Origin of the sequence: Mesorhizobium sp. CC13 (assembly GCF_039907765.1) — a bacterium.
Classification (GTDB): Bacteria; Pseudomonadota; Alphaproteobacteria; order Rhizobiales; family Rhizobiaceae; genus Aminobacter.
On sequence record NZ_JARDJI010000008.1, the window covers coordinates 1 to 110,466 of the forward strand.

Annotated in this window: 116 protein-coding genes and 2 tRNA genes (1 of these 118 only partly in view); 56 read left to right on the forward strand and 62 right to left on the reverse strand. The window is 64.5% G+C overall.

Going from position 1 to position 110,466, the window contains the following annotated elements:
• Positions 1–152: 152 nt before the first annotated feature.
• The 3 genes from PV773_RS12830 to PV773_RS12840 form a co-directional block, all read right to left on the reverse strand.
• The gene (locus tag PV773_RS12830) at positions 153–638 is read right to left on the reverse strand and encodes an SRPBCC family protein (RefSeq protein WP_347966716.1); all 486 of its coding nucleotides are present in this window, start codon (positions 636–638) and stop codon (positions 153–155) included.
• Between the two features lie 89 nt (positions 639–727).
• Entirely contained in the window at positions 728–976 is a 249-nt protein-coding gene (locus PV773_RS12835) for a ParB N-terminal domain-containing protein (protein WP_347966717.1), read from the reverse strand.
• Between the two features lie 69 nt (positions 977–1,045).
• Positions 1,046–1,519, reverse strand: coding sequence for a hypothetical protein (locus tag PV773_RS12840; protein ID WP_347966718.1), 474 nt, complete (start codon positions 1,517–1,519; stop codon positions 1,046–1,048).
• 227 nt (positions 1,520–1,746) lie between these two features.
• Between PV773_RS12840 and PV773_RS12845 the strand changes: the two genes are divergently transcribed.
• The gene (locus PV773_RS12845; protein ID WP_340037548.1) at positions 1,747–1,917 is read left to right on the forward strand and encodes a hypothetical protein; all 171 of its coding nucleotides are present in this window, start codon (positions 1,747–1,749) and stop codon (positions 1,915–1,917) included.
• 67 nt (positions 1,918–1,984) lie between these two features.
• Positions 1,985–3,031: a DUF1176 domain-containing protein gene (locus PV773_RS12850; protein ID WP_347966719.1), complete on the forward strand. Its 1,047-nt coding sequence runs from the start codon at positions 1,985–1,987 to the stop codon at positions 3,029–3,031.
• A 3-nt stretch (positions 3,032–3,034) separates the two neighbouring features.
• Here PV773_RS12850 and PV773_RS12855 read toward each other — a convergent pair whose 3' ends face one another.
• From PV773_RS12855 to PV773_RS12885, 7 genes are all read right to left on the reverse strand, one after another.
• Positions 3,035–3,874: an alpha/beta hydrolase gene (locus PV773_RS12855; protein WP_347966889.1), complete on the reverse strand. Its 840-nt coding sequence runs from the start codon at positions 3,872–3,874 to the stop codon at positions 3,035–3,037.
• Between the two features lie 293 nt (positions 3,875–4,167).
• Entirely contained in the window at positions 4,168–5,778 is a 1,611-nt protein-coding gene (locus PV773_RS12860) for a molybdopterin-binding/glycosyltransferase family 2 protein (RefSeq protein WP_347966720.1), read from the reverse strand.
• Positions 5,775–6,485, reverse strand: a complete 711-nt coding sequence (locus PV773_RS12865; RefSeq protein ID WP_347966721.1) for an XdhC family protein — start codon at positions 6,483–6,485, stop codon at positions 5,775–5,777. The genes PV773_RS12860 and PV773_RS12865 overlap by 4 nt, the downstream gene beginning before the upstream one ends.
• 4 nt (positions 6,486–6,489) lie before the next feature.
• Positions 6,490–6,825, reverse strand: a complete 336-nt coding sequence (locus PV773_RS12870; protein WP_340037554.1) for an XdhC family protein — start codon at positions 6,823–6,825, stop codon at positions 6,490–6,492.
• Between the two features lie 20 nt (positions 6,826–6,845).
• Positions 6,846–8,090 carry a VWA domain-containing protein gene (locus tag PV773_RS12875; RefSeq protein WP_347966722.1) on the reverse strand — a complete coding sequence of 415 codons (1,245 nt, stop codon included), beginning with the start codon at positions 8,088–8,090 and terminating at the stop codon, positions 6,846–6,848.
• Positions 8,091–8,263: 173 nt separating this feature from the next.
• Positions 8,264–9,193 (reverse strand): MoxR family ATPase, encoded by a 930-nt coding sequence (locus tag PV773_RS12880; protein WP_347966723.1) that lies wholly within the window; start codon positions 9,191–9,193, stop codon positions 8,264–8,266.
• 19 nt (positions 9,194–9,212) lie between these two features.
• On the reverse strand, positions 9,213–9,707 hold the full coding sequence (locus PV773_RS12885; RefSeq protein WP_347966724.1) for a flavin reductase: 495 nt from the start codon (positions 9,705–9,707) through the stop codon (positions 9,213–9,215).
• A 155-nt stretch (positions 9,708–9,862) separates the two neighbouring features.
• On the opposite strand from PV773_RS12885, the gene PV773_RS12890 reads away from it, so the two are divergent.
• The 5 genes from PV773_RS12890 to purB all read left to right on the forward strand — a co-directional run bounded on the left by PV773_RS12890 (position 9,863) and on the right by purB (position 14,612).
• Positions 9,863–10,924, forward strand: a complete 1,062-nt coding sequence (locus PV773_RS12890; RefSeq protein WP_347966725.1) for a branched-chain amino acid ABC transporter substrate-binding protein — start codon at positions 9,863–9,865, stop codon at positions 10,922–10,924.
• A complete protein-coding gene (locus tag PV773_RS12895) occupies positions 10,921–11,925 on the forward strand; it encodes a P1 family peptidase (RefSeq protein ID WP_347966726.1) in 1,005 nt (334 codons plus the stop codon). Before PV773_RS12890 ends, PV773_RS12895 begins: the two co-directional genes overlap by 4 nt.
• A 72-nt stretch (positions 11,926–11,997) precedes the next feature.
• Positions 11,998–12,708: a DUF2259 domain-containing protein gene (locus tag PV773_RS12900; protein ID WP_347966727.1), complete on the forward strand. Its 711-nt coding sequence runs from the start codon at positions 11,998–12,000 to the stop codon at positions 12,706–12,708.
• A 77-nt stretch (positions 12,709–12,785) separates the two neighbouring features.
• The gene (locus tag PV773_RS12905) at positions 12,786–13,250 is read left to right on the forward strand and encodes a hypothetical protein (protein ID WP_347966728.1); all 465 of its coding nucleotides are present in this window, start codon (positions 12,786–12,788) and stop codon (positions 13,248–13,250) included.
• 60 nt (positions 13,251–13,310) lie between these two features.
• Positions 13,311–14,612, forward strand: coding sequence for an adenylosuccinate lyase (gene purB / locus PV773_RS12910; protein ID WP_347966729.1), 1,302 nt, complete (start codon positions 13,311–13,313; stop codon positions 14,610–14,612).
• Between the two features lie 109 nt (positions 14,613–14,721).
• On the opposite strand, the gene PV773_RS12915 is transcribed toward purB, so the two are convergent.
• A complete protein-coding gene (locus PV773_RS12915) occupies positions 14,722–15,012 on the reverse strand; it encodes a putative quinol monooxygenase (RefSeq protein ID WP_347966730.1) in 291 nt (96 codons plus the stop codon).
• Positions 15,013–15,118: 106 nt separating this feature from the next.
• Positions 15,119–15,934 (reverse strand): VOC family protein, encoded by an 816-nt coding sequence (locus PV773_RS12920; protein ID WP_347966731.1) that lies wholly within the window; start codon positions 15,932–15,934, stop codon positions 15,119–15,121.
• Positions 15,935–16,182: 248 nt separating this feature from the next.
• On the opposite strand from PV773_RS12920, the gene PV773_RS12925 reads away from it, so the two are divergent.
• Entirely contained in the window at positions 16,183–16,737 is a 555-nt protein-coding gene (locus PV773_RS12925) for an alpha/beta hydrolase (RefSeq protein WP_347966890.1), read from the forward strand.
• A gap of 13 nt (positions 16,738–16,750) precedes the next feature.
• Here the strand turns inward: PV773_RS12925 and PV773_RS12930 are convergent, their stop codons facing one another.
• Positions 16,751–17,521, reverse strand: a complete 771-nt coding sequence (locus PV773_RS12930) for an HpcH/HpaI aldolase/citrate lyase family protein (protein ID WP_347966732.1) — start codon at positions 17,519–17,521, stop codon at positions 16,751–16,753.
• A gap of 107 nt (positions 17,522–17,628) precedes the next feature.
• The gene (locus tag PV773_RS12935) at positions 17,629–17,949 is read right to left on the reverse strand and encodes a DUF1476 domain-containing protein (RefSeq protein ID WP_347966733.1); all 321 of its coding nucleotides are present in this window, start codon (positions 17,947–17,949) and stop codon (positions 17,629–17,631) included.
• Positions 17,950–18,234: 285 nt separating this feature from the next.
• On the opposite strand from PV773_RS12935, the gene purC reads away from it, so the two are divergent.
• The 6 genes from purC (at position 18,235) to PV773_RS12965 (ending at position 21,347) form a co-directional block, all read left to right on the forward strand.
• Complete coding sequence (purC, locus tag PV773_RS12940) at positions 18,235–19,002, forward strand: phosphoribosylaminoimidazolesuccinocarboxamide synthase (protein WP_347966734.1); 768 nt, start codon at positions 18,235–18,237, stop codon at positions 19,000–19,002.
• 72 nt (positions 19,003–19,074) lie between these two features.
• On the forward strand, positions 19,075–19,317 hold the full coding sequence (gene purS / locus PV773_RS12945) for a phosphoribosylformylglycinamidine synthase subunit PurS (RefSeq protein ID WP_347966891.1): 243 nt from the start codon (positions 19,075–19,077) through the stop codon (positions 19,315–19,317).
• Between the two features lie 19 nt (positions 19,318–19,336).
• Positions 19,337–19,570 (forward strand): hypothetical protein, encoded by a 234-nt coding sequence (locus tag PV773_RS12950; protein ID WP_055968981.1) that lies wholly within the window; start codon positions 19,337–19,339, stop codon positions 19,568–19,570.
• Entirely contained in the window at positions 19,567–20,241 is a 675-nt protein-coding gene (gene purQ / locus PV773_RS12955; protein ID WP_347966735.1) for a phosphoribosylformylglycinamidine synthase subunit PurQ, read from the forward strand. Before PV773_RS12950 ends, purQ begins: the two co-directional genes overlap by 4 nt.
• Positions 20,242–20,291: 50 nt before the next feature.
• Positions 20,292–20,699 (forward strand): hypothetical protein, encoded by a 408-nt coding sequence (locus PV773_RS12960; protein WP_347966736.1) that lies wholly within the window; start codon positions 20,292–20,294, stop codon positions 20,697–20,699.
• 3 nt (positions 20,700–20,702) lie between these two features.
• Positions 20,703–21,347, forward strand: a complete 645-nt coding sequence (locus tag PV773_RS12965) for a Pr6Pr family membrane protein (protein WP_347966737.1) — start codon at positions 20,703–20,705, stop codon at positions 21,345–21,347.
• 195 nt (positions 21,348–21,542) lie between these two features.
• Here the strand turns inward: PV773_RS12965 and PV773_RS12970 are convergent, their stop codons facing one another.
• Positions 21,543–21,758 (reverse strand): DUF1127 domain-containing protein, encoded by a 216-nt coding sequence (locus PV773_RS12970; protein ID WP_347966738.1) that lies wholly within the window; start codon positions 21,756–21,758, stop codon positions 21,543–21,545.
• Between the two features lie 83 nt (positions 21,759–21,841).
• Between PV773_RS12970 and PV773_RS12975 the strand changes: the two genes are divergently transcribed.
• The 6 genes from PV773_RS12975 (at position 21,842) to PV773_RS13000 (ending at position 27,973) form a co-directional block, all read left to right on the forward strand.
• Positions 21,842–23,257, forward strand: a complete 1,416-nt coding sequence (locus PV773_RS12975; protein WP_347966739.1) for a PLP-dependent aminotransferase family protein — start codon at positions 21,842–21,844, stop codon at positions 23,255–23,257.
• Between the two features lie 135 nt (positions 23,258–23,392).
• Positions 23,393–25,618: a phosphoribosylformylglycinamidine synthase subunit PurL gene (gene purL / locus PV773_RS12980; protein ID WP_347966740.1), complete on the forward strand. Its 2,226-nt coding sequence runs from the start codon at positions 23,393–23,395 to the stop codon at positions 25,616–25,618.
• A gap of 14 nt (positions 25,619–25,632) precedes the next feature.
• On the forward strand, positions 25,633–25,866 hold the full coding sequence (locus PV773_RS12985; protein ID WP_340037588.1) for a BolA family transcriptional regulator: 234 nt from the start codon (positions 25,633–25,635) through the stop codon (positions 25,864–25,866).
• Between the two features lie 7 nt (positions 25,867–25,873).
• Positions 25,874–26,101, forward strand: a complete 228-nt coding sequence (locus tag PV773_RS12990; RefSeq protein ID WP_347966741.1) for a hypothetical protein — start codon at positions 25,874–25,876, stop codon at positions 26,099–26,101.
• Between the two features lie 188 nt (positions 26,102–26,289).
• Positions 26,290–26,625, forward strand: coding sequence for a Grx4 family monothiol glutaredoxin (gene grxD / locus PV773_RS12995; protein ID WP_184697601.1), 336 nt, complete (start codon positions 26,290–26,292; stop codon positions 26,623–26,625).
• A gap of 97 nt (positions 26,626–26,722) precedes the next feature.
• Positions 26,723–27,973 carry a multidrug effflux MFS transporter gene (locus PV773_RS13000; protein ID WP_347966742.1) on the forward strand — a complete coding sequence of 417 codons (1,251 nt, stop codon included), beginning with the start codon at positions 26,723–26,725 and terminating at the stop codon, positions 27,971–27,973.
• A gap of 84 nt (positions 27,974–28,057) precedes the next feature.
• On the opposite strand, the gene PV773_RS13005 is transcribed toward PV773_RS13000, so the two are convergent.
• The 6 genes from PV773_RS13005 to PV773_RS13030 form a co-directional block, all read right to left on the reverse strand.
• Positions 28,058–28,525: a porin gene (locus PV773_RS13005; RefSeq protein WP_347966743.1), complete on the reverse strand. Its 468-nt coding sequence runs from the start codon at positions 28,523–28,525 to the stop codon at positions 28,058–28,060.
• A gap of 114 nt (positions 28,526–28,639) precedes the next feature.
• A complete protein-coding gene (locus PV773_RS13010; RefSeq protein WP_347966744.1) occupies positions 28,640–29,104 on the reverse strand; it encodes a porin in 465 nt (154 codons plus the stop codon).
• A gap of 94 nt (positions 29,105–29,198) precedes the next feature.
• On the reverse strand, positions 29,199–30,062 hold the full coding sequence (ttcA, locus tag PV773_RS13015; RefSeq protein WP_347966745.1) for a tRNA 2-thiocytidine(32) synthetase TtcA: 864 nt from the start codon (positions 30,060–30,062) through the stop codon (positions 29,199–29,201).
• 166 nt (positions 30,063–30,228) lie between these two features.
• Complete coding sequence (rpsD, locus tag PV773_RS13020; protein WP_347966746.1) at positions 30,229–30,846, reverse strand: 30S ribosomal protein S4; 618 nt, start codon at positions 30,844–30,846, stop codon at positions 30,229–30,231.
• 222 nt (positions 30,847–31,068) lie between these two features.
• Positions 31,069–31,791: a 2OG-Fe(II) oxygenase gene (locus PV773_RS13025; RefSeq protein ID WP_347966747.1), complete on the reverse strand. Its 723-nt coding sequence runs from the start codon at positions 31,789–31,791 to the stop codon at positions 31,069–31,071.
• A 75-nt stretch (positions 31,792–31,866) separates the two neighbouring features.
• Positions 31,867–32,277, reverse strand: a complete 411-nt coding sequence (locus tag PV773_RS13030) for a helix-turn-helix domain-containing protein (protein ID WP_347966748.1) — start codon at positions 32,275–32,277, stop codon at positions 31,867–31,869.
• A 146-nt stretch (positions 32,278–32,423) separates the two neighbouring features.
• On the opposite strand from PV773_RS13030, the gene PV773_RS13035 reads away from it, so the two are divergent.
• Positions 32,424–33,059 carry an NAD(P)H-binding protein gene (locus PV773_RS13035; protein WP_347966749.1) on the forward strand — a complete coding sequence of 212 codons (636 nt, stop codon included), beginning with the start codon at positions 32,424–32,426 and terminating at the stop codon, positions 33,057–33,059.
• 24 nt (positions 33,060–33,083) lie between these two features.
• On the opposite strand, the gene PV773_RS13040 is transcribed toward PV773_RS13035, so the two are convergent.
• The 3 genes from PV773_RS13040 to PV773_RS13050 are packed head-to-tail and all read right to left on the reverse strand — an operon-like array spanning position 33,084 to position 34,984.
• Positions 33,084–33,272, reverse strand: a complete 189-nt coding sequence (locus tag PV773_RS13040) for a DUF3008 family protein (protein WP_347966750.1) — start codon at positions 33,270–33,272, stop codon at positions 33,084–33,086.
• A 55-nt stretch (positions 33,273–33,327) separates the two neighbouring features.
• Positions 33,328–34,110, reverse strand: coding sequence for a glutamate racemase (gene murI, locus PV773_RS13045; RefSeq protein WP_347966751.1), 783 nt, complete (start codon positions 34,108–34,110; stop codon positions 33,328–33,330).
• A complete protein-coding gene (locus tag PV773_RS13050) occupies positions 34,103–34,984 on the reverse strand; it encodes an RNA methyltransferase (RefSeq protein ID WP_347966752.1) in 882 nt (293 codons plus the stop codon). Before PV773_RS13050 ends, murI begins: the two co-directional genes overlap by 8 nt.
• An 86-nt stretch (positions 34,985–35,070) precedes the next feature.
• Here PV773_RS13050 and PV773_RS13055 point away from each other — a divergent pair, with 86 nt between their 5' ends.
• On the forward strand, positions 35,071–35,415 hold the full coding sequence (locus PV773_RS13055) for a TfoX/Sxy family protein (protein WP_347966753.1): 345 nt from the start codon (positions 35,071–35,073) through the stop codon (positions 35,413–35,415).
• A 177-nt stretch (positions 35,416–35,592) separates the two neighbouring features.
• Positions 35,593–36,804: an NADP-dependent isocitrate dehydrogenase gene (locus PV773_RS13060; RefSeq protein WP_347966754.1), complete on the forward strand. Its 1,212-nt coding sequence runs from the start codon at positions 35,593–35,595 to the stop codon at positions 36,802–36,804.
• Between the two features lie 202 nt (positions 36,805–37,006).
• Here PV773_RS13060 and alaS read toward each other — a convergent pair whose 3' ends face one another.
• On the reverse strand, positions 37,007–39,667 hold the full coding sequence (alaS, locus tag PV773_RS13065) for an alanine--tRNA ligase (protein WP_347966755.1): 2,661 nt from the start codon (positions 39,665–39,667) through the stop codon (positions 37,007–37,009).
• A 260-nt stretch (positions 39,668–39,927) separates the two neighbouring features.
• Positions 39,928–41,013 (reverse strand): recombinase RecA, encoded by a 1,086-nt coding sequence (gene recA / locus PV773_RS13070; RefSeq protein ID WP_347966756.1) that lies wholly within the window; start codon positions 41,011–41,013, stop codon positions 39,928–39,930.
• A gap of 282 nt (positions 41,014–41,295) precedes the next feature.
• Between recA and PV773_RS13075 the strand changes: the two genes are divergently transcribed.
• Both PV773_RS13075 and PV773_RS13080 read left to right on the forward strand, forming a co-directional pair.
• Positions 41,296–42,234, forward strand: coding sequence for a carbohydrate kinase family protein (locus PV773_RS13075; protein ID WP_347966757.1), 939 nt, complete (start codon positions 41,296–41,298; stop codon positions 42,232–42,234).
• A gap of 20 nt (positions 42,235–42,254) precedes the next feature.
• A complete protein-coding gene (locus PV773_RS13080; RefSeq protein ID WP_347966758.1) occupies positions 42,255–43,172 on the forward strand; it encodes a pseudouridine-5'-phosphate glycosidase in 918 nt (305 codons plus the stop codon).
• 34 nt (positions 43,173–43,206) lie between these two features.
• Here PV773_RS13080 and PV773_RS13085 read toward each other — a convergent pair whose 3' ends face one another.
• Entirely contained in the window at positions 43,207–43,530 is a 324-nt protein-coding gene (locus tag PV773_RS13085; RefSeq protein ID WP_347966759.1) for a TfoX/Sxy family protein, read from the reverse strand.
• Between the two features lie 59 nt (positions 43,531–43,589).
• On the opposite strand from PV773_RS13085, the gene PV773_RS13090 reads away from it, so the two are divergent.
• The gene (locus tag PV773_RS13090) at positions 43,590–44,087 is read left to right on the forward strand and encodes a GFA family protein (protein WP_347966760.1); all 498 of its coding nucleotides are present in this window, start codon (positions 43,590–43,592) and stop codon (positions 44,085–44,087) included.
• 3 nt (positions 44,088–44,090) lie between these two features.
• On the opposite strand, the gene sufA is transcribed toward PV773_RS13090, so the two are convergent.
• Positions 44,091–44,477, reverse strand: coding sequence for a Fe-S cluster assembly scaffold SufA (sufA, locus tag PV773_RS13095; RefSeq protein WP_347966761.1), 387 nt, complete (start codon positions 44,475–44,477; stop codon positions 44,091–44,093).
• Between the two features lie 167 nt (positions 44,478–44,644).
• Between sufA and PV773_RS13100 the strand changes: the two genes are divergently transcribed.
• The gene (locus PV773_RS13100; RefSeq protein WP_347966762.1) at positions 44,645–45,178 is read left to right on the forward strand and encodes a hypothetical protein; all 534 of its coding nucleotides are present in this window, start codon (positions 44,645–44,647) and stop codon (positions 45,176–45,178) included.
• A gap of 2 nt (positions 45,179–45,180) precedes the next feature.
• On the opposite strand, the gene PV773_RS13105 is transcribed toward PV773_RS13100, so the two are convergent.
• From PV773_RS13105 to PV773_RS13140, 8 genes are all read right to left on the reverse strand, one after another.
• Positions 45,181–45,579, reverse strand: a complete 399-nt coding sequence (locus PV773_RS13105) for an SUF system Fe-S cluster assembly protein (protein WP_347966763.1) — start codon at positions 45,577–45,579, stop codon at positions 45,181–45,183.
• A gap of 5 nt (positions 45,580–45,584) precedes the next feature.
• Positions 45,585–46,826, reverse strand: coding sequence for a cysteine desulfurase (locus tag PV773_RS13110; protein WP_347966764.1), 1,242 nt, complete (start codon positions 46,824–46,826; stop codon positions 45,585–45,587).
• 177 nt (positions 46,827–47,003) lie between these two features.
• Positions 47,004–48,269 carry a Fe-S cluster assembly protein SufD gene (sufD, locus tag PV773_RS13115; RefSeq protein WP_347966765.1) on the reverse strand — a complete coding sequence of 422 codons (1,266 nt, stop codon included), beginning with the start codon at positions 48,267–48,269 and terminating at the stop codon, positions 47,004–47,006.
• Between the two features lie 10 nt (positions 48,270–48,279).
• The gene (gene sufC / locus PV773_RS13120; protein ID WP_347966766.1) at positions 48,280–49,035 is read right to left on the reverse strand and encodes a Fe-S cluster assembly ATPase SufC; all 756 of its coding nucleotides are present in this window, start codon (positions 49,033–49,035) and stop codon (positions 48,280–48,282) included.
• A gap of 18 nt (positions 49,036–49,053) precedes the next feature.
• The gene (locus PV773_RS13125; RefSeq protein ID WP_347966767.1) at positions 49,054–49,224 is read right to left on the reverse strand and encodes a hypothetical protein; all 171 of its coding nucleotides are present in this window, start codon (positions 49,222–49,224) and stop codon (positions 49,054–49,056) included.
• A 44-nt stretch (positions 49,225–49,268) separates the two neighbouring features.
• A complete protein-coding gene (locus tag PV773_RS13130; RefSeq protein ID WP_347966768.1) occupies positions 49,269–49,445 on the reverse strand; it encodes a hypothetical protein in 177 nt (58 codons plus the stop codon).
• Complete coding sequence (sufB, locus tag PV773_RS13135; RefSeq protein ID WP_347966769.1) at positions 49,445–50,962, reverse strand: Fe-S cluster assembly protein SufB; 1,518 nt, start codon at positions 50,960–50,962, stop codon at positions 49,445–49,447. The genes PV773_RS13130 and sufB overlap by 1 nt, the downstream gene beginning before the upstream one ends.
• Positions 50,963–51,137: 175 nt before the next feature.
• The gene (locus PV773_RS13140) at positions 51,138–52,304 is read right to left on the reverse strand and encodes a cysteine desulfurase family protein (protein WP_347966770.1); all 1,167 of its coding nucleotides are present in this window, start codon (positions 52,302–52,304) and stop codon (positions 51,138–51,140) included.
• Between the two features lie 218 nt (positions 52,305–52,522).
• On the opposite strand from PV773_RS13140, the gene PV773_RS13145 reads away from it, so the two are divergent.
• Positions 52,523–53,197, forward strand: coding sequence for an alpha/beta hydrolase (locus PV773_RS13145; protein WP_347966771.1), 675 nt, complete (start codon positions 52,523–52,525; stop codon positions 53,195–53,197).
• A 12-nt stretch (positions 53,198–53,209) separates the two neighbouring features.
• Positions 53,210–53,857 (forward strand): FMN-binding negative transcriptional regulator, encoded by a 648-nt coding sequence (locus PV773_RS13150; protein WP_347966772.1) that lies wholly within the window; start codon positions 53,210–53,212, stop codon positions 53,855–53,857.
• 178 nt (positions 53,858–54,035) lie between these two features.
• Here PV773_RS13150 and PV773_RS13155 read toward each other — a convergent pair whose 3' ends face one another.
• Together PV773_RS13155 and PV773_RS13160 are read right to left on the reverse strand one after the other, a co-directional pair.
• Positions 54,036–55,394 (reverse strand): esterase-like activity of phytase family protein, encoded by a 1,359-nt coding sequence (locus PV773_RS13155; protein WP_347966773.1) that lies wholly within the window; start codon positions 55,392–55,394, stop codon positions 54,036–54,038.
• 97 nt (positions 55,395–55,491) lie between these two features.
• Complete coding sequence (locus tag PV773_RS13160; RefSeq protein WP_347966774.1) at positions 55,492–56,616, reverse strand: anhydro-N-acetylmuramic acid kinase; 1,125 nt, start codon at positions 56,614–56,616, stop codon at positions 55,492–55,494.
• 107 nt (positions 56,617–56,723) lie between these two features.
• On the opposite strand from PV773_RS13160, the gene tyrS reads away from it, so the two are divergent.
• Positions 56,724–57,977 carry a tyrosine--tRNA ligase gene (tyrS, locus tag PV773_RS13165; protein ID WP_347966775.1) on the forward strand — a complete coding sequence of 418 codons (1,254 nt, stop codon included), beginning with the start codon at positions 56,724–56,726 and terminating at the stop codon, positions 57,975–57,977.
• 82 nt (positions 57,978–58,059) lie between these two features.
• On the opposite strand, the gene PV773_RS13170 is transcribed toward tyrS, so the two are convergent.
• Positions 58,060–61,455 carry a hypothetical protein gene (locus PV773_RS13170; protein ID WP_347966776.1) on the reverse strand — a complete coding sequence of 1,132 codons (3,396 nt, stop codon included), beginning with the start codon at positions 61,453–61,455 and terminating at the stop codon, positions 58,060–58,062.
• Between the two features lie 96 nt (positions 61,456–61,551).
• On the opposite strand from PV773_RS13170, the gene PV773_RS13175 reads away from it, so the two are divergent.
• Together PV773_RS13175 and PV773_RS13180 are read left to right on the forward strand one after the other, a co-directional pair.
• Positions 61,552–62,022, forward strand: coding sequence for a peroxiredoxin (locus PV773_RS13175; RefSeq protein WP_347966777.1), 471 nt, complete (start codon positions 61,552–61,554; stop codon positions 62,020–62,022).
• 80 nt (positions 62,023–62,102) lie between these two features.
• Positions 62,103–63,365, forward strand: coding sequence for a M23 family metallopeptidase (locus tag PV773_RS13180; protein WP_347966778.1), 1,263 nt, complete (start codon positions 62,103–62,105; stop codon positions 63,363–63,365).
• Between the two features lie 326 nt (positions 63,366–63,691).
• Here the strand turns inward: PV773_RS13180 and PV773_RS13185 are convergent.
• Positions 63,692–63,768, reverse strand: a tRNA-Asp gene (locus PV773_RS13185).
• Positions 63,769–63,981: 213 nt separating this feature from the next.
• Between PV773_RS13185 and PV773_RS13190 the strand changes: the two genes are divergently transcribed.
• Positions 63,982–64,057: transfer RNA gene (locus PV773_RS13190), tRNA-Val, on the forward strand.
• Positions 64,058–64,315: 258 nt separating this feature from the next.
• A complete protein-coding gene (locus PV773_RS13195) occupies positions 64,316–65,086 on the forward strand; it encodes a hypothetical protein (protein ID WP_347966779.1) in 771 nt (256 codons plus the stop codon).
• Between the two features lie 8 nt (positions 65,087–65,094).
• Here the strand turns inward: PV773_RS13195 and PV773_RS13200 are convergent, their stop codons facing one another.
• The 3 genes from PV773_RS13200 to PV773_RS13210 form a co-directional block, all read right to left on the reverse strand.
• On the reverse strand, positions 65,095–65,856 hold the full coding sequence (locus PV773_RS13200) for an abortive infection family protein (RefSeq protein ID WP_347966780.1): 762 nt from the start codon (positions 65,854–65,856) through the stop codon (positions 65,095–65,097).
• Between the two features lie 10 nt (positions 65,857–65,866).
• On the reverse strand, positions 65,867–66,562 hold the full coding sequence (locus PV773_RS13205; protein WP_347966781.1) for an HIRAN domain-containing protein: 696 nt from the start codon (positions 66,560–66,562) through the stop codon (positions 65,867–65,869).
• Positions 66,563–66,691: 129 nt separating this feature from the next.
• Positions 66,692–67,696 carry a hypothetical protein gene (locus PV773_RS13210; protein ID WP_347966782.1) on the reverse strand — a complete coding sequence of 335 codons (1,005 nt, stop codon included), beginning with the start codon at positions 67,694–67,696 and terminating at the stop codon, positions 66,692–66,694.
• Between the two features lie 315 nt (positions 67,697–68,011).
• On the opposite strand from PV773_RS13210, the gene PV773_RS13215 reads away from it, so the two are divergent.
• The 4 genes from PV773_RS13215 to PV773_RS13230 all read left to right on the forward strand — a co-directional run bounded on the left by PV773_RS13215 (position 68,012) and on the right by PV773_RS13230 (position 74,809).
• The gene (locus tag PV773_RS13215; RefSeq protein WP_347966783.1) at positions 68,012–72,016 is read left to right on the forward strand and encodes a hypothetical protein; all 4,005 of its coding nucleotides are present in this window, start codon (positions 68,012–68,014) and stop codon (positions 72,014–72,016) included.
• A gap of 170 nt (positions 72,017–72,186) precedes the next feature.
• Positions 72,187–72,732 (forward strand): recombinase family protein, encoded by a 546-nt coding sequence (locus PV773_RS13220; protein WP_347966784.1) that lies wholly within the window; start codon positions 72,187–72,189, stop codon positions 72,730–72,732.
• A 312-nt stretch (positions 72,733–73,044) separates the two neighbouring features.
• On the forward strand, positions 73,045–74,061 hold the full coding sequence (locus tag PV773_RS13225; RefSeq protein ID WP_347966785.1) for a hypothetical protein: 1,017 nt from the start codon (positions 73,045–73,047) through the stop codon (positions 74,059–74,061).
• Positions 74,062–74,116: 55 nt separating this feature from the next.
• On the forward strand, positions 74,117–74,809 hold the full coding sequence (locus PV773_RS13230; RefSeq protein ID WP_347966786.1) for a hypothetical protein: 693 nt from the start codon (positions 74,117–74,119) through the stop codon (positions 74,807–74,809).
• Positions 74,810–75,109: 300 nt separating this feature from the next.
• On the opposite strand, the gene PV773_RS13235 is transcribed toward PV773_RS13230, so the two are convergent.
• Together PV773_RS13235 and PV773_RS13240 are read right to left on the reverse strand one after the other, a co-directional pair.
• On the reverse strand, positions 75,110–75,730 hold the full coding sequence (locus PV773_RS13235; protein WP_347966787.1) for a DUF4339 domain-containing protein: 621 nt from the start codon (positions 75,728–75,730) through the stop codon (positions 75,110–75,112).
• A gap of 82 nt (positions 75,731–75,812) precedes the next feature.
• On the reverse strand, positions 75,813–76,856 hold the full coding sequence (locus PV773_RS13240; RefSeq protein WP_347966788.1) for a hypothetical protein: 1,044 nt from the start codon (positions 76,854–76,856) through the stop codon (positions 75,813–75,815).
• Positions 76,857–76,937: 81 nt separating this feature from the next.
• On the opposite strand from PV773_RS13240, the gene PV773_RS13245 reads away from it, so the two are divergent.
• Positions 76,938–77,159, forward strand: coding sequence for a helix-turn-helix transcriptional regulator (locus PV773_RS13245; RefSeq protein ID WP_347966789.1), 222 nt, complete (start codon positions 76,938–76,940; stop codon positions 77,157–77,159).
• Here the strand turns inward: PV773_RS13245 and PV773_RS13250 are convergent.
• The 8 genes from PV773_RS13250 to PV773_RS13285 form a co-directional block, all read right to left on the reverse strand.
• Entirely contained in the window at positions 77,147–77,653 is a 507-nt protein-coding gene (locus tag PV773_RS13250; RefSeq protein WP_347966790.1) for a hypothetical protein, read from the reverse strand. The two genes, PV773_RS13245 and PV773_RS13250, sit on opposite strands and share 13 nt — an antisense overlap.
• A 1-nt stretch (position 77,654) precedes the next feature.
• Positions 77,655–78,032, reverse strand: a complete 378-nt coding sequence (locus PV773_RS13255) for a DUF3768 domain-containing protein (RefSeq protein ID WP_347966791.1) — start codon at positions 78,030–78,032, stop codon at positions 77,655–77,657.
• Between the two features lie 11 nt (positions 78,033–78,043).
• On the reverse strand, positions 78,044–78,655 hold the full coding sequence (locus PV773_RS13260; protein ID WP_347966792.1) for a hypothetical protein: 612 nt from the start codon (positions 78,653–78,655) through the stop codon (positions 78,044–78,046).
• A 281-nt stretch (positions 78,656–78,936) separates the two neighbouring features.
• Positions 78,937–80,547, reverse strand: a complete 1,611-nt coding sequence (locus tag PV773_RS13265) for a DUF927 domain-containing protein (RefSeq protein WP_347966793.1) — start codon at positions 80,545–80,547, stop codon at positions 78,937–78,939.
• A gap of 119 nt (positions 80,548–80,666) precedes the next feature.
• Positions 80,667–81,542, reverse strand: a complete 876-nt coding sequence (locus PV773_RS13270) for a hypothetical protein (protein ID WP_347966794.1) — start codon at positions 81,540–81,542, stop codon at positions 80,667–80,669.
• Positions 81,539–81,874, reverse strand: coding sequence for a hypothetical protein (locus tag PV773_RS13275; protein WP_347966795.1), 336 nt, complete (start codon positions 81,872–81,874; stop codon positions 81,539–81,541). Before PV773_RS13275 ends, PV773_RS13270 begins: the two co-directional genes overlap by 4 nt.
• A 323-nt stretch (positions 81,875–82,197) precedes the next feature.
• Positions 82,198–83,478 (reverse strand): site-specific integrase, encoded by a 1,281-nt coding sequence (locus PV773_RS13280; protein WP_347966796.1) that lies wholly within the window; start codon positions 83,476–83,478, stop codon positions 82,198–82,200.
• A gap of 264 nt (positions 83,479–83,742) precedes the next feature.
• Positions 83,743–84,180 (reverse strand): Lrp/AsnC family transcriptional regulator, encoded by a 438-nt coding sequence (locus tag PV773_RS13285; protein ID WP_340037625.1) that lies wholly within the window; start codon positions 84,178–84,180, stop codon positions 83,743–83,745.
• 128 nt (positions 84,181–84,308) lie between these two features.
• Here PV773_RS13285 and rocF point away from each other — a divergent pair, with 128 nt between their 5' ends.
• The 12 genes from rocF to panD all read left to right on the forward strand — a co-directional run bounded on the left by rocF (position 84,309) and on the right by panD (position 96,416).
• Positions 84,309–85,229, forward strand: a complete 921-nt coding sequence (rocF, locus tag PV773_RS13290) for an arginase (RefSeq protein ID WP_347966797.1) — start codon at positions 84,309–84,311, stop codon at positions 85,227–85,229.
• Positions 85,229–86,299, forward strand: a complete 1,071-nt coding sequence (locus PV773_RS13295) for an ornithine cyclodeaminase (protein ID WP_347966798.1) — start codon at positions 85,229–85,231, stop codon at positions 86,297–86,299. The genes rocF and PV773_RS13295 overlap by 1 nt, the downstream gene beginning before the upstream one ends.
• Positions 86,300–86,477: 178 nt before the next feature.
• A complete protein-coding gene (locus PV773_RS13300; RefSeq protein ID WP_347966799.1) occupies positions 86,478–87,407 on the forward strand; it encodes a hypothetical protein in 930 nt (309 codons plus the stop codon).
• 81 nt (positions 87,408–87,488) lie between these two features.
• On the forward strand, positions 87,489–88,463 hold the full coding sequence (nadA, locus tag PV773_RS13305) for a quinolinate synthase NadA (protein ID WP_347966800.1): 975 nt from the start codon (positions 87,489–87,491) through the stop codon (positions 88,461–88,463).
• Positions 88,460–90,001, forward strand: a complete 1,542-nt coding sequence (locus tag PV773_RS13310) for an L-aspartate oxidase (RefSeq protein WP_347966801.1) — start codon at positions 88,460–88,462, stop codon at positions 89,999–90,001. The genes nadA and PV773_RS13310 overlap by 4 nt, the downstream gene beginning before the upstream one ends.
• 3 nt (positions 90,002–90,004) lie before the next feature.
• Positions 90,005–90,856 (forward strand): carboxylating nicotinate-nucleotide diphosphorylase, encoded by an 852-nt coding sequence (gene nadC, locus PV773_RS13315; protein WP_347966802.1) that lies wholly within the window; start codon positions 90,005–90,007, stop codon positions 90,854–90,856.
• Between the two features lie 51 nt (positions 90,857–90,907).
• Positions 90,908–91,906, forward strand: coding sequence for a biotin synthase BioB (bioB, locus tag PV773_RS13320; RefSeq protein ID WP_347966803.1), 999 nt, complete (start codon positions 90,908–90,910; stop codon positions 91,904–91,906).
• Entirely contained in the window at positions 91,903–93,039 is a 1,137-nt protein-coding gene (locus tag PV773_RS13325) for an 8-amino-7-oxononanoate synthase (RefSeq protein WP_347966804.1), read from the forward strand. Before bioB ends, PV773_RS13325 begins: the two co-directional genes overlap by 4 nt.
• Positions 93,036–93,686: a dethiobiotin synthase gene (gene bioD, locus PV773_RS13330; protein WP_347966805.1), complete on the forward strand. Its 651-nt coding sequence runs from the start codon at positions 93,036–93,038 to the stop codon at positions 93,684–93,686. The genes PV773_RS13325 and bioD overlap by 4 nt, the downstream gene beginning before the upstream one ends.
• Entirely contained in the window at positions 93,683–94,948 is a 1,266-nt protein-coding gene (locus PV773_RS13335) for an adenosylmethionine--8-amino-7-oxononanoate transaminase (RefSeq protein ID WP_347966806.1), read from the forward strand. Before bioD ends, PV773_RS13335 begins: the two co-directional genes overlap by 4 nt.
• Positions 94,945–95,928: a beta-ketoacyl-ACP synthase III gene (locus PV773_RS13340; protein WP_347966807.1), complete on the forward strand. Its 984-nt coding sequence runs from the start codon at positions 94,945–94,947 to the stop codon at positions 95,926–95,928. Before PV773_RS13335 ends, PV773_RS13340 begins: the two co-directional genes overlap by 4 nt.
• Positions 95,929–95,963: 35 nt before the next feature.
• Positions 95,964–96,416, forward strand: a complete 453-nt coding sequence (gene panD, locus PV773_RS13345; RefSeq protein ID WP_347966808.1) for an aspartate 1-decarboxylase — start codon at positions 95,964–95,966, stop codon at positions 96,414–96,416.
• Positions 96,417–96,580: 164 nt separating this feature from the next.
• Here the strand turns inward: panD and PV773_RS13350 are convergent, their stop codons facing one another.
• From PV773_RS13350 to PV773_RS13370, 5 genes are read right to left on the reverse strand one after another with little or no spacing between them, the layout of a single operon-like run.
• Positions 96,581–97,087, reverse strand: coding sequence for a GAF domain-containing protein (locus PV773_RS13350; RefSeq protein WP_347966809.1), 507 nt, complete (start codon positions 97,085–97,087; stop codon positions 96,581–96,583).
• Positions 97,088–97,116: 29 nt separating this feature from the next.
• Positions 97,117–97,860, reverse strand: coding sequence for an ABC transporter ATP-binding protein (locus PV773_RS13355; RefSeq protein ID WP_347966810.1), 744 nt, complete (start codon positions 97,858–97,860; stop codon positions 97,117–97,119).
• The gene (locus PV773_RS13360; protein ID WP_347966811.1) at positions 97,857–98,687 is read right to left on the reverse strand and encodes an ABC transporter ATP-binding protein; all 831 of its coding nucleotides are present in this window, start codon (positions 98,685–98,687) and stop codon (positions 97,857–97,859) included. Before PV773_RS13360 ends, PV773_RS13355 begins: the two co-directional genes overlap by 4 nt.
• Positions 98,684–99,589: an ABC transporter permease gene (locus tag PV773_RS13365; protein WP_347966812.1), complete on the reverse strand. Its 906-nt coding sequence runs from the start codon at positions 99,587–99,589 to the stop codon at positions 98,684–98,686. Before PV773_RS13365 ends, PV773_RS13360 begins: the two co-directional genes overlap by 4 nt.
• On the reverse strand, positions 99,589–100,581 hold the full coding sequence (locus PV773_RS13370) for an ABC transporter permease (protein WP_347966892.1): 993 nt from the start codon (positions 100,579–100,581) through the stop codon (positions 99,589–99,591). The genes PV773_RS13365 and PV773_RS13370 overlap by 1 nt, the downstream gene beginning before the upstream one ends.
• Positions 100,582–100,792: 211 nt before the next feature.
• Between PV773_RS13370 and PV773_RS13375 the strand changes: the two genes are divergently transcribed.
• The 4 genes from PV773_RS13375 (at position 100,793) to PV773_RS13390 (ending at position 104,823) form a co-directional block, all read left to right on the forward strand.
• Positions 100,793–101,464, forward strand: coding sequence for an XRE family transcriptional regulator (locus PV773_RS13375; RefSeq protein ID WP_347966813.1), 672 nt, complete (start codon positions 100,793–100,795; stop codon positions 101,462–101,464).
• Complete coding sequence (locus PV773_RS13380; protein WP_347966814.1) at positions 101,461–103,056, forward strand: ABC transporter substrate-binding protein; 1,596 nt, start codon at positions 101,461–101,463, stop codon at positions 103,054–103,056. Before PV773_RS13375 ends, PV773_RS13380 begins: the two co-directional genes overlap by 4 nt.
• A gap of 85 nt (positions 103,057–103,141) precedes the next feature.
• Positions 103,142–104,236: a Xaa-Pro peptidase family protein gene (locus PV773_RS13385; RefSeq protein WP_347966815.1), complete on the forward strand. Its 1,095-nt coding sequence runs from the start codon at positions 103,142–103,144 to the stop codon at positions 104,234–104,236.
• Between the two features lie 167 nt (positions 104,237–104,403).
• Entirely contained in the window at positions 104,404–104,823 is a 420-nt protein-coding gene (locus tag PV773_RS13390; protein WP_347966816.1) for a DUF6636 domain-containing protein, read from the forward strand.
• An 89-nt stretch (positions 104,824–104,912) separates the two neighbouring features.
• Here the strand turns inward: PV773_RS13390 and PV773_RS13395 are convergent, their stop codons facing one another.
• From PV773_RS13395 to PV773_RS13410, 4 genes are all read right to left on the reverse strand, one after another.
• Positions 104,913–105,185, reverse strand: a complete 273-nt coding sequence (locus tag PV773_RS13395; protein ID WP_340037646.1) for an HU family DNA-binding protein — start codon at positions 105,183–105,185, stop codon at positions 104,913–104,915.
• Positions 105,186–105,379: 194 nt separating this feature from the next.
• Positions 105,380–107,794 (reverse strand): endopeptidase La, encoded by a 2,415-nt coding sequence (gene lon / locus PV773_RS13400; RefSeq protein WP_347966817.1) that lies wholly within the window; start codon positions 107,792–107,794, stop codon positions 105,380–105,382.
• 273 nt (positions 107,795–108,067) lie between these two features.
• Positions 108,068–109,342 (reverse strand): ATP-dependent Clp protease ATP-binding subunit ClpX, encoded by a 1,275-nt coding sequence (gene clpX / locus PV773_RS13405; protein ID WP_340037648.1) that lies wholly within the window; start codon positions 109,340–109,342, stop codon positions 108,068–108,070.
• A 301-nt stretch (positions 109,343–109,643) separates the two neighbouring features.
• Positions 109,644–110,276 (reverse strand): ATP-dependent Clp protease proteolytic subunit, encoded by a 633-nt coding sequence (locus PV773_RS13410; RefSeq protein WP_340037649.1) that lies wholly within the window; start codon positions 110,274–110,276, stop codon positions 109,644–109,646.
• Between the two features lie 118 nt (positions 110,277–110,394).
• Here PV773_RS13410 and PV773_RS13415 point away from each other — a divergent pair, with 118 nt between their 5' ends.
• Positions 110,395–110,466: the 5' end (the start) of a class I SAM-dependent methyltransferase gene (locus tag PV773_RS13415; protein WP_347966818.1), read on the forward strand. The gene runs 549 nt beyond the window's last position; the window shows 72 of its 621 coding nt (coding positions 1–72); its start codon is at positions 110,395–110,397; its stop codon lies beyond the right edge, outside the window.

Genomic DNA, 110,466 nt, shown 5'->3' on the forward strand with positions numbered 1-110,466 from the left:
GATAGGCTTGAGGGACAGCACCCCCTCCGTCCTGAGCCTGTCGAAGGGCCGCCCATCTCCCCCGCAAGGGGGGAGATCAGGCCGCCATCGACGGCCAACGACAAAAAGGCCAGGCCGATGCCGACCTGGCCCTTTGAAGCGAAAAGTCGGCCTCAGAGCGTCTTGGCGAGCGCCTCGAGCTGCTCGGTGCACAGGCCCCAGCCCTCGTGGAAGCCCATCTTCTCATGTGAATCGCGGTCCTCGACCGACCAGTGCCTGACGGTGGCGGTGTATTTCGTCTTGCCGCCGCCGACGTCCTCGAAGGTCAGGATGCCCACCATGAAGGGCTTTTCGGACGGCTCCCAGGCACTGGTGAAGGCGTCGGTGAACACCAGCTTCTGGTTCGGCACGACCTCGAGGTAGACGCCGGAGCTCGGATAGTCGACGCCCTCGGGGCTCTGCATCACCACCGCGTTCGTGCCGCCGGCACGCACGTCGAGCCTGGCGCTCGCCGTCGTCCAGGGCAGCGGCGCGAACCACTTGGGCAGCAGCGCCGCGTCGGTCCAGCAGCGGAAGACCTTCTCGCGCGGCGCATCGATGATGCGGCAGAGAACGAGTTCGCGGTCGCTGGCGGGGGTGGCTTCAACAACGGTGGTCATGAGAAATCTCCAAATGAGGTCAAATTCCACCACAAGGACGTACGGCGTCCAGCGGTTCCTACACCGCACGGTGTAAAATCTTCGCGAGGTCAATGCCGGCGGGCATGCACCAGGTAGGCGTCGATGGCCGTCTCGCCCAGCCATTTCGCGGCTTCGAGCCGGTGCAGCCCCTCGATCAGGACATAGCGGTCGCCGTCGACGCGCACCTGGATCGGCATCTTCATGCCGTTTTCGAGGATGTCCTCGGCGAGATGGCGCACGGTCTCGGGGTGCAGCGTCTTGCGGCGCGCGGCGGGCACGTAGATGGCATCGAGTGGGATACGCTGAATTCTGAGCATGAGGGCTCCCGCACAGGCACGAGCTATAGATTTTCGCAGATGGGCCGCGCTGTCGAGAGGCTTCGGCGGTCAGGGCTTCTTCTTCGCCGCGCGCCGCCTGGCATCGTCGATCAGCATGTTGGCGAGCTGCATGCGCACCATGGCGCGCTGGCGCAGATGCGGGGCCACGCGGTCGGGATGGTTGGCGAGCGCGAAGCTGCGGCGCATTTTGGCAAGCTCGGCGGGCTTGGCCTCGGCGAGTCCGAGTTCGGCGGCGATCGTTTCCGGATCAATCGACGGCGGTTCGGGCTCGTCGGCGGCCGCGGTTTCCGTCTTCATCATGTCGAGCAGCGACACGAACTCGTCTTCGAGCGCAGCCCCCGCCTCGCGGTATTCGGCGACGACCGTCTGCCCGTCGACGCGGATGCGACCCGAATGGAGTTCTTCGGCGACGGCGAGATAGTCGAAGGGGATGGTCGGCGCAGGCGCAACCTCGGTCCGCTCCGACGCGACGATCAGGTCGTCGAGCAGCGAAGCGAAGTCGCGACTGGTTTCGGTGCCCATGCAAGCCCCCTCCCGCACGAAACGCATGATACGGCAAAACTGGCCGGAACATAGTCCAAGCCGGTTAAAAATCGCTTCGAGGCAATCGCCGCATCTTATTGGATTCCGGACAGGTTCGGCGACTGCCCGGAACGGGCCCTGCATGGCAGACATGCTTATGTTGCACTGCACAATCGATAAGGAATCGCCTATATGCAGGTCAGGGAGGACCAACAGGAGCCTGAGAGATGGGTTTCTACACCGAATTGTTCGCCCGTCCGCGCCCCCGCGAAGAGGCGCGCTACCGCGCAGCGCTGGCGTTGCTCAACGCCATGAGCAATGCCGACCGTTTCGACATCGGCATCAAGCCGGCGGATTTCCCGCGCATCGCCCGCGAAATGTCGGCACGCCAGGCGTGACGGGCCGTTCGCGTCACTGCGCTGCCGCAATCCACGATGCATGATTGCGGCAGGCAGGAGATTCGCGATGAGGACCTTTTCTTCGACCAGCGCAGCCGCCGCCCTGGCCCTGACCGGGCTCTGGTCTCTGCAATCGCTTGCGGCCGAATTGCCCTACCTCGACGACCGCTCCGATCCCGCGGCCGTGGTGCGCTCGCTCTACAATGCCGTCAGCCGCAAGGAATATGCCCGCGCCTGGGACTATTTCGGCGACACCAAGCCGGCCAAGGATTTTTCGAGCTTCGCCAAGGGATACGAGACGACCAGCCGGGTCGACGTCGAGACCGGTCCGGTGAGCGAGGAAGGGGCCGCCGGCAGCATCTTCTACAACATCCCCGTCGCGATCCGCGCGGTGAACGCCGACGGCTCGGAGAAGGTGTTTGCCGGCTGCTACACCGCCCGGCAGGTGAGCGCCTCGATCCAGGAGCCGCCATTCCGGCCGATCCAGCTCGACAAGGGCAGCCTCCAGCCGGCCGACGGCGAGCTTGCCGACGTCTTGCCCAAGCAGTGCGGCGAGGCGCCGCCGCCCGAGACCGACGCCGTGCTCGAACTTGCCAGGAAGCTGTTCGCGACCAGCCGCAAGGGCCAATGCGACGCCGGCGACGGCAGCCGCGACGACGCGGTCGCGAACTACACCATCTCCTACCGCAACAAGACCGACGCCGACGACGCCGCGCCCAGCACGGCCCGGCTGTTCCGCTTCTTCTGCTCGATGGGCGCCTACAACGAGACCCATGTCTACTATCTCTGGAACCAGATCGAGGGTCTGCGCGAACTGCATTTCGCGGTGCCCGAACTCGACATCAGCTACGAGAACGACAACACCGAAGGCAAGGTCGAGAGCGTCGACATCATCGGCTATCGCTCCGAGGGCGAGCTGGTCAACTCGTTCTACGACGAGAAGAAGCTGTCGATCGCCTCGCACTCGAAGTGGCGCGGCGTCGGCGACGCCTCGTCGGACGGGCTGTGGATCTTCCGCGACGGCGCGTTCACGCTCATCAAGTACGACGTCGACGCTTCCTATGACGGCGAGATCAACCCGGAGAACGTGCTCGACTACGACACCGGGCCGTGACCGCTACCTGGTGGCAAGGATCCAGTTGAGCGTCTCGCGCCAGTCGGTCATGCGGATCGGCGTGCCGTGGGTGCCGGTCTCGAAGCGGACGAAGCGCGCCGGATAGCCTTTGCTCTTGGCGAGGATCGAGCGGAAGAAGGCTTCCTGCTTCTCGACCGGGAACACCGGATCCTTGCTGCCCTGGCCGAAGAATACGGGCACCTTGGCGGCGTAGGCTGGGGACTTGAGGAAGCCGTCGTCCCACAGCGAGCCGAGCAGCATCAGCCCGCTCAACTGCCTCGCCGCCTTGGCGTCGCGCGCCAGCCCCCAGCACAGCGCTCCGCCCATAGAACCGCAGGCGACCACTATCTTCGCGCCGGGCGATCGCGCGGCGTAATGGTCGATCAGCGCCGCAACCTCGGCCACGCCCTTGTCGCCGAAGTCGGAGAAATCCGGCGACAAATAGAGCCCGCCACTGGCGACCATCAGGTTCTTGATGCGGTTGAAATTACCGCCGAAGGTGAAGTCGTCGACCCCCTGCTTGCGGCTGCCGCCCTGGCCGTGGAGGTAGAGCACGATGACCGCAGCACCCTCGGTCTTGCCAACGGCGAAATGCCGGATGTCGCCGGCGTCGGTCTTGAGCACCAGGTCCTGCTGCGCCCGGCGGACACCGGTGGAGACGTACTTCCCCTGCACGCGGCGTTCCGGCACCTGGTCGCGCTCGTCGATGTCGCGCGCCTCGCGATAGTCGACGACGCGATAGGTCTCGCCCTCCGAGGACAGCAGCGACGGATAGGCGAAGAGCTCGTCCTTGTAGGGGGCCAGCGTCTGGGCGTGGGCGGGGAAGGCGAAGGTGGCGAGCAGGACCGGAGCCGCCGCACGCAAAAGGCAGGCAGAAAGCCGGTGGAACCTTGCGCTCCTGCGCACCCCCCTCTGTCCTGCCGGACATCTCCCCCACAAGGGGGGAGATTGGCTGTCATCGGCGCCTTCGCCCTTCTGCAACGTCGGGTAAGCGACGCCGGCAAAGCTGCTGATCTCCCCCCTTGAGGGGGAGATGGCCGGCCCTTCGACAAGCTCAGGGCCAGAGGGGGGCGCGAAGGAATGCGGGGCTGAATCGAGAGACATGACCTAGGGTTGGCTAACCGAGAGGGCGTTTGTCAATCCTGCAGCACCCCGCCGGCCGTCCGCAGCGCCTCGGGCGTATCGACGTCGACGGCCGCACCGGCGCCGATCTCGACGTCGACGACATCGACGCCCTCGCTCTCGATCAGGTGGCGGGCGCCGGTGTCGCCTTCGAGATGGGCGACGGCGGCGAACAGCGCCCTGGGCAGGATCACGGGATTGCCGCGCTTGCCGCCATGGGTGGCGCGGACGACGACGCGGGCCCCGGCGCGTTCGAAGGCTTCGATCAGGCGGTCGAGATCGCCCGGCAGCACCTCGGGCATGTCGCCGAGCACGATCAGCGCGCCGGCGGCCTCCTCCGGCAGCGCCGCGACGCCGGCCTTCAGCGAACCGGCGAGGCCGCTGGCGAAGTCGGGGTTGTGGGCAACGGGCAGACCGAGCCCGGCGAGCGCCTCGCGGATGCGGGCCGCCTGGTGGCCGGTGACGACCACCGCCGCCTCGGCCTTCGAGGCGAGAACGCGTTCGGCCGTGCGGCGCACCAGCGGCTTGCCCTGGAACAGGGCCAGGAGCTTGTTGGGCCCGCCCATGCGGCTGGAGCGGCCAGCGGCGAGCAGCACGGCATGGACCTTCGGCGGCACGGGCACGGCCGGCGCCTCGCGCGGCTGCGGCCGCGACGGAATTTCCATGAGCAGGCCCCCTACCCCCATGCCGCTTATGTCGGCCGCGGTGATCTCGAGGCCGGCGATCAGGCGGTCGAGCACCCAGTCGAAGCCGTTCTCCTTGGGGCTGCGGGCGCAGCCGGGGGCGCCGAGCACGGCGGTCTCGCCGATATGGCCGAGCACCAGCAAATTGCCGGGATCGACGGGCATGCCGGAACGGGTGACGCTGCCGCCGGCGGCGCGGATCGCCGCGGGGATGACGTCGTCGAAATCGGCGAGCGCCGAGGCACCGAAGATGACGAGCAGGTCGTGATCGCGGGCAAGCACCTTCGCGGCCTCCGCCACGGCGCCCGCCTCGTGCGGCGTGCGCCGCTCCGCCGTCATGCGGCTGCCGGAACGGGCGAGCCGCTGCTCGGTGACGCGCGCGGTCTTGTCGAGCACGCTCGCCTTCACGCTCGGCAGCACTGTCTGGATGACGCCGACGCGCCTGGCGACGAACGGATTGACGGCGAAGATCTCGCGGCCGGCGCACAGGTCGACCACCTTGCGCACCAGTTCGCCGGCCACGGCGAAGGGGATGATCTTGACGGTCGCGACCATCTGGCCCGCCTCGACGGTGGCATGGCGTGCAAGCGTCGCGACCGTGATCGACGGATCGACCGCGTTGATGGCGTCGATCAGGGCGGCATCGACGGTGAAGACGCCCGCCGAGCCGGCATGCAGGTTGACCCGGCCGGTGGCGGCCGGCTTCACCTCGACATGGCGATGGCGCATGGCGGCGGCGATCGCCGTGGCGGCTTCGTCCTCGCCGAGGTCGCCCGGCTCCAGGGCGGCGACGACGACCTCGCCCAGGCCCGCCGCCTGCAAGGCTGCGACGTCGTCGGCACCGAGAACGTGGCCCTTGCGGTAGCGACGGTCGCCGGCGGCGGTCGCGTGGGCCAGCACCGCGCCCTGGGCTTCGGCAACCGGGATGGGTCCGAACTTCACGCCGCCTCGCCTTTCGTGATGCCGGCGAGTCCGCGCGAGCGGAAGGCGGCGATGACCTGCGCCAGGACCGCGACGGCGATCTCGGCCGGGTTGGCAGCACCGATGGCGAGCCCGATCGGCGCGTTGATACGCTCGATCTGCTCCGGCGTCGCGCCCATGGCGAGCAGCCGTTCGACGCGCCTGGCATGGGTTTTCCGGCTGCCCAGCGCGCCCACGTAGAAACACCCGGCGTCGAGCGCGGCCTTGAGCGGATAGTCGTCGATCTTGGGATCGTGGGTGACCGCCGCGAGCGCCGCGTAGCGGTCGAGCGGATGCTCCCTGAGCACGTCCTCGGGCCACTCGGCGCTGAGCTCTACGTCGGGAAAACGCTCGCCGCTGGCGAAGGCCGTGCGCGGGTCGATGATCTCGAGCGGGAAGCCGGCGATCCTGGCCATGGGCGCGAGCGCCTGGCTGATGTGCACGGCGCCGATCACCACCAGCCGCGGCTGCGGCAGGTGCACGTTGAGGAAGAAGCTGCGGCCCTCGGCCTCGACCATTCCAGAGGCGCCGGTGCGGAATGCCCTGGCGATCGCAGCACCGAGATCGCCGGCTACCGCATCGCCCTCCCCGACCACGCGGTCGCGGCCGTCGCCGAGGTCGGTGACGACGATGGCCGCGCGCCGGGCCCGGCGTTCGCCATTGAGTGTCTTCAGAACATACGGATCCATTCGATCACCCCAGCCGCTCGACATAGACCCGGATGCGGCCGCCGCAGGAGAGCCCGACCCGCCAGGCCGTCTCGTCGGCGACGCCGAAATCGAGCATCCTGGGCTTGCCGCTGGCAATGACGTCCAGCGCCTCTGAGATCACCGCGCCCTCGACGCAGCCGCCGGAGACGGAGCCGTGAAAGGTACCCTCGGCATCGATGACGAGGTGGCTGCCGACGGGACGCGGCGCAGAGCCCCAGGTCTCGACGACGGTGGCGACCGCCACGTCCTTGCCGTCCTTCATCCAGCCCTCCGCGATGATCAGCGGATCGCGGGCCTCGTCCAGGAACTTGCTTGGCATCGTTTCCTCCCTTCCGACGCTCAGGCCGCGCGGCTCAAGCCGGCGAGCCATCGCCTCGGATCGCTGCTGCGCGAAGCGGGCGCGCCGAGCGAGGCGCAGAGATCGCCGAGCGCGTTGAGATTGTGGACGGCGCGGAACTCGTCGACATGCGGCAGCATGGCGCGCACGCCGCGGGCACGGGCCTCGAAACCGTCGAAGCGCAGCAGCGGGTTGAGCCAGATCAGCCGCCGGCAGGACTTCTTCAGCCGCTCCATCTCCTCGGACAGGCCGGCGACGTCGTCGCGCTCCAGCCCGTCGGTGATGAGCAGGACGACCGCGCCCTGCCCCAGCACACGCCGCGACCACAGCCGGTTGAACTCGCCGAGCGCGTCGCCGATGCGCGTGCCGCCCGACCAGTCCTTGACCATGGCCGCGCAGCCGGCCAGGGCCTCGTCGGGGTCGCGGTGGCGCATCTGGCGCGTGAGATTGGTGAGCCGCGTGCCGAAGACGAAGGTATGCACGCGCCGCCGCTTCTCGGTCAGCGCATGCAGGAAATGCAGGAAGATGCGCGTGTACTGGCTCATCGAGCCCGAAATATCGGCAAGCACGACGAGCGGCGGATGCACCTCGCGGGCCGAACGGAACTTCGGCAGGATCAGCTGGCCGCCGGTGCGGGCAGCCGCACGCAACATCGCGCGCGGATCGGCCTTGGCGCCATGCGGGTCGGGCTTGAAGCGGCGCGTGCGCACCAGGTCGAAGGGCAGCCTGAGCGCTGCGATCTCGCGGCGCGCCCGCGCAAGCTCGGCGGCGCTCATCTGGGCAAAGTCTTTGGCGCGCAGCACCTCGTTGCCGGAGACCGTGAAGCGCGCGTCGACCTCGACCTCGGGGATCTCGCGCGGCTGCCGGGCGTTCTCATGGCCCTCGAACATCGCCTGGCTGACGCGGCTTTCGGCAGCGCGCGGCTTCTGCTTCTCGCGATGATCGAGTGCCACGGGCGAAAACATCGCCAGCATCTTCTCGATCAGCTCCCGCGACTTCCAGAACAGGCGGAAGGCCTCGTCGAAGGTGGCATGGTCCTCGTGGCGGGTGACGAGCACGGCATGCAGCGTCCAGTAGAAATCGTCGCGCGACCCGATGCCGGCCGCGAGCACCGCCTCGATGGCGTCCTTGACCGAGGCGGGGCCGACGCGCATGCCCGCCTTGCGCAACGCGCGGGCGAAATAGACGATGTTGTCGGCGATGCGACCTTCGGGCTGGATGACACTGGGCGGGGGCGCTTTGGTCATACCCCCACCCCTAACCCCTCCCCACAAGGGGGAGGGAGACTTGGAGAGCGGGCGTCCCACCTGACAACCCACCGAATCGCGTCGCGCAAAACCGGCGCGAACGCAGCAGAATTTCCCCTCCCCCTTGTGGGGAGGGGTCAGGGGTGGGGGTAAACGCGAGCGCTTCCATCGCCCTACTCCGCCGCCGCCAGCTCCGCCTTCACCTCTTCGAGGATGCGGCGGCCCTCGCCCTGCTCGATGCGGGCGATGTCGTCCTGGTACTTGAGCAGCACGCCGATGGTGTCGGACACGGTCTCGGGGTCGAGCGCTACCTTGTCGAGCTCGGTCAGGGCGCCGGCCCAGTCGATGGTCTCGGCCACGCCCGGCACCTTGAACAGCTCGATCTCGCGCAGCCTCTGGATGAAACGGACGACCTCGGCCGAAAGCCGGCGGTTGGCTTCGGGCACCTTGCGGCGGACGATCTCGAGCTCGCGCTCTGCATTGGGATAGTCGACCCAGTGATAGAGACAGCGGCGCTTCAGCGCGTCGTGGATCTCGCGCGTGCGGTTGGTGGTGATGATGACGATCGGCGGCTCCTCCGCCTTGATCGTGCCGAGTTCGGGCACCGTCACCTGGTAGTCGGAGAGGATCTCCAGCAGGAACGCCTCGAACGCCTCGTCGGTGCGGTCGAGCTCGTCGATGAGGAAGACGGGGGCCGCCCCCTCCTTGCCGGTCAGCGCATCGAGCACGGGGCGGCGGATCAGGTATTTCTCGGAGAAGACGTTCTTCTCCATGTCCTTGCGGTCGACCTTGCCTGTAGCCTCCTCCATGCGGATCTCGATCATCTGGGCGGCATAGTTCCACTCGTAGACGGCGGAGGAGACGTCGAGACCCTCGTAGCACTGCAGGCGGATCAGCCGGCGGCCGAGCGCGCTGGCCAGAACCTTGGCGATCTCGGTCTTGCCGACCCCGGCCTCGCCCTCGAGGAACAGCGGGCGGCGCATGCGCAGGCTGAGGAAGAGCACGGTCGCAAGCGCGCGGTCGGCGACATAGTCGGCGCCGGCGAGCATAGCGAGCGTCTCGTCGATCGAATTGGGCAAGGGACGAGGCGCAAGATCGGTCATGGTGCTTCCGAAGATCGGCCTAGAGCACGTGGTAGCTGCGGCCGTGGTAGATCAGGGGACGGAGGTTATCGCCGATGCGCAGGCCTGTCACCCTGCCGAACATGATGCGGTGGGTGGCCATTTCCTTGGCGTCGACGAGCTCGCAATCGAACACCGCCACCGCATCGACGAGCACCGGGGCGCCCGATGCCAGCACCTCCCACTCGGCCATGGCGAACCGGTCTTCCGGCGAAAGGCCGGTGACGCCGGAAAAGGCGACGGCCAGCGGTTCGTGCCTGGCGGCCAGGGTGTTGAGGGCAAAGTTGCCGTTCTTGACGAAGGCGTCGTTCTTCGGGTTCTCGCGATTGACGCAGACGAGCACGGTTGGCGGATTGTCGGTAACGGAGCAGGCGGCAATCACGGTCGCGCCGCGCCTGCCGGCCGCCCCATCGGTGGTCACCAGATGCACCGCACCGGCAAAGTGGCTCATCGCGTCGCGGTAGGCCTGCGGCCCGACTTCAAACTTCTTCAGCACCAAACTTTTCCTGCGGTGGAACCTGATCGCTATATATGGCCGCATAATTGAGCCCACAAGCAAATGGGCCACAAGTGCATTGCGCTTGTCCGGGCCAGGCAGTAGGTCAAGCAGGCTGCGTAAATATACGCACGCAGAGGATATTGTTGGATCGAATGCGACCCGCTGCGGGCTTCATCACGGCATGTGCGGCCGGGCTCTTTGCTCTGGCCGCCCAGGCCGAACCGGCAAGGATCGGGGTGGCCGCGCCACTCTCCGGCGCGTCGGCCATATTGGGCGGGCAGGTGCGGACAGGCGCGGTGATCGCCGGCGAATCGCTCGGCGTGGCGCTCGACGTCGCCGACGACCGCTGCACCGCCGAGGGCGGCGCCGAGGCGGCCAGACGTTTCGTCGAGGCCAAGGTCGCGGTCGCCGCCGGGTTTCTGTGCGCGGAAGCACTCGAAGCCGCCCTTCCCGCGCTGAAGCAGGCGGGAATCCCGGTCATTACCGTCGGTGTGCGCACCGACGGCCTGACCGACCGGCGCGAAAAGACCGGCTGGCCGATCTACCGGCTCGGCCCGCGCGGCGATGGCGAGCGCGAGGCCGCGGCAGCGATCCTGACGAAGATGTGGCGCAACGACCTGTTCGCCGTCGTCGACGACGGCACGATCTATGGCCGCGAGCTCGCCGAGAGCTTCCGCGTGGCGGCCGAGCAGTCCGGCCTCAAGCCGGTGTTCGTCGACACCTTCCGGCCGCAGTTCGACAACCAGGTGGCGCTGGTGGGGCGCCTGCGCAAGGCGGGCGCGACGCATGTGTTCGTGGGCGGCGACGGCGAGGACATCGCGGTGATGGCGCGCGACGCGGCCATGCTCGGCACCGACATGGTGTTTGCCGGCGGCGAGACGCTGCGCCTGGCCGACCGCGCGGTTCCGCCCGCCGAAGGCACGCTGATGATCGCGCCGGCGGAATGGACGAGCCTCGCAGCGCCCGCGGTCATCTCGGCCTTCTTGGCCCGCAAGGCGACGACCGACGGCTATGCGCTGCCGGCCTATGCGGCGGTGGAGATCGCCAATGCCGCGGCAACCAGCGGCAAGCCAGTGACCGAGGCGCTGGACGGACGCGATTTCGACACCGCTCTGGGAACGATCCGTTTCGACGCCAAGGGCGACCTAGCCACAAATCCCTACCGGCTGTTCCGTTTCGACGGGACGAACTACGTGCCCCTGGAAACGCAATGACGCTGAAAGCCGGACCGCTCAACCTGATCACCGACGTCGCGGGCCTCCGCGTCGGCAACGCCGCCGACCAGAAGGTGAAGTCGGGCGTGACGGTGATCCTTTGCGACGAGGCCACGACGGCCGCCGTGCAGGTATTGGGCGGCGCGCCGGGCACGCGCGAGACGGACGTTCTCGAACCGCACAACGCGGTCGAGACGATCAACGCCGTGGTGCTGTCGGGCGGCTCGGCCTTCGGCCTCGACGCCGCGTCTGGCGTGCAGGCGGCACTGCGCGAAAGGGGCGTCGGCTTCGAGGTCGGCGGATACCGGGTGCCGATCGTGCCGGCGGCGATCCTGTTCGACCTCAGGAACGGCGGCGACAAGGACTGGGGCCGCTACGCGCCCTACCGCGAACTCGGCTACGACGCGGTGCAGGCGGCCTCCGCCAAGTTTGCCATCGGCACGGCGGGCGCCGGAACCGGCGCGCTGAGCGCCGGGCTCAAGGGCGGCCTCGGCTCGGCCTCGACCGTATTGTCTACCGGGGTGACCGTCGGCGCTCTCGCGGCCGTCAATCCGGTGGGTTCGGTCACGGTAGGCCGGACGCGGCACTTCTGGGCCGCCCCATTCGAGATCGGCGATGAATTCGGCGACCTCGGCTATCCCGCGCCGATGCCGGAGGATGCAACGAGGGTGCTGCTGAAATTCCGCGACAAGGCATATGGCGCCAACACCACCATCGCCGTCGTCGCGACCGACGCCGTGCTGACCAAGGCTGGGGCGAAGCGGCTGGCGATCGCCGCCCATGACGGCTTCGCGCGTGCCATCTGGCCGAGCCATACGCCGATGGACGGCGACCTGGTCTTCGCGCTGGCGACAGGCCGCAGCGGCAAGGTGCTGTCGCCGGACGAGACCATCGACCTCGGCGCCGCGGCGGCCTCGACCATGGCGCGGGCGATCGCACGCGGGGTGCATGCGGCAACGGCCGCTCCCGGCGATGTGATGCCGCCATGGTCGGCGCGGTGATGCAATATCCTTTTTGATCTGTAGTTTAGCGCATTCACCTGAACGACTGATTCAAATCCAAGGAGAGGTGGCGTGGGTAGCTGGAAGCTCTTTTGCCTCGCGGGCGTGCTGTCGCTGGGCGTCTCGCAGGTCGCCCTGGCGGGCGACGCGTCCGAACTCAACGTGCTCGGCTTCAGCGCCGACGGCAATATCTTCGCGTTCGAGGAGTTCGGCATCCAGGACGGCTCGGGCTTTCCCTATGCCAACCGCTTCTACATCGACACGGCCACCGACAAGTTCATGCCCGGCACGCCGGTCAGGGTGCGCCTCGACGACGAGACCGCAGGCCTTGAAGCGGCGCGCGCCGAAGCCCGCAAGCAGGGCGCCAAGATCGTCGCGGACGAGGTGCTGGCCGAGAACCGCGGCTATCTGGCCGGCTTCAACGCGATCACCGAGGCCAGCGCCGACCCGTACCGGATGACGGTCAACCCGCGGCCGGTGTTCCCGCCGATCGACGAGCAGCTCGAGTTCCGGCTGGAGGAGGTCTCGCTCGGCGAGATCGAGCGCTGCCCGTTCGGCCCGATCAAGGGCTTCAAGCTGTCGCGCGTCGACGCCAAGGCGGGCGACAAGGTGCTGCAGGAAGACACCTCGGTGCCGCAGAGCCGCGGCTGCCCGACCGGCTACCGGATCGGCGGGGTGCAGACCTTCGAGGGCGGCGCGGTCTATGCCGTGCTCGTCTCGGTCATCGGACAGGGTTTCGAGGGACCGGACCACCGCTGGCTGGCCGTGACCGGCAGGCGGTGAGACCGCAGCGCTCCCTGGCCCAGGCGGAAGCCCCGGCTGCCTCCGGCGACGGCTTCTGGCCACGGCTGCGGGAAGCCATGCCGGCGCGACGAACGGCGCTGGCGGGTTCGCTCGCGTGGGGTGCGGCGATGGGCGCGAGCGCGCTCATGTCGCTGCTCTTCGTCCATTGGGAAACCCTGGCGCTGGTGCGTTCGGTCGTCGTGCTGTTCGCCGTGGGTGGGGCGCTGGCCTTTCCCCTCGCCTGCACCATCGCCCGGATGGTTTCGCGCGGCCGCAACCGGCAGACCGCGTTTGCCGCGGCCTTGGTGTCCTTCACAGCAGTCACGATCGGGCTTACCGCGCTGATCTACGCGTTGCAGTACCGGCGCTATTATGCCGAATGGCACGCCGAGCCCTTCACCGTGACCTGGACGCTGCAACTCGTCTTCACCGGTCTCGTCGCGCTGTACCAGTTCGCCGTTCTCGGCATCCGGCTCTATTTTCCGCTCGGCATGGCAGCGCTTTTCGCGGTCGCGCTCTGGTTTGCCCGACGATCGCGTTGAGCATTGGGCCAGCCTCTGTTAGGGGAGCCGCAACGAAACCGCAGCAGGACGAGCCCCGCCATGATCCCTCGCTATTCGCGGCCCGAGATGGTCGCCATCTGGTCTCCCGAAACGCGCTTCCGCATCTGGTTCGAGATCGAGGCCCATGCCTGCGACGCTCTCGCCGAAATCGGCGTGATCCCCAAGGAAGCGGCAAAGACGATCTGGGAAAAGGGCGGCGCGGCCACCTTCGACGTCGAGCGCATCGACGAGATCGAGCGCGTCACCAAGCATGACGTCATCGCATTTCTTACCCACCTCGCCGAGTTCGTCGGCCCGGATTCGCGCTTCATCCACCAGGGCATGACCTCGTCCGACGTGCTCGACACCTGCCTTTCGGTGCAGCTGGTGCGCGCCACCGACATCCTGCTCGCCGACCTCGACGCGCTGCTTGCGGCGCTGAAGCGCCGCGCCTTCGAGCACAAGGACACCGTCACCATCGGCCGCAGCCACGGCATCCATGCGGAGCCTACGACCTTCGGCGTCAAGCTGGCGCTGGCCTATGCCGAGTTCTCGCGCTGCCGCGAGCGACTGGTGCATGCCCGCGAGGACATAGCCACCTGCGCCATCTCGGGCGCCGTCGGCACCTTCGCCAACATCGACCCGCGCGTCGAGGAACATGTCGCCGCCAAGCTCGGCCTGAAGCCGGAGCCGGTGTCGACGCAGGTCATCCCGCGCGACCGCCACGCCATGTTCTTTGCCACGCTCGGCGTCATTGCCTCGTCGATCGAGCGCCTTGCCACCGAAATCCGCCACCTGCAGCGCACCGAGGTGCTGGAGGCGGAAGAGTATTTCTCGCCGGGCCAGAAGGGCTCGTCGGCGATGCCGCACAAGCGCAACCCGGTGCTGACCGAAAACCTGACCGGGCTTGCCCGCATGGTCCGCTCCTATGCGGCTCCCGCAATGGAGAACGTGGCGCTGTGGCACGAGCGCGACATCTCGCACTCGTCGGTCGAGCGCATGATCGGCCCGGATGCGACCGTCACGCTCGACTTCGCGCTGGCCCGCCTCACCGGCGTCATCGACAAGCTGGTCGTCTATCCCGACAACATGCTGAAGAACCTCAACAAGTTCCGGGGGCTGGTGCACTCGCAGCGCGTGCTCCTGGCGCTGACCCAGGCCGGCGTGTCGCGCGAGGACGCCTACCGGCTGGTGCAGCGCAACGCCATGAAGGTGTGGGAGGAAGGCAAGGACTTCCTCGAGGAGCTGCTCGCCGACAAGGAAGTGACGGCAGCCCTGCCGGAAGCCGCGATCCGCGAGAAGTTCGACCTCGGCTACCACACCAAGCATGTCGACACGATCTTCAAGCGCGTGTTCGGATAAACCGAAAGCGTCCTGACCACTCGGTCCGCAGGACTAAAAAAGCCCTCACGGCAGATCGCCGCGAGGGCTTTTTTTTCATTCTCGGAGTCTGAAGCGTTTTCGTTCTACGTCAGGCCGCAAACGCATCCATCATGATGAAGGTCGGCTCCTGCCGCTGGTGCTCGTTGATCAGCGGCACGAGGCGCCTGAAATGCTCGGACCGGCAATGGGCATCGAGGGCCGCGCGATCGGGCCATTCCTCGACGAAGACGAAGTGCCCGGGATCCTTCTGATCGACGAAGAGATCGTAGGAGATGCAGAGCGGTTCGAGCTTGGTCTTCTCGACCAGTTCTGCATAGAGCGGCAGCACAACCTCTATGAACTCAGGCTTGATGAAATCCTGAGCGATGACCTTCAACATGGACGCGCCTCAATTCTGCATATGCCAGTGGAACAGAATCCGCCCGGATGGCGGGTTCCGTTCCACCGCGCATAGCACGTGGCCCAGCCAGGCTATGTCAGGATGCTCAGCCCGGCTGGCCCGGGATGGTGCGGATGACCGTGCCCCAGGGATCCTCGCGGCTGTCGGTCTTGTCGGCCGTGGCCGAGCGCATCTCCACCCAGGCGAGACCGGTACGCGACGGATCGCGGCGGCCGGCGCGCGGGCTCTGCCAGGAATTGGCGCCGATGTGGTGGTGGTAGCCGCCCGACGACAGGAACACGGCGGCGGCGCCATATTTGGCCACCGTGTCGAAGCCGAACTCCTTGTTCCACCATTCGGCGGCCACCGCGGGGTCGCCGACGCGAAGATGGACGTGGCCGACGATGCTGTCTTCGGGAGCGCCCTGCCAGCCGGCGTCGCCAGCCGGGACCTCCGCGACAATCGAGCCGATGTCGAGCTGCTCGGTCGCCATCTCGACCTGCGAGCCGTTCCACTTCCAGCTCGTATGTGGCCGGTCGGCATAAATCTCGATGCCGTTGCCCTCGGGGTCGGTCAGATAGAGCGCTTCGCTGACCCTGTGGTCCGAGGCGCCGTCGACCGGAATGCGCCTGTCGATGGCATGCTTGATCCAGCGGCCGAGATCGGCGCGGGTGGGCAGGAGGAAGGCGGTGTGGAACAGGCCGGCCGAGCGGGGATCATCGGGGGTGGCAGCCTTGTCGGACTCGATGTCGAGCAGCGCGCGGCTGCCGGCCCCGAGCGTGATCGTCCCGCCATCGCGCCTGAGTTCCTGCAGGCCGACCACGTCGCGATAGAAGGCGCCAAGCGCGCCGACATCGCGGGCCTTGAGCCCGACGCGGGAAACGCTGATCGGTGTGGTTGCGGCAAAGGGAATGTTGCTCATCTCAGGCTCCATATGGCCAGGCCGCGCGGACGCTCCCATTGCGAGGAACGCTGCGCCACCGACCAGTTTGCGTCGTGTCAAATCCAAAATCCAGCCTCCGGCCGACCCGGCCGCGGAGTCCGTCGGCGCATATGTCAGCCGAGCCGGTCGTTCACACAAGTCAGCAAGGATCGAACACGTCGTTCAACAATTCGCGCAAGCACCGCGGGACAGTTGCGGCGGAGCCGCGTCGTCGCTACATGCGCGGCATGAAAGTCAAGGACGCCGACATCATCATCGTTCCCGGATACACCAACTCCGGGCCAGCTCATTGGCAAAGCCGCTGGGAGGAAAAGCTTTCGACCGCGCGCCGCGTCGAGCAGGCCGAATGGTCGAAGCCGGTGCGCGAGGACTGGACAGCCCGCGTGGTCGAGGAGGTCAACAAGGCCGAACGCCCGGTCGTGCTGGTCGCCCATTCGCTCGGCATTCCGACCGCGATCCACGCCATACCGCAATTCACCAAGCGGGTGGCCGGAGGCTTCTTCGTAGCACCGCCCGACGTCTCCAATCCGGCCATCAAGCCCAAGCACCTGATGACCTTCGGGCCCTACCCGCGCGACCCGCTGCCGTTTCCGTCGGTCGTAGTCGCCAGCCGCAACGATCCCTATTGCAGCCTCGACGTGGCAGAGGACATTGCAGCCGCCTGGGGCTCGCTGTTCATCGACGCAGGCGATTCCGGTCACCTAAACGCCGATTCCGGCCACGGACCGTGGCCGGAGGGATCGATGGTCTTCGCCCAGTTCCTGTCGCGGCTTGAGGGCTGATCGCCCCGGGCCGTCAGCCGATCGACTTCCTGAGATCGGCGAGCAGCCCTGCGGCGCCAGCCGCGATGAGCTGTTGCTCCGAACCGGTGGCGAGCAACTGGAAGCCCATCTCGACGAAGCGGCCGGCGATCGCCGGATCGGTGATGTAGATGCCGGCATGCTTGCCGGCAGCGCGCGTGCGCCTCGCCACGTCGGCCACGGTCCCCATCATGTCCTCAAGGGTGCCGTTGATCGTTTCGCCCTTGCTCCAGGCAATGGAAAAGTCGCCCGGACCGACGAAGATGCCGTCGATGCCGGGGGTCGCCAGGATGCCATCGAGGGCTGCGACGGCGGCGTGGGTCTCGACCATGGCGAAGGAGACCGTGCGGGCATTGCTCTCGTGCAGCCAGGCAACGGAATCCTTGCTGCCGTGGCGCGGGGCGGCATAGGTCGGCCCCCACGAACGTTCGCCGAGCGGCGGATATTTCGTCGCAGCGGCGAAGCGCTGGGCATCCTCGACCGAATTGACCATCGGCGCGATGACCGCCTCGGCGCCGAAGTCGAGCGCCCGGCTCGCCATGTCGAAGCGGCCGACCGGCACGCGCACCAGGGCATGCCTGCCCGCGCCCAGCACGGGTGCCAGCGAGCGCAGCACGCTGTCCTCATTGTGGCCGCCATGCTGCATGTCGAGCGTGACCGCGTCGAAACCCTGCCGCGCCAAGATCTCGACGGTGAGCGCATCCGGCACGCTTGACCATGCGGTGAGGACGGTCTGGCCGGCGTTCAGTTTCTCGACGAGCGACATGTTCGGATCTCCTTGAAACAGGCGCCATTTCAGCCGGAACCACGGCTCGGCGCAAACAAAAACCGCCCGGAATCCGGGCGGTTCGTTGGTCCAGCGCCAGGCTGAAATCAGCTGTTCTTGATCTCTTCGATCGCCTGCGCCATCAGCTCGTCCATGGTGCGGCGGATCTGGTGGTCGGACTGGTCGATGCCGGCGGCGTCGAAGTCGGCCCGGATCTTGCGGAACACGTCGTGATCGCCGGCTTCCTGGATGTCGGCGACGACGACCTCCTTGGCATAGGCCTCCGCGTCGGCGCCGGACTTGCCGAGCTTCTCGGCGGCCCAACGGCCGAGCGTCTTGTTGCGCCGCGCATTGGCCTTGAAGCGCAGCTCTTCGTCGAAGACGAACTTGCGCTCGAAGCCTTCTTCGCGGTCCTTCATGCTGCTCATGGCAATCCTCCGAGCTCTAACAATCGATTCGACTTCGGCCTTATGTACTGTCGCGTTTCTCAAACCAAAAGCCCGTCGCCCGGTCAATATGCCTCTTTGGCACTGTTTCCGTGTTGCGGTGCGGCATTTCCGTACCAAAAGGCGTTGATTGGCCGGAAATGGTCATTGAGCAAAGGGCGCGATTGCGGTAGAGACCGGCCTTGAGACCCACAGCCGCCGCGGCTTTGCGGCGTGAGAAAGGGACCGGTGCTTGCCGACTGCCCTTCCAACCAGAGAAACAATCAAATGAAGTCACGCCGACGCATTTACGAAGGCAAGGCCAAGATCCTTTACGAAGGACCCGAGCCGGGCACGCTGATCCAGTTCTTCAAGGACGATGCCACCGCCTTCAACAAGAAGAAGCACGAGGTGGTCGACGGCAAGGGCGTGCTGAACAACCGCATCTCCGAGCACATCTTCAACCACCTGAACCGCATGGGCATCCCGACCCACTTCATCCGCCGGCTCAACATGCGCGAGCAGCTGATCAAGGAAGTCGAGATCATCCCGCTCGAGGTGGTGGTGCGCAACGTCGCCGCCGGTTCGCTGGCCAAGCGCCTGGGCATCGAGGAAGGCACGGTGCTGCCGCGCTCGATCATCGAGTTCTACTACAAGGCCGACGCGCTCGACGATCCGATGGTCTCGGAAGAGCACATCACCGCCTTCGGCTGGGCAAGCCCGCAGGAAATCGACGACATCATGGCCTTGGCCATCCGTGTCAACGACTTCCTCTCCGGCCTGTTCATGGGCGTCGGCATCCAGCTCGTCGACTTCAAGATGGAATGCGGCCGCCTCTACGAAGGCGACATGATGCGCATCGTCGTCGCCGACGAGATCTCGCCCGACAGCTGCCGGCTGTGGGACGTGGCCACCCAGGACAAGCTGGACAAGGACCGCTTCCGCCGCGACATGGGCGGGCTGGTGGAGGCCTACCAGGAAGTGGCGCGCCGTCTCGGCATCATGAACGAGAACGAGACGCCCCGTCCGACCGGACCGGTTCTCGTCAAGCACTGACAAATCCAAGCACGGGCGCGAGTAACTTCGCGCCCGACTGTTTTTCCAATTCGTATCCGGAGTGAAATGCCCGTGATCAAGGCCCGCGTCACCGTCACCCTCAAGAACGGCGTGCTCGACCCGCAAGGCAAGGCGATCGAACATGCGCTCGACGGCCTCGGCTTCGGCGGCATCGGCTCCGTGCGCCAGGGCAAGGTCTTCGACGTCGAGATCGCAGGCGACGACCGCGCCAAGGCCCAGGCCGATCTCAACGCCATGTGCGAGAAGCTGCTGGCGAACACGGTGATCGAAAACTATAGTGTGACGCTTACCTGAGGTTGCACCGGAGGGCCACGTGCCTGAAGTCACCAACGAGCTGATGTACGAGCTATTGAAGCGCGTCCACGGCGATCTCTCGGAGATGAAGTTCGACCTCCAGGAGATCAAAAGACGCATGACAGGTGCGGAAGAAGCGCTGGCTGGCGTGAACCGCAGACTGGATCGTCACGACGAGCGGCTCGAGCGCATCGAGCGGCGCCTAGAACTGCGTGAACTCGCCGAACCCCAGAGGCCTTACGAACCGAAATGAAATCAGCCGTCGTCCTCCTCCCCGGCCTCAACCGCGACCGCGACATGATCGCGGCGCTGACCAAGATCTCGGGCAAGGCACCCGTCACCGTCTGGCAGACCGACACGGAAATCCCCGACGTCGACCTGATCGCCATTCCCGGCGGCTTCTCGTTCGGCGACTACCTGCGCTGCGGCGCGATCGCGGCCCGCATGCCGGTGCTGCGCGCGGTGGCCGAGAAGGCCGCCAAGGGCGTGCAGGTGGTGGGCGTCTGCAACGGCTTCCAGATCCTGGTCGAGGCCGGCCTCCTGCCTGGCGCCCTGATGCGCAACACCTCGCTCAAGTTCGTCTGCCGCGAAGTGAAGCTCGAGATCGCCAACGCCAACACCGCCTTCACCCGCAACTACGCGGCCGGCCAGGTCATCCGCTGCCCGGTGGCGCACCATGACGGCAACTATTTCGCCGATCCCGAGACGCTCAAGCGCCTCGAAGGCGACGGCCAGGTGGTGTTCCGCTATGCCGAAGGCACCAATCCGAACGGCTCGATCAACGACATCGCCGGCATCGTCAACGACAAGGGCAACGTGCTCGGCCTGATGCCGCATCCGGAGAACCTGATCGAGGCGGCGCATGGCGGCAACGACGGCCGGGCGCTGTTCGAGAGCGCACTCGGGCTGCCCAAGGCAGCCTGAGCGGCACATCGACTTTCTCAACCTCACCTGACGAAGGGCGGCATCGGCGAATGAAGTCACTGCGGATTCTGGCGGCAACGGCCGCGGTCATCGGCGTCGCCGCCTGCAATTCGGGTCCGAAGACGCCGCCGCCGTCTGGCTCGGGCAAGAGCGCTTCGCTGCGCGCCATGGAACAGGTGGCGATCGCCGCCCACAAATGCTGGTTCGCCAGCAAGGACCAGGCCTTCAGGAAGTACCAGATGGCCAACGAGCTCAACAATTTCGGCGGCACGCCGCGCTTCCTGCTGGTGCCCGCCAAGCAGTACGGCGCCAAGCCGCTGCTGGTCGTGCAGGCGAGCGGCGCCTCCAGCCAGGTCGAGGTGTTCGGGCCGCTGATGAACGAGGCGCTCGGCGCGCGCATCGGCTCCGACGTCGCCCGCTGGCGCAGCGGCGACACCTCCTGCGGCGGAACCGCCTGAGGCATGGCGCGCTGGCTGCAGATCGCGGGGCTTGCAATCGGCCTGGCCGGCCTGATCCTGCAGTTCGCGATCACCATGCCGGCCTCGATGGCGGCAGGCCGCAGCCTCTTAGGCTCCGTCGTCTTCTACTTCAGCTTCTTCACCATCCTGACCAATATCGGCGCGGTGCTGGTGCATCTCGCCTCGCTCCGCGGGGCAGGCACGGGCCTGCTCGGCCGCTTTTCGAGCGCACGGATGCGCGGCGGCGTGGCAGCGGCGATCGCCATGGTGATGATCGTCTATGTCACGGTGCTCGCGCCGCTGTGGCAGCCTGAGGGCCTGTTCCTCGTCTGCGACGTGCTGCTGCATTACGTGACGCCCGTCATCTACCTCCTCTGGTGGCTGACGGCGGGCGCCGACGGCTCGACCCGGTGGTCCGACATCGGCTACTGGGTCGCCTATCCGGTGATCTATCTGGTCTATGCGCTGGCGCGCGCGCCGATAGCCGGCGAAGTGCCCTACCCGTTCCTGGACATCGCGGCCAACGGGGCGGTCGGCGTCGCCAAGTCGGCGCTCGCGATGACCATCCTGTTTCTCGTGCTGTGCGTCATCGCCATCGTTGCGGACCGCGGCATTTCGGGCTTCAGGAAGGCCGCAAGGCCGAACTGACCTGCTTTCCCCCAAAAGGGGTGGAGGCACAGGGGCGCCTCCACCCAGATCGGACCGTCAGTGGGTCGTGACGGTCCGCGACCATGGGAGCGGGGGCGCATCGGCCCGAAAGCCGGAACCGGCTTTCGGGAAGCGCGATGCGCAGACATAAGGAATCTAGAGCGCCATTTGTGCGTCCGGCGGACGCACGGCGCTCTAGTCGTAAAAGGGGCGAGACCCTTCGCGATAAGCATCGCAGCGCGAAATTCCGATGTCGGAGAGTTGCGCGTCGGTAAGCTCCAGCAGGGCCATCCGGGTGCGCCGCCGCTCCATGCAAAATGCCAGCCACCGCACGAAGCGGCGAAGATGGTTGCGCTTCTTCTGCGGAGATGCACCTGCGGCAGCTCCGCTAATTGCATCAATTGTACTCATATCTGAAATCCGCATTGTGTCTATTGGTGACAAACAATGCTATGAATTGACTCACCCTCGATGGCAATGTACGAATTGTCACCATGACAATTTGGCTTCCCGACCTTTCGTCCGGCTCCGGTCCGCTCTATCTCCGTCTCGCCGAGCGCATCGAGAGCGACATCGACAGCGGCGTGCTCGCCTCGGGCAGCAAGCTGCCGCCGCAGCGCGACCTCGCCTATGACATCGGCGTGACCATCGGCACGGTCGGCCGCGCCTATGCCTTGCTGCGCGAACGCGGACTGGTCAGCGGCGAAGTCGGCCGCGGCACCTATGTGCTGGAGCGGCACGGCAGCCGGCCCTCCCCGAGCGCGCCGCCGACGCTGGCCCACGAAGGATCGCGTACGGTCGAAGCGCCACCCGGCAAGCTGCGCTTCGACAGCACGGCCGCGCCGAATGTCGGGCAGAGCAAGACGATCGAGACAGTCCTGGCGGCGATCGGCCGGGACAATCCCGACGACGTGACGAGCTACACCAGGACCTTCCCCGACCATTGGTTCGAGGCGGGCAGCCACTGGCTGTCGCGCAACGGCTTTCGCCCTTCGCCCGACACAATCGTGCCGACGCTCGGCGCCCACGCGGCCGTCGTCGCGACAATCGCGGCGGTGACGCAGCCGGGCGACCACATCCTGTTCGAGCATGTGACCTATACGCAGATCGCGCGCAGCGCCGGGCTGATCGGCCGGCGCATGGCGCTGGTCAATTCGGACGCGCATGGCGTCGATCCCGACGACTTCGAGGCGGTTTGCGCGCAGAAGCACCCCAAGCTGGCGTTCCTGATGCCGACAGGGCAGAACCCCACCGTTGCGACGATGCCCGCCGAACGGCGCGCGGCGATCGCCGAGATCGCCCGCAAGTACAATGTGCTGCTAGTGGAGGACGACCTCTACGGCGCGCTGACCGACGATGCGACGCCGCTTTTGGCCGAGTTCGCGCCGGAGCGCGCCTTCGTCGTCGGCGGCCTGTCGAAATCGGTGGCGGCCGGCGTGCGCGGCGGCTGGGTTTCGTGCCCGACGCACTACCGCCACAGCATCCGCGTCGCCCACAAGATGGTGACCGGCGGCATGCCGTTCCTCGTGGCCGAACTCTGCGCGCAACTGGTGCTGTCGGGCGAGGCAACCAAGATCCACGCCCGCTCGGTCGCCGAGATCAATGCCCGCCTGGATGCCGTGCGCAGGACACTGCAGGGCTACGATTTCAACATCGCGCCCAACATCCCCTTCATCTGGCTGGCACTGCCGGAACCGTGGAATTCGGGCACCTTCAAGAATGCCGCCTACGGCCAGGGCGTGCTGATCGACGACGAGGACGAGTTCAAGGCGGGACGCTCGGACCAGGTGTTCCACCGGGTCAGGATCGGCATCTCCGCGCCGGCTACGCGCAGCGAGGTGGACAACGGGCTGGCCAAGATCCGCCAGTTGCTCGACGAGGGGGACGCCGGATACGACAGTTTCGGCTGAGGCCGGCCGTATCCCGCGCCCAAAGGTCCGTTTCCCCGCCATAAAGGGTGACTTTCTGGCCATTGGCGGTATATCCCGGGCCAATCATGCGCTATGGAGCCACCAACGCCTCCCCAACGGATTCTGCGATCTACGATGACCATTCAGAATGACGTGAAGATCACCGGCGAACTCATCGCCGCGCACGGGCTCAAGCCGGACGAATACCAGCGCATACTCGACCTTGTCGGACGCGAACCGACCTTCACGGAGCTCGGCATCTTTTCGGCGATGTGGAACGAGCACTGCTCCTACAAGTCGTCGAAGAAGTGGCTGCGGACGCTGCCGACCAAGGGCGACGTCGTCATCCAGGGCCCCGGCGAAAACGCCGGCGTGGTCGACATCGGCGACGGCGACTGCGTGGTCTTCAAGATGGAGAGCCACAACCACCCCTCCTACATCGAGCCCTACCAGGGCGCCGCAACCGGCGTCGGCGGCATCCTGCGCGACGTCTTCACCATGGGCGCGCGCCCCGTTGCCTCGATGAACGCCCTGCGCTTCGGCGCGCCGGACCATCCGAAGACCCGTCACCTGGTGTCGGGCGTGGTCGCCGGCGTCGGCGGCTACGGCAATGCCTTCGGCGTGCCGACCGTCGGCGGCGAGGTGAACTTCGATGCCCGCTACAACGGCAACATCCTGGTCAACGCCTTTGCCGCCGGCCTCGCCAGGACCGATGGCATCTTCCTGTCGCAGGCCAAGGGCGTCGGCCTGCCCGTCGTCTATCTCGGCGCCAAGACCGGCCGTGACGGCGTCGGCGGCGCGACCATGGCTTCGGCCGAGTTCGACGACAAGATCGACGAGAAGCGACCGACCGTGCAGGTGGGCGACCCGTTCACCGAAAAGTGCCTGCTGGAAGCCTGTCTCGAACTGATGGCCTCGGGTGCCGTCATCGCCATCCAGGACATGGGTGCCGCGGGCCTCACGTGCTCGGCCGTCGAGATGGGCGCCAAGGGCGACCTCGGCATCGAGCTCGACCTCGACAAGGTGCCGGTGCGCGAGGAGCGCATGAGCGCCTACGAGATGATGCTGTCGGAGAGCCAGGAGCGCATGCTTATGGTGCTGCGCCCCGAGAAGGAAGAGGAAGCCGAGGCGATCTTCGTCAAGTGGGGCCTCGACTTCGCCATCGTCGGCAAGACCACCGACGATCTGCGCTTCCGCGTCATCCACCAGGGCGTCGAAGTCGCCAACCTGCCGATCAAGGAACTCGGCGACGAGGCGCCGGAGTACGACCGTCCGTGGGTCGAGCCGGCGAAGCGGGCGCCGCTGGCCGCCGACGATGTTCCGCAGGCCGACGTGGCCGACGCGCTCTTGAAGATGCTTGGCGGACCCGACCTGTCGTCGCGCCGCTGGGTCTACGAGCAGTACGACACGATGATCCAGGGCAACTCGCTGCAGCGGCCGGGCGGCGACGCCGGCGTGGTTCGCGTCGAGGGCCATGCCACCAAGGCGCTGGCGTTCTCGTCGGACGTCACCCCGCGCTATTGCGAGGCCGACCCCTACGAGGGCGGCAAGCAGGCGGTCGCCGAATGCTGGCGCAACCTGACGGCGACGGGTGCCGTGCCGCTGGCGGCCACCGACAATCTCAACTTCGGCAACCCCGAACGCCCCGAGATCATGGGCCAGTTCGTGAAGGCCGTGACAGGCATCGGCGACGCATGCCGCGCGCTCGGCTTCCCGATCGTGTCGGGCAACGTGTCGCTCTACAACGAGACCAACGGCCAAGGCATCCTGCCCACGCCGACCATCGGCGGCGTCGGCCTGATCGACGACTGGTCGAAGATGGCCAAGGCCTGCTTCGCCAAGGACGGCGAAGTGATCCTCTTGGTCGGCGGTCCGGCCAAGTGGGGCACCCACCTTGCCCAGTCGATCTACATGCGCGACGTCCATGGCCGCACCGACGGCCCGCCGCCGGCCGTCGACCTCGAGCACGAGAAGAAGGTCGGCGACTTCGTGCGCAAGCTGATCCGCAGCGGCACGGCCACCGCCGTGCACGACCTGTCGGACGGCGGGCTGGCGGTGGCGCTCGCCGAAATGGCGATGGCATCCGGCATCGGCGCTGTCGTTCCCGGCCTCAGCGGCACCGATCCGATCCCGGTGTTCTTCGGCGAGGACCAGGGCCGCTACCTGGTCACCGTCAAGCTTGACCCGCAGTCGGCCGAGATGCAGGAATTGTGGAACCAAGCCAAGGCGCTCGGCATCCACGCTCCGTGGATCGGGACGACCGGCGGCAAGGAACTGAAGCTGGGCGAGGCGCGGGCCGTGACGATCGACGAGTTGACCTCGGCTCACGAATCCTGGTTCCCTCGCTTCATGGATATCTGAGCAGGACAACCGACATGGCAATGGATGCCCACGACATCGAGAAACTGATCAAGGAAGGCATTCCGGACGCCAAGGTGACCATCCGCGACCTCGCCGGCGACGGCGACCACTACGCCGCCGAGGTCGTGTCGGAAAGCTTCCGCGGCAAGAGCCGCGTGCAGCAGCACCAGATGGTCTACGACGCGCTAAAGGGCAACATGGGCGGGGTGCTGCATGCGCTCGCCCTGCAGACCAGCGTGCCGGAGTGACCGCGTCATGTCGTTGCTGAGCGACCTGGTCGAGGGCGTCGTCGACGGCGCGCTCAGGGACATCCTGCGGAAGACGTCGAGCACGTCGAAGCGGACGCGCCGGCGCAAGCGGACGGCGTCTTCGGGTTCGGCGACGCTGCGCCAGATCGAGAAGCTTCTGAGGCCAGCCAAGAAGCAGACCAGCCGCAAGCGCACCACGCGCGCGCGCTCGAAGGTCCGCCGGCGCGGCTACTGACCGGCGGAAAGACGGCCGGCCGGGCGCTTCTGACGTCAGGGCCAGCACGATTGGCGAATGCCGCTGTGCTTTTCCGGCTTGGCTCAAGGCTTGGAAAGTTCGACTGTTGCAACCACATAGTGGCTGATGCTAGCAGTCTAACGGATATTGCCGGTGCGTCAGTCCGGCCAGATTGAGGTTTTGGGCCCATGAGCGGAATCAACGAATACATCGACAGCGAAGTGAAGAGCCAGGACGTCGTGGTCTTCATGAAGGGAACGCCCGGCTTCCCGCAGTGCGGCTTTTCCGGCCAGGTCGTGCAGATCCTCGACTATCTCGGCGTCGACTACAAGGGCGTCAACGTTCTGACCTCGAACGAGCTTCGCCAGGGCATCAAGGACTATTCCAACTGGCCGACCATCCCGCAGCTCTACGTCAAGGGCGAGTTCGTCGGCGGTTGCGACATCATCCGCGAGATGTTCCAGGCCGGCGAACTGCAGTCGTTCCTCCAGGAGAAGGGCGTGAGCGTCAAGGGCGCCGCCTGACCGCCTGACAAGAGCATCGGCTCCGGTCCATTCGGGGCTCACCGCAGCTGAGATGCGCCGGCTCTCCGGCGCATTTTCGTTTGGACCGGATTCGACGATGGAACAGAAGAATACCCAGGACGCGATCGACGCGCTGTTTCCCCTGCCCCGCTGGGAATTCATCGCAATCTGCGCGGCGCTGATGGCGGTCAACGCGCTTGCAATCGATATCATGCTGCCGGCGCTGCAGCAGATGGGCGCCAGTCTCGGGGTGGCGAGCGAGAACCACCGTCAGTTCGTCATCACCGCCTACATCGCCGGCATGGGACTGGCGCTGCTGTTCTACGGGCCCGCGTCCGACCGTTTCGGCCGCCGCAAGCCGCTGCTGTTCGGGCTTTCCATCTACGTCGTGGCGGCGTTTGCCGCTGCCTTCGCGCCGACCTTCGAGAGCCTGCTGGCTCTGCGCTTCATCCAGGGCATTGGTGCCGCCTCGACGCGCGTCATTGCCGTCTCGGTGGTGCGCGACCGCTACGGCGGGCGGCAGATGGCCGAGATCATGTCGCTGGTGTTCATGGTCTTCATGATCATTCCGGTGATCGCGCCGGGCCTCGGCCAGCTCGTCATGCTGTTTTCCGAATGGCACATGATCTTCATCATCATGTCGCTGATCGCGCTCGCGATCACGCTGTGGGCCGCGCTCCGCCTGCCCGAGACCATGCATCCCGAGGACCGCAGGCCGCTCAGCATCCTGTCCATCGCCCAAGGCTTCCGTATCGTGCTGACGACCCGGGTGTCGCTGTTCTACACGCTCGCCTCGATGATCATCTTCGGGTCGCTGTTCGGCTTCATCAATTCCGCGCAGCAGGTCTATGTCGGCATCTACGGGCTCGGCGTGTGGTTCCCGGTGGTGTTCGCCGCCATCGCGGCGATGATGTCGGTCTCGTCGTTCCTCAATTCCCGGCTGGTCGTGAAGATCGGCATGCGCCGGCTGTCGCACGGCGCGCTGCTCGGCTTCCTTGCCGTGAGCGCCGTCTGGTTCGCCTGGTCGCTGACCGGCTGGGTGCCCTTCCCCGTGTTCGTGGCCCTGTTTGCCGCGGCGATGTTCCAGTTCGGCTGGATCGGCTCGAACTTCAACGCGATCGCCATGGAGCCGCTGGGGCATCTTGCCGGAACGGCCTCGTCGGTACAGGGTTTCCTGCAGACGGTGGGCGGCGGGCTGATCGGCGCGCTGATCGGCCAGGCCTTCGACGGCACAGTCAGGCCGCTGGCCGCAGGCTACTGCGGCGTCGCCCTTCTCGGCCTGGTCATGGTGCTGATCGCCGAGCGCGGCAGGCTGTTCGGCGCGCCGAACGCGCCGAAAGCTCCGTAACGAAGGCGCAGGATGAGATCCTGGAGCGTTTCCGCTCTTCTTCGAATCGCGGAAACGCTCTGTCTCTTGTCTTGAAGACGGGATTCACCAGGCGAGTTGAAGACCGATGCGAGCCCCGACCTGCCCATCGGCAAAGCCCAGCCCGCCGCTGCCCGTCAGCCGGGTCCCCTTGCCCGCCACTTCGTCGCTCAACATGAAAGCGCCGGTAATGCCAACGGCATATTGCGACCCCGCCACGCCCAGGTTGAGGCGCAGGCCGAAGGTCTCGCCCGCGACGAGGTCGGGATCCTCGAGCGCATTGGAGATCGCGGCCGCGGCCTCGAGTTCATCGAGCCGGGCGGCAAAAGGCGTCTGGGTAACGACCGTCCCATCCTCCGTCTCGTAGCGTATCTGGCCGTCGCTCGGCCGATAGCACCGGTCCGTACCCGGTATGTAGAAGAATCCGGGGCCGTAAGTACTGCAGACCCGGACGTATTCGAGCGGCGCGGCGCCGGCAGCCTGTGGCGCCAGCATCGCGGCGGCGAGAGCCAAGCTCTTCATAGATCTGGTCATGTGTCCGCCCCCCGCAGACAACGTCCCGTCAGGGACATGCGTCCTTCGGCTTGTCATCGGGCGCTTTCATGGACCGCAGCCCTGCGATCCCACCCCAGGCAAGCCGGCCGGAATTCACCAGGTCAGTTGCATGCCGGCACGGCCGCCGGCGCGGCCACCGGTGAAGCCGATACCGCCGCTGCCCGTCAGCCGGCCGGTCTCGCCAAACAGGTTTTCCCCAAGCACGACGGAACCGGTGATGCCGGCGGCATTTTGCGAACCGGCGGCGCCCCAGTTCACCCTGACGCCGAAGCGTTCGCCCTGGACGAGATCGGGATCCTCGAGCGCGTTGGAGATCGCGGCGTCGCTCTCGACGTCGCGAACGCGGGCGGCCAGGGCCGTCTCCGTTACGACGGTGCCGTCTGCCGTCTCGTAGCGTATCTGGCCATCAGCGGGACGGTAGCACTTCTCGGTGCCGGGAAGGTAGAAGAAGCCTACGCCATAGGTGTCGCAGACACGAACATATTCAACTTGCGCCGCCGACTGGTTGGTAAAGTGCAGAAAACCAGCGAATACCGCCAATACCGACAGGATTTTCATTGCGTTCCCCCCAAAGAACTTAACGCTACGTTAAGTGGGGAAGTACGCCAGTTCAACCGCGAAGCAGTGCTACGCCATACAACTCAAGGGCGAGTCACATTTCAGCCACAGCTGCGGGGCCGAGCCCGGCGAAATCAAACAGGTTGCGGTCGAGCATGTGCGACGGCCGCACATTGGCGAGCGCGCGGATCATGGTGTCCTTGCGGCCGGGCATGCGGCGCTCGATGTCGTCGAGCATCGCCTTCATGGCGTTGCGCTGGAGCCCTTCCTGGCTGCCGCAGAGGTCGCAGGGGATGATCGGGAACTTCATGGCGTCGGCGAACCTGGCCATGTCGGCCTCGGCGCAGAAGGCCAGCGGGCGGAGCACCATGACGTCGCCCTCGTCGTTGAGGAGCTTGGGCGGCATGGCGGCGAGGCGGCCGCCATGGAACAGGTTCATGAAGAAGGTCTCGAGGATGTCCTCGCGATGGTGGCCGAGCACCAGCGACGAGCAGCCCTCCTCGCGGGCGATGCGGTAGAGATGGCCGCGGCGCAGGCGCGAGCACAGCGAGCAGTAGGTGCTGCCCTCGGCGAGCTTGTCGGTGACGATGGAATAGGTGTCGCGATACTCGATGCGGTGGGCGATGCCGTTGGCATCGAGATAGTCGGGCAGCACGTTCTTCGGAAAGTTCGGCTGCCCCTGGTCGAGGTTGCAGGCGAGCAGTTCGACCGGCAGCAGGCCGCGCCATTTGAGATCGAGCAGCACGGCGAGCAGGCCGTAGGAATCCTTGCCGCCCGACAGCGCCACAAGCCAGCGCTCGCCGGCCTTGGCCATGGCGTAGTCCTCGATCGCCTGGCGAGTCAGGCGAAGCAGGCGCTTGCGCAGCTTGTTGAACTCCACAGACGAAGGCGCATCGCGATAGAGCGGGAAGTTGACGTCTTCCGGCTCGGCCAGCGCGTCCTGCTCGTGAATGCCCATCGGTCCGGTCCTCAAAACTCCACGGGCGCCGCCAAACTCCGGCGGCCCGTCGCCTGCGGTATTCCGCAAATCGCGGTTCGGCGCAAGACGCGCCCGGAGCCCGCCGTAAACGAAAAGAGCGGCCGTTGCCGGCCGCTCTTCGAAATTCGATGCTGATCCGAACGGATTAGCGCGAATAGAATTCGACGACGAGGTTCGGTTCCATCTGGACGGCGAACGGCACGTCCGACAGGCCCGGAACGCGGGCGAAGGTGGCGACCATCTTGTTGTGGTCGACTTCGATGTAGTCCGGAACGTCACGCTCGGCGAGAGCGACGGACTCGAGAACGATGACCAGCTGCTTCGACTTCTCGCGGACCTCGATGACGTCGCCAGCCTTGCAGCGGTAGGACGAGATGTTGGTGCGCTTGCCGTTGACGTTGACGTGGCCGTGGTTGACGAACTGACGGGCCGCGAAAATGGTCGGCACGAACTTGGCGCGGTAGACGACCGCATCCAGGCGCGACTCGAGCAGGCCGATCAGGTTCTCGGAGGTGTCGCCCTTGCGGCGGTTGGCCTCTTCGTAGGTCTTGCGGAACTGCTTCTCGGAAACGTCACCGTAGTGACCCTTCAGCTTCTGCTTGGCGCGCAGCTGCAGACCGAAGTCCGACATCTTGCCCTTGCGGCGCTGGCCATGCTGGCCGGGGCCGTATTCACGCTTGTTGACCGGGGACTTCGGGCGGCCCCAGATGTTCTCGCCAAGACGGCGATCGATCTTGTATTTCGCGGATTCGCGCTTGCTCATCGCATTTCCCTTCAAAACGTTGCACCCGGAACTTCACGTTCCAGGCGAGGAAAACGCGCCCTCCTCTGGCCCCCGTTTTCGGGACCTGACAGGACCTTCCACGCACGCTTTGCGGAAAAGGTCCACGGGACACGTCAAATGAAACACCGGGCGTTTCGGCCCGGCGTTGGCGGCTAACTAGGGTAAACGGCCGGGATTGTCAACGCTGCAGGCCGCCCCGGCTCATTTCGCGTCGTGGAAGATGATGCCGAGGGTGAAGCGCTCGCCACGGCGGACGCGGCTGACACCATGGCGCATCCTTACCCGGTAGTCGCCGCGGCTTCCAGCCTTGGGCCGGTCGTTGACGGCGAATAGTGCCCCCTCTCCCATGCGCAGCGGCACGACCTCGGCGCGCGACTGCATGCGCGGGCGCTGCTCGGTCATGACGAATTCGCCGCCGTCGAACTCCTCGCCCGTATCGCTCAGGAGAATCACCAGCTGAACCGGGAAGAGATGGGTTCCATAGACATCCTGGTGCAGGCAGTTGTAGTCGCCTGCGCCATATTTGAGCAGCAGCGGCGTCGGCCTGACCTGGCCGTCGGCATGGCATTCGGCGAGGAAGGCGTCGAGCTCGGAGGGGTAGCGGCGCGCGATGCCCATGCGCTCGTTCCACCGGTTGGCGAAGGGCGCAAGCCGCTCGTAGAAGGCATGGCGCAGCGCCGAGATGGTATCTGGCAGCGGATCGGCGAAATATTTGTACTCGCCGGCGCCGAAACCGTGGCGCTGCATGACGATGCGGCTGCGGAAATGCCGGTCGGCGTCGTAGAGCGCCCGCAGAGCGCGGCAGGCCTCGCGGTCGAGCAACGGGCCTGTAGGGGCAACGCCGAACTCGTCGAGTTCGCCAAGGATCTTACCCCAATCAAGGTTTTCGACGATGTCCGGTGCCTGCGTGCGACGGGCGTCCATCCGCTCACTCCTCTCGGCTTCGCCATGAGGTTAGGAGCCGAACGCGACCGCCGCATTCCGTTTCATGCACGCCGGTCAGCCGGGCGCGTCGAAAGCCTCGCGGGCACTGCGCATCCGGTCGCGGTTGGCGGCGGCCCAGCCGCCGAGCGCGCCGATGGGCACGGCGATCGACTGGCCGAGCTCGGTCAGCCCGTATTCCACCTCTGGCGGCATCGTCGGGCGCACGGTGCGGCGCACCAGCCCGTCGCGTTCGAGCGAGCGCAGCGTCACCGTCAGCATGCGCTGGGAAATGCCCTCTATCGCCCGCTTCAGCGCGTTGAAGCGCACCGGCTGCTCCTGCAGGTTGATGATGACCATCAGGCTCCAGGTGTCGCCGACGCGATCCAGCACATCGCGTATCGGACAGCTGCGACCGTCGCTTTCGAAGCCGGGCGTGGCGTGCAGCAGCGGGGCTGCCGTCTCCTTGGGCCTGGCGGGAGCGTTCATGCAGTTCTCTCCGGGTAACCTGGGCACGAAATCATGCGTTCTTTTCGGGCCTTTGCGTCGAGTCTATATGGTTATCGTTGGTAACCTGATTACAGACCATACCCGCCTTGCCCGGCAAAGGCAAAGCGGCGCGAAGGAGAACAAGCATGAAGATCGCACTCATCGGCGCATCCGGATTCGTCGGCGGCGCAGTGCTCAAGGAAGCCGCCTCGCGCGGCCACAAGGTGACGGCAATCGTCCGCAAGCCCGAGAAGGTGGCCAAGCTGGACGGCGTGGACGCGGTGAAAGCCGACATCACCGACGCCGACGCCCTGAATGCGGCCATCGCCGGCAGCGACGTCGTCGTTTCGGCATTCAACGGCGGATGGGGCGACCCGGAGATCTATGACAAGCATTTCGCCGGATCGAAGGCGATCGCGGCGGCTGCGACGGCCGCAGGCAAGCGCATCGTCGTGATCGGCGGCGCCGGCAGCCTGGAGATCGGCGGCAAGCAACTCGTCGACGGCCCCGAATTCCCGGCCGAATACAAGGACGGCGCGCGCGCCGCCCGCGACGCGCTCGCGGACCTGCGCGGCCAGGCCGGTCTCGAATGGTCGTTCGTCTCGCCCGCCATCCATCTCGCGCCGGGCAAGCGCACCGGACAGTTCCGCCTCGGTGGCGACCAGCCGGTCTTTGATGCGGACGGCAAGAGCCATATTTCGGTCGAGGACCTGGCCGTCGCGATCGTCGACGAGGCGGAGGCGCCGCAACACACGGGCAGGCGCTTCACCGCGGGCTACTGAGGGCGCACAGAAAAACTGGCGGGCTCAGTGCTTTGCCTTGTGCTCGGGCAGACCCTTGTGCTTCGTCTCGGCGAACTCCTCGAGTTCCTTCTCGGTCATCGATTCGTACATTTCCTTCGAGGCACCGAAGAGTTCGCTCTTCTTGATCTCGCCGCGCTTGGCGGCGAGCGCCGCGCCGGCAGCCTTCTGCTGGGCTCTGGATGTGGCAGGCATGTCGCATCTCCTTCCGCTGAGCAACGGAAACGCCTGCCAGGAGCCGATGTTCCGCTCAGACCGTCAGGCCAAAGCCCTGCATGAGGCGGCGCGTGGCGAAATCGGCCCTGCCCGAAGTGAAGACGGCAAGGTCGGGCTCGACCGTCCGCGCCGCCTGCGAACCGTCGAGCAGCGACAGGGCCCGCCGCGCGATCGCCTCGGCCGGATCGATCCAGTCGACCGGCCAGGGCGCGGTCTTGCGCATGCGGTTGACCAGGAACGGATAGTGCGTGCAGGCGAGCACGACGATGTCGGTGCGCCGGCCGTCCTGCTCGACGAAGCACGGGGCGATCTCCTCGGCGACGGCCTGCTCGTCGACGAAACCCTCGCGCATGTAGGTCTCGGCGAGGGCCGCCAGCTTCTGGCTGCCGACGAGCCGGACATGGCACTTGGACGCCCATTGGGTGATGAGATCGCGGGTATATTGCCGCTTCACGGTGCCTGGCGTGGCAAGCACCGACACGAGGCCCGAGCGGGTGCGCTCGGCCGCCGGCTTGATCGCCGGCACGGTGCCGACGAAAGGATGGCCGGGGAAGCGCTCGCGGATCGCCTCGATCACCAGCGTGGACGCAGTGTTGCAAGGGATCACCGACAGCTCCGGCTTGAAGCGTTCGAGCAGTTCGGCGAACAGGCCGAGGATGCGCTGCTTCAGCGCCGGCTCCTCCCAGTTGCCATAAGGAAAGGCGGCGTCGTCGGCGACATAGACGAAGCGACGGTCGGGCATGAGCACGCGCGCCTCGCGCAGCACGGTCAGTCCCCCGATGCCCGAATCGAACATCAGGATCGGGCGGTCAGTCATTGTCGAGCCCCTTGCCGCCGGCTGGCGGCGTTTCGTCGTCGTCATCATCCTTGGCCGCCGCATGCGCGGCATGGTCGACCTTGGCCTTGCGCTCGGGGTAGCCGGCGCCGCGCGGCTCCTTGGGCGAGAAATAGTCGAGCGAGGCTACGACGCCGCGCAGCACCTTGAGCTCGGGCTCGTGGAAACCGGCGCGGGTCAAAACGGCGCGCAGATTGTCGACCATCTTCGGCTTCTTGGCCGCGGGGCGGAAATAGCCGCGGGATTCGAGCGCGGCTTCGAGATGGTCGAACAGGCCCTGCAGCTGCTGCTTGGTCGCGGGCATCATCTCAGGGCCGGAGAAATTGGTCCTGGTCTCGTCCTCCAGCCCCGACTTCATCCACTCGTAAGACATGAGCAGCACCGCCTGGGCGATGTTGAGCGAGGAAAAGCCGGGATCGACCGGGAAGGTGACGATCTCGTCGGCAAGTCCGACCTCCTCGTTGTAGAGGCCGAAGCGCTCGCGCCCGAACAGGATGCCGGTGCGCTGGCCGGAGACGCTGCGTGTCCGAAGCGCCCTGCCCGCCTCGACCGGGCCGCGGACTTCCTTGAAGCCGTCGCGCTCGCGCGCGGTGGTGGCAAAGACGAAATTGAGGTCGGCAATCGCCGAGGCAAGGTCGGGGAAGACCACGACGCCGTCGATGACATGGTCAGCACGGCTGGCAGCCGCCCGCGCCTTCTCGTTCGGCCAGCCGTCGCGCGGATTGACGAGCCTGAGTTCGGTGACGCCGAAATTGGCCATGGCGCGCGCCACCATGCCGATGTTTTCGCCAAGCTGCGGCTCGACGAGGATGATGACGGGCGCGGCGGATGGCTGGGGTGCTTCTGTGGCGGACATGGATGCGATTGAACCAAAAATTGCGACTTTTGCGCGTCCCTGACATATTCGGCGCGGAAAATGAAGTTCCGGTAAGGAACGGGCGCATGAGCGATCTGGCGGAACGCATCCGGGCAGTGGTGGGCGAAGACCCCAATATCGGCGAGATCCGCATGTTCGGCGGCATCTGCTTCACCCTCAACGGCAACATGATGGTCGGCACGATGAAGGACGGCACACTGCTCGCCCGCGTCGGCGAGGAGCAGGAAGCCGAGGCGCTGTCCAAACCTGGCGCCACGCGCATGAACTTCACCGGCCGCGAGATGAAGGGCTTCATCATCGTGGCGGCCGATGCGCTCGGCGACGACGCGCTCAAGCGATGGATCGCCATGGCGTCGCGGTTCGTCGGCGCCATGCCCGCGAAGAAGCCTGGGGCCAAGAAGAAGAAATAGCGCGACCAGCACCGCAAAAGCAGCGGATCAGGCGCTTCTCATACATTGTCGGCGGAGTGCGCCAAATGTTGCGGTTGCAATCATTTGCGCGGTCCGGTCGGCTTTGATATAGGGGCCGCACTCCCTACCACGAACGCTCCGGAGCCTACCGGCTTCAAGCAGAAAGAGGCACTTTCAATGGCGAAGATCAAGGTGGCCAACCCCGTCGTCGAACTCGACGGCGACGAGATGACCCGCATCATCTGGCAGTTCATCAAGGACAAGCTGATCCACCCTTATCTCGACCTGAACCTCGAATATTACGACCTCGGCATCGAGCACCGCGACGCCACCAACGACCAGGTGACGATCGACGCCGCCAACGCCATCAACAAGTGGGGCGTGGGCGTGAAGTGCGCGACCATCACCCCCGACGAGCAGCGCGTCGAGGAGTTCAAGCTCAAGAAGATGTGGAAGTCGCCCAACGGCACGATCCGCAACATCCTCGGCGGCACCATCTTCCGCGAGCCGATCATCATGAAGAACGTGCCGCGCCTGGTGCCGGGGTGGACCAAGCCGATCATCGTCGGCCGTCACGCCTTCGGCGACCAGTACAAGGCGACCGATTTCAAGTTCCCCGGCAAGGGCAAGCTGTCGATCAAGTTCGTCGGCGACGACGGCCAGGTGATCGAGCACGACGTGTTCGACGCGCCGGGCGCCGGCGTGGCGATGGCCATGTACAACCTCGACGAGTCGATCCGCGAATTCGCCCGTGCCTCGCTGAACTACGGCCTGCTGCGCAACTATCCGGTCTATCTGTCGACCAAGAACACCATCCTCAAGGCCTATGACGGCCGCTTCAAGGACATCTTCCAGGAAGTGTACGAAAAGGAATTCGAGGCCGAGTTCAAGGCACGCAAGCTCTGGTACGAACACCGCCTGATCGACGACATGGTCGCATCCAGCCTGAAGTGGTCGGGCGGCTATGTCTGGGCGTGCAAGAACTATGACGGCGACGTGCAGTCGGACACGGTGGCGCAAGGGTTCGGCTCGCTCGGCCTGATGACCTCGGTGCTGATGACGCCAGATGGCAAGACCGTGGAAGCGGAGGCCGCGCACGGCACCGTGACCCGCCACTACCGCCAGCACCAGAAGGGCGAGGAAACCTCGACCAACTCTATCGCCTCGATCTTCGCCTGGACCCGTGGCCTGGCGCACCGCGCCAAGCTCGACGAGAACGCCGAGCTGAAGCGCTTTGCCGAGACGCTCGAAAAGGTCTGCATCCAGACCGTCGAGAGCGGCTTCATGACCAAGGACCTGTCGCTGCTGATCGGTCCGGACCAGCCCTGGCTGTCGACCACCGGCTTCCTCGACAAGATCGACGAGAACCTGCAGAAGGCGATGGGCTGATCCCAGCCTTCTGAAACGACAAAAGCCCCGGAGCGAACCGGGGCTTCTTTCTTTTCACGGCGCGCTGTTCCCGTGCGTCCTGCGAGGCCCGCTTCGCGGGCGCCTCGGGATGAGGAAGGGTGGTGCCTGCCCCCAAATGAAAAAGGCGGAAGCCGAAGCCTCCGCCTTTTCAGAACCGTGAGATTCGCGTGGGCCGGTGCGATCAGCCGGCCATCGCCCCGGCGACCGCCTCGACGGCGTCGTCGGCCTTGGTGGCGTCGGGACCGCCGGCCTGGGCCATGTCGGGCCGCCCGCCGCCGCCCTTGCCGCCGAGGGCTGCGGAAGCAACACGCACCAGGTCGACGGCGCTGAAGCGGCCGACGAGGTCGGCCGTGACGGCGACGACAGCACTTGCCTTGCCGTCTTCGGACACGCCGATCAGCGTGACGACGCCCGAACCGATGCCGGCCTTGCCTTCGTCGGCGAGACCCTTGAGATCCTTGGGATCGACGCCGGAGACCACCTTGCCGAGATACTTCACACCCGCGATGTCGCGCACCGCATCGGCCGAGCCGCCCGCACCGCCGCCCATTGCGAGCTTCTTGCGGGCGTCGGTGAGTTCCCTCTCGAGCTTCTTGCGCTCGTCGAGCAGCGCCTCGACGCGGGCGAGCACGTCGCCGGGCGCCACCTTGAGGGATGCCGCGACCGACTTGAGGCGGCGGTCCTGCTCGTCGAGGTGGCGGCGGGCGGCATCGCCCGTCAGCGCCTCGATGCGGCGCACGCCGGCCGCGACCGCGCCGTCGGAGACGATGCGCACCAGGCCGATGTCGCCGGTGGCCGACACATGCGTGCCGCCGCAGAGCTCGACCGAATAGGGCCGGTTGGCCTTGGCGCCGTGCAGGCCGGTGCCCATCGATACGACGCGGACCTCGTCGCCGTACTTCTCGCCGAACAGCGCCATCGCACCCTCGGCAATGGCGTCGTCCACGGTCATCAGGCGGGTCGTCACCGGGCTGTTCTGGACGACGATCTCATTCGACATGCGCTCGACTTCCTCGAGTTCCTCGGCGGAAATCGGCTTGTTGTGCGAGATGTCGAAACGCAGGCGCTCGGGCGCCACGAGCGAGCCCTTCTGCGCGACATGGGTGCCGAGCACCTCGCGCAGCGCCTCGTGGATGAGGTGGGTGGCCGAGTGGTTGGCGCGCAGCCTCGAGCGGCGGGCGTGGTCGACCTTCAGCTCGACGGCGACGCCGGTCTTCAGCGAGCCCTTGGTCACCTTGCCGTAGTGGACGAACAGGCCGTCGGCCTTCTTCTGCGTATCCGTCACCTCGATGGCGAAGCCTTCGCCCGAGATCGTGCCGGTGTCGCCCATCTGGCCGCCGGACTCGCCGTAGAACGGCGTCTGGTTGACGACGATGGCGACGTCCTCGCCCTCCTTCGCCGCATCGACGACGGCTCCGTCCCTGATGAGCGTCAGGATCACGCCTTCGGCCTGCTCCGTCTCGTATCCCAGGAAGTCGGTCGCGCCGGCCTTCTCGCGAACTGCGAACCAGACTGCCTCGGTCGCCGCTTCGCCCGACCCCGTCCAGTTGGCGCGGGCCTCGGCCTTCTGCCGCTCCATCGCGTCGTTGAAGCCGGCGAGATCGACCGAGATGTGGCGCTGGCGCAGCGCGTCCTGCGTCAGGTCAAGCGGGAAGCCGTAGGTGTCGTAGAGCTTGAAGGCCGTCTCGCCGTCGAGCATGTCGCCGGAGCCCAGCGTCTCGGTGGCGTCGGCCAGGAGGCCGAGGCCGCGGGCGAGCGTCTTCCTGAAGCGGGTTTCCTCCAGCTTGAGCGTCTCGGTGATGAGCGCCTCGCCGCGGCCGAGCTCTGGATAGGCCTGGCCCATCTCGCGCACCAGCGCCGGGACCAGCTTCCACATCAGCGGCTCGCTTGCGCCGAGCAGCTGCGCATGGCGCATGGCGCGGCGCATGATGCGGCGAAGCACGTAACCGCGGCCTTCGTTGGACGGCAGGACGCCATCGGCGACGAGGAAGCAGGACGAACGCAGGTGGTCGGCGATCACGCGGTAGGAGCCGACATTGCTCTCATCCGGGCCGCGCCCTATCGCCGACGACGTGGTGTCGACGAGGTGACGGAACAGGTCGGTCTCGAAGACGCTCTCCACGCCCTGCATGATCGAGGCCATGCGCTCGAGGCCCATGCCGGTGTCGATCGACGGACGCGGCAGGTCGATGCGCTCGTCCTTCGTCACCTGCTCGTACTGCATGAAGACGAGGTTCCAGAACTCGAGGAAGCGGTCGCCGTCCTCCTCGGGGCTGCCGGGAGGGCCGCCCCAGATATGCTCGCCGCGGTCGATGAAGATTTCCGAGCACGGGCCGCAGGGGCCGGTATCGCCCATCGCCCAGAAATTGTCCGAGGTGGCGATGCGGATGATGCGGTCGTCGGAGAAGCCGGCGATCTTCTTCCAGTGGTTCGCCGCCTCGTCGTCGGTGTGGTAGACGGTGACGAGCAGCTTGTCCTTCTTCAGCCCGAACTCCTTGGTGATCAGGTTCCAGGCAAGCTCGATGGCGCGTTCCTTGAAATAGTCGCCGAAGGAGAAGTTGCCGAGCATCTCGAAGAAGGTGAGATGGCGAGCGGTGTAGCCGACATTGTCGAGGTCGTTGTGCTTGCCGCCGGCGCGGACGCATTTCTGCGCGGTGGCGGCGCGCGAATAGGGGCGCGTCTCGAGCCCGGTGAAGACGTTCTTGAACTGCACCATGCCGGCGTTGGTGAACATCAGCGTGGGGTCGTTGCGCGGCACCAGCGGACTGGAGGATACGATCTCGTGTCCGTTCTTCTTGAAATAGTCGAGGAATGCCGACCGGATCTCGTTTACGCCACTCATATTGTCGCCTTGTCGCCGCCCTGATCGAGATGTCCGCCCTCTGCCCGGCGGAATTTGGAACTGGCCTTTTAGCCGTCCACCCTTACCCTGTCCAGAAACCCCGGACGTCCTCGGAGCCGGAAATCCGGCATTTGCAGGCAGTTCGGCCGGCGAATCAGCCTGGCCCAAACGAAAACCGCCGGCGCGACGGCCGGCGGTCATCCCTGGAAGCTGCAGTCCTAGCGGGAGGCGGCGGAAACCGTGCCTCCGCCGCCACGCGCCTACATGGCGCCGGCATCGTCCTCGAAGTCTTCGCGCGAGCCGTTCTCGAGGAACTTCTCGGCGATCAGGCCGGCATTCTGGCGCAGCGCAGTCTCGATCTCGCGCGCCGTCTCGGGATTGTTGCGCAGGAACTGCTTGGCATTCTCGCGCCCCTGGCCAAGGCGCTGCGAATTGTAGGAGAACCAGGCGCCCGACTTCTCGACGACGCCGGCCTTGACGCCGAGGTCGATGAGTTCGCCGGTCTTCGACACGCCCTCGCCATACATGATGTCGAACTCGACCTGCTTGAAGGGCGGCGCCAGCTTGTTCTTGACGACCTTGACGCGGGTCTGGTTGCCGACGACCTCGTCGCGGTCCTTGACCGAGCCGATGCGGCGGATGTCGAGGCGGACGGAGGCGTAGAACTTGAGCGCGTTGCCGCCGGTGGTGGTTTCCGGCGAACCGTACATGACGCCGATCTTCATGCGGATCTGGTTGATGAAGATGACCATGGTGTTGGAGCGCGAGATCGACGCGGTGAGCTTGCGCAGCGCCTGGCTCATCAGGCGGGCCTGGAGGCCCGGCAGCGACTCGCCCATCTCGCCCTCGATTTCGGCGCGCGGCGTGAGTGCCGCGACCGAGTCGACCACCAGCACGTCGATGGCGCCCGAACGCACCAGCGTGTCGCAGATCTCCAGCGCCTGCTCGCCCGTATCGGGCTGCGAGATCAAAAGGTTTTCAAGATCGACGCCGAGCTTGCGGGCATAGACCGGGTCGAGCGCGTGTTCGGCGTCGACGAAGGCGCAGATGCCGCCCTTCTTCTGGGCCTCGGCGACCGTGTGCAGGGCGAGCGTCGTCTTACCGGAGCTTTCCGGACCGTAGACCTCGATGATGCGACCGCGCGGCAGGCCGCCGACGCCGAGCGCGATGTCGAGGCCGAGCGAACCGGTGGAGACCGTACCGATCTCGACAACCTGCTCGTTGGCGCCAAGCCGCATGATCGAGCCCTTGCCGAAGGCGCGTTCGATCTGCGACAGCGCCGCGTCCAGAGCCTTAGATTTGTCCACCGAATTGTCCTCTACAAGCCGCAACGAATTCTGCGCCATGATACATCACCCCCTGGTCATCAATGAAGGCCGCTCGATCCAATGTCGAGCCAAATTTGTATCTGTTTTGTTCTCATTTGGCAATAGCTGTCAACTTATTGAAATAGCGTACCATTTTATCATGTGTTCTTTTTTCGTTTCGGCTGCATGCGTGATGCCATGTCGCAGGCGGCAGCAATCGCGCCGACGAATATTCCACATGCAAGGCGATTCGCCACGGTTGCTGCACCGGCATGAGCGAATTAAGTTCGCGGCTTCGAAATTCTGCCGGATAGCGCACCGATGACTGCACCGAAAATCCTCGCCGTCGGCGGCGCGCATGTGGACCGACGCGGCCGGATGACGGCCCCTTTCGTGCCGGGCGCGTCGATCCCCGGCTCGATGAGCGAGGATGTCGGCGGTGGCGCCTTCAACGCCCTGCGCGGCGCGGTGCAGCGCGGCGCCACCGGCGCGATGATGTCGATGCGCGGCGGCGACGCGGCGGGCGACGCGGTCGCAGCCGCGATCGCTGCCAGCGGCATCGAGGACCTGTCGACGATCTTCCTCGACCGCGCCACGCCCAGCTACACCGCGCTGCTCGACCGCGACGGCGACGTGGTGGCCGCACTTGCCGACATGGAGCTCTACGAACTGGCCTTCGCCAAGCAGCTCAGGCGCGCCAAGGCGCGCGAGGCGGTGGAAGGCGCGGATGCCGTGCTGTGCGACGCCAACCTGCCGGAAGCCGCACTCTCGAAGCTCGCCGAGATTGCCGACAAGCCCCTCTTCGCCATCGCGATCTCGCCGGCCAAGGCGGTGCGGCTCGGACCGATCCTCGACAGGCTGTCGTGCCTCTATATGAACCGGCGCGAGGCTGCGGTGCTGGCCGGCATCGCGGCCGATTCCACGCCGGAGGAGTTTATCCGGGGCCTGCGCGCCGCCGGCCTCGAGCGCGGCGTGGTCACGGCGGGCGGAAGTGCTGTCTTTGCCTTCGACGACGGCGGCCTCGTCGCCATCGCGCCCCCTGCCCCGCGCAGGATCGTCGACGTCACCGGCGCGGGCGACGCGCTGGCGGGTGCGACGACGGTCGCGCTGATGCGCGGCTTGCGGCTCGATGCCGCGCTGCGGGAAGGCATCGCCGCCGCCGTTCTTGCGATAGAGAGCCCTTCGGCCGTGCCCGAGCTCGACGCCGGGGCCTTCGACGAGGTGCTGGCCCTTGTGCCCCACGCCGCCGAAATGGCATGAGGCCGCCCATGGAGATCAAGATGACGCCCGAATCCGCCCGCCCCTTCATCGACGTCCACGCTCCGGTCGCCGCCGCCATCGCCGCCGGCAAGCCGGTGGTGGCGCTCGAAAGCACCATCATCACCCACGGCATGCCCTATCCCGACAACAGCGCCATGGCCGCCAATGTCGAGAAGATCATCTCCGACGAAGGTGCGGTGCCCGCGACGATCGCGGTGATCGGCGGACGCATCAAGATCGGCCTGTCGGACGGCGAGCGCGAATCGCTGGCCATGACCGGCGGCGCCATGAAGCTGTCGCGCGCCGACATCGCCTATGCGGTGGCCGAGGGCCGCACCGGCGGCACGACGGTGGCGGCGACGATGATCGCGGCACACCTGGCCGGCATCAGGGTGTTCGCCACCGGCGGCATCGGCGGCGTGCACAAGGGCGCCGAGACGAGTTTTGACATCTCGGCCGACCTGGACGAACTGGCGCGCACGCCGGTGATCGTCGTCTCGGCCGGTGCCAAGGCGATCCTCGACATCGAAAAGACGCTGGAGGTGCTGGAGACGCGCGGCGTACCTGTCGTGGCCTACGGTTCCGACATCGTGCCGGCCTTCTGGTCGCGCAAGTCGCCCCATGCGGCGCCGCTCAGGCTCGATGCGCCCGAGAAGATCGCCCGGCTGCATGCGACGCGGGCAGCGCTCGGCCTCGGCGGCGGCCTGCTGGTGGCAAACCCGGTGCCGGAGAGCGACGAGATCCCCGCCGACAGGATGGCCGGCTACATCGAGGCGGCGCAGAAGGCAGCCGAGGCCCAGAACATCACAGGCAAGGCGGTGACGCCGTTCCTGCTCGCCAAGATCCTCGAACTGACCAACGGCGCCAGCCTCAAGACCAACATCGCGCTGGTGGAAAACAACGCCCGCCTGGCAGCCAGGATCGCCAAGGCGCTCTGAAGAGCGGGCGGCGACGGGCCGGCCGGCGGTTGACCTACCTGCCGGCCCTGAGACCAGCCGCGTAGGCCTTGCGCGCCCACATCGCCATTTCCTCGGGATCGTCGAGCGCACTGTCGGGGACGGTCCAATAGGGCATCGCCACCACCTTGCCGTGCCTGGAGCCGGTGTAGGTCCATTGACGGCAGCCCGCCGCTTCGAAATCGGGCGCGCATTCGGCATCGGCCTTCAGCATGAGCTCGCCGCGCAACTCGACCGCGACGATCACCCCGTCATGATAGATGCCCTTGCCACCGAACATTCTGCGCACGCTGACCGCACCGAGGCCAGCGAACAGATCGGTAATATCGGCTTCCGTCATGGCACAACTCCGCTAGATTCCCGATGGCATTGCACGCCACGCGGGAAAGGAAAGCACCGATGCCGATGCTGCTCAAGGGATCATGCCGCTGCGGGGCGGTCCGCTTCGAGGTGCAGAGCCACACGCCAGTGCCCTATCAACTCTGCTATTGCTCGATCTGCCGCAAGCAGCAGGGCGGAGGCGGTTATGCCATCAATCTGGGCGCCGACTCCGCGACTCTGAAAGTGGAGGGCGAGAGCCATCTCGGGCTCTACCGGGCAACGGTCCATGACGACGAGCGGCCACGGCCTGAAGTCTCCACCACCGAACGCCGCTTCTGCCTGAGATGCGGCGCGGCGATGTGGCTCTACGACCCGACATGGCCGGAACTGGTGCATCCCTTCGCCTCGGCCATCGACACCGACCTACCAAAGGCGCCGCAACGCGTGCACCTGATGCTGAAATACAAGGCGTCCTGGGTGGAGCCAGACATCAGGCCTGGCGACACGGCTTTCGAGCTTTACCCGCCGGATTCGATCGCCGACTGGCACAAGCGCCGCGACTTGTGGGTGCAGTGACTGTCAGGCGGTCCCTTGCGCGCGTGCCTCGGCCAGCGCCTTGAGGTCGGCGGGCTTGAGCTCGACGGATTCGCCGCAGCCGCAGGCCGAGCTCTGGTTCGGGTTGTGGAAGGTGAAGCCGGTGCGCAGCGCCGTCACCTCGAAATCCATCTCGGTGCCGAACAGGAACAGCGCCGCCTCCGGCGCGACATAGACATGGGCGCCGTCGCGCTCGATGTGGTCGTCCTTGGGGTTCGGCTCGGTCACCAGGTCGACCGTGTATTCCATGCCGGCGCAGCCGCCCTTCTTGATGCCGAGGCGGATGCCTTGAGCGTTCTCGCGCGTGGCCATGATCTCGCGCACGCGCTCGGCGGCCCTGTTGGTCATTGAGATGACGGCGAAGCGTCCCATTTCATTCTCCACTTTCGCGCAGGTTAAAGGCCTGCGGAACAATCTATAGATGGTCGAACCTCGCTGCGATGGCAAGGCTTCGCGAGCACTATTCGCCTTTCGCGTTTCCTGCCATTGTAAGGACGTTTACAGAAATACTCTGAAAGTCGAACGACTGGTTTCAAAAAATGACAGGTCCTATCGAGACAACCTACACTAGAGTTTTTGAAGAAAAGTCCGGCGATGTTGCTACTCGAATCTTCGTTCTGTGCTCCGTTGCTCCAATTGCCGCTTTTGGGTTCTGGGCGGGATCTGGCCTGCCAATGTTCGTGCGCTTGCTGGGATCTGTCGCGGTGGCAGCGCTCTTGCTGATCTGCCTCTCCGAGGTGATCAAACTGGTCTCCGGGAGACACAGAGTATTGAGGCTATCGCCTCAAGGTTTCATGGACACCAACATTGCGCCTGAAACAGTGCCCTGGACCTCCGTCGAGCGGCTTTCGATTGTCTCCACGGCTTTTCGCGGCAGGCAGCGCGACATTGCCGTTGAAGTTCAACTCGGCGACGCGGCGTGGGAGAGCCTAACTCTGACCCGCGGCGCCAAAATCAACCGACTTCAGACAGATGCCATATGGATCATGCATCCTGGCCGGCGGTCCGAATTTGGCAGCTTCTTCGAAACACTTCGATCATACGCCCGCGCCAACGGCGGCAAGGTCGACTGACCTCAGTACCAGCCCACTGCGACCTGGGCCTCTTCCGACATGCGGTCGGGGGTCCAGGGCGGGTCGAAGGTCATGTTGACTTCGACGCCCGAGACGCCTTCGACGGCGCCGACGGCGTTCTGCACCCAGCCGGGCATCTCGCCCGCCACCGGGCAGCCGGGGGCGGTGAGCGTCATGTCGATCTTGACGGTGCGGTCGTCCTCGATGTCGATCTTGTAGACGAGGCCGAGCTCGTAGATGTCGGCCGGGATCTCCGGATCGTAGACCGTCTTCAGCGCCGAGACGATGTCGTCGGTCAGGCGCGCCAGTTCGTCGGCTGGAATGGCGGAGGCGGAGAAGATGCCCTTGCCGGCCGTGTCCGGGGCGGTCTCTTCAGTGGTCGCGGCGATAGCGTCTTCCATGGTGCTCACCCGAAGAATTTGCGCGCCTTTTCAAGCGCTTCGGCCAGGACGTCGATCTCGGCCCTGGTATTGTACATGCCGAAGGACGCCCTGCATGTGGAGGTTACGCCGAAGCGTTTCAACAGCGGCTGGGCGCAATGCGTGCCGGCGCGGACGGCGACGCCCTGGCGGTCGATGACCATCGACACGTCATGGGCGTGGATGCCCTGCAGCTCGAAGGAGACGATGGCGCCCTTGCCCGGCGCCTCGCCGAAGATGCGCAGCGAGTTGATGGCGCGCAGCCGCTCGTGCGCGTAGTCGCGCAAGGTGGCCTCGTGGGCGGCGATGCGCTCGCGGCCGATGCCGTCCATGTAGTCGAGCGCGGCCCCCAGGCCGATCGCCTCGACGATCGGCGGCGTGCCCGCCTCGAAGCGGTGCGGCGGCTCGTTGTAGGTGACGATGTCCTCGGTCACCTCGACGATCATCTCGCCGCCGCCCTGGAAGGGACGCATGCGCTCCAGCATCTCGCGCTTGCCGTAGAGCACGCCGATGCCGGACGGTCCGTAGACCTTGTGGCCGGTGAAGATATAGAAGTCGACGTCGAGGTCGCGCACGTCGACCGGCAGGTGCACGGCCGCCTGGCTGCCGTCGACCAGAACCGGGATGCCGCGGGCATGCGCGATGCGGACGATCTCCTTGATCGGGGTAACGGTGCCCAGCGCGTTCGACATGTGGGTGATGGCGACCAGCCTGGTGCGCTCCGTCAGCCGCTTCTCGAACTCCTCGATGTGGAAGACGCCGAGATCGTCGACCGGCACCCAGACCAGCTTGGCGCCCCGGCGCTCGCGGATGAAGTGCCACGGCACGATGTTGGAGTGGTGCTCCATGATCGAGAGCACGATCTCGTCGCCCTCGCCGATGTGAGGCATGCCGTAGCCGTAGGCGACCGTATTGATCGCCTCGGTCGCCGACTTGGTGAAGACGATCTCCTCGGCGCTGCCGGCGTTCAGGAAGCGGCGAACGCTTTCACGCGCCTTTTCATAGGCTTCGGTGGCGGCGTTGGAGAGGAAATGCAGGCCGCGATGGACGTTCGCATATTCGTTGGAATAGGCGTGGCTGATCGTGTCGATCACCACCTGCGGCTTCTGGGCCGAGGCGCCGTTGTCGAGATAGACGAGCGGCTTGCCGTAGACCTGGCGCGACAGGATGGGAAAGTCGCGGCGGATCGCCTCGACGTCATAGGTGCTGTCTTCGACTTTCTTGTCCATCGCGTCTTCTCTAAGCCACGTTTCTTCCAACACCCCTCATCCGCCTTGGCGCTTCGCGCCAATCCACCTTCTCCCGCAAGGGGAGAAGGTCGGGCGCATTTCCTTCTCCCCTTGTGGGAGAAGGTGGCCGAGCGGGGCGAGGTCGGATGCGGGGTACGGCTCCGCGCCCCTCAACCATTACCCGTGCGTCGCAAACCAGTTGCTCAGCAGCTCTTCCAGCGGATCGACGACACTCTCGTCCTCGAGTTCCTCGATGACCTCGGCGAGGAAGGCGCGGATGAGCAGGCCGCGCGCGGTCTTCTCGTCGACGCCGCGCGCCATCAGGTAGAACAGATGGTTGCGGTCGATCTCGGTCACCGTGGCGCCATGGCCGCAAGCGACGTCGTCGGCGAAGATCTCCAGCTCCGGCTTGGTCGAGAACTCGCCGTCGTCGGAGAGCAGCAGCGTGTTGCAGGCCATCTTGGCGTCGGTCTTCTGCGCCACCTGATGCACGTTGATGCGGCCCTGGAACACGCCCTTGGCGCGGCCGGTGACGACGTTGCGCACCACCTCGGTCGAGGTCGTGTGCGGCACGGCGTGGTCGAGCACCATGGTGACGTCGACATGGCTGTCGCCGGCAAGCAGGTTGACGCCACGCAACTTGAAGTCGGCGCCTTCGCCGGTCGTCTTGACGATGACCTCCTGGCGCACCAGCTTGCCGCCGGCATTCATGATGAACAGGGTCAGCCTGGCGTTCTTGCCGAGTTCGGCCTTGAACTGGGCGAGATGGGTCGCCGTCTCCGGCTGGTCCTGGACGATCAGCCACAGCACCTCGGCATCGTCGCCGAGCAGGAGCTGGCTGACGGAGCTGACGAGGCCTGCGCCCTCGCCGGTCTGGCGCTCGACGATGGTGGCCCTGGCGCCGGCGCCGACGCGCACAGGCAGGCGCACGTGGCTCTGACCGCCGGCCTGGACATTCTGCAGCTCGATCGGCCTTTCCAGCTGGGCGCCGGCCTCGATGTCGACGAAATAGCCGTCGGCGACAAACGCGGTGTTGATGGCGCCGATGGCGTCGTCCTTGCCGTAGGTGACGAGCGCCGGGGCATAGCTGCCGTCGGTGAGCTTGTCGCTGAGGCGCTGGAACGTCACGCCGTCGATGCCGGCAGCCGCGGTCGACACGCCGTTGGCGAGCGACAGCACGGTCGAACCTTCGAGCAGCGGCGCGACCGACCTGGCCTTGGCGGCGGCGTCGAACGCGGGCACAGCGGCGAGCAGCCGGCGCAGGTCGGTGTAGTGCCAGGCCTCGACGCGGCGCGTCGGCAGGCCGGCCTTGATCTGCTCGATGGCGTCGTCGCGCTTGACGGTGACGGTGCCGTCGCCCGGCAGCAGCGAAAGCCGCTCGCCGAAGGCGTCGACCAATGCGGCTTCTGCCGGGGTGCGCTGGATTTCGGCACGCATGTTCATGGCCGCCACCTCAAGCCGCCTCTTCGATGATCCCGGCGTAGCCGTTCTCTTCGAGTTCGAGCGCCAGCGACTTGTCGCCGGACTTGATGACCTGGCCCTTGTAGAGCACGTGCACGCTGTCGGGCACGATGTGCTCCAGCAGGCGCTGGTAGTGGGTGATGACGACGATGGCGCGGTCGGGCGAACGCAGCGCGTTGACGCCGTCCGAGACGATCTTGAGCGCGTCGATGTCGAGGCCGGAGTCGGTCTCGTCGAGCACGCAGAGCTTCGGCTCCAAGAGCTTCATCTGCAGGATCTCGGCGCGCTTCTTCTCGCCGCCGGAGAAGCCGACATTGACCGGACGCTTGAGCATGTTGAGATCCATGCTGAGCGAGGCGGCCGCCTCCTTCACGCGCTTGAGGAAGTCCGGCACCTTGAGCTGCTCCTCGTCGCGCGCCTTGCGCTGCGAGTTCATGGCGACCTTGAGGAACTCCATGGTGGCGACGCCCGGTATCTCCATCGGATACTGGAAGGCCAGGAAGATGCCCTTGGCGGCGCGCTCGGCCGGATCCATCTCCAGGATCGACTCGCCGTTGTAGAGGATGTCGCCCTCGGTCACCTCGTAGTCCTCGCGGCCGGCGAGGATGTAGGACAGCGTCGACTTGCCGGAGCCGTTCGGGCCCATGATGGCGGCGACCTCGCCGGCCTTCACGGTCAGGTTCAGGCCGCGGATGATCTCGGTGCCATCCTCGACGATACGGGCATGCAGGTTCTTGATCTCAAGCATCGTTCTTCCTGTCGTCCTTCAGTTCGTTGCTGGCAGCTTTGCGAGCAGCGCCAGCGTGGCGAAGAGAATTCCGGCACCTGCGATGATGAAGTAGGACCATTCGACAAAGGCTGAGAGCCTGTCATTCCACTTCCTTGTCCAATCACGCAGATAAACGTGTTTGCCGGCCTTCCCTTCCCTCTTTTCCATTCGGTCCAACTCCGTGCCGAACCAGTTCAATTCACTCTTTGCCGCTATATTCCGTCGCGCAGACTCTTCAGCAGCAGGAACGCTAGTGGCGGAATGACACCCAGTGCCATCATCGGTGTCGCCAGCGAGCTTTCGAAATACAAAAGCACCAGCGCCACAAACAGGTAAGCCACCCATCCGAGGGCCAGATAGCCCGCCAGATTTCGGCCCGCCGGCGGCATCAGCCGACCGAGCCCTCGAGGCTGATGCCGATGAGCTTCTGCGCCTCGACGGCGAATTCCATCGGCAGTTCCTGGATGACTTCCTTGACGAAGCCGTTGACGATGAGCGCGATCGCCTCCTCCTCGGGGATGCCGCGCTGCATGACGTAGAACTTCTGGTCCTCGGAGATCTTCGACGTCGTCGCCTCGTGCTCGAACTTGGCGGTGGCGTTCTTGGCCTCGATGTAAGGCACGGTGTGCGCGCCGCACTGGTCGCCGATCAGAAGCGAGTCGCAGTTGGTGAAGTTGCGGGCACCGGTCGCCTTGCGGTGGGCCGAGACCTGGCCGCGATAGGTGTTCTGCGAGAAGCCGGCGGCGATGCCCTTGGAGATGATCCGGCTCCTGGTGTTCTTGCCGAGGTGGATCATCTTGGTGCCGCTGTCGACCTGCTGATAGCCGTTCGACACCGCGATCGAGTAGAAATTGCCCTGGCTGTCGTCGCCGCGCAGGATGCAGGACGGATACTTCCAGGTGATCGCCGATCCGGTTTCGACCTGGGTCCAGGAGATCTTCGAGCGGTCGCCGCGGCAGTCGCCGCGCTTGGTGACGAAGTTGTAGATGCCGCCCTTGCCCTGGGCATCGCCCGGGTACCAGTTCTGGACGGTCGAATACTTGATCTCGGCGTCGTCGAGCGCGACCAGCTCGACCACGGCGGCATGCAGCTGGTTCTCGTCGCGCTGGGGTGCGGTGCAGCCTTCGAGATAGGAGACGTAGGCCCCCTCCTCGGCGATGATGAGGGTGCGCTCGAACTGGCCTGTGTTCTTCTCGTTGATGCGGAAGTAGGTCGACAGCTCCATCGGGCAGCGCACGCCCTTGGGCACGAAGACGAACGAGCCGTCAGTGAAGACGGCCGAATTCAGCGTCGCATAATAGTTGTCGGAGGTGGGCACGACCGAGCCGAGATACTTCTTCACCAGCTCGGGGTGCTCACGGATGGCTTCCGAGATCGAGCAGAAGATGACGCCGGCCTTGGCCAGCTCGTCCTTGAAGGTGGTGACGACCGAAACCGAGTCGAACACGGCGTCGACGGCGACACGGCCCGACTTGTAGACGTTGTCGTTGGCTTCCTCGAACTCGGGATCGGCCTCCTTCTGGACGCCGGCGAGGATTTCCTGCTCCTTGAGCGGGATGCCCAGCTTCTCATAGACCTTGAGAATCTCGGGATCGACCTCGTCGAGCGACTTGGGGCCCGACTGGTTCTTCGGCGCGGCGTAATAATAGATGTCCTGGAAGTCGATCTTGGGATAGTCGACGCGCGCCCAGGTCGGCTCTTCCAGCGTCAGCCAGCGGCGGAACGCCTCGAGCCGCCATTCGAGCATCCAATCCGGTTCGTTCTTCTTGTTCGAGATGAAACGAATGATGTCTTCGTTCAGGCCCTTGGGGGCCTTGTCGGTCTCGATCTCGGTCTCGAATCCGTATTTGTACTGGTCCACGTCGATCTTGCGGACCTGCTCGATCGTCTCCTGCACAGCAGGCATCAGCGTTCTCCATCCACGCCGGGGTCAAGGCCCGGCAGTTTTCAAACTATGGCACCGCAGGAGCGGCGTAAGTTCCATATAGTGCATCCCGGCCGGGAATTCACCCGCAAGCTTCGCCCGCAAGCTTCGCCCGCGGCGACCGTCATGCACCCACTCAGCGGCCCGAGGGCCAATCCTACTCAGCCGCCTGCGTCGCTCCGGCCCGGCGCGCGAGCAGCTTAGCGAGCGCATCCGCAAACAGCGCGATGTCCTCTTGCGTCGTCTGTCGGCCGATCGAGACGCGCAGCGCGCCAAGATTGTCGGCGTAACCCATGGCCTTCAGCACATGGCTGGGGCCGACCTTTCCCGACGAACAGGCGGAGCCGGCCGACAGCGCTATGCCCGCGAGATCGAAGGCAATCTGCGCCGTCTCGGCCTTGACGCCCGGAATAGCGAAGAATGTCGTATTGGCAAGCCGCTCGACGCCGTTTCCGAAGATTTCGGCATCGGGAGCAAGCCGCAAGACAGTCTCTTCGATGCGGTCGCGCAGGGCCGCCACCTTGCCCATGTCGGCCAGACCGGCCAGCGCTTCGCGCGCGGCCGCACCAAAACCCGCGATCGCGGGCAGGTTTTCGGTGCCGCCGCGATGGCCCTTTTCCTGGCCGCCGCCGGTGACAAGGGGCGCCGGCATCATCAGGTCGGCGAAGGCTACGATGGCGCCGGCGCCCTTGGGCCCGCCGATCTTGTGCGAGGAGAGAATCAGGTAATCGGCGTAACCCTCTGACATGTCGAGAGGAATGCGCCCCGCGGCCTGGACGGCGTCGAGCACCAGCACCCCGCCCGAAGCCTTGACCAAATCGGAAATGGCGCGGAAGGGCTGGATCACGCCGGTCTCGTTGTTGGCGGCGTGGATGGCCACCAGCGGCAGGCCTTCGGATTTGTCGTGGGCGGCGAGGGCTGCTTCGAGCGCCGCGAGATCGACGATGCCGTTCCTGTCGACGCCGATGCGCAGCACCCGGTCAGCCGGGAAGCGGCCGCCGTTGAGCACGCAAGGATGATCGGCCTCGCTGACGTAGAGCCTGGACATGCGGACAGTGCCGCGACCCATGCGCCAGTCGGGCGAAAGCAGCGTGGTCGCGGCTTCCGTGGCGCCCGAGGTGAAGACGACGTGCTCGGGCCTGGCGCCGACGAGGGCGGCGACCTCGCGCCTCGCGTCCTCGATCAGCCTGCGGGCGGCACGCCCCTCGCCGTGCACGGACGACGGATTGGCCGCCACATCGAGCGCCACGACCACGGCCGAGCGCGCTGCGGGCAGCAGCGGCGCACTGGCATTGTGGTCGAGATAGGCGCGCGGTCCGGCCATTTTCCTTGTTTTCGCCCTGTCAAATCACGTTCGGGAGCAGCGACGCGCAATTTCCTTGAAATTCCAAGGCGAGCCGTCCTATCTACCCGCTTTGCCAACCGTGCGGTTTTGCCGCCCAGTTTTGAACAGTTCTAAACTAGCTTCTATGTAGACGCGTCCGTTGCGTCAAGGCTGGGCACTGGATTGTTTGTCGGCGCTTGCGTCAAGTGGAGTCATTTATGCCCGAGGTCATTTTCGCCGGTCCGGCCGGTCGCCTGGAAGGCCGCTACCAGCCGTCCAAGGAGAAGAACGCGCCCATCGCCATCGTGCTGCACCCGCACCCGCAATTCGGCGGCACGATGAACAACAAGATCGTGTACGACCTCTTCTACATGTTCCAGAAGCGCAACTTCACAACGCTGCGCTTCAATTTCCGCGGCATCGGCCGCAGCCAGGGCGAATTCGACCACGGCACGGGTGAACTCTCCGACGCGGCCGCAGCGCTCGACTGGGTGCAGTCGCTGCATCCGGATTCGAAGAGCTGCTGGGTGGCCGGCTATTCCTTCGGCGCCTGGATCGGCATGCAGCTCTTGATGCGCCGCCCGGAGATCGAGGGCTTCATCTCGGTGGCGCCGCAGCCCAACACCTACGACTTCTCGTTCCTGGCGCCCTGCCCCTCGTCCGGCCTCATCATCCACGGCGACGCTGACAAGGTCGCGCCGCCCAAGGACGTGCAGGGCCTGGTGGACAAGCTGCACACGCAGAAGGGCATCACCATCACGCAGAAGACGCTGTCGGGCGCCAACCACTTCTTCGGCAACGACCCCGAACATCTGATCGACGAATGCGCCGAGTACCTCGACCGGCGCCTGGCGGGCGAGCTGGCCGACGCACGGCCGAAGCGGCTCAAGTAAGCAGGGACAGCCATGTACCAGCCGCCTCATTTCACGGAAACGCGGCTGGACGTGCTGCACGCGCTGATCAGGGCTCACCCGCTGGGTCTGCTGATCTGCAACGGCGCCGACGGGCCGGTGGCCAATCCGCTACCGTTTCTGCTCGATGCCGAACCTGCGCCGAACGGCCGGCTGCGCGCCCATCTCTCCCGCGCCAACCCGCAGTGGCGCATGCTCGCCGACAATCCCGATGCGCTCGTCGTGTTCCAGGGCGCCGACAGCTACGTCACGCCGTCCTGGTACGAGACCAAGCGCGAGACCGGCAAGGTCGTGCCGACCTGGAACTATGCGATCGTGCAGGTGCGCGGCAGGGTCCGGGTCATGGACGACAAGGACTGGCTCGCCGGGCAGATCGCCGCGCTGACGGCCACCCACGAAGGCGGCCGCGCCGAGCCGTGGCAAGTGAGCGACGCGCCCGACGCCTATGTCGCGGCCCAGATCAAGGGCATCGTCGGCCTCGAAATCGACATCGCGAGCATCGAGGGCAAGTGGAAGGTCAGCCAGAACCGCCCGGTCGCCGACAGGGTGGGCGTGGCGGAAGGGCTGGAGGCCGACAGGCCGTCGCCCCGGGGCGACGAGATGGCGCGGCTGGTGCGCACATATGGCGGGGTCGACAACTAGCCTTCAGTCGCGACCACGCAGAAGCGTGCCCCAATGCGAGAGTTGGGGTTCCGTCCGTATGAACGAGCAGCACGACGACGGATTCCTCCATCTTCGCTAGGCGGTTAGGCCAATTCCTTGAGAAAATGAATCCGGGCCGCTCGCGCGACCCGGAGAAAAAACGCTGGTGGTGCCGGCCTTACTTGGCCTTGAGCAGGTCGCCCACCTCGAGCAGCACGAACTCGTTGTCGTCGGCCTTGTCGATGGCGCGGCCGGCCGAGAAAGGCAGGTTGTTGTCGTCGCCCACGACGATGTGGGTGTCATCCACCAGGTCGACGTTCTCGATGGTGTTGAAGGGCATGTCATAAAAGCCCTCGCCGCCGCCCTGGCGCTTCTTGTTGTCCGGGTCGGCGATCTTCATGAGGTCGATGTAGCCGATCTTGCGCACGGCCTTGCCGGCGTTTTCGTCGGACATCTCGATCTTGTAGATGCGCTTGAACAGCGCCGGATTGGCGAAGCAGTCGGGCTTGGGGTTCTTGGCGTCCGCGCAGGCCTTGGCGGCGACACCGGCGCCCTGGTCGCGCTCGATGACGAGGGCGGTGGTGGCGTCGATCATGTTGAAATCGCCGATCGCGTCGCCGCCGGCGGACAGCGGATAGAGCCAGCTGCGGCCGGTCCATTCCCTGCTCGCGACATCGAACTCGACGATGCGCAGGGCGCGATTGCCCTCCGCCTGCTCCATGCTGCCGTCCTCCTTGAACAGCGCGCCTTCGAGCAGGCCGTAGAGCTTCGAGCCGTCCCTGGACTGGGCGAGGCCCTCGTAGCCGCCGGAACGCTTGAGATTGAAGGCGGGCATCGGCAGCGTCGGGTTGGCCTGGAGGGTCAGCGTCGGATGGTCGGGCGACTTCACCGGCTTGCCGTCGACGGTGGTGCCGACGACATCGGTCAGCTTGCCGTCGAGGTCGAACTTCAGCAAGTAAGGGCCGAACTCCTCGCCGACCCAGAAGCCGTCGGCGACCGGCTGGATCGACTCGACGTCGAAATCGCCGCCGGTCAGGAAGCGGGTCTCGGAACCTTCGAGCACGATCGGGAACGGCGCCTTGCGGTCCGGATCGGTGAGGAACAGGGTCTTGATGCGCTCCATCGTGCCCTTGTCCCAGTCGAACGAGATGTGGTGCAGCATAAGCGCGGCGTCGGTCGAATTCAGCTTGTTGCCGAAACCGTTGTCCGAGAGCGACCAGAACGTGCCGTCGCCCATCGACTTGATGCCGGAGAAGCCCTGCACCGGCTGGCCGTCGAAGGGCAGCGAAAGGCCGGTCGGGCGCACGCCGTCCTTGCCCGGAACGGTGCCGATGCCCTCGGCGCGCTTGCGGTCGGGCGTGGTGAACTTGCCGGCGGTGCGCAGGTGCTCCGGCGCATTTTCGGGTGCTGCGATGACGGTGTTGGCAGGCAGGATCGCATGGCCGGCGAGCGTCGCCGGATATTCCTTCTCCTCCGCCAGGGTGGAGGCGGTGGAAAGCGCGAGAATGGCCGCAGCCAGATAGAGGGAGCGTCGCATGGTGGACCCCGGTTGGTTGAACTGACGCACCCCTGCTAGGAGCGCGCCATGTCGACCGGGTGACGCCTGAATGAAACTTCGATGAAGTCCCCAGCGATCAGGGCTCGGCGCGCACGCCGCCCGTGACGGGCCGGCTGCAGCCGGTCGTCGTCGGGAAGGTGAGCGGCAGGCCGAGCGCCGAGCGCACGGCGAGAAACGCCCAGGCCTCGGCCTCGGTGGCGTCGCCGTCGAGGCCGGCATCCTCGGCGACGATGACCTTTGCACCGGTTCGTTCCGCCCCCGCCCTGAGGTCGCCGACGATATGCGGGTTCTTGCGGCCGCCGCCGCAGACGACCCACAGCTTCGGCACTTCCGGCAGATGCTCGACGGATTTCAGGATCGCCTCGGCGGAGACGTTGGCGAGCGTGCGGGCGCCGTCGGCGAGTTCGAGCCGCTCGGCCAGCGCAAGCGTGAAATCGTTGCGGTCGAGCGACTTGGGTCCGGATTCATCGAAGAACGGGTTGTCGAGGTAGCGAGCGGCCACCTCGGTCACCACGCCGCCTTCGCTGGCAATGGCGCCGCCGGCATCGAAGGGAACGCCGCCCTCGCGGCTGACCCACTGGTCGATCAGCGTGTTGCCCGGCCCGCTGTCGAAAGCGACGGGATCGCCCTTCTCCGGCACATAGGTGATGTTCGAGATGCCGCCGACATTGACGAAGACGGCAGGCTTCATCGCGCCATAGGGCTCGGGCAGCGAACGGGCGAGCGCTGCGTGATAGGCAGGCACCAGCGGCGCCCCCTGCCCACCCTGCGCCATGTCGGCGGCGCGCATGTCGTAGACGACCGGGATGCCGGTCTCCCGGGCGAGCAGGCCGCCGTCGCCGAGTTGGACGGTGAGGCCGAGATGCGGGCGGTGCAGCACCGTCTGGCCGTGAAAGCCGATCAGGTCGGGCTTGCGCCATTCCGCCGGCAGGCCGGCCACGAAATCGCGCACGACAGCTGCGTGGCGCAGCGTGATCTGGCGCTCCAGGTCGGCCAGATCGCCCGGCCTGTCCTTGCGGCGTACGATCGCCTTTGCCGTTTCCAGCGAAGCCTCGATGCGGCGGCGGAAGGCGGCTTCGTAAGCGATCGCCGACGATGGCCCGAACTCGATGGCGTTGACGCCGTCGGTACGCAGGATGGCGATGTCGATGCCATCCATCGAGGTGCCGCTCATCAATCCGATAGCCGTCAGGAACGCCATGAAGCCTGCTGTCCTTGTGATTCCATGGGTTCAGATGCTAAAGCGCCAGCGGCGCCGATCCAATGCCGGGCCGGCCGAGACAATCCGTCCGACAAGAGAACAAGAACATGCCCTCGCTGAAATCCGATTTCCTGAGCATCCTCTGGGAACGCGGCTTCATCCACCAGATCTCGGATGAATCCGGCCTCGACGACCTCTTCGCCAAGGAAATCGTGTCGGCCTATATCGGCTTCGACCCGACGGCATCGAGCCTGCATGCCGGCGGCCTGATCCAGATCATGATGCTGTACTGGATGCAGAAGACCGGCCATCGCCCCGTGGCCCTGATGGGCGGCGGCACGGGCATGGTCGGCGATCCGTCCTTCAAGGACGAGGCGCGCAAGCTGATGACGCCGGAGACGATCCAGTCGAACATCGACGGCATCAAGAAGGTCTTCGCCAATTACCTGACCTTCGGCGACGGCCCGCGCGACGCGCTGATGGTCAACAACGCCGAGTGGCTCCTGCCGCTGAACTACCTCGAATTCCTGCGCGACGTCGGCCAGCATTTCTCGGTCAACCGCATGCTGAGCTTCGATTCCGTCAAGCAGCGCCTCGACCGCGAGCAGTCGCTGTCGTTCCTCGAGTTCAACTACATGATCCTGCAGGCCTACGACTTCGTCGAGCTCAACAGGCGCTACGGCCTGCGCCTGCAGATGGGCGGCTCCGACCAGTGGGGCAACATCGTCAACGGCATCGATCTCGGCCATCGCCTCGGCACGCCGCAGCTCTACGCGCTAACCTCGCCGCTGCTGACCACTTCGTCGGGCGCCAAGATGGGCAAGTCGATGAACGGTGCGGTGTGGCTGAACGCCGACATGCTGTCGGCCTATGACTTCTGGCAGTACTGGCGCAACACCGAGGACGCCGACGTCGAGCGCTTCCTCAAGCTCTACACGGTGCTTCCGCTCGACGAGATCGCAAGGCTCGCGGCCCTCGGCGGCTCGGAGATCAACGACGCCAAGAAGGTGCTGGCAACCGAGGTGACGGCGATGCTGCACGGCCGTGCGGCAGCGGACCAGGCCGCCGAAACCGCGCGCAAAACCTTCGAGGAAGGCGCGCTTGCCGACACGCTACCGACCGTCGAGGTTGCCGGCGACGAATTGAAGGCCGGCATCGGGCTCCTGTCGCTCGTCGTGCGCGCCGGGCTTGCCGCCTCGAACGGCGAGGCCCGCCGCCATGTGCAGGGCGGCGCCGTCAGGCTCAACGACCAGCCGGTCAACGACGAACGACGCGCGGTGACCACCGCCGACGTCACGCCCGAAGGCGTGGTCAAGCTGTCGCTCGGCAAGAAGAAGCACATACTGGTGCGCCCGGCGTAAGGCCCCCCACCCCGCAAAAAGCAGAAATGGCCGGCATTGCCGGCCATTTTGGTATCTGCAGGTTGCCCGTTGGCGGCCGGGCTCAATATTCGAAGATGGTCCGGAAAATGCCGGGCGCGATCACCGACAAAGGATTGACCTGCAGCCTGGGCGCGTTGGCGTCGCCCGAGAGCTTGTAGGTCACGCCGATCAGGCCGCGGTCGCGGCCGTTGCCGAGGATCACGCCGACCAAAGGCAGTTCGCCGAAGAGGCGGTTCAGGCCGTAGGCCGGCATGAAGGTGCCGGTCATGTTCATCTGGCCCTGCTGGTCGTAGAGGACGCCCTGGAAGGTCGTGCCGATCAGCGGCCCGCGCAGCACACCGTTGGCCAGAGCCAGATATTTCTCCCGCTTGTCGATCTGGGCAAAGCCGCGCTCGAACTTGACGCGCGACACGTCAATGTCCTTGCGCACCGCCTGGTTGAGGCTGCGCGTGTCGCCGGCCGGCTTGCTGGACACGATGGAGGCCAGCCGCGGCTCGTCGACCACCCAGAATTCACGCACGTCGACCTGTCCCCTGAGCGGGCCGTTGCCGACCGATTCCAGCGCGAGCGCCAGACTGCCGCCCTGCATGCGCCCGTAGACGTCGAGAAAACGCAGGATCGCACCGGCATCGGCGGAGCGGACGTCCATGCGGCGGCCATCGCCCTTGGGCGCGTTGCTGACGGTGATCAGCCCGCCGGACGCCGCGGTGGCCGCGACGGTGAGGCCGTTGATCCGGCTGCCGGAGCCGGAATAGTCGATCGAGACGTTCTGGAGCGCTTCCCCGCCGAACCCGACCATTTTCGCGACATTGGCGCTCACCGAGACCGAGTTGGAGCCCGCCGACTTGGTCGCGGTGTCAGCGTCGGCCATGAACTGCTTGATCAGCGAACGGGCGTCGAGCGCTTCGCCTTTCACCCGCACGGCATAACCCTTGCCCGAACGCCTGATGTTTACCGAAACCTCGTCGCCGCGATTGAGCTGGACCCGGCTGAACGTGGCCGTCGACAGGCTGCCGCCGGCAAGCGTGACCTCGCCCTTGATGCCGAAGGTATCGCCTTCGAGTTCGAAACCGGAAAGCGTCGCGTTCTGGCCGTCGCCATTCATGACGAACGACACCTTGCCGGGTATGCCCGGCCCCTTGCTCCAGCCAACCCATGGAAAATCCAGCCGGGCGGCGGTGAGATCGGCGACGATGTTGCGCTTGCCCGGTTCCGGCTGCTCGACATCGACCTTGATCGTGCCGGACAGCATCTCCGAAAGACCCGGAATCAGCGCGTTGCGGAGTTTGTCGTCGAGCACCAGCTCCACGTTGCGCTCGCGCTCGAGCCCCTCCTCCTCGCGCAGCGGTTCGACGAGATCGAGCTGAGCCGGGACGCCGTTGAGCTTGCCCTTGGCCGAGATAACGGCCTTGCTGGGGGTGACGGTGATCGAGCCGGTCGCCTCCGACAGCTGCTGGCCGTCGAAGGGCTTCGCCAGCGCGAGCTTCTCGTAGTCGAGCGACACGGCCCAGTCGAGCTTGTCGTTGTCGATGCCCTTGGTCAGCGGGATGTCGGCCTTGACGTTGCCGGTCACGTCGCCGGTCAGTTCCTCAGGCAGGATGCCGACGTGGCGCATGGCATTGATCGGCTCGTAGGAGGCAAGTTCCGCCACTGCGTCGGCGCTGCCCGCCACGTCGATGTCGAGCGCGCCGATGACGGGCGAGACGTTCGCCTTGACCACCTTGAGCTTGCCGTTGCTCGCCGCGACCGTGCGGCCGCTGGGCATGAAGACCGTTCCGGACGACAAGGCGACGTCGACGTCGTTGCCGAAGAACTCGACCACGCCGACGGCGTCGCGGATCGGCGGAATGTGGCCGGCGGTGTCGAACCGCGTGCCTTCGATGCTGAAGCGGCCGAAGACTTCCTGGGCGGTCAGCGGAACGCCGTTGCCCAGGCGGCCGGGCCTGACGTCGAACTGGACGCTGCCTTCCACGACGCGCCCGCCGAACAGGTTCTGCAGGACCCACAGCCGGGCATTGCGGGCCGAGAACCACGGCCAGAGCTGCTTCACATGGGCGACCGGCATGTCGTGCACGTTGAACGCCAGGAAGATGCCCGGCGCCTTGCCCTCGACGAAGCGGACCGAAGCCTTGCCCAGCACCTCGCCGGTGGGGCCGGACTTGACGCCGATCTGGTCGGCCGAGAGCGTCCCGGTCGCCACATCGTAGGTGCCGGCGACGCGGGCGAGGAAGTTCATTCCCGGCTCGGGTGATTCTCCCGGAGCCAGCCGCGATTCGCGGCTGATGAGCTCGAACCGGTAGGCGGCACCGTCGCCCGGGGCATTGGTGGCGGGCCGCGGGCCGATGCCGCCGATGAAATCGAAGGTAGAGCGGTCTGTCGTGACCAGCAACTTGCGGATGTCCAGCTTGTTCAGACCGTCCGCCAGACGCGCGTCGACGGTGATGTCGCCGACCAGCTGGCCGCGCGGGCCGAGGTCGAGCGTGGACTTTCCGATCGAGCCCCGGGCGACGAGCTCCGCACCGCTGGCGGTCTCGCTGCCGGTGATCACAAGGTCCGCCGAGCCGATGCGGCTCGCCTTGGCCGCCGGGACCTGCGCCTGACCGGCGAAGGGGTCCGTCATCGTAACAGACGCTTCGAGCGTGGCGATCCTGTCGGCTTCGGCCTCGCGGCTCGCCTTGGCCGTCAGCTCGACGTCGCGGCCGTCGACGTCGAACGTGGCGGAGACGCGAAGATCGCCGAGGCGGGTCTTGGCAAGCGCGGCGTTCAGAACGCGGACGACTTTAACTTCGCCCCCGGATGGCAGGACGAAATCAACGTTGTCGAGCGTGATCTCGCGCAGCCCGTCCCAGCGCACCGCCTGGAAGCCGCGGCGCACCTCGCGGAAGGTCTCGTCGAGTACCTTCTGCGGCTCCACGAGACCTTGCCCGTTGCGCAACGCGGCCGCCCAGTCCGAACCGCCGCCGCCCGGCACGGCCTCGACGACGATGCGGGCGTCGGAGATCCTGGCATTGCCCAGCCGTATGTCGCCGGACAGCAGGGGCAGCAGCCTGATGCCGAAGCGCATCGACCCGACGCTGGCGATTTCGCCGCCGGCACTGCGCAGCTGGACGTCCGGCACCTCGACGGCGACGAGCTTCAAGCCGTCGAGCGCCAGCCTCACCTGCCCCATCGACACGTCGACGTCGACGCCCGCCAGTTCCTCGATGGCCCGCTCGGCCTCGGAGCGCATCCTGTCCTGGCCGATGCCGGAATAGCTCAACGCCTCGACCGCGATGATCGCCAGAAGCAGCAGCGAACCCACCACGGCGACCGCCGCGAGCGCGCAATGGCCGGCGCGCCGCCACTTCGATGGCCGCGGGCCCAGTTCCAGGCCGGCAGCCGACGGCATCGCGCCAAGATCGGTAATCTCGTCGCGCCTGAAACGGATTTTCTCGTGCCGAAGCACTTCCTGACCCACGCGGTATCCCGTAGTCGTTTCGGTCGTGGACGAATCCAAGTCCGGCATTAATATCCTGACATCCCTGCGAGCCTAACTTCAAACAAGGGTATCGACGTGTCTGATCTCGAGACTGGCCAAGCCGCCCCGCAATTCGCCCTCCCGCGCGACGGCGGGGGTATTCTGACGCTTTCCGATTTCGCCGGCAAACCGATTGTCCTCTATTTCTATCCCAAGGACGATACGACCGGCTGCACGGCCGAGGCGATCGACTTCAGCCGACTCAGACGCCAGTTCGAGGACGCAGGTGCGGTCGTCATCGGCATGTCTCCCGACAGCACCAAGAAACACGACAAATTCAAGGCCAAGCACAATATTGGCATCGACCTGGTGGCAGATGAGGAGCGCACGGCACTGGAGGCCTACGGCGTATGGACCGAGAAGTCCATGTATGGCCGCAAATACATGGGCGTCGAGCGCACCACCTTCCTGATCGGCCGCGACGGCAGGATCGCGCGGATCTGGCGCAAGGTCCGCGTTCCCGGCCATGCCGAGGAGGTGCTGGAGGCGGTGCGCGCGCTGCGCTGAGCGTTGGCCGTCGAAAATCTTTGTTAACCCTAATAATGTGTAATCGGACCGTCGACATCTCGGCGTGAGAGTTCGGTCCGGTGAAAACATCAGCTCAGGCTGCCGCCTTCGGCAGACGCAAGGAACCGCATACGGTCATCATCGCGCGCGGCAACGAGATCCGGCACTTCACCGTGCGCCCCTGGATCGCGGCCGCCGCCGGCTCGGCATTCGCCTTGGCCGCGATCGGCTATCTGACGGCCACGACCTACCTGGTCTTCCGCGACGACCTGATCGGCGCGACCATGGCCCGCCAGGCGCGCGTGCAGCAGGCCTACGAGGACCGCATCTCGGCGCTGCGCGCCCAGGTCGACCGCATCACCAGCCGCCAGTTCCTCGACCAGCAACTGATGGAAACCAAGGTCAGCGAGCTGCTGTCGCGGCAGTCGCAGCTGTCGTTGCGGAACGGCCGACTAGGCCCCGCCCCCGATCAGCAAACCACCTCGCCCGCCGATGCCACGCCGCCCGCCAAAGCTCGGGACGAGCAAGCCAGCCTCATCGGCGCCCCGCAGGCGGAGACGCTCGCCGTGGCGGCGGCAGACGCCAGCCGCCCCTTCTCCTTCTGGTCGACCAGGGTGACCAGCCACGAGGCGGAAAGCCAGGCTGACCGCGCCGACCGGCTGTTCGTGACCCTCAACAAGTCGCTGCGCGCGGTCGAAGACGACCAGATCGAGCGCGTGACGACGCTTGCGAGCGATGCGTATCAGGCGGCGGACACGATCGCCGAAACGTTGCGGGACGCGGGCCTGCCGGCCGACCAGGATTTTGGCAAGGTGGATGTCGGCGGGCCGCTGATCGCGCTCGACGGCCCGATGGCCTTCGACACCAAGGTCAAGGAACTCGACGACGCCCTCGACGCCCTCGACCGGCTCAAGACCGGCGCCCGCAAGCTGCCGCTCGCCAATCCCGCCCCCGGCAGGTCCGTCTCCAGCCCGTTCGGACCGCGCAAGGACCCGCTGATCGGCAGCGCCGCCCTTCATTCGGGAACCGACCTTCGCGCGCCCTATGGAACCGCGGCCCTGGCCACGGCTGCCGGCACCGTTACCAAGGCCGGCTGGAACGGCGGCTACGGCCGCATGGTCGAGATCGACCACGGCGGCGGCTTCGTCACCCGCTATGCCCACCTGAACAAGGTGCTGGCGGTGCCGAACCAACAGGTCGTTCCGGGGCAGCAGATCGGCGAGATCGGCAGCAGCGGCCGTTCGACCGGCCCGCACCTGCACTATGAGGTGCGCCGCAACGGCGAGCCCGTCGACCCGCTGCGCTTCATCCGAATTGGCAACAAGCTCGGGCAGTATCTCTAGAGCAGTTCCGCTTTCCTCGAAGCGCGGAAACGATCTATCTCTTTGTTCTTGCGCAATTCCGGACGGAAAACCGCTGCGCAGTTTTCCTGGAATTGCTCCAAGGACCGCGCGGCGACGTGATTCGCTGCCCGGCAGCGATGAAGTGGACGAGCCGCGACCCCGCCGCCTTCCCCGAAGCCGAATCGCAAGGCCCAGAGTTCCTCACCCGCAAGCCGGACGAGCACCGCCTTCACGCACGCTGGAGCACGCAGACAGAAGATCGAAAATCGATAATGTGGAGGAATTGAAACTCTTTTGAGCTTCCGGACCTAAGTCCTTGAAACGACTGGCGCGAGTGACGGGGCTCGAACCCGCGACCTCCGGCGTGACAGGCCGGCACTCTAACCGACTGAGCTACACCCGCGCTTTGGACGTTGGCGCTGGGCGCCGCGTCGTTGGGCGGTGAATTACGGGGTTCGCGGGGAGGTGTCAAGCGACATCGAGAAGATATTCGACAAACTTCGTCGTCTATTTTTCGCAGTCCGCAAATGCCGCTTGGCCAAGGCTTCACATGCCGTTGCGGCATGCATTTGAACTTGCGGATCAAGGTCGAACCGCTTAAAGCTCCGCTCCGCGGGGGCGATTAGCTCAGTTGGTAGAGCGCTTCGTTTACACCGAAGATGTCGGCGGTTCGAGCCCGTCATCGCCCACCACCCTACAATGCTGTTTTCATTAATTTTCCTAGCGGAAACACCATCCGAAGGCAGCAGCCAACGGCGCGACTAGCAACAATCCAGCAACAGTGGCTTGCTAAAATCTCGTGCCGAATTCTCAGTTTTCCAGCCAAGTAGAAATCGATTCGAGCATACTCGCTAGGATGCGAGTACATCGGCGCGCATCGCACGCCTGCTGGACGCGCCTGACGTCGCTGCGCTATTCGAGGACTTCTGCCCGAACTAATGGGGACGATAATGGGTGGTATGGGCGCGCTGCATGATCGCCTGCATGGTGGGCTTTGGCACACCACGCATCCTCGGCGGTTTCTTTCGATCATCGCGTCCGGTGGACTACGCGTCGAACCGGGCTTGTCCAACTTGGAGCGATGGAAGGCGCAACGACCGGAACATTACCCCCTTGTCAGATTGCTGGGCGGCGTCAGCCTTTTCGACTTCGCCAACTTCGACGCCCGGCGTTATTCGGAAACCCACCCGATGAGCAGTTGGCATCATTTCGTCCCGCATCGACGGGACTGGGGTGTGGCCGTATGGATCGGCATCGCCCGTGCGGCCGTCGCAGACAACTTCATATCAGCCGACGCCCTTGTTGAGCTTTGGGACCAGCCCGGCAAGCGAGGCCATACGATAATGCCAAGGATCGAGGCGGCGCACATCGGCGACCTGCCGAAGAGTGCGTTCGCATCAGCATTCTTGACATGGGAAAACGGGTGCAAGATCCACGACATCGACTTGTCTGCTGATCAAATAGATGTCGATCCGATACTTCAGCATTTCGGGAACGCTACATCGAACCGGCCCCCTCCGCCGATACGCAAATCTCCACCGCAGCGCCCTTCGCTCAAGCTGACCACATTCCTCACGAACGGACAGCTTGCGTGGCCTGTTGCGCAGAAGCGAGGGATCAGCGAGGCATTATTCTATGCGCGGTTGAAAAAGGGCATGACCCCCGACGACGTAGCCTATACCCCCGTGATGCCCCGGGGCTGGCGCTTCCATCGACGCTAGACCGAGGGTCAACGCCCCTCCCGCTCTTTGAAGGTTTCGACAAGGAAGGTGGCAATGGCTCCGGCTGTATTGACCGCAAGGCTGGCATGGCGCGGCGACGGTCTCACGGGCCGCTTCCCACCTTGCCCGTGGGCGTCTGATAGACGATTGCGCAGCGTCCCGATGCCGTTCACAAGAGTCATCGCTCCCCCGAGGATTGCCTTGATCGCCTCCTCCGTGTGCTGGCTTGGCGCGAGGTTCAAGACTTTCGCAGCGCTGTTATAGAGCTTCGGCAAATCGTCTTTATCCGAGTAGGTCTCACCCATCTCATCCAGAATGCGCTTAGTCACAGTTTCGAGGAGCGTTCGAGCGATAGTAATCGCCCCCTCAGGATCCGTGTTTCTGCGGGCGATAGCTTTTGTCCAGACCGAATGAACACCTTGCTCGTCGAACGACACCAGCGCATCGGATGCGGACTGATCACTGGGAGCAGAGTTGCGACTTTCAAGATGGTCCAGTAGCCGCGTGAACGCTCCGGAGATAATCTGCCGTCGCTCCGCATATGTGCCCGCCTCGTTCTTAATGAAAGGCCAGAATGCATTGAGGTTGCGATAGGTCCGCACGAAGTCTGGAAGCAGGTTCTGGATAGTCGGGTCTGCCATGAACTCACGGCGCAGATGCTCGTAAACGTGGTTGTCCGGCGAGCCGCCGGTTGCTGACGCGATCAGGATACCCTCCATCATGGCAACCTGTTCGTTCATGGCGCTCGGGATGTCGCTTAGATCAACCATCGCCTGCCCCCTACTCAGGCGATTGGATCATGCGCCTCACCGCCGACCAAGGCATGATGCGGATTGGACTGCCGCAGGCAATTAGTTCTTCTGCCTTCTGATAGCTTCGACTGCGGCGAATACCAAAATCAAAAGGCTCCTCCCCAATCACGACAAGGATAGTCGTCGTCTTGCCAACACCCGCTGTGACCGTTGCCCCCGCCTGTGCAAGCTGGTGGGCTTCGGGCCCATCAGTCGGCGCACCCATGATTGCAATCCGATGTCCGGCAAATGGGCCGCCATCAGCTGCCGCTGGTCGGCTGGAGGATCGCCGCTTTTCGGAACGGTGGCTGATATCGCCCTCGTCCTGCGGTTGGACCATTCCATTTCCGAAGTCGATTGCCCCCCTCGTCGGAATCGCCAGTCGGACCCCGAAGCTGCCTTCGTCATGTTGGTTGGTTCGCCATCCGCCTACGATCTCCGCCGCACAGCGAGCGACGCTCAGGCCAGCGTGCTGCATTCCGGCCGACACTCGTGCGGCTTGCTCCCGCGGCAGATATGCCACCTTCTGCCCCTTTATGGACACCACGACAGCGTTTTCATCATGAGGGTTTTGCGGTTCTCGCGCTATCTCCGCCTCGAAGCGCGCAGAATGTCCATAGCGGCTATGGCCCCGGCAGAGTCCGGCCAGAGTGTCCTGATAGTTGCGCTCGCCGACCGCATCCATAGGAAAAGATCCATCTCGCCAAACTATATGCGGGTGCCGTTGCTTGGACACGGGTTTGTCCTCGAACTGACTCGTCTTTGCGACCGATCTATTGCTACCAAAAAGCCACGACAAAAGGCCGCCCATCCGTCAGAGCCTCCGAATGAGATTTTTGATCCAACTCATGCTGAACTCGATGGCCCATTCAATCTGGGGCCGGGACAGCGACGGCATTTCAGAAGTTCCGGCACCATGTCCGAACGGGTTGCGGACGTGCGTGAAGAACAACTTCAACGACGTGCTCTCCCACGGGGTAATATAGGCATGGGCTTGAGCGGCAAGGTTGTCGATGTAGTTGTGAGCGCCCCTTTCCCCGCCATGGGTCCACGCCTTCTGGTCGGAGATAATCTTGATCGTGCTTTCGAGCGCGCGAGCCGCGTAGAAGGCTGGGTCGCGTCCGTCCGTGTCTCGAAGGTCTAGCGCTTCCTTCATATCTAGATCCACGTTCTTCCAAACAGTACCTGCAACCATCGACCAGAACGGCGTCTCCACTTCCTTCTGAACAAGATCATCAGACGAAATCTGTATGAACCCATTGTGGTAGTTAAGCGGATATCTAGCCTGACGGAAACGGGTGTTTAGCTCCTCTACTGACGCTTGATAGGCAGCCGTCATAGTTTGTCGCAATTTTCGTGCCCCCTCGTCTGGGTCACCGGGCGACCGCGATCCCAAAAGCGACAGACTTGCACTGAGCTTTTCAAAATCAGAAATGGGAGCCGCATTCATGGCGCCTATTTCCTTCTCTCGTCCCCTGAACCCCAACTCTATCAAACTGAGGCGCTCTTTGATGTGGGTGTCGGGCGCTCCTTGAACCGGTGCTGTTAGCCAGTTTTCGCAGACCTTCACAATCGGCCACTTATATGTCCCCAGCCACAACGCTGAGAGCTCCCGCACGCCCAATTCGCGCGAAAGATTATTATGTATTTCGCTCCAGAAAGCGACGCTGAGGGAGTCTTCGTCGCCTTCGCGATATAATGGATAGATGTCTTCCGCGAGGATGCGGAAGGCTTGAATAAGGAGCCGACTATCGCGTTGCTCGAAGGTTGTCCAAAGCGAGGTCTGTTCGTAGCGGCGGGCAAAAATATCTATAAGCATTCAAGACTCTCATGGTCGCAGTCGGCATTTTGCAAGGGACACCTCAAATCTAACGACTACAACACACGGCAAAGGGGCGAAGACTATCTCTTCATAAATCGGCCCGAGCGCCTGCGATTGTCCATTCGGCGCCCCGCGTTCAGGGCGATGTCGCCCCAACTTTGCCCTCAATCATGCGCTGCACTTTCGCGATCATACGCATCCTGCGACACTGGCGGATAGATGATTCTTCGCTGAAAACAGAACTGAGGAGCAACGACCGTCTACATACCGAGGACCCTCATCGTTGGTGAAAAGACCTTTACTGAAGAGCAGTTGCTTCAGGAAGGAAGGGTCCTTGTTGTCCTAGCCGAGCCCGGCGCTGGTAAGACAGAACTACTCAAAGCACTAGCCAGCCTTCTCCAAACAACCCGGGTCAAGGCGAGCATTTTTCGCAATACGCAATATGCTTGGGGTGCTGGTGCGCTCGTCATTGATGCTATGGACGAGGTTGCGAGGATCGACAGTATTGCCACTGACCAGATCATCGCAAAGGCAAGCGACGTTTCTGCTGCCACAGTCATTTTCGCGGGGCGGTCCAGCGAATGGGATCAAGGGCGCACGACATATGTGGAGCAGTGTTTTGGTGTCACGCCAATCGTGGTCTACCTCGAACCATTTACGGAAGACGAACAGCGCCAACTCTTTTGTGCTGAGTTCCCTGATGAGGATTTTGCAGCTTTTGCCGACCAAGTTCGGCGGTTCGAACTTGGTCCTCTGTTAGGCAATCCCCAGTTTCTGCAACTGTTAGGAGCAGCCTATTTAGAAAGCGGGCGCATCTTCACATCGAAGGCCAAGATATTTGCTGACGCTGTAAAACGACTTGCTCATGAAGCAAATGCGGAATTGGGGCGGCAAAAGGCAAGGCCGCCAACGAGCGAGATCGTAGCCCTTGGCGGCGAAATTTTCGCAAAACTCATGCTCTCCGGCGCCACTGGCATCGCGACTGTTGAGCAGTTGGGCGACCGCGACTTTCCCTACATCAATGACTTGTGCCGGAGCGCTGCCCAGTCGACGTTCTTGATCGACACACGATTGCTAAGACCTTCAGATGACACCAACAAGCACGAGCCCATCCATCGAATCGTAGCCGAATACTGTGCTGCCGAGTATCTCGTAAAGCGCATCCAAGATTCGACGGATCGACTTTCGCTAGAGCGCGTATCGGCGATCATCGCGCCGCACCGCGTCACGCGCGACGAACTCCGTGGCATGCTCGGCTGGGTGGCCGCTCTCGGCCGCGAACCGCTACAGTTTGCAGCAATAGGGCTTGACCCATATGCCGTTCTAGCCAATGGCGACCCCAGCCAACTGACTGCTGCGGCGAAGCGCACGCTCCTGCAAAAATTGGACCAACTTGCTGAAAGCGACCCGCTGTTTCGACGCAGCGATGTCTGGCGACGTTTTAACGTCGGGCAGTTCTTCAGCTTGGACTTGTTGGATTGTGTTCGTGATGTCCTGGAAAAAGCAGGCGCATTGCGCAATCTCGTTCTTGAACTACTGGTCGGCGCTGAGGCCGCCTCGCACCTTGTTCCCGAACTCACTGCCCTAATGAGGAATCCAGCAGCATCTAGTGACACACGTAAGCTGTCGCTAGAAGTATTGCTCAGCACTTCCGGATACGACCCTGCGAAAGATTTCGACGATCTGATCATCGAAGGCTCTGCCGAGGCGCTCGAAATAGCCTCTAGAGCGATAACGAAGCGCGGCGTATCAGCTGTTGGCGCACCTCGGGTTAATGCGTTGCTCGCCAAGTTGAGTGATCTTTACTCGGCCCAAAACAAGCGACATCAGGATGGGGTGTCCCGCTACTTTATCGAACGCCTCGTTCGGTCGATTGGCTTAACCGACGTAATGACCCATCTGGACTATCTCGCGGTCGGACTTGATTGCACGTGCTCTGCGAAGCACGAACATCAATGCACATGCCGCAACGGAGCGAGCAAAATTATTGGAAAACTGCTCGACCGATACTTTGACCTTTCTCCCAATGAACATGAGCCCATACGTGTTTGGTCGTGGATCAAATCGCTGCATTTTGAGACAAGCGTGAACGGCGAGCGAAGTGCAGCGGTTAGACACCTCAGGCAGGATCACGAACTGCGGCGGTCGATGCAACAGTTGGCCGTAGACGGAGCCACTGGCAAGAGCGCCTCACATGCGGTGAATCGGCTTTACTCCAGCCATGGTCATTCGGGACTGCAAATGCTCGACGGTGACCCGTCAGCCCTAAGCCAATACGCCTTCGATCATGGACTGATCGACGTGTGGGCAGCGCTCCTATTTGGTCACAATACGTACAGCGGAGCGAAGGGCCCTAATTCTACGCGTGCGCTCCAGAGAAGCCAGAGCAGAGCGTCACCCGGTTTTCTAGCCGCATGGTCTCGAAAGGAGAAACTACGGCGCGATGGAATCAAGGCGCGAAAAATTGGCCGTATTCGTAATAGCGGGAAGTTTACGCAGCGCGAGGCCGCTACGAAAGAACGGAATCGTGCTCACTTGCGTGCGAACATCACGGAGATTGAGGCTGGGCGACACTGGTGGTGGGTGAGGCGATTTGCCCATAGCTATCTTCTGGAACCCGAAGAACTCGGCGATCTGGTCGACGACGCCCAGACTCCGCTAAGGGCTTTGCGGAACTGCTTCGCTATGCTCGACCCCTATGTTCCATCTGTCGAAGCGTTGGGGCGCCGCGAACGACCTGACATTGCGGAAGTACTTCTAGCAGCCTGCATCGTACGCTTTAGAGCTGGTGAAAGTCTCGAGCCTGTAGACCCGCGAATCTTGGCAGCGGCCAAGACAGAGGCATCGTCGTACCCCACCTTTGCCAACGGGGAAGACGAAGCTTTCGAAGCTGCACTCGACGCCGCACTATTCAAACAGCCCTGTTCCGCGGAGTCGTTTGCTAGGAGCTATTTGGAACAACAATTGGCTGCGACCGAGGACGTTCCGGTCAGTGTGTATTGGCTCAATCAGAAATCTGTGTTCCAGCATTTGAGGGCAACACTACCACTCGAATGGCTTGAGCGCTTTCCACAAATGCCTCTTGAAGCCGCTCGGTCGCTGCTAAGCATGGCCGCAAAACACGGGAACCGAGAAGAATTCCTCGCGCTCATTGACCGGCGTCTTGCTGATCGGACAACCGATAGCGGCAACGACACTGACGCCGACAGACGAACAAGAGCGCGCAGAAAATTCTGGCAGCTCAATGCCTTCTTCTATGAAGCACCGGGCAGCAAGGTGGCTTGGAGCGAGTTAAGGACCGATCCAAACACAATCTTCGCTCTAGAGCATCGGATTGGGCATTTTTCCTCGTATGAGGACGATGACCACCCCCAAATGACGGCAGAAAAGGTATTCCAGATCATGGATACCTACGTCGATGTGTGGCCGAAGGTACCGCTACCCAACAGTTGGGGCTCGGATGACCCAGAAGAGGAAACGGCCTATCGTTTCCTGCGCGACTGCATCTGGAAGATCGCCGAAGACACACCAGAGCGACGCGTCCCAGTACTGGATTTGATGATTTCGGATGCAAGATTTTCGGAATTCCGCGACGTCGCGTTGACATTGCGCGCCGAGGCCAGCCGTCAGATGGCGCTTCAGAATTTCCGCGCCCCACATCCGTCTGAGATCAAGGAAATGCTTGACCAGAATCAGGTGGCATCAGTTGAGGATTTGCGCGCCCTGATGGTCGAGGAATTGGGCGAAATGCAGAAATGGCTCGACAATTCGGAAACCGATCCGTTAGCCGCGTTTTATTCTGGCGGTAAGCGGGTCAACGAGAACACAGCGCGAAACCGCATCGTCGACCGCCTGCAAGGCCGAATGACCGCCTTAGGCCTTCATGTAATCATCGAGCACCATATGTCCGGCGGCAACCGGTGCGATATCACAGCATCAGCAACCATCGAACGTGCTAACTGCCTACTCGTAATCGAAGTGAAGGGGCAGTGGCATAAAGAACTGTATGCGGCTGCCTCGGCACAGTTGGACCAGCGCTACGCAACCCATCCCGACGCGGCTGGACAAGGGGTCTATCTCGCACTTTGGTACGGCAATGGAGAGAAGGTCGCGGGTCTTTCCAATCGGTCGGTTCATACAGCTGCCGATCTGAAAGATCAGATTATCTCGACCATGCCTCCGTTGCTGCAAAGCCGGATAGACGTCGTAGTCCTCGACCTCTCTCGCCCTCCGCCTGTGCCCAAGCGGAAGGGCACATCGGCCACACGCGGAACCAAACAAGCGAAGACGACGCGCGACCGGAAGATCAAAGCCTGATCTATTTCTGCTCGAATCAAGTTTACGGCTCGGCATTAGCTTTTTGGTTGGTGTCACCAAAGGGTATACCCTCGCGTGACGTAACAATCGTTGGCGGCCACTACGTAACATCTGGGTTGACATCGACTATTTGTGACAAGGTAGCGTGGTGTTTTGACCTTGAGGTTACGATGGCTCGCATTGGTTACGCCCGCGTCAGCACGACTGACCAAGACCTTGAAACCCAAATCTTTAAGCTGAGGACCGAAGGCTGCGAGGTCGTTCGGTCAGAGAAAGTATCCGGCGCCAGTCGCGAAGGGCGCAGCGAACTGGCCACGGTGCTGGATTTCCTGCGCCCCGGCGACGAGCTAATGGTGACGCGCCTCGACCGCCTCGGTCGATCAACCCGCGATGTACTGAATCTCGTGCACGAATGCGAGCAGAAGGGCGCGGTTGTCACCGTGCTCGATCCGCATGTCTCGACTCGAGGGGAAATGGGACACCTCGTCCTGACTGTGCTGGGTATGGTCGCGCAGATGGAACGGCGCTTCATCAAGGAGCGTCAGCGCGAGGGCATCGAGAAGGCCAAGGCCAACGGCATTTATCGCGGAGCCAAGCCGCGTATTGACCGAGCGGCCATCTTGGACCTGCACGCCAAAGGCACACGAGCGACAGCTATCGCCAAAGAGGTCGGCTGTTCGCGCATGCAAGTTTATCGTGTTCTGAATGGCAAGTAGTTGTGACATTGCCTATTGCCCCGTTCGAGCCTTGCTCTACGGCTCGCCATGCGATTGAGCGGCCAGTAGCGCAAGAAAGTTATCCTATTCGAGGCAGGCTGCGAATCTGATATCCGCCGGTTTCAACCTCGTTCCGGTCACTTCGGTCAATCGTGGCCCGCCCAAAGGCCGCCGTTGAGATTTGTGAGCTGGTCTGCTGCGAACGACGCAGCGAGATATTGGGCCGCTAAAGCCGTTAGCGGTGTTGCCAAAACAATTCAGCGATGGCTTCTTAGATCAGTATTCTGCTTGGTCGTCTTGGGGGGCGCACCATTGATAGCTGAACTCGGTGAAAGAACCTCGGTCTTTCCGATCCACTTTGACGTGCCAGAGCATGTTCTGCCACTCAACACCTTTGTGGAAACGGCCAAACAGACCGCGGCGCTCATTCGCGCCCTCGGCCATGAACTCGCCGGTGGCACACTGGTCTTTCAGGTCGTCGTCATTCCTCCCGCGGAAGGGTCGTTCAAGACCCGGTTAGGCGTTATGGTGATGGCTGGCGCGGTCGCCTTTTGGGCATTTGTCGAGAGCGACATTGGCAAAGCGTTCGTGAAGGGCATCACCCAGCATGAGCCCGCGCATTGGTCTGAGCACCTTGGAGAGACGATCCGCGATGCGGCAATCGACCTGCTCTCGGAAGAAACTCAAGAAGTGGACGAGGAGGCTCTTTGTGCGGCAGCGGCGGAAATGCTGGTTGAGTTGGCAGCCGATTTCTTGCAGGCGCGCACAGACCAACTCCAGTCGAGCGGCATTACTGTCGAACGCTACAGAGACGCCTACGATGCAAGAAACCAATTCTACCAAGCGTGCGAACATACACCCGGCCTCAAGGGCGTCGGCTTTAGCGAGGCGCCGATTTTTCCGGTTCAGCGCGCAGACTTCATCGCACTACAAGTTTCGATCCCTCCAAAGGAAGATGACCCGGAACCTTGGATTGCCGGACTGACCATTCTGAAAGTGACCTCTCCAAACTGGAACCGTGATGACAAATGGAGGCAGTGGAAAGGTCGCGACTCAAAGGGCCGCGACCGATTCTTTCGAATTGACGACGAGCACTTTTGGCTACTGGTTCGGCAGGAGAGGCTGAACCCCCACATCATCGACACCATCAAGGTACAGTGGGCATTCCAGGGTACGCACGAGAACCCGCGCAATGCGAAGGTTCTCCGCGTACTCAAGTTCAACGATGAGCCCTTGGCTGAACCGCTGGGTGATCGTGCCCTCGACGCTATTTTGGGTGCATTCATTCCTCTAGCGGATGACCAACCGGATCTATTCGAGGGTGAATAGTGCCTCCTGAGTTCGTCCGAGTAACGCAGCGAGAAGTTGACGAAGGAGGGGGCGAGTGACCGATATCGACACTTCACTCATTTTGCAGCCCGAAGACCTGCGTCCAGGGGACATTCTCCTATTTCGGTGGAGCGAGCCCGATAGCCTTGCTCGCCGGATTTCGGCGGGTACCGGCAGTCCGTACACGCACGCCGCAATCTACGTTGGCGACGGAATTGTCGCGGAATCCGTATCGCCGCACGGCGTAGTCCAGAATGCTCTCGCCGATGCCATTGAAGAAAGCGAGTGTGTCGGCGTGTTACGCTCGCAACTTGGTTTCAAAGGCGACCGCCCGGCAGCTCTGGCCAGTTTCGTTACATCCGTCATCGCCGAAGGTAAGCCTTTCCATCGACATGCACTGGTCAGTTTCACGGATGAAAGTTGCGAGTTTTTTGACAACGCCCTGGAGCGGGTTCGCGACAACTATGGACAGGTCGCAACCTCTGCCGATCTGGCGGCACGCAGCTACTTCTGTTCGGGCTTCGTTGTAGCTTGCCTACAAGCCGTTGGATTGATCGGCGACAGCGCGCAGGTCGCCTACCCGCCAGCACACTTCTCGCCAGCTCATCTGCACGCTGACCCGACCTTTGGCTGGCTCCTTGGCTTCCTGCTCCCGCCCGGTGGCAGCGTTCCACAAGACGATCCTTTAATGACGGAGGCCACCAGATGGGCCGATATTGAGGAAGAACCGTGGTGGCAGCACCCCTGACCTGCTACAGGGAGGGCCGCCTGATGCCGATGCAATCCCAATCTTTTAGAGGAATGCGAGTTCGTTGGGGGATTGTTGCGCCGAATGTCCGATGCAACCAGACGATGCCGGTTCCACCTAAGAAGATGTTGAGCAGCAGGATGACCCAGCGGTTGGCCGCGCCAAAACTCAACGATGGTCGGAATCATATAGATGAGGCCAGTATAACCAGCCCGGCTATGATTCCGATTGCGTCCACGATCCCCCGCATATGAAACCGCCGGACGACAGGGCCGCCCATGAGGTTCTGTTGGCCCGAGGCTAGATCTGCGGATCCGACAGTCCGGCAAGGACCACGGCGTAAAACACTAAGCAGCCGATCCAAATGAACAGGTATTTCAGCGAGTTTCTGGTGATGGCCCAACGCCGCCAGAAATAGCCGATAGGTGTCAGCAGCACGAACGGCACCATGGTCCGCAGTTGCGGATTGCGCCTGCTGCGATTGAGATTTCGCGCGTCGGCCCACGCCAGCAGCAGTCCGATCCAAAAGCCGAATACAGGAATGACGTCGCCCGGCACGTGCGCGAACGGGTTGTAGAAAACGATTTCTAACGCGCTGAACAGCAGCGGCGAAAAGGCAAGCAGGTAGGCCCATAGGTCGCTGGGCGGGGCGTAGGGCGGCGCATAGCCCGCAGTAGCCTGCTGCGCGCCCATAGGCAGCTGCGGGGCTGTGACGGCAGCCCCAGCGGCCAGCGGCGGCGGCATGCTGCCTGACAGGCTCGCCAGCGGCGTTTGCGAGGCAAGCCGCCATTCATTGCCAAAGTTCGCCGTCCATACCCGTGTTTCGAGCGGCAGCAGCCGGTTGGCGAACATCAATGCCAGATCGCTCTCAGGGATCGGGCCTCGCTGCTGGCCTTCGTCTTCATAGTACCAATCAGTCATGCTTTCTCCCCGCTGCGCCCGCCCAAATCCGGTCGCCGTTTGCCCGTCATAATTTTTGAGGTTGCCGGTTCAACAATCCGGCTTACGGTTTGCCGTTGAGCAAGCTGGGATTTTCCAGAAACTGCTGCAGTTCACGCCTTTGGTGCGATGTCATTGGCATAGGATCACCCGGCTCGAAGGTGACGCGGTTGTCTGGCCTTGTATCGAGCCATTCCTGGACTTTCGCGGTTGGGAATGACACTCGCCCGTCAAACCCACACGCATTGTAGTTGGCGATCAGAATAACGTCGCTGAGACTGCCGCGCTCGCGCAGCATTATGCCGTCGGCCCAGACAAAGTCGTCGTACTTGCTGGGGCCCGTGATGTGAAACAACAAGTCTGCTGCAGGGTTCGAAACAGACCGGTGCGACAGATAGATGACCGGTTCACCGTTGAAAGTGCCTTTTTCCAGAGGCTCGCGTGGCTCAGTACCTTGCCGTGAGTCCAGTGCAACGCAAGTGTCGCTCGGATAGTTGGGCATGTTGGAGTTTGCGCTGGTCGTTAGAGCATACAAAGCTTCGAGTTCGCCGCTGTCCGGGTGTCGGGTGGGCTTTTGAACCTGCTGCTGAGCTTGGACGTCTGCTGCCCCTTGCAGCATTCTTTCGGCAATGTCGGCTGGAACATCCGAGTTGTTCGCAAACCCGCATGTTTGAGAGTTGGCGGCATAAATGAGCCGATAATTGCCGCTTGCCAGCCTCAGGAGGTGCACCTCTTGAAGCTGATAGAACTCTGCCCTGCTGTACGGAGAGGCGTTTTGTTTGTCTGGCATGAAAGCGAGGAAGGCAGCGCGCGCCTGATATGGGTCCGCAATGCTGATCCAGTCGTCGAGTTCGCCGGAAGGGCTGTCAGCCGACAAGCGCTGCCGTAGTTCGGTCATTTGTACGCGTGCCTCACCATAAGGAACGCAATCGCGCGGTTGCGCCGTGGCAACGCTCGACAGGGATAGCCCAATCAAAGCCGTGGCCAGCGCCAGCCATTTCATCCGGCTCTGGTGGCCGATACGGCCCGGGCTGCGCGACCCGAATGCCGGACGAACGTAACGCCCAATCCGCAGGCCCTTACCTTCGAAAGATCGTTCTCTAATCACCCAAAGCCTCCCGTGCAGCTAATCTGCATTTACATACTATAGTTGATAAACTCAACGGCCAGAATCCCCGATTGGTTGTGCATGAACATGCGCAAACTGGTCGGAAGGAATTTTGCGCGCCTGCGCAAGGCGTCCGGCCTATCGCAGGAGCAGGTGGCGGAGCGTGCCAACCTGACCCAGCAGTACATCAGCGGCATCGAGACGGGTAAGCGCAACCCGACGGTCGAGACGCTCTACTACATTGCGCAGGCCTTGAAGGTGAGCCACGTCGAGCTGGTACAGCCGGACGGTCACGACGACTGAGCCTCCGGATACGTTAGCTGGCTGACGCCCGCTCCCATAGATACCAGCAGAGCCTCGACATGCTCGCGCTCGAATTCGTCGCCATCGCAGAAGGCAAGCAAGTACACGGCCTTCTCCTGTCGCTCGGCATCATTACTGGCGGGATATCGGCACAGTCGAAGGAAGAGGTCCCTCTCGGTCTGGCTGACCTCGTCTAGCCGCTCGAGGTCAGCTTGTGCCGGAGCGTGACCGAGCACGACAGCGTCGGTTCTCTTGCTGATCCGACCAAGCTCCGAGTGCGCCACGCAGTGCGCGCACATAACCTGCATCAGGTCCGAAGACACCGGCTCCGTGTTGTCCATCAAGGCCAGTGAGCCAATTTGGGGAGTGGGCTCCACTATAGCCGCCTCGCCCCTCGTCCTGCGCAAGGCAACTAGCGGCATCGCGAGCCACAGGGGCAGCGCCGACGCCGCCTGCAGGAGTCCACGCCGGTCCGTTGTTGCGCCTGCTGCCATCTCAGTATTCCTCGGAGCGCATGACGGTGAGCACTCGCCGCGTCTGCCGCGGGTCGGTAGGGTCAGGTGATCCGGCAGAAAGGTCTAAGTTGTAGCTGTCGATCTTCCAGAAGTAGCGCGCGCCGTCCTGGTCGATAGCGCCGAAGTCATGTTCACCATATGGATCGTTGTCGCTGTCGAATGCCGCGAAGGCCCGAACCGAACGCAACAGCGCCCGGCGCTCGATCTCCGGCAGAGCGGCCACTCCCGCCGTCATCATCACCGTGCCGCCGACGAAACTTGTGCGGAAGGCATCGTTGAGCGCGCGAACCCTTTCCGCCCGAACAAAAGACCCGGCCGCATCGGCAGCCGGGTTTGCATCACGTCCAGTCTGGCGCATCGCCGCCTCCATCAGGCCGATGCCTTGGGGTGCAGCAGCGCGATCTGCTCTGCCTTGCGGGTGAAGGGCGGATAGTCCAGCCAGTCGCGCCAGCTTAGCCGGAAGACCCCCTCGCCGATCACCTCGACGACGCGGGCCTCGAAATAACCATCATCCTTGCCTTCGCGGGCAAGCACCATCGACCCGACCGCGATCTTCGACCAGTCCTCCGGTCGGGTTGCTGCTGGCCGCTCTGGCATCGATTTCTCGGCGTCGGACGGGGCGCTATCGCCGGTACCCTTCTCGCTGGCCTTGGCGGGCCGCGAGATCATCACCGGTCGAGCCTTTAGCGGCTCAGGCAGGTGGTTGAGCAGCCGCTCAAAGGTCTCGCCCTTCACGAAGGGAACGAAGGCTCGGCCACTGGTGAACAGCTTGCCCTTGGGCAGTCGGATGGCGAGGTCGCGTAGCTCGTCGCCCTCCACCGGCAGTGCAGCCATGCCCATCAGCCTTGCGGCGTCCTTGGCCGGGGCGGCGTCCTCGCCGTCGAACCAACTTGCATGGGCCTTTCCGGCGTCGTCACGCCCGAGCAGGATCAAGGCAGGCGCAACAGCGGGCGACAGTGGTGCTAGTGTAAGTTGGGTCATGAGGCATCCCTGAAAAAGAGAAGGGCCCCGTGTGGGGGCCCTATGGTGAACATTCAGATGGTATCGGTTTCGCCGATAGCGCTCGTTTGGCAGCGGTTGCTGCTTGAAACCTGCGATTGCCTTCATGCTCATGCCGCCTACCAACTATGCCCAGCTTGGCAAAATCGCCATCCGAACGCCCTCAGTATATAGGAATCTTTTCCTCTTGTCAAGCAGGCAGTCGTCAAATTGCATAACGGAAACAAGGGGCGACATAGGCCGCCCCTCGCCAGATGTGGCGACTAGCCCACGATTTCCGCTTTGGCTTGCAACAGCTTCGGGACCGACAGTCGATAGTAGCGGCTGCGACCGAGGCCCGACTGTTTAACCGGAACAGTCAGGTCGCCCGTCGGCGTACGCGTCAAACACTCGTGTCGGAGAAGCAAAGGCAGCACCACGCTGTCGACCACGGATGCCGATCCGAACAACGGTATGATCGACTGCCGTTTGAGGTAAACCACCGACATACCCCCTTCTTTCCGGCGAAAGCCATTTTTCGGTTTGATCGACGGTGCCTTACCAGCGGCAAGTAATGGCAGAGCAGTCTCATCGTCGAGAAAATCGAAGAAATCCAGCCAGCGTTGCCGTGCCTCTGAATCATCGCGTTCCAAAGTCTCGACATACTTCCAGAAGAGCTGCCGCATGGTTTCGGTGACACGATCCTGCGAGACGGGCAACGCATTCAGGCGAACGAGAAGACCACCGGTTGCCGCCATGAAGGCAAAATGTTTGACGATGCGGGCGTAACGCGGAGACAGATTCCCGACATCAGCCAGAAAGCTTGCCTCTTTCTCTTCCACCCATTTCGTCCATGATGTTGGACGGTGCTTGGAAAGCACCTTGGCCCAGCGTGGCAGAACCGTTCCATAATTGCAGGCCAAGAAACGCTCAAGTTCAAGGGCAAGGTCTATGGAATTGGCCTTTCCCGCAAAAATGCCGCCCTCCTCCGCCTTTGGAGGATGCAACTCGATAATTCGGGCGGTGTCGCCCTTATCGAAGTCGATCTTTTCTTCCATAAAGAGTTCGATCAGCGGTCTCTCTGCTGACACGAACGGAATAAGAAATTGCGGATTCGGCTTTGGCCTTTCGTTCAAGCGTTTCTTTGTTGATTTCGCCGACGCGTTGAACACCAAGGCCTTCAGTTTTGTCAAAGCCTCCTTCATTGACGTGCTGGCCTTGATATCGCCAAAGCCCAGACATCTGCCGCCGAACGCTGGAAGATTATCTAGGAAAACTCCCATCGTATCCGCGAAATTCTGGAGGTCTTCCTCCTCGGCATGATTGCCCAATGCATGGGCCAGCCGAATGCAGAGGGTCTTACCACTGCCTGACACTTGGGTAATCGAGGCGGTAAACCCTTGTCCGCGACCGATGCGAGCACCGAGAGGGGCAGCTAAACCCAGAATGTAGGAGAAGAGGAGGTAGTCCGATGCCTCCAAAAATGGCTTCACCCCTTCGATGAAGGATGCAACGTCTCCGGCTTGTTGAGGAGCGGTGGCCGCGCGGTGATCAGGGTCGAAGAGTATCCGCACTTTCGACTTTTGCCGCGAATAGGTGGCCGCTACTGTCACAAACTGATCGTCGTGCCATCCGCCATTTCCGGTAATGCGTTCGATCTTGTGGCTGCGGCTCATAAGGAGTCGCTTGAACACCTCTGCGGGGTCATCCGGTAGGATTGCCCCGGCGTTTGCAAAAGCTGTCTTCGCCCGCCCCACTTCGGTCAACGCGCCCCGGGGAACACGGGCATCTCCAACGCCTTCGTTAGTCGGAAATGATACATGCAAGTAACGAACATTATCTTCGCTGATTTGCTCTTTCGTGACGCGAAAGTCGGCAGCCTTTTTTGAACTCATAAGTGCCTCCATGCCCGTGCACACCGTGCACGGCAAAATTGAAACGGGTTGCGAATTGTTTGTGATTTTCGGGAAATGCGACTCGACGTAGGCCTAGTGTTGCCTATTTAGGCTGATGGTCATTCCCGCCTTCCTCGCAGTTGATTGTGCCGCGAGGCTTGGGGAAGACCTCCAGAAAGCAATTGGTGCGAACTTGGATTTTCGCCGCGATTGGTCGTCGCCGACAAATTCGCGGTCAGCCTGAATCGGCCGCTGTCGCAGCGGATGCCAGAGAGGATCAGCCGTCGCGTCCAGCCGTGCACCCCGAGGTTCTGAATCAGCTCGCGACGCTCGGCCGCTTTCAGGCTTTGCATCACGCCAAATGACGCGGGGGCAACTCTCGATTTCTTCAGAAGAGGCTGCTTGAAGGCATAGGATGCCGCTTCGTAGAAATCCTCTGGTGTGCTACCGACGCGCCGGATATCGAGCGGCTTCACGTCCTGCCCATTCAACGGCACTATCGCTTGGACAGCCCCGTTGATTTGCGCAGCACTGGCAGCTGCAACCATCAAGTGAATGTGGAAAGGCTTCCCCGCAGGACGATTGGAAACCGTGTTGTAGACTGTTTCCACCGAGCCGAAGATGATCAGTCCGGGAATGACCATCCGCCTGAACCTCTTTACAAGGTTTTCGACCAGAGGATGATCACGAAGCAGACCAAACTGCCGGAATTCGCCAGCAGGCATGGTCCACCCCTCCGGACGAATGGTCACGAAATGCCAATGCTGCTGGTCAAGATACTCGTCAGCCAAAAAGCCTAACAGATGGCTGCGAAGTTGCCGTGCACATCGTGCACAAAGGCCATTTCGGCAGGGTTCGACCCCCGAGCACTCCCGCATAGGCAGGTGATCGAGACCCAGCATTCGCAATGCGTTGGCTGTTTCACGCTGCTGTCGTTTGATTTTGGAAATCGGATCGAAGTCGGGCAGATGCCTGCGCCATGAGGATCGCGTCATCGCGAATGGCCTCCTTTGTCGCTGGTACTCGTGCGAGTGTTTGCTTGGACGAACGCCAACAAATCTGCAAAGCGGTACGAGACGTAACCGCCAGTCCGAACAAACAGCGGCCCGTTTCCGCTAAGGCGCCAGTGAGCCAGTGTCTTTTCACGTATTTTCAAAAAAGCAGCGGCCTGCTTTGGCCGCAGCAGTTCATCTGGATTGTAGCGGGGTGCCGCACGCTGTACTGATGAGCGGTACTTTTGCGCACTGAGTTTCAGCATGCCTTTCCGCTCGAGAATCTCAATCAGATTGAGAATCGCGTAGTCCATGGATTTGGGTGGCTTGACCATGTTTGGCTCCGAATTGGAGCCGGGTCGAGGAAGGGAGCATACAAAAAGCCGCCCGCCTCAGCCCGACTCTGTTGAGTAAGGACTGGGACGAGACGGCCGTTCGAGCATCCGGAGGCGAGGCGTTTAGCCCCCGCCGTTGACCTTGTTCCCGCTGCTCGGCGAAAATAGAACAAAGTCGCTGTCTCTATGACGAGCTAAGTCGCCATGCACACGTAGAAACGTGACCCGGGGCCCACCGCATGGCCCGGCGCTTCCCTTTACTTGGGAATCGTGTGCTAAAGCTTCAAGTAGAGCTTCGACCTATTTTGCCTGTTTCGTTGAACCTAGGTTGGCCCACCGACCTCTTCGCATTGAGCAGTTAGACCTGAAAGCTGCCGTGCAATCTCGGCGCTTATCGCCTCCGCGGCCGAAAGCAACGCCTGATCAGGACGGTGGACGTACCTCGACGTAACGCCCCGGCCTTTGTGACCTAGCAGGCCCGCAATCGTGCCGTCTGAGTAGCCGAGCCCAGATGCCACCGAGGCGAAAGTGTGTCGGAGAGTGTGCGGAGTTACTCCGTGCAGTTCGGCAGCCTCGAATATCCTACCTGCCTCTTTGCCGACACCCTGATAGGGACCGATGCCCGTTGCACCGGTAAACACGTATGGGCTGCCAGCTTGCCTCGGGTGAGCTTGGAGTTGGTCTACTGCAACCTTGCCGACTGGTCGCACGCTCCGGCCCGATTTGGTGTCGTCGAGCCGGAGACATTGCATGTCTGCATCGAGTTCTGACCACCGTAATCCCGCAATTTCACCGACACGACAGCCGGTGAGACAAAGCAAGCGTATTATCTTGATCGCGAAGGGATGAAAGGCCTTAGCCTTCGCATCGCAGCCCTTTGTCAGAACCGCACCAAGGGTTGCGAGTTCCTTGGAATTGAGAAAGCGCTGTCGCGGTTCGCTGCGGAACCGCCTTACCCGATGTACGGGGTTCCGCTCGATAATTTCTTCCTCGACCGCCCACGTCATGATGCCAGACAAAAGGTCGGCGACGCGTGCAGCTGTAGCTGCCCCACCGGTCACGAGAGCTCGGCCGCGCAGCTTGGTCTTGACAATAGCGGCGGTCTTGCCAACCGTGATGTCTTCGATCAACCGTTTGACTGACTTCGGATCAATCTCGGTGACGAGACTGTCCCCAATGAGAGGTTTGATGTGGCGGCTGATCCTGCCCTTATCAATCTCCAAGGTGGAAGCCTTCTTCGGCCGATTGAATCGAGTGAGGATAGCCCCTGCCTCGGCAGCTTTCATGTACCGGTCGCACAAATCAGAGACCGTCTCCGGAGTCGGTGAGTTCTTTTTCTGATCACGGCGACCGGCCGGATCGTTACCGCTGGCAACTTGCCCGAGAACCCTTAGCGCCTCAGTGCGAGCGAGGTCGACGGTCCAAGGCGCGCCGTACTTGCCGATGGTGAACCACCGCTGGCGGCCGCCATCAGTGTACTTCACGAAGAAAACGGGATGGACGCGCTGTCGCCGCGCACCGAACCCTGCCACACTACCTCTGCCGGTGTCCCAGAGGATGGAATTCGGCTCTAACTTATCTATGTCCGTCTTGGTGATTGGCATTCCAAACTCGCCAATAGCAACAAATTAGCAACAGCTATGGCGGGAACATACAGGAAAGGCAAGGCATCAAAACTAACATTTCTGCAATGATTTCAGCGCTACGTGGATAAGACAGGAACAACCGGGAAGCGCAACTATTTCGTTTACACCGAAGATGTCGGCGGTTCGAGCCCGTCATCGCCCACCATCCTCCCTGCCCAGCACAGCACCAAACGACCTTCGCGGGCACGGCGCGGTGCCGTCGTGACGGCCCGCCAGGCGGCGTCACAGCCTCGCCCTGGTGCTGCGGGGCGTGGCGAGCAGCAGGCTGGTCTCGCTTCCAGTGATCCCCTGGATGAGCCGGATCCGCCTCAGCACGGCGTCGAAATCGGTCAGCGTCGAGGTCGCGAGCTCGACCACGAGGTCCCAGCGCCCATTGGTGGTGTGGATCGTCGAGACCTCGGAAAAGCCGCCAAGCGCCCGCATGACGCGGTCGGCGGCGTGGCCCTCGATCTCGATCAGCATGATGCCGCGCACCGGCTGGTCGACCGCGTCGGCGCGCAGGATCACCGTATATCCCAGGACGTCGCCCGACTTCTCCAGCCGTTCCATGCGCGCACGCACGGTGGCGCGCGAGACGCCGAGATCGACGGCGAGGTCCGAGATGCTGCGCCGCCCCTGGTGCCTGAGCAGCGTCACCAGCCGCTTGTCCAATTCGTCCATCTATTTTCCATTTCGAGCAAGCTTGCTGCCATTTTGCGCAGTCTGCATATCGCTATTGCCAATTCAATGGCTTCATTTTGCCAGATCCGTTCATTCCAATACGGCCTCAATCGACACGGGCGACAACCATGCACTGCAATCTCATAGGAATTCCGCTTCAGGACGGGGCCGGCCGCATGGGCTGCGAGATGGGGCCGAGCGCGCTGCGCACGGCGGGCCTCGCCGCAGCACTGGCCGAACTCGGCCATACGGTCGCCGATCTCGGCACGGTCGTGCCGAAGCCGGTCGAAACAGGCCTGCACGGGAACGCCGCGCTGAAGTCGCTGCCCGAAATCGCCGCCTGGACGGCGGCGATCGCCGAGGCCGCCTATACGGCGAGCGCCGATGCGATGCCCATCTTCCTCGGCGGCGACCATGCGCTGTCTGCCGGCACCCTTTCGGGCGTCGCCCGCCGGGCCGCCGAGACGGGACGCCCGCTGTTCGTGCTGTGGCTCGACGCCCACCCCGACTTCCACACGCTCGACACCACGGCGAGCGGCAACCTGCACGGCGTGCCGCTCGCCTATGCCAGCGGCCTGCCGGGCTTCGAAGGCTATTTCCCCCGCCTGCCCGCGCCGGTCGACCCCAAGCGCGTGTGCACGCTCGGCCTGCGCAGCGTCGACCCGGCCGAGCGCCGGGCGCTCACCGAGGCGGGCGTGACCGTCCACGACATGCGTTCCATCGACGAGCACGGGCTGGCGCCGCTCCTGCGTGCCTTCCTCGAGCGGGTCGCCGCCGAGAACGGGCTCCTGCATGTCAGCCTCGACGTCGATTTCCTCGATCCGGCGATCGCTCCGGCGGTCGGCACCACTGTGCCGGGCGGCGCCACCTTCCGCGAGGCCCATCTCGCCATGGAGATGCTGCACGACAGCGGGCTGGTCACCAGCCTCGACCTCGTGGAGCTGAACCCCTTCCTCGACGAACGCGGACGCACCGCCATATTGATGGTGGACCTCACGGCCAGCCTGATGGGCCGCCGCATCATGGACCGGCCGACCAGGAGCTTCTGATGACCATCGCCAACCTCAACATCGTCCCCTTCGTCAGCGTCGACAACATGATGAAGCTGGTCCTGGAGATCGGCGTCGACCGATTCCTCGGTGAGCTGTCCGCCTATATCGAGGAGGATTTCCGCCGCTGGGAACTGTTCGACAAGACGCCGCGGGTGGCCTCGCACAGCCATGACGGCGTCATAGAGCTGATGCCGACCAGCGACGGACAGCTCTACGGGTTCAAATACGTCAACGGCCACCCGAAGAACATGCGCGAGGGCCTGCAGACGGTGACCGCCTTCGGCGTGCTCGCCGACGTCGGCTCGGGCTACCCGATGCTGCTCACCGAGATGACCATCCTGACGGCGCTTCGCACTGCCGCGACCTCGGCGGTCGCGGCGAAATACCTGGCGCCCAAGGGTTCCGACACGATGGCGATCATCGGCAACGGCGCCCAGTCGGAGTTCCAGGCGCTGGCGTTCAAGAAGCTGCTCGGCATCGACAAGCTGCGGCTCTACGACATCGACATAGAGGCAAGCCGCAAATGCGCGCGCAACCTCGACTGCCTCGGCTTCGACATCAGGATCTGCACCTCGGGCCAGGAAGCGGTCGAAGGCGCGCAGATCATCACCACCGTCACGGCCGACAAGCAGAACGCCACGATCCTCACCGACAACATGGTGGGCACGGGCGTGCACATCAACGCCGTCGGCGGCGACTGCCCCGGCAAGACGGAGCTGCATCGCGACATCCTGCTGCGTTCGGAGATCGTGGTCGAGTATCCGCCGCAGACGCGCAGCGAGGGCGAGATCCAGCAGCTCGAACCGGAGCATCCGGTGACCGAGTTGTGGCGGATCATCGCCGGCAAGGCCGAGGGCCGCGCCAGCGAACGGCAGGTGACGCTGTTCGATTCGGTCGGCTTCGCCATCGAGGACTTTTCGGCGCTGCGCTACGTCCGCGACCAGTTGCGCCACACCAAGCGCTACGAAGAACTCGACCTGCTTGCCGATCCCGACGAGCCGCGCGACCTGTTCGGCATGCTGCTGCGGCAGGCAGCCAAGGAAAAGGCACAGGCTGCAATCGCCTAGCTCTTACGCAGGGTCATTGGCGTTGCGGCTCTCCGCAGTGGATTTTCCGCCGCCGCCAAGCCAAGACTGGCGAAGACCTTGCGCGGTGCATGGAAAAGGCGCTGGCGGCAGTTGACGCCTCGCTCGTTTCTCTGTCCCATCGCGCCGCAATACCAATGGCAGGCGACAGAGGATCAGCGTGGCGAAGCACAGTGAGCGGCAGCAGGAGCGTCACGCGATCGGTGCGGACCTGATCGCCGTGCTCGTGGCTGCGCCCAACGGCAATCCGGTGGTGCTCACCATCAAGGACGCCACCGCCCTGCCCTCGGGGCCTTTCGAGCTCGGGCACCGCTCGCTGCAGTCGGGGCTGCGCGACTGGGTCGAGCAGCAGACCGGCCATCCGCTGGGCTATATCGAACAGCTCTACACCTTCGCCGATCGCGACCGCAGCGGCGAGGATTCGTCGCGCCGGGTGATCTCGATCAGCTATCTCGGGCTCACCCGCGAGGAGCCGTCGCGCGCCACGCCGCAGGGGAGCTGGCGCAACTGGTACGAGTTCTTCCCCTGGGAGGACCACCGCTACGGCGCACCGCCGGTGATCGTCGACGTCATCGAGCCGGCGCTCCGCCGCTGGGGCGACGCCGCCGAACAGGAGGAGAAGCGCCGCAAGCGCTGGCAGCGCGCCGCCGTCTGCTTCGGCTTCGACGAGCGCGGCTGGAACGAGGAGCTGACCTTGCAGCGCTACGAGCTGCTTTACGAGGCGGGGCTTGTCGAAGAGGCGGCGCGGACGAAGGAACCGGCAGCACAACTCGTCCCGGGCCGCGCGATGGACGGCGACCACCGGCGCATCCTCGCCACCGGAATTGCCCGCCTCAGGACCAAGATCAAGTACCGCCCGGTGGTGTTCGAGCTGATGCCGCCTGCGTTTACGCTGCTGCAGCTGCAGCGCGCCGTCGAGGCGCTGGCGGGGGTAACGGTGCACAAGCAGAATTTCCGCCGGCTGATCGAGCAGCAGGACCTGGTCGAGGAGACCGGCCAGATGTCCTCCGAGACCGGCGGCCGGCCGGCGAAGCTGTTCCGCTTCCGCCACGCCGTGCTGGACGAGTTGCCGGCAGCCGGCACCAAATAGCAAAGTTCCGCTTGACAGGTCTTATGCTCATGCTAAGCATATGTCCGGATTATACTCAATCAGAGCATAATAGGGATGACGATGTCTGGCATTTCCCCCTCCGCCGCCGCGCTCTACAGCCGTGTCGAAAAGGTCATTCCCGCCATCGAGTGGCCGGCCTTCGCCGACGACATCGACGCGATCCTGAGGCTGAAACGCGAGCGCAACGCCGTCATCCTGGCGCACAACTACCAGACGCCCGAAATCTTCCACTGCGTGGCCGACATCGTCGGCGACAGCCTGGCGCTGGCCCGCAAGGCGATGGATGTCGAGGCCGACGTGATCGTGCTGGCCGGCGTGCATTTCATGGCCGAGACGGCAAAGCTGCTCAATCCGGGCAAGACGGTGCTGATCCCCGACATGGGCGCCGGCTGCTCGCTGGCCGACTCGATCACGCCTGAGGACGTGCGCCTGATGCGGCAGCGCTATCCTGGCGTGCCGATCGTCACCTACGTCAACACTTCGGCGGCGGTGAAGGCCGAATCCGACATCTGCTGCACCTCGGGCAATGCCAAGGCCGTGGTGGAATCGCTCGGCGTGCCGCGCGTCATCATGCTGCCGGACGAATATCTGGCGCAGAACATCGCCGCCCAGACGGATGTCGAAATCATCGCCTGGAAGGGCCATTGCGAGGTGCACGAGCGCTTCACGCCCGAGGACATCCGCGAGCTGCGCGCCGCCCATCCGGGCGTCACCGTGCTCGCCCACCCCGAATGCCCGCCGGAAGTGGTGGCCGTGGCCGATTTCGCCGGCTCGACGGCGGCGATGTCCGACTATGTCGGCAAGGAGAAGCCGGCCCGCGTGGTGCTGATGACGGAATGCTCGATGAGCGACAACGTCGCCGTCGACCACCCCGACGTCGAGTTCATCCGCCCCTGCAACCTCTGCCCGCACATGAAGCGCATCACGCTCGCCAACATCCGCAGCGCCCTAGAGCAGGTGCGCCACCCTGTGACCATCGAGCCGGAACTCTCGCAGCGCGCGCGGCTCGCCGTCGAGCGGATGCTGGCGGTATGAACACCGACCCGCGCGACCTCGCGGGCCGCCCCGTCATCGTCGGCGCCGGCATCGCCGGGCTGATGACGGCGCTGGAGCTGGCGCCCGAACCTGTGGTGCTGCTGTCTGCTGCGCCGCTCGGCGGCGAGGCGTCCAGCCCGCTGGCCCAGGGCGGGCTGGCGGCCGCTGTGGGCAGCGATGACTCGCCCGAGCTGCACCTCGCCGACACGCTGGCTGCCGGCGACGGCCTCTGCGACGAGGCGGTCGTGCGGCGCATCGTCGAGGCCGCCCCGCAGGCCATCGAAAGGCTGGAGCGTCTCGGCGTCGGCTTCGATCGCGCGCCCGACGGCAGCATCGCGCTAGGCCTGGAAGCCGCGCATAGCCGGCGCCGCATCGTCCATGCCGGCGGCGACGCCACCGGGCGGGAACTGGTGCGCGCGCTTGTGGCTGCAGTGCGCCGCACGCCGTCGATCACGGTGCTGGAAGGCATTGCCGCGCGGCGGCTGATCGTCGAGGACGGCACCATCGCCGGCGTCCTGGCAGCGGATGCCGAAGGGGCGGTCACGCTCGCCACCGGTCGTGTCGTGCTCGCAACCGGCGGCGTCGGCGGCCTGTTCCGCGACACCACCAACCCGCTCGGCTGCTTCGGCCAGGGGCTGGCGCTCGCCGCCCGCGCCGGCGCCGAGCTTGCCGACCTCGAATTCGTGCAGTTCCACCCGACCGCGCTGGACACGCCGGTGCGGCCGATGCGGCTGGTGAGCGAGGCGGTGCGCGGCGAAGGTGCCGTGCTCGTCGACGAGACCGGGCGGCGCTTCCTCGCCGACCTGCAGGGTGCGGAGCTTGGCACGCGCGACGCCGTGGCGCGCGGCGTGTTCCGCCACCTGGGGCGCGGCCACAAGGTGTTCCTCGACACGCGCGCCTGCCTGGGCTCGCGCTTCGCAGCGCGCTTCCCGGCCATCGATGCCTTCTGCCGCGAGGCCGGCATCGACCCGGCACTTGACCCGATCCCGGTTCGTCCCGCCGCGCACTACCACATGGGCGGCGTGGCGGTGGACGGCGAGGGCCGCAGCACCGTGCCGGGCCTGTGGGCCTGCGGCGAGGTGGCATCGACCGGTCTGCATGGCGCCAACCGGCTGGCCAGCAACTCGCTGACCGAAGCCGTGGTCGCCGCCGGCTGGGTGGCCGACGGCATCCGCAACGCACCGTCCCGGCACGTCGCACAGGCCGAGACGGCGCAGGCTCCGGTCCGCCCCGACGCGTCGCTGGTTCGCGGCATCGTCTCGCAAGCGCTCGGCGTGCTGCGCGACGGCGACGGACTGAGGCAGGCCGCAGCTGCCCTGCTGCCGCTCGCCACCGGCGCCGGCGCGGACGCCGACCCGGCGGCGGTGGGACTGGTGATGGCTGTCGCAGCACTCGGCCGCGAGGAAAGCCGCGGCGCGCATTGCCGCACCGACCATCCGACCAGGAGCGGCGTCGCGCGGCGTTCGAAACTCACGCTCGACGCGGCGCTGCAGATCGCCGCCGAACTCGATTTCACCCCGCTGGCCCGGAGCGCCTGACCGATGAATCTCGTCCCCCTGCCCCGGATCATGCTCGAGCCGCTGGTTCGGGCTGCTCTCGTGGAAGATCTTGGCCGCGCCGGCGACATCACCACCGACGCCATCGTACCCGCCGACCTTCAGGCCAATCTGGTGCTGGCGGCACGCCAGCCGGGAGTAGTGGCCGGGCTGGACCTGGCGGTTCTCGCCTTCGGCCTCATCGACCCCGCAATTGTCATTGCGATTTCGAAACCAGACGGCAGCCGCGTCGCGCCCGGCGACGTCATCGCCACGCTGAGCGGCCCGGCCCGAGGCCTGCTGACCGGCGAGCGCGTAGCGCTCAATTTCCTCTCGCATCTCAGCGGCATCGCCACCGCGACCGCCGGCATCGTCGATGCCGTCGCCGGGCACAAGGCGCGCATCGTCTGCACGCGCAAGACCACGCCCGGCCTGCGCGCGCTGGAGAAATACGCCGTGCGCTGCGGCGGCGGCTCCAACCACCGCTTCGGCCTCGACGACGCGGTGCTGATCAAGGACAACCACATCGCAATCGCCGGCGGCGTGCGCCCGGCCATCGAGCGGGCCCGCGCCAATGTCGGCCACCTGGTGAAGATCGAGGTCGAGGTCGACACTCTCGCCCAGTTGGACGAGGTGCTGGCGCTCGGGGTGGATGCGGTGCTGCTCGACAACATGGCGCCCGGGACGCTGACCCAGGCGGTCCAAATGGTCGGCGGGCGGGCCATCATCGAGGCTTCGGGCCGGGTCAATCCCACCACCGCGCCGGCAATCGCCGCCAGCGGCGTCGACCTCATTTCCGTCGGCTGGCTGACGCACAGCGCGCCGATCCTCGATATTGGACTGGACACGGCCGCCTGACCGGGGCAATGGTCCCGCCCCGGTGGGGACGATCTAGGCTATGGAGCGCGCATGAACGCCGATTTGCACCTGAACGCAGCCGCGGAGCCGCTGAACGGGGCACGTCCCCTGTGGAGCCGCGAGGATGCGCAGGCAATCTACGACCTGCCCTTCAACGACCTGATCTTCCGCGCGCAGACCGTCCATCGGGCGAATTTCGATCCCAACCGGGTGCAATTGTCGCGCCTGCTGTCGATCAAGACCGGCGGCTGCCCCGAGGATTGCGGCTATTGCAGCCAGTCGGCGCATCACGAATCCGGCCTCAAGGCCTCCAAGCTGATGGAAGTGCAGCGCGTGCTGGCCGAAGCCAAGAAGGCGAAGGACGCCGGCGCCACCCGCTACTGCATGGGTGCGGCCTGGCGCAGCCCCAAGGAGCGCGACATGGAGGCCGTCGTCGCCATGATCGAGGGCGTCAAGGACCTCGGCATGGAGACCTGCATGACGCTCGGCATGCTCGATCTCGGCCAGGCGCAGCGCCTGAAGCAGGCTGGCCTCGACTACTACAACCACAACATCGACACCTCCGAGCGCTACTACAACGAGATCATCACCACCCGCAGCTTCGCCGACCGGCTGGATACGCTGGCCAATGTCCGCGACAGCGGCATCAAGGTCTGCTGCGGCGGCATCGTCGGCATGGGCGAAGAAAAGGCCGACCGCGTCGACATGCTGGTGACGCTGGCCAACCTGCCCGAGCATCCCGACTCGGTGCCGATCAACATGCTGATCCCGATCGAGGGCACGCCGCTGGGCGAAGCCGAGCCGATCGAGCCGATCGAATTCGTGCGCACCATAGCACTTGCCCGCATCATGATGCCCCAGTCGCATGTGCGCCTGTCGGCCGGACGCACGGCTATGAGCGACGAGATGCAGGCGCTGTGCTTCTTCGCCGGCGCCAACTCGATCTTCGTCGGCGACACGCTGCTGACGGCCGAGAACCCCGAGGAAGACAAGGACAGCGCGCTGTTCCGCCGTCTCGGCATCCAGCCGATGGAGCGGGACGCGGGGTGACCGGCCGGGCCCTGCTCGACCGCTACGAGGCCAGCCTGCGCGGGCTGGCGCGCAAGAGCCGGCTGCGGACGCTGACAGGCCGCGCCGGGCTCGACTTCGCCTCCAACGACTATCTCGGACTGGCAGGCTCGAAGCGCTTGGCCGATGCGGTCGCCGCAGCGCTCGCCAATGGCACGCCGGTCGGCGCCACCGGCTCGCGGCTTTTGCGCGGCAACGACCCCGAGCACGAGGCGCTGGAGGAGAAGGCGGCAAAATTCTTCGGCGCCGAGCGGGCGTTGTTCTTCGGCGGTGGCTATGTTGCCAATTTCGCCGTTCTGACCACGCTGCCGCAGAAGGGCGATCTCGTCGTCCTCGACGAACTGATCCACGCCAGCGCCCATGAGGGCGCACGCGCCGGCCGCGCCGAGGTGGTGGAGGCAAGGCACAACGACGCCGGCGCCGTGGACGACGCCATCGGGAGCTGGCGTGCCAAGGGCGGCATCGGCCGCGCCTGGATCGTCGCCGAGAGCCTCTATTCCATGGACGGCGACCGCGCGCCGCTTGACGAACTTGCGGCGGTGGCCGACCGGCACGAAGCCTTCCTGTTCGTCGACGAGGCGCATGCGACCGGGGTCTACGGCCCCGAGGGTCGCGGACTGGCGCATCATCTCGAGGGCCGCGACAACGTCGTTGTCCTGCACACCTGCGGCAAGGCGCTGGGCGCCTCGGGCGCGCTGGTCACCGCACCCGCCGTGCTGTGCGAGTATCTCGTCAACCGCTGCCGGCCCTTCATCTATGCCACCGCACCCTCGCCGCTGATGGCGGTCGCGGCGGCCGCCGCGCTCGACATCGTCGCCGACGAGCCCGTTCGCCGCGAGCGGCTGGCGAAGCTGGTGGGGCAGGCAGGTTCCAGGGCGGAAACACTGGGCTTCGGCCCGAGCGGCTCGCAGATCCTGCCGATCGTCATCGGCGACAATGCGCGCGCGATGGCCTTGGCCGAGGAGCTGCAGGCGCGCGGCTTCGACGTGCGCGGCATCCGCCCGCCAACCGTGCCCGAGGGTACCGCGCGGCTCAGAATCTCGCTGACGCTGAATGTCGGCGAAGACGATGTTGCGGCACTGTTCGCGGCGCTCGCAGAGGAATGCTCGCGATGACGGCCCAGACGCCCGCAAGGATCGTCGTGACCGGCACCGACACCGGCATCGGCAAGACCGTGTTCGCCGCGGGCCTGACCGCTTTGCTCGACGGCGTCTACTGGAAGCCGGTGCAGTCGGGCATCGAGGAGGAGACCGACAGCGAGATCGTCGTGCGCCTCGCCGGCTTGCCTCGGGATCGGGTCCTGCCGGAAGCCTGGCGACTAAGGGAGCCGTTGTCGCCACACCGCGCCGCCGAACTCGAAGGCGTCGAGATCGATGCCGACGCATTGGCCCTGCCGGCAACCGCGCGGCCGCTGGTCGTCGAAGGTGCAGGCGGGCTAATGGTGCCGGTCAACCGGCGCAGGCTCTACATCGACGTCTTCGCGCGCTGGGCGGCACCCGTCGTGCTCTGCGCCCGCACCGGGCTCGGCACGATCAACCACACGCTCTTGTCCATCGAGGCGTTGCGCAGCCGCTCGATCCCGCTCTTGGGCATTGCCTTCGTCGGCGACGAAATGGGCGATACGCAGCGCACCATCGCCGAGATGGGCAAGGTGCGCGTGCTCGGCCGCCTGCCTCGGCTCGGCCCGCTGACGCCTGAAGCGCTGGCCACGGCCATGCGGACGTCGTTCAATGCCGCCGATTTCCTGGAGGCCCGGCCATGAGCCGTTCCGCCGTCTGGCATCCCTTCACGCAGCACGCCACCGAGCCGGTGCCGCCGATGATCGCGCGCACCGAAGGCGCCTATGTCGAGACGGCCGACGGCAAGCGCATCCTCGATGCGATCTCGTCCTGGTGGGTCGTCACCCACGGCCACAGGCATCCGAAAATCGTCGAGGCGATCCGCACCGCCACCGAAACGCTCGACCAGGTGATCTTCGCCGGCCTCACCCATGAACCGGCGGAAAAGCTGGCATCCGCGCTGGTCGGCATGGCGCCTCCGGGGCTCGACTGGGTGTTCTATTCCGACAGCGGCTCGACCAGCGTCGAGGTGGCGCTGAAGATGGCGCTCGGTTTCCACCGCAACAACGGTCCTGCCCGCTCGCGCATCGTCGTCATGGAGCACAGCTACCACGGCGACACGATCGGCACGATGAGCGTCGGCGCGCGCGGCGTGTTCAACTCGGCCTACGAGCCGCTTCTGTTCGAGGTCGACACCATCCCCTTCCCGGCAGCGGGACGCGAGCAGGAGACGCTCGACCGCTTTGAGGCACTGACGCGCGACGGCAAGGCAGCGGCACTCATCGTCGAGCCGCTGGTGCTCGGCGCCGGCGGCATGCTGATGTATCCGGCCCGGGTGCTGACCGAGCTCAAGCGCATCGCCGAGCGTTCGGGCACCCTGCTCATTGCCGACGAGGTGATGACCGGCTGGGGCCGCACCGGCACGATGTTCGCCTGCGAGCAGGCAGGCATCTCGCCCGACATTCTCTGCACGTCAAAGGGGCTGACCGGCGGCTCTGTGCCGCTGGCGGCGACACTGGCGACCGACGCGGTCTTCCAGGCGCATTTTTCGCAAGATCGCGCCAAAACCTTCTTCCATTCGAGCTCCTACACGGCGAACCCGATCGCCTGCGCCGCAGCGCTCGCCAATGTCGCGCTGTGGCGCGACGAGCCGGTGGCCGAGCGCGTGGCGGCATTGTCCCGGATGCAGGCTGAGAAGGTCGCGCGCTTCCGCAGCGACCCGCGCTTCGAGAACGTGCGCACGGCCGGCACCATCGCAGCACTCGACCTGCGCGTCGGCAAGGCAGGCTATCTGGCGGAAGTCGGTCCGAAGCTGCGCGCGTTCTTCCTCGAGCGCGGCCTGCTGGTCCGGCCGCTCGGCAATGTCATTTATGTGCTGCCGCCCTATTGCGTGACCTGGGGCGAACTCGACCGGCTCTACGATGCCGTCGACGAGGCGGCCGAACTGGCTGGCGGCGCGAGATGAGCCGCACGGCGCGCATCGCCGGCTTCGGCCATCACGTGCCCGGCCGCAAGGTGGCAAACGCCGAGATAGAGGCGAGCCTCGGCCTCGACGCCGGCTGGATCGAGGGCCGCACCGGCATCCGCTCGCGCTACTGGGCCGATCCTCAGGACACGCTGTCCGGACTGGCCGCCACAGCCGGCGGCATGGCGCTGGAAGCGGCAGGCCTTGCGCGCCGCGACATCGGGCTTTTGCTGCTCGCCACCTCGACACCCGACCATCTCTTGCCGCCTAGCGCGCCGCTGGTGGCGCACAGGCTCGGACTGGCCAATGCCGGCGGCGTCGACCTTGCCGGCGCCTGCGCCGGCTTCATCTATGCGCTGACCTTTGCCGACGGTTTCGTGCGGCTGCACAACAAGCCTGCTCTGGTCATCGCCGCCAACATCCTGAGCCGCCGCATCAATCCGGCCGAGCGGGCAAGCGCGGTGCTGTTCGCCGACGCGGCAGGGGCCGTGGTGCTCGCGCCCTCCGGCGCGCCCAGCCAGGGCATCCTGGGCGCGTCGGTCGCCGCCGATGGCGGCGGCTACGGCCTGATCCAGATTCCGGCGGGCGGCAGCAACCGGCCGTTCGCCGACGAACTCGACATCGCCGAGACACGCATGACCATCGCCGACGGGCGCGCGGTGTTCACCAAGGCGGTCGAGATGATGAGCCGCTGTTCGCAGGAAGCACTGGCGGCAGCGGGTGTGACCGCCGCCGACGTCAGCCGCTTCGTGCCGCACCAGGCCAACGCCCGCATCTTCAACGCGGTCGGCAAGTCGCTCGGCATCGCCGACGACAGGATCGTCAAGACCATCGGCGACTACGGCAACTCGTCGGCAGCCACCATCCCGCTGTCGCTGTCGATCGCGCAACGGGCCGAGCCGTTCCGGCGCGGCGACAAGCTGCTGCTGGCTGCGGCAGGCGCCGGCCTCACCGGCGGGGCGCTGGTGCTGGGGATCTAGGGACGCCGCCGCTGCGGCCAATCGGGAGGACTGGAATGCGGAAGATCGTCGCCGGCAAGCTGCACGGCATCCACATCACCGAGGCCAACCTCAATTACCACGGCTCGATCACGCTCGACCCGAACCACTGCGAGGCCGCCGGCATCCTGCCGATGGAATTCGTCGAGATCTGGAACAAGAATTCGGGGGCCCGGATCTCGACCTATGTGATCCTCGGCGAGCGCGGCTCGCGCTGCTGCATCCTCAACGGTGCGGCCGCCCGCACCTGCCAGGCCGGCGACCAGGTGATCATCTGCAATTCGGTCTATGTGAACGAAAGCGAGCTGACGGTGCTCAAGCCGCGCGTGCTGACCTTCGACAAGGACAACCACATCGCCGAGCGCCTGACCTATTCGGTCGAGCGCGACCAGGCCGGCCGCTACGCCTTCTCGATCCTCGACGAAGACAGCGAGCCGCTGCCGATCCCGGCCCTGGTCGGCGCGCGCTAGCGCGCTTCCGCTTTTCTTCGAATCGCGGAAACGCTCTATCTCTTTGTTTTGACGCAATTCCGGACAGAAAACCGCTGCGCACTTTTCCTGGAATTGCGCTAGCCGCTATCCGTCGCCTTGATCGATCGCTGCCGGCCGGCCCTGGGGCCAGCCGGCAAGGCAAACTACCGGCGCTCGATGTGCTCGACGGCCAGGAAGGCCGCCTTGGCTGCGAGCGAAAGCTGCCTGGCCGCCTCGACGCGCACCGGGGTGTAGTAGTGCTCCTCGTGCAGCATGTTGACGGTGCCGACCAGCTTGTCGGCCACGAATACCGGCCAGTTGAGCACCGAACCGCATCCCAGCGACCAGATCGTCTCGTGATCGGGGAAGACCTCGGCGATATCCTTGATGGTGTTGGCGACGAAGGGCTGGCGCTGGACGTGGATGGTGTCGAACCAGTGCGTGCGGTTGATCGGCTTGGTGCCGGAGACCGGATAGGTTTCCGGGTGGCTGGTGTAGGTGCGGCCCGAAAGCTCATTGGCCCAGTCGAGCTTCATGACGGTGAAGAGCTTGGCGCCGACGACCACGTCGGCCAGCGCCTGGAGCGCCTTCCACACGCCCTCGACCTCGGTCGTGGTCGCAAGGGCGGCGTCGAAGGCGGCCAGCGCCTCGGCGAATGCGGTTTCTGTCATGACTTACCTCAGTTTCAAGTCTTGGGAATTCAGGTTTTGGGATGAGACGCACTGAACTCGATCAGTTCGCGCGAATAGGGATTTTCGAGCGCGCCGCGCTTGAGCTGGTCGACGTCGGCGATCTCGACGATGCGGCCGTGGCGCATGACGGCGAGCCGGTCGCAGAGGAAGGAGACGACGGCGAGGTTGTGGGTGACCATCAGATAGGTCAGCCCCTGCTCGCGGCGCAGGCGCTTGAGCAGGTTGAGGATCTCGGCCTGCACCGAGACGTCGAGCGCCGAGGTCGGCTCGTCGAGCAGCAGGAGCTTGGGCTTGAGGATGAGCGCCCGCGCGATCGCCACGCGCTGGCGCTGGCCGCCCGAGAGCTGGTGCGGGAAGCGGAAGCGGAAGCGGCGGTCGAGGCCGACCGAACGCATGACCTCGTCGACGCGCTCGCCATTGTCGGAGATGCCATGGATGGCCAGCGGCTCGCTCAGCGTCGCGTCCACCGTCTTGCGCGGATGCAGCGAGCCGTAGGGGTCCTGGAATACCATCTGGCACTGGCGGGCGAAGCCGCGGTCGATGCCGGGCGTGCGTGCCTGGCCGAATGCGGTGATGGAGCCGGTCCAGCTCTTCGCCATGCCGGCGATGGCCTTGAGCACGGTGGTCTTGCCCGAGCCGCTTTCGCCGACGAGCGCGAAGCTCTCGCCCTCGGCGACCGACAGGCTGATGTCGTGGGTGACCCTCGAATCGCCGTAGGAGATGTCGAGGTTTTCGATCGTAAGCGCGCTCATGTCGAAGCCTCGTCGCGTAGCAAAACAGGCAGCTCCTCGCGATCCTCGTCGAGACGCGGGATCGAGGCGAGCAGGCCGCGCGTATAGGGATGCCTGGCTTTGCGGAGCTCGCCCGCGACGCATTCCTCCACCACCTCGCCGCCGCGCATCACCAGGATGCGGTCGCAATAGGCGGAGACCAGGTCGAGGTCGTGGCTGATCAGGATCAGGCCCATGCCCTTGCGCTTGACCAGCTCGTCGATGATCTCGAGCACCTGCGCCTGCACGGAGACGTCGAGCGCCGAAGTCGGTTCGTCGGCGATCAGAAGGTCCGGCTCGGGGATCAGCATCATGGCGATCATGATGCGCTGGCCCATGCCGCCGGAGACCTCATGCGGGTAGAGCCCGAGCACGCGCTCGGGGTCGTTGATGCGCACCGCCTCCAGCATGGCGAGCGTGCGGCCCTTGATGTCGGCGCGGCCGAGCTTCTGGTGGGTCAGGATCGCCTCGGCGATCTGGTCGCCGATGGTCATGACCGGGTTCAGCGAGAATTTCGGGTCCTGCATGACCATGGAGATGCGGGCGCCGCGGATCGCGCGCATCTGCTTCTCCGACTGGGCAAGCAGGTCGACGCCGTCGAAACGCAGTCTGTCGGCGGTGACGCGGCCGGGGGCACGGATCAGCCGCAGGATCGAGCGGCCGGTCATCGACTTGCCCGAGCCGCTTTCGCCGACGATGCCGAGACGCTCGCGGCCGAGCGTCAGCGACAGGCCCTTGACCACGTCGACGGGGCCGCGCGCCGTGGGAAACGTGACGCGCAGGTTCTCGATTTCAAGCAAGGCGCTCATTGGCGGTCTCCGTGCTTGGGATCGAGGACATCGCGCAGGCCGTCTCCGAGGAAGCAGAAGCCGAGGCTGACGATGACGATGGCGAAGCCGGGCATGGTCGCGACCCACCACTGGTCGAGGATGAAGGAGCGGCCGCGCGAGATCATCGCGCCCCATTCGGGCAGCGGCGGCTGGGCGCCGAGGCCGATGAAGCCGAGGCCGGCGGCGGTCAGGATGATGCCGGCCATGTCGAGCGTGACGCGGATGATCATCGAGGACGTGCACAGCGGCAGGATGTGGTTGACGATGACGCGGAATGAGGAGGCACCCTGCAGCTCGACCGCCGAGACGAACTCGGAGTTGCGGATGGTCAGCGTCTCGGCACGGGCGATGCGCGCATAACCGGGCCAGGTGGCGATGGCGATGGCGATGATGGCGTTCTGGATGCCGGGCCCGAGTGCCGCGACGAAGGCCAGCGCCAGGATCAGCTTCGGCATCGACAGAAAGATGTCGGTGATGCCCATCAGGATACGGTCGGTCCAGCCGCCGAAATAGCCGGCGACTGCGCCGATGATCAGCCCCACCGGGGCAGCAAGGACCGCCACGAGCGCTACGATCATCAGCGTGATGCGCGCGCCGTAGACGACGCGGCTCCAGATGTCGCGGCCGAGTTCATCGGTACCCATCCAGTTCTCCGCGCTCGGCGGCTTGAGCCGCATGCCGAGGTCCTGGGTGAATGGCGAATGCGTGGCGATCCAGGGCGCAAACAACGCAACAAGGATCAGCGTCAGCACGATCAGCGCGCCGACCATGGCCAGGGGATTGCGCATCAGGGCGCGCGAAAGACGATAGCTGCGGCCGAGGCGCGCCTGCAGGCGCGAGGACGGCGAATCGTCGAGAAGCCAGTCGCGGGTGGTCGCCATCAGCGTGCCCTCGGGTCGAGGACGCGGTAGAGCACGTCCGAAATCTTGTTGATGCCGATGAAGACCGCGCCGATGACCAGCGTCGAGCCGAGCACGGCGTTCATGTCGGCGTTGAGCAGCGCCGTCGTCAGATAGTTGCCGATGCCGGGCCAGGAGAAGACGGTCTCGATCATGACCGAGCCTTCGAGCAGGCCGGCATAGGACAGGCCGATGACGGTGATGAGCGGCACGAGGATGGGTCGGAAGGCGTGGCGCCACAGCACCAGCCGCTCGGGCACGCCCTTGACGCGGGCGGTCGTCACATATTCCTGCGCCAGCTGGTCGAGCATGAAGGAGCGCGTCATGCGGGCGATGTAGGCGAGGCTGAAGAAGCCGAGCACGGCCGCAGGCAGTGCGATGTGCGACAAGGCGTTGAAGAAGATGTCGGTCTCGCCGGCGAGCAGGCTGTCGATCAGGATCAGGCCCGTCACCGGGTCGACCATGCCGTCATAGAAGATGTCGAGGCGGCCGGGGCCGCCGACCCATTGCAGCTTGGCGTAGAACAGGGCGAGACCGACGAGGCCGAGCCAGAAGGCCGGAACCGAATAGCCGAGCAGGCCGACGACGCGGATGACCTGGTCGAGCAGGCTGCCCTGGCGGCTCGCGGCATAGACGCCCATCGGCACGCCGAGCAGCACGCCGATGATGATGCCGAGCGTGGCCATCTCCAGCGTGGCCGGGAAGACGCGGGCCAGGTCCTCGGCGACGGGCTTGCCGGTCGACACCGACATGCCGAGATCGCCGGAGAGCACATTGCCGACGTAGCTGAAGAACTGGACGATGAGCGGCTTGTCGAGGCCCATCTCGATGCGGGCGGCCTCATAGACGGCGCGCGGGGCGCGGTCGCCGACCACGGCCAGCACCGGATCGATCGGCACGACGCGGCCGATGAAGAAGGTGATGGCAAGGAGGCCGAGGAAGGTGAAGGCGACGGCGGCCAGGACGCCCAGCACGCCCTTCACCGTTTTCCAGGCGTGCCGCGCATTGCGCGACGAGCCGCCAGGCCCTGTTGGAAGCGCCTGTGCGGCGGAGTCGGTTTCTGATGCCACGCGGTGTCTGTTCCTACCCCAATGGCCGCGCCCAGGATGCGGCACGGATGTTTTCTGTCGAGCAAAATTCCGCTTGGACTATACAAACAATTTTGCTTAGATCAAAAAAATTTTGATGGGAGCAAAATTCATAGTGTCGCCGGAGGCCACGAAAAGCACCGCATCCAGCCAGCCGAAAGTGGGCGCGCTGATCCGCGCGCGCCGCCGCAGGCTCGGGATGACACTGCAGGAATTGTGTGACGCCGCGGGCATTTCCGTGGGTTACCTCAGCCAGGTCGAACGCGACCACGCCACCCCATCGCTGGGCACCCTCGCCCAGATCGCGCGCAGCCTCGACGTGGGTGTGGATTATTTCATCGCGACCCCCTCGGCGGAGGACGGGCTGACCCGCGAAGGCGAGCGGAACCGATTCTCGGTCGACGGCTCATCGATCGTCTACGAGCGCATTGCCGCCGACTTCACCGGCAACGTGCTCTCCTCCTTCATCCTCAACGTTCCGCCCGGCTACCGCTCAGAGACGGTCAGCCACGAGGGCGAGGAAATCCTGTTCATCCTCGAAGGCTCGATCACCCAGCGCCTCGAGAACGAAGAGATGGTGCTTTCGGCCGGCGACAGCCTGCACTTCCGTGGCAATCGCCCGCATTCCTGGTCGAACGACACCGACAAGTTCGCGCGCATGCTCTGGACCGGCACCCTGCCGATGTTCAGGTCGCGCACGGAGCATCCGGCCCTACGCGGTTCAAAGGCCGAGACAAAGACAACGGGAACCAAAAAGGAGAGAAAATGACCAAAATGTTCAGGGCAGCGCTGCTCGCCGCAGCATTGGCGATGCCGATGACGCCGATGGCCAGCCTGGCGGCGACGCCGGCAGACATTCTCGTGGTGGCGCAGAACATCGACGACATCGTCAGCATCGACCCGGCCGAGGCCTACGAGTTCTCGTCGGGCGAATATGTCGCCCAGACCTACGACCGCCTGGTGCAGTACGACGCCTCCGACACCAAGACGCTGGCCGCCGGCCTCGCCAAGGAATGGGCCGTCGACGACGCCAACAAGACCATCACGTTCACGCTGCGCGACGGCGTCAAGTTCGGCTCGGGCAATCCGCTGCGCGCCGAGGACGTGGTCTATTCGTGGAAGCGCGTGGTCACGCTCAACAAGGCGCCTGCCTTCATCCTGACCCAGCTCGGCTGGACGCCCGAAAACTACGACAAGATGGTCACCGCCGAAGGCAACAAGGTGGTGGTGAAGTATGAGGGCGATTTCTCGTCGGCCTTCGTGCTCAACGTGCTCGCCGCCCGCCCGGCTTCGGTCGTCGACGCCGTCACGCTGCAGGCCAACGAAGCCAATGGCGACATGGGCAATGCATGGCTGAAGTCCAATTCGGCCGGTACCGGCCCGTTCGTGCTCAAGGCCTTCCGCCCGGGCGAACTGATCAACCTGACGGCCAATCCCGAATACTTCAACGGCGCGCCGGCCATCAAGGGCGTGATCATCCGTCACGTCGCCGAAGCCGCGACCCAGCAGCTCTTGCTGCAGTCGGGCGACGTCGACATGGCCAAGAACCTGACCTCGGACCAGATCGCCAGCCTCGCGGGCAAGGACAACCTGACCACCGAGACCTATCCGCAGGCGGCCGTGCACTTCCTCTCGTTCAACCAGAAGACCGAGTCGCTGACGCCGCCCGCCGTGTGGGACGCCGCCCGCTACCTGGTCAACTACAAGGGCATGACCGACACCTTCCTCAAGGGCCAGATGCAGACGCACCAGGCATTCTGGCCGTCGGGCTTCCCGGGTTCGCTCGACGAGACGCCCTACAGCTACGATCCGGCCAAGGCCAAGCAGATCCTGGCCGATGCCGGCATCAAGACGCCGATCAAGGTGACGCTCGACGTCATCAACTCGACGCCGTTCACCGATATGGCGCAGTCGCTGCAGGCGAGCTTCGCCGAGGCGGGCATCAACTTCGACATCATCCCGGGCACCGGCTCGCAGGTGATCACCAAGTACCGTGCCCGCACCCACGAGGCGATGTTGCTCTACTGGGGCCCGGACTTCATGGACCCGCATTCCAACGCCAAGGCCTTCGCCTACAACGAAGACAATTCGGACGGAAACTACCAGTCGACCACGACGTGGCGTAACGGCTGGGCCGTGCCGGAGGAGCTGAACAAGGAGACCAAGGCGGCGCTTGCCGAGGCCGACCCGGCCAAGCGCAGCGCGATGTACATCGACCTGCAGAAGAAGGTGCAGGAGAAGTCGCCGATCGTCGTCATGTTCCAGGCCGCGACCCAGGTGGCGCGCGCCAAGAACGTCGAAGGCTACGTCAACGGCGCAACCTCCGACTTCGTCTACTACCGCCTCGTCAAAAAGAACTGACCAGGCAGACAGACCGGGGCCGCCCGCGAGGGCGGCCCTTTCTCTTGATCCCTCGAAAATCGAAGACCCTCGGAAGGCAAGAACTATGTACGAAGAGCGGATGGCGCTGCTGCGCAAGCGCATGGCGGAAACCGGGACCGACCTCGTGATCGTCGGCCCCTCGTCGCACCTGGTGTGGCTCACCGGCATGTCGCCGCATGGCGACGAACGGCCGGTGCTGCTGATCGTGGCGCAGAAGCATGCGGGCTTCCTGATGCCGGCGCTGAACGCCGACAGCCAACGCCCGTTCACCAAGCTGCCGTTCTATCCGTGGACCGACGCCGACGGCCCCAACGAGGCCCTGGCGCAGCTGCTGGCCGATTGCGGCGCCAGGGACGGCAACGTCTCGGTGGCACTCGACGAGACCATGCGCGCCGACTTCGCCCTGCTGGCGCTCGATGCCCTGCCCGGTGCCAAGCGCAGCTTCCTCAACGATACGGTGAGCTTCCTGCGCGGCAAGAAGGACGAAGCCGAGTACGGCTTGCTCAAGATGAACGCCGTGCTCAACGACGGCGCCATGAAGGCCGGCTTTGCCGCCCTCAAGGAAGGCGTGACCGAGCTCGAGGTCGGCCAGGCGATCCGCGACTTCTATGCGGCGAACGGCGCCGAGGCCCAATTCGTCAGCGTCTGCTTCGGCGAGAACGGCGCCTTCCCGCACCATCACACCGGCAGCCGCAAGCTCAAGGCCAACGAGGCGGTGCTGATCGACATCGGCGGCCGCAAGGACGGCTATCCGTCCGACATGACCCGCGTCGGCGTGTTCGGCGACAAGCCCGAAGGCTTCGACGAGGTCCATGCGGTGCTGGAGCGCGCCGTGCAGGCCGCGATCGCCGTGGCCAAGCCCGGCATTCCTGCCAAGGAAGTCGACAAGGCCGCCCGTGACGTCATCACCGCCGCCGGCTACGGCGCGTTCTTCCTGCACCGCACCGGCCACGGGCTCGGCATCGACATCCACGAGCCGCCCTACATCACCGGCACCTCGGAAACCATCCTGCAGGAAGGCAACGTCTTCTCGATCGAGCCGGGCATCTACCTGCAGGGCCGCTTCGGCCTGCGCCTGGAGGAGATCGTGATCCTGCGCGGCAACCGCGCCGAAGTTCTGTCCGAGCTGCCGCGCGAGGCATTCGTGGTCAAGGCCTGAGCCTGACCTGCCCCGACATACGAAAGGGCCGCAGTCGCGGCCCTTTTTTTGTTGGCGTAACGGCTCCCCAGCCTAGACGGCAGCCTCGGCGATTGCCGCAGGCCGGCCTGTTCGACATCCCGGCACCGATGTTATCGTCGGGATCTGGAACCGAACAGGAGGGGAATGTGCGAACTATTCTCTTGGCGGTGGCCGCCCTGGTTGCGGTCGACGCGATTGCCGCGGAACAGACCTTCCCCGCCGACGGCGGCGTGATCCACTTCAACATGCCCTCGGGCAATGTCGGCTGCCAGTACACGCCCGCCGGCGGCTCGGACGTCTACATGCCCGAGGACGGCGGCCCGGAACTCGGCTGCGACCGCATCGAGCCGAGCTACCAGAGGTTCATCCTGGGCAAGGCCGGAAAGGCCAAGCGCTACCAGAATGTCGGCGACACCGGCTGCTGCGACGGGTCGCACACGCTGGAATATGGCAACAGCTGGAAAAAGGGGCCGTTCAGCTGCACATCCGCCAAGGCGGGGCTGAGCTGCGCCCGCAATGACGGCCACGGCTTCTTCATCAGCCGGTCGAAGACCGAAATCCACTGATACGACCGGGCGCCCGGCCAAGCCTTGGCTTCGGGCAAAAGAAAAGCCGGGCAAGCCCGGCTTTTCGACAAGTCACGGCTGGGAAGCGATCAGTTGACCGCGTCCTTGAGACCCTTGCCGGCCGAGAACTTCGGGACCGTACGGGCCGGGATCTTCACTTCCGCACCGGTCTGCGGGTTACGGCCAGTGGACTCTGCACGCTTCGACACGGTGAAATTTCCGAAACCGACAAGCCGGACGTCGCCGCCACCCTTCAGTTCGCTGGTGATGACGGAGAACACGGCATCGACAGCGGACTGCGCGTCGCCCTTGGAGAGCTTGGCAGCCTCGGCGACAGCGGACACTAGTTCGTTCTTGTTCATTGAATTCCCTTCCATGAGAAAACCGGGAGTTAGACTCAGCCGGTAGGAGACGGACTTTAGAAAAAGGTTCTGGCACAACCAAGTCAAAAAGGTCGCAAAAAAGCAGAAAAACCCCGGAATTCCGGGGTTTTTCACATGAAAAAGCCGGGCGAGAGCCCGGCCTTTCCGTTTTCGCATCGCAACCTAAGGTGCGACTAATGCGCGAAGCCTTTGCCGGCGTCTTCGCCAGCGTCGGACTTGGCCGCCGGCACTTCGACCGGCTCGGTCCATTCGATCGGCTCCGGCTGGCGCACCAAGGCGTGCTTGATGACCTCGCCCATGCGGCTGACCGGGATGATCTCCATGCCGCTCTTCACGTTCTCCGGGATCTCCGCCAGGTCCTTGGCGTTCTCTTCCGGGATCAGCACCTTCTTGATGCCGCCGCGAAGCGCCGCAAGCAGCTTCTCCTTCAGACCGCCGATCGGCAGCACGCGGCCGCGCAGCGTGATCTCGCCCGTCATCGCCACGTCGGCCCTGACCGGGATGCCGGTGAGGATCGAGACGATTGCCGTCGCCATCGCGGTACCGGCAGACGGGCCATCCTTCGGCGTCGCACCTTCCGGCACGTGCACGTGGATGTCGCGCTTGTCGAACAGCGGCGGCTCGACGCCGAAGTCGATGGCGCGGCTGCGGACATAGGACGCCGCGGCTGAGATCGACTCCTTCATGACGTCGCGCAGGTTGCCGGTGACGGTCATGCGGCCCTTGCCGGGCATCATGACGCCTTCGATCGTCAGCAACTCGCCGCCGACCTCGGTCCAGGCAAGCCCGGTGACGACGCCGACCTGATCCTCGCCCTCGACCTGGCCGAAGCGATAGCGCGGCACGCCGAGATAGTCATCCAGATTGGCCGGCGTGATCTTCACCGACTTCTTCTTGGTCTTCAGGATCTCGGTCACGGCCTTGCGCCCGAGCTTCATCAGCTCGCGCTCGAGGCTGCGCACGCCCGCCTCGCGGGTGTAGGTCTGGATGACGGCGCGGATCGCCTCCTCCGAGACCGAGAACTCCTTGGGCTGGAGCGCGTGGTCGCGGACCACCTTCGGCATCAGGTGCCGCTTGGCGATCTCGACCTTCTCGTCCTCGGTGTAGCCGGCGATGCGGATGATCTCCATGCGGTCCATCAGGGGCGCAGGGATGTTCAGCGTATTCGCCGTCGTCACGAACATCACGCTCGAGAGGTCGTACTCGACCTCGAGATAGTGGTCCATGAACGTGGCGTTCTGCTCCGGATCGAGCACCTCGAGCAGCGCCGACGACGGATCGCCGCGGAAGTCCTGGCCCATCTTGTCGATCTCGTCGAGCAGGAAGAGCGGATTGGACTTCTTCGCCTTCTTCATCGACTGGATGACCTTGCCGGGCATCGAGCCGATATAGGTGCGGCGGTGGCCGCGGATCTCGGCCTCGTCACGCACGCCGCCGAGCGCCATGCGCACGAACTCGCGGCCGGTGGCCTTGGCGATCGACTTGCCGAGCGAGGTCTTGCCGACGCCGGGCGGTCCGACGAGGCACAGGATCGGGCCCTTGAGCTTCTTCTGGCGGCTCTGCACGGCCAGGTACTCGACGATGCGGTCCTTGACCTTGTCGAGGCCGTAGTGGTCGGTGTCGAGCACGTTCTGGGCGAAGTTCAGGTCCTGCTTGACCTTGGAGTTCTTGCCCCACGGGATCGACAGCAGCCAGTCGAGGTAATTGCGCACGACGGTGGATTCAGCCGACATCGGCGACATCGAACGCAGCTTCTTCAGTTCGGCCTCCGCCTTCTCGCGGGCCTCCTTGGTCAGCTTCGTCTTCTTGATGCGCGCCTCGATCTCGGCGGCCTCGTCGCGGCCATCCTCGCCCTCGCCGAGTTCCTTCTGGATCGCCTTCATCTGTTCGTTGAGGTAGTACTCGCGCTGGGTCTTCTCCATCTGCCGCTTGACGCGGCTGCGGATGCGCTTCTCCACCTGCAGGACGGAGATCTCGGCTTCCATGAAGCCCATCGCCTTTTCGAGACGCTCCTTGACGGAAAGCGTGCCGAGCATCTCCTGCTTCTCGGTGATCTTGATCGCGAGATGCGAGGCGACCGTGTCGGCGAGCTTGGAATAGTCGTCGATCTGGCTGGCGGCACCAACCACTTCCGGCGAGATCTTCTTGTTGAGCTTCACATAGTTTTCGAAGTCGGCGATCACCGAGCGGGCGAGCGCCTCGACCTCGACTTCCTCTTCCTCCGGCTCGCTCAGGACGAGCGCGCGGGCCTCGTGGAAATCGGGCTTGTCGGTGAAGGAGGCAATCCTGGCGCGCGTGGTGCCCTCGACAAGCACCTTGACGGTGCCGTCCGGCAACTTCAGCAACTGCAGCACATTGGCGAGCGTTCCGACGTCGTAGATCGCATCCGGCTCGGGATCGTCGTCCGCCGCGTTCATCTGGGTCGCGAGCAGGATCTGCTTCTCCTGACCCATCACCTCTTCCAGGGCCTTGATCGACTTTTCGCGCCCCACGAAGAGCGGGACGATCATGTGCGGGAACACGACTATGTCGCGCAACGGCAGGACTGCGAAGGTACCTTCGCCGGAAGAGCGGGATATTTTGGCCATTGTCCAACCTTTCATATCGCGACCGCGCGAGCGCCAACCGCGAATCTCATATTAACGACCATGGACGGTTCCGCCTACCGCCGATTACCGCGCGGCATTACAGCACGTAACCCAACCCATCGCCTCTTGTCCGTTAGTTGGAGCTTCGCCGGGTAAACATCAAGACCAAACACGACAGCGTTTGGAAGAGGCGTGGCCGGCGGGGCTCCATACGTGCAAACGGCGCCGCTGGGGCGCCGTTCGCGAGAGCGGAAAAGGCCGATCCGTCAGGCCTCAGGCGCTGACGCTGCCCTTCTTTTCCTTCTGTTCGGCATAGATGTAGAGCGGCCGGGCGTTGCCGGACACCACCTCCTCCGAGATCACCACCTCCTGGACGCCTTCCAGCGCCGGAAGCTCGAACATGGTGTCGAGCAGGATCGCCTCCATGATCGAACGCAGGCCGCGGGCGCCGGTCTTGCGCTCGATGGCGCGCTTGGCGATGGCCGACAGCGCGTTCTCGTGGAAGGTGAGATCCACGTTCTCCATCTCGAACAGGCGCTGGTACTGCTTGACCAGAGCGTTCTTCGGCTCGGTCAGGATCTGGATCAGCGCCGGCTCGTCGAGGTCCTCGAGCGTCGCCAGCACCGGCAGACGGCCGACGAATTCGGGGATCAGGCCAAACTTCAGCAGATCCTCCGGCTCGACCTGGCGGAACAGCTCGCCGGTGCGGCGGTCCTCAGGCGAGGCAACCGTGGCAGCGAAGCCGATCGAGGTCTTGCGGCCGCGGTCGGAGATGATGCGGTCGAGGCCGGCGAAGGCGCCGCCGCAGATGAACAGGATGTTGGCCGTGTCGACCTGCAGGAACTCCTGCTGCGGGTGCTTGCGGCCGCCCTGCGGGGGCACGGAAGCAACCGTGCCTTCCATGATCTTGAGCAGCGCCTGCTGGACGCCCTCGCCCGACACGTCGCGGGTGATCGAGGGGTTGTCCGACTTGCGGCTGATCTTGTCGATCTCGTCGATGTAGACGATGCCGCGCTGGGCGCGCTCGACGTTGTAGTCGGCGGCCTGGAGCAGCTTGAGGATGATGTTCTCGACGTCCTCGCCGACGTAACCGGCTTCGGTCAGCGTCGTGGCGTCGGCCATGGTGAACGGCACGTCGATGATGCGGGCGAGCGTCTGGGCAAGCAGCGTCTTGCCGCAGCCGGTCGGTCCGATCAGCAGGATGTTCGACTTCGCCAGTTCGACGTCGTTGCTCTTCCCGGCGTGAGCCAGGCGCTTGTAGTGGTTGTGGACGGCCACCGACAGCACGCGCTTGGCGTAGGGCTGCCCGATGACGTAGTCGTCCAGTACCTTGAGGATCTCCTGCGGGGTGGGCACGCCTTCGCGCGACTTCACCATCGAGGTCTTGTTCTCCTCGCGGATGATGTCCATGCACAGCTCGACGCACTCGTCGCAGATAAATACGGTCGGACCGGCGATGAGTTTGCGCACCTCATGCTGGCTCTTGCCGCAGAACGAGCAATAGAGCGTGTTCTTGGAGTCGCCGCCGCCGTTGCTGACCTTGCTCATATTGTCCAAGTCCTTTCACTGCCGCCCAGCCGAACGTCTGGCCTGCGGGCGCAAATGCAATCTAACGCCGAACGCCGTCACCGCCATCCCTGGCCGCCGCAACGAGTTCCCTACCAGCACACATTTCAGAAGTCGCTGCAACGATTCGCGGCACCCAGGCACGACGCTAAGCCGTCGAAGCTCAACGCTGCCTTAACGTAGGCCGCCGCGCCGGTCGAGGGAACAGCAAATTGTGTCTGAAATGCCGCAGGACATCCCAAAAATGCGAATTGTGTGCGAACAGCCGTGCCGGAGGGCCAAATCACTGGGCAGACGCACCCTCGACCGCTTCACGGCTCTCGATCACCTTGTCGATCAAACCGAAGTCGCGGGCCTCGTCGGCAGTCATGAAATGGTCGCGGTCGAGCGTCTTTTCAATGGTATCGTAGTCCTTGCCGGTGTGCTTGACATAGACCTCGTTGAGGCGGCGCTTCAGCTTGATGATGTCCTGGGCGTGGCGCTCGATGTCGGACGCCTGGCCCTGGAAGCCGCCGGAGGGCTGGTGCACCATGATGCGGGCGTTGGGCGTGGCGAAGCGCATGTCCTTGTGGCCGGCACAGAGCAGCAGCGAACCCATCGAGGCGGCCTGGCCGATGCAGAGCGTCGAAACCGCCGGCTTGATGAACTGCATGGTGTCGTAGATCGCCATGCCGGAGGTGACCACGCCTCCGGGCGAGTTTATGTAGAGGTTGATCTCTTTCTTCGGGTTCTCGGCCTCGAGGAACAGAAGCTGGGCGCAGACCAGCGTCGCCATGCCGTCCTCGACCGGACCGGTGATGAAGATGATGCGCTCCTTGAGCAGGCGCGAGAAGATGTCATAGGCCCGCTCACCGCGATTGGTCTGCTCGACCACCATCGGAACGAGGTTCATGTATGTTTCGACGGGGTTCTTCATCGACTATCCCTTTATCGAGGTGGGATTCCAGCGCCGGACGGGCAGAATCGGTTCAGAGGCTTTGCCTTGTAAATAGGATGCCGCCTCATCATTGCGCAAGATGCGCAAGCAAGGCTGCATGAACGAGAAAGGCGAGATCGTGGGTGACGCCAAAGACGATGCAACCATTGGTTTCTACGGCCTGGAGGCA

Bases quoted from the DNA above. Each gene is read 5' to 3' on its own strand.
- PV773_RS12830 (WP_347966716.1), bottom strand. From the start codon at position 638: ATGACCACCGTTGTTGAAGCCACCCCCGCCAGCGACCGCGAACTCGTT.
- PV773_RS12835 (WP_347966717.1), bottom strand. From the start codon at position 976: ATGCTCAGAATTCAGCGTATCCCACTCGATGCCATCTACGTGCCCGCC.
- PV773_RS12840 (WP_347966718.1), bottom strand. From the start codon at position 1,519: ATGGGCACCGAAACCAGTCGCGACTTCGCTTCGCTGCTCGACGACCTG.
- PV773_RS12845 (WP_340037548.1), top strand. From the start codon at position 1,747: ATGGGTTTCTACACCGAATTGTTCGCCCGTCCGCGCCCCCGCGAAGAG.
- PV773_RS12850 (WP_347966719.1), top strand. From the start codon at position 1,985: ATGAGGACCTTTTCTTCGACCAGCGCAGCCGCCGCCCTGGCCCTGACC.
- PV773_RS12865 (WP_347966721.1), bottom strand. From the start codon at position 6,485: ATGGATCCGTATGTTCTGAAGACACTCAATGGCGAACGCCGGGCCCGG.
- PV773_RS12870 (WP_340037554.1), bottom strand. From the start codon at position 6,825: ATGCCAAGCAAGTTCCTGGACGAGGCCCGCGATCCGCTGATCATCGCG.
- PV773_RS12875 (WP_347966722.1), bottom strand. From the start codon at position 8,090: ATGACCAAAGCGCCCCCGCCCAGTGTCATCCAGCCCGAAGGTCGCATC.
- PV773_RS12880 (WP_347966723.1), bottom strand. From the start codon at position 9,193: ATGACCGATCTTGCGCCTCGTCCCTTGCCCAATTCGATCGACGAGACG.
- PV773_RS12890 (WP_347966725.1), top strand. From the start codon at position 9,863: ATGCGACCCGCTGCGGGCTTCATCACGGCATGTGCGGCCGGGCTCTTT.
- PV773_RS12895 (WP_347966726.1), top strand. From the start codon at position 10,921: ATGACGCTGAAAGCCGGACCGCTCAACCTGATCACCGACGTCGCGGGC.
- PV773_RS12905 (WP_347966728.1), top strand. From the start codon at position 12,786: ATGCCGGCGCGACGAACGGCGCTGGCGGGTTCGCTCGCGTGGGGTGCG.
- purB (WP_347966729.1), top strand. From the start codon at position 13,311: ATGATCCCTCGCTATTCGCGGCCCGAGATGGTCGCCATCTGGTCTCCC.
- PV773_RS12915 (WP_347966730.1), bottom strand. From the start codon at position 15,012: ATGTTGAAGGTCATCGCTCAGGATTTCATCAAGCCTGAGTTCATAGAG.
- PV773_RS12920 (WP_347966731.1), bottom strand. From the start codon at position 15,934: ATGAGCAACATTCCCTTTGCCGCAACCACACCGATCAGCGTTTCCCGC.
- PV773_RS12925 (WP_347966890.1), top strand. From the start codon at position 16,183: ATGAAAGTCAAGGACGCCGACATCATCATCGTTCCCGGATACACCAAC.
- PV773_RS12930 (WP_347966732.1), bottom strand. From the start codon at position 17,521: ATGTCGCTCGTCGAGAAACTGAACGCCGGCCAGACCGTCCTCACCGCA.
- PV773_RS12935 (WP_347966733.1), bottom strand. From the start codon at position 17,949: ATGAGCAGCATGAAGGACCGCGAAGAAGGCTTCGAGCGCAAGTTCGTC.
- purC (WP_347966734.1), top strand. From the start codon at position 18,235: ATGAAGTCACGCCGACGCATTTACGAAGGCAAGGCCAAGATCCTTTAC.
- purQ (WP_347966735.1), top strand. From the start codon at position 19,567: ATGAAATCAGCCGTCGTCCTCCTCCCCGGCCTCAACCGCGACCGCGAC.
- PV773_RS12960 (WP_347966736.1), top strand. From the start codon at position 20,292: ATGAAGTCACTGCGGATTCTGGCGGCAACGGCCGCGGTCATCGGCGTC.
- PV773_RS12965 (WP_347966737.1), top strand. From the start codon at position 20,703: ATGGCGCGCTGGCTGCAGATCGCGGGGCTTGCAATCGGCCTGGCCGGC.
- PV773_RS12970 (WP_347966738.1), bottom strand. From the start codon at position 21,758: ATGAGTACAATTGATGCAATTAGCGGAGCTGCCGCAGGTGCATCTCCG.
- PV773_RS12975 (WP_347966739.1), top strand. From the start codon at position 21,842: ATGACAATTTGGCTTCCCGACCTTTCGTCCGGCTCCGGTCCGCTCTAT.
- purL (WP_347966740.1), top strand. From the start codon at position 23,393: ATGACCATTCAGAATGACGTGAAGATCACCGGCGAACTCATCGCCGCG.
- PV773_RS12985 (WP_340037588.1), top strand. From the start codon at position 25,633: ATGGCAATGGATGCCCACGACATCGAGAAACTGATCAAGGAAGGCATT.
- PV773_RS12990 (WP_347966741.1), top strand. From the start codon at position 25,874: ATGTCGTTGCTGAGCGACCTGGTCGAGGGCGTCGTCGACGGCGCGCTC.
- grxD (WP_184697601.1), top strand. From the start codon at position 26,290: ATGAGCGGAATCAACGAATACATCGACAGCGAAGTGAAGAGCCAGGAC.
- PV773_RS13000 (WP_347966742.1), top strand. From the start codon at position 26,723: ATGGAACAGAAGAATACCCAGGACGCGATCGACGCGCTGTTTCCCCTG.
- PV773_RS13005 (WP_347966743.1), bottom strand. From the start codon at position 28,525: ATGACCAGATCTATGAAGAGCTTGGCTCTCGCCGCCGCGATGCTGGCG.
- PV773_RS13010 (WP_347966744.1), bottom strand. From the start codon at position 29,104: ATGAAAATCCTGTCGGTATTGGCGGTATTCGCTGGTTTTCTGCACTTT.
- ttcA (WP_347966745.1), bottom strand. From the start codon at position 30,062: ATGGGCATTCACGAGCAGGACGCGCTGGCCGAGCCGGAAGACGTCAAC.
- rpsD (WP_347966746.1), bottom strand. From the start codon at position 30,846: ATGAGCAAGCGCGAATCCGCGAAATACAAGATCGATCGCCGTCTTGGC.
- PV773_RS13025 (WP_347966747.1), bottom strand. From the start codon at position 31,791: ATGGACGCCCGTCGCACGCAGGCACCGGACATCGTCGAAAACCTTGAT.
- PV773_RS13030 (WP_347966748.1), bottom strand. From the start codon at position 32,277: ATGAACGCTCCCGCCAGGCCCAAGGAGACGGCAGCCCCGCTGCTGCAC.
- PV773_RS13035 (WP_347966749.1), top strand. From the start codon at position 32,424: ATGAAGATCGCACTCATCGGCGCATCCGGATTCGTCGGCGGCGCAGTG.
- PV773_RS13040 (WP_347966750.1), bottom strand. From the start codon at position 33,272: ATGCCTGCCACATCCAGAGCCCAGCAGAAGGCTGCCGGCGCGGCGCTC.
- murI (WP_347966751.1), bottom strand. From the start codon at position 34,110: ATGACTGACCGCCCGATCCTGATGTTCGATTCGGGCATCGGGGGACTG.
- PV773_RS13050 (WP_347966752.1), bottom strand. From the start codon at position 34,984: ATGTCCGCCACAGAAGCACCCCAGCCATCCGCCGCGCCCGTCATCATC.
- PV773_RS13055 (WP_347966753.1), top strand. From the start codon at position 35,071: ATGAGCGATCTGGCGGAACGCATCCGGGCAGTGGTGGGCGAAGACCCC.
- PV773_RS13060 (WP_347966754.1), top strand. From the start codon at position 35,593: ATGGCGAAGATCAAGGTGGCCAACCCCGTCGTCGAACTCGACGGCGAC.
- alaS (WP_347966755.1), bottom strand. From the start codon at position 39,667: ATGAGTGGCGTAAACGAGATCCGGTCGGCATTCCTCGACTATTTCAAG.
- recA (WP_347966756.1), bottom strand. From the start codon at position 41,013: ATGGCGCAGAATTCGTTGCGGCTTGTAGAGGACAATTCGGTGGACAAA.
- PV773_RS13075 (WP_347966757.1), top strand. From the start codon at position 41,296: ATGACTGCACCGAAAATCCTCGCCGTCGGCGGCGCGCATGTGGACCGA.
- PV773_RS13080 (WP_347966758.1), top strand. From the start codon at position 42,255: ATGACGCCCGAATCCGCCCGCCCCTTCATCGACGTCCACGCTCCGGTC.
- PV773_RS13085 (WP_347966759.1), bottom strand. From the start codon at position 43,530: ATGACGGAAGCCGATATTACCGATCTGTTCGCTGGCCTCGGTGCGGTC.
- PV773_RS13090 (WP_347966760.1), top strand. From the start codon at position 43,590: ATGCCGATGCTGCTCAAGGGATCATGCCGCTGCGGGGCGGTCCGCTTC.
- sufA (WP_347966761.1), bottom strand. From the start codon at position 44,477: ATGGGACGCTTCGCCGTCATCTCAATGACCAACAGGGCCGCCGAGCGC.
- PV773_RS13100 (WP_347966762.1), top strand. From the start codon at position 44,645: ATGACAGGTCCTATCGAGACAACCTACACTAGAGTTTTTGAAGAAAAG.
- PV773_RS13105 (WP_347966763.1), bottom strand. From the start codon at position 45,579: ATGGAAGACGCTATCGCCGCGACCACTGAAGAGACCGCCCCGGACACG.
- PV773_RS13110 (WP_347966764.1), bottom strand. From the start codon at position 46,826: ATGGACAAGAAAGTCGAAGACAGCACCTATGACGTCGAGGCGATCCGC.
- sufD (WP_347966765.1), bottom strand. From the start codon at position 48,269: ATGAACATGCGTGCCGAAATCCAGCGCACCCCGGCAGAAGCCGCATTG.
- sufC (WP_347966766.1), bottom strand. From the start codon at position 49,035: ATGCTTGAGATCAAGAACCTGCATGCCCGTATCGTCGAGGATGGCACC.
- PV773_RS13125 (WP_347966767.1), bottom strand. From the start codon at position 49,224: ATGGAAAAGAGGGAAGGGAAGGCCGGCAAACACGTTTATCTGCGTGAT.
- PV773_RS13130 (WP_347966768.1), bottom strand. From the start codon at position 49,445: ATGCCGCCGGCGGGCCGAAATCTGGCGGGCTATCTGGCCCTCGGATGG.
- sufB (WP_347966769.1), bottom strand. From the start codon at position 50,962: ATGCCTGCTGTGCAGGAGACGATCGAGCAGGTCCGCAAGATCGACGTG.
- PV773_RS13140 (WP_347966770.1), bottom strand. From the start codon at position 52,304: ATGGCCGGACCGCGCGCCTATCTCGACCACAATGCCAGTGCGCCGCTG.
- PV773_RS13145 (WP_347966771.1), top strand. From the start codon at position 52,523: ATGCCCGAGGTCATTTTCGCCGGTCCGGCCGGTCGCCTGGAAGGCCGC.
- PV773_RS13150 (WP_347966772.1), top strand. From the start codon at position 53,210: ATGTACCAGCCGCCTCATTTCACGGAAACGCGGCTGGACGTGCTGCAC.
- PV773_RS13155 (WP_347966773.1), bottom strand. From the start codon at position 55,394: ATGCGACGCTCCCTCTATCTGGCTGCGGCCATTCTCGCGCTTTCCACC.
- PV773_RS13160 (WP_347966774.1), bottom strand. From the start codon at position 56,616: ATGGCGTTCCTGACGGCTATCGGATTGATGAGCGGCACCTCGATGGAT.
- tyrS (WP_347966775.1), top strand. From the start codon at position 56,724: ATGCCCTCGCTGAAATCCGATTTCCTGAGCATCCTCTGGGAACGCGGC.
- PV773_RS13195 (WP_347966779.1), top strand. From the start codon at position 64,316: ATGGGTGGTATGGGCGCGCTGCATGATCGCCTGCATGGTGGGCTTTGG.
- PV773_RS13200 (WP_347966780.1), bottom strand. From the start codon at position 65,856: ATGGTTGATCTAAGCGACATCCCGAGCGCCATGAACGAACAGGTTGCC.
- PV773_RS13205 (WP_347966781.1), bottom strand. From the start codon at position 66,562: ATGGATGCGGTCGGCGAGCGCAACTATCAGGACACTCTGGCCGGACTC.
- PV773_RS13210 (WP_347966782.1), bottom strand. From the start codon at position 67,696: ATGCTTATAGATATTTTTGCCCGCCGCTACGAACAGACCTCGCTTTGG.
- PV773_RS13220 (WP_347966784.1), top strand. From the start codon at position 72,187: ATGGCTCGCATTGGTTACGCCCGCGTCAGCACGACTGACCAAGACCTT.
- PV773_RS13235 (WP_347966787.1), bottom strand. From the start codon at position 75,730: ATGACTGATTGGTACTATGAAGACGAAGGCCAGCAGCGAGGCCCGATC.
- PV773_RS13245 (WP_347966789.1), top strand. From the start codon at position 76,938: ATGAACATGCGCAAACTGGTCGGAAGGAATTTTGCGCGCCTGCGCAAG.
- PV773_RS13250 (WP_347966790.1), bottom strand. From the start codon at position 77,653: ATGGCAGCAGGCGCAACAACGGACCGGCGTGGACTCCTGCAGGCGGCG.
- PV773_RS13255 (WP_347966791.1), bottom strand. From the start codon at position 78,032: ATGCGCCAGACTGGACGTGATGCAAACCCGGCTGCCGATGCGGCCGGG.
- PV773_RS13260 (WP_347966792.1), bottom strand. From the start codon at position 78,655: ATGACCCAACTTACACTAGCACCACTGTCGCCCGCTGTTGCGCCTGCC.
- PV773_RS13265 (WP_347966793.1), bottom strand. From the start codon at position 80,547: ATGAGTTCAAAAAAGGCTGCCGACTTTCGCGTCACGAAAGAGCAAATC.
- PV773_RS13270 (WP_347966794.1), bottom strand. From the start codon at position 81,542: ATGACGCGATCCTCATGGCGCAGGCATCTGCCCGACTTCGATCCGATT.
- PV773_RS13275 (WP_347966795.1), bottom strand. From the start codon at position 81,874: ATGGTCAAGCCACCCAAATCCATGGACTACGCGATTCTCAATCTGATT.
- PV773_RS13280 (WP_347966796.1), bottom strand. From the start codon at position 83,478: ATGCCAATCACCAAGACGGACATAGATAAGTTAGAGCCGAATTCCATC.
- PV773_RS13285 (WP_340037625.1), bottom strand. From the start codon at position 84,180: ATGGACGAATTGGACAAGCGGCTGGTGACGCTGCTCAGGCACCAGGGG.
- rocF (WP_347966797.1), top strand. From the start codon at position 84,309: ATGCACTGCAATCTCATAGGAATTCCGCTTCAGGACGGGGCCGGCCGC.
- PV773_RS13295 (WP_347966798.1), top strand. From the start codon at position 85,229: ATGACCATCGCCAACCTCAACATCGTCCCCTTCGTCAGCGTCGACAAC.
- nadA (WP_347966800.1), top strand. From the start codon at position 87,489: ATGTCTGGCATTTCCCCCTCCGCCGCCGCGCTCTACAGCCGTGTCGAA.
- PV773_RS13310 (WP_347966801.1), top strand. From the start codon at position 88,460: ATGAACACCGACCCGCGCGACCTCGCGGGCCGCCCCGTCATCGTCGGC.
- nadC (WP_347966802.1), top strand. From the start codon at position 90,005: ATGAATCTCGTCCCCCTGCCCCGGATCATGCTCGAGCCGCTGGTTCGG.
- bioB (WP_347966803.1), top strand. From the start codon at position 90,908: ATGAACGCCGATTTGCACCTGAACGCAGCCGCGGAGCCGCTGAACGGG.
- bioD (WP_347966805.1), top strand. From the start codon at position 93,036: ATGACGGCCCAGACGCCCGCAAGGATCGTCGTGACCGGCACCGACACC.
- PV773_RS13335 (WP_347966806.1), top strand. From the start codon at position 93,683: ATGAGCCGTTCCGCCGTCTGGCATCCCTTCACGCAGCACGCCACCGAG.
- PV773_RS13340 (WP_347966807.1), top strand. From the start codon at position 94,945: ATGAGCCGCACGGCGCGCATCGCCGGCTTCGGCCATCACGTGCCCGGC.
- panD (WP_347966808.1), top strand. From the start codon at position 95,964: ATGCGGAAGATCGTCGCCGGCAAGCTGCACGGCATCCACATCACCGAG.
- PV773_RS13350 (WP_347966809.1), bottom strand. From the start codon at position 97,087: ATGACAGAAACCGCATTCGCCGAGGCGCTGGCCGCCTTCGACGCCGCC.
- PV773_RS13355 (WP_347966810.1), bottom strand. From the start codon at position 97,860: ATGAGCGCGCTTACGATCGAAAACCTCGACATCTCCTACGGCGATTCG.
- PV773_RS13360 (WP_347966811.1), bottom strand. From the start codon at position 98,687: ATGAGCGCCTTGCTTGAAATCGAGAACCTGCGCGTCACGTTTCCCACG.
- PV773_RS13365 (WP_347966812.1), bottom strand. From the start codon at position 99,589: ATGGCGACCACCCGCGACTGGCTTCTCGACGATTCGCCGTCCTCGCGC.
- PV773_RS13375 (WP_347966813.1), top strand. From the start codon at position 100,793: ATGGGAGCAAAATTCATAGTGTCGCCGGAGGCCACGAAAAGCACCGCA.
- PV773_RS13380 (WP_347966814.1), top strand. From the start codon at position 101,461: ATGACCAAAATGTTCAGGGCAGCGCTGCTCGCCGCAGCATTGGCGATG.
- PV773_RS13385 (WP_347966815.1), top strand. From the start codon at position 103,142: ATGTACGAAGAGCGGATGGCGCTGCTGCGCAAGCGCATGGCGGAAACC.
- PV773_RS13395 (WP_340037646.1), bottom strand. From the start codon at position 105,185: ATGAACAAGAACGAACTAGTGTCCGCTGTCGCCGAGGCTGCCAAGCTC.
- lon (WP_347966817.1), bottom strand. From the start codon at position 107,794: ATGGCCAAAATATCCCGCTCTTCCGGCGAAGGTACCTTCGCAGTCCTG.
- clpX (WP_340037648.1), bottom strand. From the start codon at position 109,342: ATGAGCAAGGTCAGCAACGGCGGCGGCGACTCCAAGAACACGCTCTAT.
- PV773_RS13410 (WP_340037649.1), bottom strand. From the start codon at position 110,276: ATGAAGAACCCCGTCGAAACATACATGAACCTCGTTCCGATGGTGGTC.